Here is a 113,101-nt window from a genome sequence, read left to right on the forward strand (position 1 = left end):
GGGTGGGTTGCGCGGGCCCTGTCGTTGCGGGGCGGACGGCGTAGCGGTCGTTGCGCGCGGCCGCGCCCAGCGCGCCCGCGGCGACGCGCGGCGCTTTCCCGAGCGCCGCGCTTCGCCTCGCGCCGGCTTCGCCGGTGCTCGCTCAACGACCGATCGGTGTCGGTCTACTTGTTGACCTGGAAGCCCTGCTGGTTGCCGTAGTCGACGAGCGTCTTCTGCCACTCCTGCAGAGCGGCGTTCAGGTCGCCCTTGGCCCCGATCGCCTTGCCGACCGAGTCGCCGAAGACGTTGTTCGCGTAGCCCTGGTAGGGCAGGTACTGCCAGCCGGGGATGACGGACTTCGAGGACTCGACGCCGACCAGGTTGGCCTTTTGGCCGTCGACGTAGGCGGGGAAGGTGCGGTCGGCCCACTCCGGGTTCTTGAAGTCTGCGACGGTCGACGGGAACCCGCCTTGGTTGACGAGATCGCGCCCCTTGCCGTCGGCGAGGAACTGGAGCACCGCAGCGGCGAGGGCCTTGTTCTTGCTCTGCTCGGTGACAGAGATGCCGCTGCCGCCGTTCTCGGCGGATCCGGGGGTGCCGTCCCAGGTGGGCATCGGCGCCGCCGTCCACTTGTCGACGCCGTAGTCCTCTCCCATGTTGATCATCCAGGAGCCCATCATCAGCGTGGCGAGCTTGTCCTGCGCGAGCGCCTTCGTCCACTCATCAGACCAGGTGGCGAGCGGCGAGAGCTCACCCTTCTGCAGCATGCCGCCCCACATGTCGGCGAACTTCTTGGTGCCGGCGTCCTGAAGGTCGATCGTGACCTTCTCCCCCTCGGTCTTGAACGGGTGCCCGCCCGACGCCCAGATCATGCTGGTGAAGAAGCCGGCATCGCCACCCGTGGCGATGTAGGTGTCGGGATCCGCGGCGTGGATCTTCGCACTGTCGGCGACGAACTCGTCCCAGGTCTTCGGCGCCTCGGTGATGCCTGCGGCCGCGTAGAGCTTGGTGTTGTAGAGCATGACCATGGGACCAGAGTCCAGCGGGAGCCCGACGAGCTTCTTGTCGATGTTGACCGCGTTCCACGTCGAGGCCGTGAACTTGTCCTTGTAGCCGTCGAAGCCGTAGGAGGTCATGTCGGCCAGCGCGCCGGCCATGGTCAGCTGCGGCATGGTCTGGTACTCGACCGGCACGATGTCGGGCGCGCCGGATCCGGCCTTGACGGCGTTCTGCAGCTTGGTGACGGTGGCATCCGGGTTGTCGAGCTTGACGACGTTGATCTTGACGTTCGGGTGCTCCTTGGTGAAGGCGTCTGCCCAGTCCTGCGTCGTGGTGCCCCACGTCCACCAGGTGAGCTCGCCCCCCTTCTTGAGCGCGGCCTCGATGTCGGCCTTCGAACCGCCGCCGGCGGCGTCGCTGCCGCCCTGGCAGCCCGCGAGGGCGCCCATCATGAGCGAGGCGGCGCCGACGACGACGGCGGCGCGCATCCAGATGTTCTTCTTCACTGCGGGTTTCCTTTCGGGAGGTGATGCAGGGATCTTTCGTGCGATGGGATTCGTGATGCGGAGGGAACAGATCGGTGCGCGGCTACTTGACGCTTCCGGCGGCGAGGCCGGACTGCCAGTACCGCTGGAGGTACAGGAACGCGGCGGAGATGGGCAGGACCGTGAGCAGCGACCCGGTGATGACCAGCTGCGGGATCGGCGCCGTTCCGATCGAGGCGGACGCGGACGCCCACTGGCTGAGCCCCACGGTGAGCGGGTACCACTCGGGACTGGAGAGCATGATCAACGGCAGGAAGTAGTTGTTCCACGTGGCGACGACCGCGAACATCAGCACGGTGATGAACGCCGGAGCGAGCTGGCGCAGCGAGATCGAGAAGAAGATCCGCAACTCGCCCGCGCCGTCCAGACGGGCGGCTTCGATGAGTTCGTCGGGGATCGCCTCCGCGGCGTACACCCAGACGAGATACAAGCCGAACGCGCTCACCAGCGACGGGATGATCACCGCCGCGGGGGTGTTCGTGAGGCCCAGCTTGCTGAACAGCAGGAACTGCGGCACCGCGAGCACGGATCCGGGGATGGCGAGCGCGCCGAGGATGATCGAGAACACGGCCTTGCGGCCGGGGAAGCGGTATTTCGCCAGCCCGTAGCCGGCGAGGGTGGCGAGCAGGGTGGCCCCGCCGGCGCCGACCACGACGTAGAGCACCGTGTTCAGGAACCAGCGCAGGAAGACGCCGTCGTCATAGGCGAAGGTGTCCGCGATGTTCGTGAACAGGGAGAAGGTCGGCCCGAACCACAGCCCGGGGGTCGTGTAGAGATCCGCCTTCGACTTGGTCGCGTTGACCACCAGCCAGAGCAACGGACCCAGGCTGTACAGCAGCATGAGGGACATGACGATCATCAGGGTGATCGAGGTGCGGCTGCGGCGTGGCGAGGTACGGCGCGTGCGCCGGGCCGGCCGCTGCGCGATCCTGCCGCTCGCGAGCCGGCTCGGACGGCGTCCGGTGACGATGGCCTCGGTGCCCATCGGCTCCGCGGTGTTCGAGGTCATGACGCTCATCACTTCTGCTCCTTCGAGCCCATGGACTGCGCGACGAAGGCGATGATCATCGTGATCACGCCGGAGATGATCGCGATCGCCGCGGCGTAGTTGAACTGGGATCCGGCGAACGACAGATTGAACGCGTACATGTTCGGCGTGAAGTAGCTGGAGATCGAGTTCGGCGCGATCTTCTGCAGCACGGCGGGCTCGTTGAACAGCTGGAAGCTGCCGATGATCGAGAAGATGGTGGCGACGACGATCGCACCACGGATGGCCGGCAGCTTGATGCTGAACACCGTCCGCAGCGCGCCGGCGCCGTCGATCTCGGCCGCCTCGTACTGCTCCTGCGGCACCGCCTGCAGCGCGGAGAAGAAGATCAGCATGTTGTAGCCGACGAACTCCCAGGTGACGATGTTCCCGATCGCGGGGAGGACGAAGGTCGCTGACAGCGGAGAGGGCACCACGTCGCCGAGCCAGCGGTTCAGATCGGCGACCAGACCGAACTGGTCGCCGTACATGTAGCCCCAGATCATCACAGCCACGACACCGGGCACTGCGTAGGGGAGGAAGATGCTGAGCCGGTAGAACGGCACGAAACGCAGTCGTGCGCTGTCCAGCGCCAGGGCGGCGACGAGCGCGAGGATCAGCATGATCGGCACCTGCACCACGAGGAACAGCACGACACGGCCGGTGGCGTCCCAGAACTTCGGATCCACGATCGCCGTGGCGTAGTTCTCGAAGCCGACGAAATGGGTGCCGCCGACCAGGGAGTCGCGGAACAGGCTGAGATAGATCGCGTACAGCAGCGGCGCGATGAGCACCAGCGTGAACACGAGCATGAAGGGACCGACGAACCACCATCCGGCCCAGGACCGCCGGGAGCGTCGGAGCCCCGTCATCGCCATTGACATCAAGTCACTTCCTCGTGATTGGTTGCGTTACCAGGAGCACTATAGGCACACTATGGTTACGTAAACAACTCACAGCTCGCAAACGTGATGTTTACGTTGCCAATCCGTCGAAGATCCACCATAAGGACGATGTGCGAGCGCCGACGGAGGCGATGTGCCCGATGGACAGAAGACAAAGGAGTTGAATCCATGCAACGACGACGATGGGCGCGGGGGGCGATCGCGCTGAGCGGCGCGATCCTGACGCTCGCACTCGCCATGCCGGCTCAGGCCGCCACGACCTCGACGCGACCGGCCACCGGCCCCGCGCCGGCCCAGATCCCGCAGCTCACCGGTGTCGAGCTCGCCGCGAGCTGGACGGCGCCGCTGAGCACGCGAGGACGCTATGTGGTGGACGCCGACGGCGACCGGTTCAAACTCCTCTCCGCGAACTGGGACGGTGCCCAGGGGCATTGGAGCGGCAGCGGATCCAAGGCCGACCCGGCCACGCACAACAGCGGTGACAGCTACGACATCCCGATGGGGCTCGACCGCGTGGCGCTGCCGACGCTGATGAGCGACTTCCACTCGATCGGGATCAACAGCATCCGCCTGCCCTTCTCGAACGAGATGCTCGGGATGACGACGGCCGTGCCGGACGCGGCGGTCGCGGCGAACCCGCAGCTGCGCGGCAAGACGCCATTGCAGGTCTTCGACGCCGTGATCGACGCGCTCACCGCCGACGGATTCGCCGTCATTCTGAACAACCACACCACGACGTCGCTCTGGTGCTGCGGCGTGGACGCGAACACCAAGTGGTACAGCAGCCAGACCACCGAGAAATGGATCTCGGACTGGGTGATGCTCGCCGATCGCTATCGCACCAATCCGCGCGTCGTGGGCATGGATCTGCGCAACGAGGTGCGCCGAGACGTGACGGACGACGCGAACTGGGGGATGGGCGACGGCAACGACCTGTACAAGGCGTACCAGCAGGCCGCCATCGCGATCCAGAAGGTGAACCCGGACGTCCTCATCGTGATGGAGGGCATCAACTGGCAGGGGGTGCCGATCGACGGCTTCTTCCATGACCGGCCGATGCTCAAACCGGTCGCGAACACGTCGAACACGATCCTGCATCCGGACAAGCTCGTCTACTCCGCACACGTGTACGCGTACACCGGTCCGCAGCACACCGGCGCCACGGGTCTCGGCGAGACGCACGACCTGCGCTATCGGGACATGACCGCGGCACAGCTCGCGGACGCCGTGACGCAGGAGGCGCTGTTCGTCACCACCGCCGGCCAGCACTACACCGCTCCGGTGTGGTTGAGCGAGTTCGGAATCCGCGGCGCCGGGGAGACGGACCAGAAGAACATCGACTGGTGGAACAACTTCACCGACCTCCTCGCCGCGAACGACACCGACTTCGCCGCATGGCCGCTGGTCACGCAGGCCGACGCCGCCGGCACCTTCGCCGACACCTACGCTCTGCTCGGCTATCGCCCCGACGGCAGCAGGATCAGCATCGCCGACGACTGGCGGTACGCAGGCTGGCAGAAGCTCGTCACCTCCGTCGGCACGACAGGACACGTCGCCACCCCGACGCGCTGGAACATGCTGGGCAGCGACAGCTACCTGCCCGATACGAACGCGTCGGCGCTCATGCAGGATCGTCCCGACTGGGATCCGGGCCAGTGGAAGGGCGTGTGTCCCGACACCGAGCGGCTGCAGGGCGTGTCCCGCAGCAGTAACCGCGCCCTCTGCACCGATGCGGGACAGCCGCCCGTCACGACGGTGCGCCACGTCGTCGGCACCGAGGCGAACGTGCAGTTCGACTGGGCCGGCGGATACAGCAAACTGCAGTGCGCGAACGGCGAGATCGCCGTGGGCTTCAGCCTGACGATCGGCACGATCAACCGCTGGGCCACGTCCAAGCTGCTCTGCGCGCCGAGCGCGACCGCACTGCCGTCGAGCAACGGCCGCACCCTCTGGTTCGACCGTGCCGACGACCGGCCCGCGGGCGGGGGCTCGACCGCGAGCGACTGGGCGCCCGGACGCTTCAAGGGGCAGTGCGCGGACGACGAGTACATCGCCGGCATCGCCTACACCTATCAGCGGCTTCAGGGCGGTGTGCCGAGCGCCCTGCTCTGCAAGCCCCTGCACTGACCCGCGCCTGTCCCGGACGGCGTACCGTCGCTCTCCGGGACAGGCGCACGACCCGATCCGGCGCGACTGCGCCCCTCACCCGTGACAACCTGCCGCATTCCCACCCCTGGAAGGATCCGCCGTGATCGACACGATCCACGTCGTCTTCAAGACCCACCTCGACATCGGCTTCACCGCGCTCGCGCGCGATGTGATCGCCGGCTACACCGAGAGCTACCTGCCGCGCGCGATCGAGCTCTCCGAAGAGCTGGAGCGCCGCGGCGGGCCCGCACAGTTCGTCTGGACGACGGGATCCTGGCTGATCGATCACGTGCTGCGCACCGGCACACCCGCCCAGCAGGACCGACTGGACGCCGCCCTGCGCGAAGGTCGGATCCGCTGGCACGCGCTGCCGCTCACGACGCACACCGAGCTCATGGATCCGTCGCTCGCCGCGTTCGCCGCGTCGATCGCGCAGGGTCTGGACGAGCGGTACGGCCGGCGCACGATCGCCGCGAAGATGACCGACGTGCCCGGGCACACCATCGGTCTCGTGCCCGTGCTCGCTGCGGCGGGGATCGAGTACCTGCACCTGGGCGTGAACGGCGCCTCTGCAGTGCCCGACGTGCCGGAGTTCTTCGTGTGGCGCGCGCCCGACGGCGCCGAGGTCGTCGTGAACTACGCCCGTTCGTACGGCTCCGAGGGGCTCGACCTCGCCGTGGTGCCGGGTGGCTCCGACGCGCTGCACCTCGCGCACACCGGGGACAACAACGGCCCGCCCACGACCGCCGAGGTCGAGGAGCTGTTCGCCGCGCTGGCGGCCGCGCAACCCGGCGCGCGGATCGTGGCGTCGAGCCTGGACGACTTCGCCCGAGCCCTGCTCGCACGCCGCGACACCCTGCCCGTCGTGACGGCGGAGATCGGCGACACGTGGATCCACGGCGCCGGTGCCGATCCCCTGCTCACCGCAGGGCTTGGCGTGCTTCAGCGCCTCCGGGCCACGTGGCTGCGCGACGGCGCGCTCGAGCCGTCGTCCGCGGAGCATCACGATCTCGGCGTCGCCCTGCTGCGCATCGTCGAGCACACCTGGGGTGAGGATCTGAAGACGTACCTCCCCGACTATGTGAACTACGCCAAGGCCGACTTCCGTGCCGCACGCGCCCGCGACGTCGTGGATCCGTCGTCGAACCCCGCCGAAACGCGCGCATACGACTGGGCATGGGCGGAGCATCCGTCGGCGCAGGGGCTCACCTATTCCGGGTTCGAGGCGTCCTGGGCCGAACAGCGCGCGCACCTGGACGTCGCTCTCGCCGCGCTCGCACCGGAGCGCGCCGCCGAGGCGCGTGCGGCACTGGCCGAGCTGCGTCCGCCGGCGGACGGTTCCGCCACCGCCCCCGCCCCCGCTGCCGGCCCCGCCCCCGCTGTGTCCCACTTTCCGCCCCACCATGTCCCGATTCCGGCTGGAGAACCGGCCCAGGAAGAGCAAGAAGTGGGACACGGTGGCTCCGCGACCCCGAACTCCCGGGTGCGTGCCGGCGAGGAGATCGCACGGGGCCGGTTCCGGGTGACGTTCGGGACGGATGGAGCGATCACCGGACTGCGCGACGAGCACGGGACTGTGTGGGCGGATCCGGAGCACACGCTCGGCGCATTCCGGCATCAGACCTTCGACGAGCGCGACGAGGAGCGCTGGCTGCGGCAGTACTGCCGCGATCTCGCGCACAACGGCGTCTGGGCGGTCCCCGACCAGGCGAGCCCCGGGCTCGCCATCGCGGAGACCCTGCCTGCGCGCGTGACAGCGCCCGAGCTCCGCGACCTCACGGTCGGCACCTCTCCGGAGGGCGACGACACGGCGCGCCTCGAGCTGGCCCTCCCCGAGGAGCTCGTCGCCGAGACCGGCGCGCCGCAGCGGATCCGCGTCGACTACCGGTTCCCGCACGGCGACGGGCCGATCCGGATCGTTCTCGACGTCTGCGGGCGCGAGGCGTCGCGGCTGCCCGAGGCGAGCTGGTTCGGCTTCCGTCCGGCGCCGGCCGAGGGCGTCGCCGACGGCGCCTGGATACTGCGCAAGCTCGGCGCACCGGTGGATCCGCGGCACGTGGTGAGCCGCGGCAACCGCACGCTGCATGCGGTGACGGCCGTCGAGCGCGACGGATCCGCGCCCGTGAGTCTGCGCACGGTCGACGCCCCGCTCGTCGCGGTCGGCGCCCCTGCGCTGCTGCACTTCGACGACGAGATCCCGGATCCGGCCGACGGGTTCGCCGTGAACCTGCACAACAACGTGTGGGGCACGAACTTCCGCATGTGGTTCGATGACGATCTGCGCTACCGGTTCGAGCTGGATCTCGACGGCGCGCCCGCCTTCGCAGAGGAGAACCGATGAACGACGTCCCCCGCGCCTCCGCCACGGATGCGGCACTCGTGACGAGTCCGCTGGCGATCATGGCGGTGCGCCCGGACGGCTTCGAGGCGGTGTGGGCGGTTCGTCGGCTCAGCCGCGGGCGGCTGGAGTGGCGCAGCGACGACGCCCGCGGCGAGGCGCGGATGGACGAGTTCGGCATGACGCCGCAGAGTGATCACGTGCTGCGCGTGCGCGTCGACGGTCTCCCTCCCGGCGCCGTCGTGCAGGTGCGCGCCGTGACGGAGGCGGTCTCCGATCCCGCCGTGCGACAGGTGAGCGCGTGGAAGAGCGTGCGCCTGCTGTCCCCCGCAGCAGACCACGCGCGGATCGCGGTGTGGAACGACACCCACCAGCACGACGACACGCTCCTCGCCCTCGACACGCAGACCCCGGCGGTCGATCTGCTCGTCTGGAACGGCGACGTCTGCAACGACTGGACCACTCCCGATCAGTTCGCCGACACGGTGCTCGCCCCCGCACGGCGCGACATCAGCGCGGATCGCCCGCTCGAGCTGATCATCGGGAACCACGATGTGCGCGGGGACTGGGCCTTCCGGTTGCAGGAGTACGTCGCGACGAGAGAGGGCCGCCCGTTCTCGGCAGCCCGGATCGGACCGGTGGCGTGCCTGTTCCTGCACACCGGCGAGGACAAGCCGGACGCGCATCCGACCTTCCGCGGCCGTGTCGCGTTCGAGCCGCTGCGCGCCGAGCAGGCCGCCTGGCTGGCGGAGGCCACCGCCCGCCCGGAGATCCGCGACGCGCCCTACCGCCTCGTGTTCTGTCACATCCCGCTGCGCTGGACCGACGAGACTCCGGCCGACTACGACGACGAGGGCTACGACTGGTTCAGCCGGTTCAGCCGCGACGCCTGGCATGACGCACTCGTCGCCTGGGGCGCGCAGCTCATCGTCTCCGGGCACACACACGAACCGGCACTGATCCCCGGCGACGCGCAGTTCCCGTATGCCCAGATCGTCGCGGGCGGGCCCGATCTCGACGCGTCCTCGGCCGAGGCGGCGACCTGGATCGACATCCAGGCGGATCCCGGATCGCTGCGCCTTCAGATGCGCACCCTCGACGGAGCGATGCGGATCGAGGAGACACTGCTCCCGCACGCCGAGGGCGGGGGCGTTGCGCCGGATCCGCAGACCGCCGCGTGAGCGTTCTCGTCGCCCTGGCTGTCTTCGGATCCGCACTGCTGCACGGCACCTGGAACGCGATCGCCAAGTCGATTCCGTCGCCGCTCGCGTCGTCCGCGCTCATGGGGCTCGTGTATCTCGTCGCCGGCGGGATCGGCGCAGTGGTGCTGCCGTTGCCCGATGCCGCGTCGTGGCCGTTCCTCGTCGCCTCGGCGACCGCGCAGACCGCATACCTGCTGCTGCTCACCGCGGCCTATGCGCGCACGGAGTTCAGCCGCGCCTACCCGCTGACCCGCGGGGTCTCGGTGCTGGGCGTCACCGCGGCCGCTGCACTGCTCTTCGGCGAGCACTTGTCGCCGCTGCAGCTGGCCGGGGTGAGCATCGTCGCCCTCTCGCTGTTCGCACTGTCCGTCTCGCGGGGTGCACGGCCCGAGTTCGGCTCCACCAGGCTCATCCTCGCGGTCGGCGCCACCGTCACGACCTACAGCGTGATCGACGGCGCGGGCGTGCGGGTCGCGGGGCACCCGCTCTCGTACGCGGCCTGGCTCTTCCTCCTGCAGGGCCTCATGATCCCGGCGCTCTGCCTGGTGCTCTCCCGAGACCGCCGCGGGTTCGTCCGCGATCTGCGCCCGCTCGCAGCCCGGGGCGTCGCGGGCGGCGCCATCTCACTCATCGCGTACACGATCGTGGTGTGGGCGCAGTCGCTCGCACCCCTCGCACTCGTCTCCGCGCTGCGTGAGACGAGTGTGGTCGCCGCCGGGGTGATCGGCTGGCTGTTCTTCCGTGAGCCGCTGCGGCCCTGGCGCGTCATCGCCAGCGTCGTCGCGGTCGGCGGGGTCGCACTGGTGCGCCTCGGGGCATGACGGCCGCACGGGGCCGCATGGCGTGAGGCGGTCAGGTCACCAGCGCCGGCCGTGGCGGCGCTCCCACGCGGCCTCGACCGTGACAGGGCGCCCGGCGTAGACACCGGCGGGGATCGACGCCGCGAGGAGCGCGGTGAGCACGATCAGCGGCACCTGCCAGCCGCCGGTCGCCGTGTGCAGGATGCCGAGCAGGAACGGGAAGATCGCGGCGAGCACGTATCCGCAGCTCTGCACGAAGCCGCTCAGGGCGACCGCGGTCTCCGGCTCCCGCGCACGGATGCTGATCAGCACGAGTGCGAGCGGGAAGAGCAGTCCGGCCAGACCGTACAGCAGCACCCACACCCAGACGAGCGACGGCGACGGCAGGAGCAGCAGGCCGAGCAGTCCCGTCCCCGCGCCCACGGCGCCGATCACGTACAGCGCGGTGGTCGCCCGGAAGCGCACGATCAGCACGGGCACGATGAGGGACGCGGGAAGGCCGGTGAACGCGAACAGCGAGAGCAGGAAGCCCGCCTGCTGCGGCGTGGTCCCGGCGTGCTCGACGAGCATCGTCGGCAGCCACGCGAACGCCGTGTACGCCATGCTCGCCGAGGTGCCGAAGATGCCCGCGAGCACCCAGGCCAGGGGAACGCGCGCCAGACGCGAGAACACACGGGAACTGGAGGGAGCGGTCACGATCGGCCCCGTGGACAGCGCGGTGGCGTCCTCGAACGACAGCCGGTCGGCGCCGGCCTCCGCACGGTCCTCCGGCTCGTCGGGATCCCGTTGTCCTTCACCGCCCGCGGGGGCGGCCGGTGGCACGGCAGCGGCGCCCTCGGACCGCGCGCGCAGCAGCATCACGATCCACGGGATCGTGCCGGCGAGCGCGAACACCGCCCACATCGCCAGCGAGACCCGCCAGCCCGCGGCGTCCGCGGCAGGCACCGCGATGAGCGGAGGCAGGAACGTCGAGAACGCCATCACCGTGGTGTACAGCGTCATCATGAGGCCGAGGCGATCGGGGAAGTACTTCTTCACCATCGGCGGCATGAGGATGTTCGCCATGCCGACGCCCGCGAACACGAGCGCCGTGGCGATGAGCAGCGTGGAGGCATCGACCGCGAACCCGCGCCCGACGAGCCCGACGGTGACGGCGCCCAGAGCGATGACGGCGACCCGCTCAAGGCCGAACCGGCGTTCCATGAGCGGAGTGAGCAGCCCGAACAGCGCGAAGCACACGGGCGGCGCCGTGCCGATCAGGCCCACGACGGCCGCCGGCATCGGGAAGTCGCGCGCGACGTGGTCGACGACGGGCGACAGGGATGCCACGGCGGAGCGCAGCGAGAAGGCGACCAGCACGATGCCGAACACCGCCAGGACCCGCCCGCGCCAGAGCGGCCGGACGTTCATGCCCCGCCCCTGCGGGTCGAGAGCCTCGGCAGCCGCTCGAAGGGCAGGAACCGATCCGTTCCGCCCGCCGTCACGAGGTCTGCGACCCCTCGAGCCAGCCCAGATACTCCTCCGTGACGGTTCCGGTGACGTACCGGCCGTCGAAGGGGCTCATGTCGAGATCACTGAGCTCGGACCCCTCGATGATCGCCGCCTTGAGGTCCTCGACCTCCTGGTACACGAGACGGTCGGCGCCCAGCACCTCGGCGATCTCGGGGATCGTCCGGCCGTGCGCGATGAGCTCGTGCTTGGAGGGCATGTTGATGCCGTACACGTGCGGGTGACGGATGGGCGGAGCCGCGGAGGCGAAGATCACCGAGGTCGCGCCGGCGTCGCGCGCCATCTGGATGATCTGCTTCGAGGTGGTGCCGCGCACGATCGAGTCGTCGATGAGCAGCACGTTCTTGCCCTTGAACTCGGTCGACATCGCGTTCAGCTTCTGCCGCACGCTCTTCTTGCGCACCGCCTGGCCGGGCATGATGAAGGTCCGGCCCACGTAGCGGTTCTTGTAGAAGCCCTCGCGGTACTCGATGCCGAGCTTGCGGGCGACCTCCATCGCGGCGGGGCGCGAGGAGTCCGGGATCGGCATGACCACGTCGATCTCGTCGAGCGGCACGTGCTTCGCGATCGTGTCGGCGAGACGGTCGCCCATGCGCAGGCGCGACTCGTAGACCGAGATGCCGTTCATGACCGAGTCCGGGCGGGCCAGGTATACGTACTCGAACGCGCAGGGAGCGAGGACCGGGGCCTTCGCGCACTGCTTGGAGAACAGCGTGCCGTCGTTCGTGATGAAGACGGCCTCACCGGGCTCGACCTCGCGGACGACCTCGTAGTCGCCGTTCTCGAGCACGAGCGACTCGCTCGCCACGACCCACTCCTCCTTGCCGTCCCTGACGCGCTTGCCGAGGATCAGCGGCCGGATTCCGAACGGATCCCGGAACGCGAGCAGTCCATAGCCGGCGAGGATCGCGATGACGGCGTAGGCGCCCTCGATCCGCTCATGCGTGCGCGCGACGGCCTCGAAGATGCGCTCGGAGTCGAGGTCGACGGTCGACGTCGTGGTCTGCAGCTCGTGCGCGAGCACGTTGAGCAGCAGCTCGGTGTCGCTCGACGAGTTCAGGTGGCGGCGGTCGCGGTGCGCCATGTCGGCGGTGAGCTCGCGCGTGTTGGTGAGGTTCCCGTTGTGGATGAGGACGATGCCGTACGGCGCGTTCACGTAGAACGGCTGGGCCTCCTCCTCGCTCGACGCGGTGCCCTTCGTGGCGTAGCGGACGTGGCCGAGGCCGACGTCGCCGAGCAGCGAGCGCATGTCACGCGTGCGGAACGCCTCGCGCACCATGCCCTCCGCCTTGGCCATGTGCATGACGCCGCTGGGTTCAGCCGTGGCGATGCCGGTCGCGTCCTGCCCGCGGTGCTGCAGCAGAAGGAGCGCGTCGTAGATGTCCTGGTTGACCGGGCTGTGCCCGACCATTCCGACGATGCCGCACATGGGTGTCAGTTCGCTCCGTCCGCGTAGGCGCCGACCAGGCGCACCGCACCGCCGTCGACGCCCTTGGCGCCCTGTTCGAAGTCGCCGGCCGGGCGCGCGGCCACGGCGTCGAGCCGCACCGTCCCGACCTGCCAGGTGTCGATGCCGCCGGCCGTGAGCGCCTCGGCGATCGCGGTGGCGGCGGAGGCGTCGACGACCGCGAGGAAGCCGATGCCGAGGTTCCAGGTGCCCTCGCTCGACTCCAGCGTCGAGCCGGCCAGGTCGCTCAGCACCCGGAAGACCGGGGCGGGCGACCACGTGGAACGGTCGACCTCGGCCCAGGATCCCTGCGGCAGGACGCGCGCGAGGTTGGCCGCGATGCCGCCGCCGGTGACGTGGCTGAGGGAGTGCACGGCGCCGTCGAAGCGCTCGGCGATGCCGAGCAGCGGCGTCGTGTAGAGGCGGGTGGGGACGAGCAGCGCCTCGCCCCACGTAGCGCCCAGGTCGACCGCACGGTCGCCGTAGCCGATCCCGGCCTTCGCCAGGATGTGCCGCACGAGCGAGTAGCCGTTCGAGTGCAGGCCGCTGGAGGCGAGGGCGAGGACGACGTCGCCGTCCTGCACGCGCTCCGATCCGAGGATCCGGTCCGCCTCCACGATGCCGGTCGCGGCACCCGCGACGTCGTAGTCGTCGACGCCGAGGAGCCCCGGGTGCTCGGCCGTCTCGCCGCCGACGAGGGCGGTGCCGGTGAGCTCACACGCCTCGGCGATGCCGCGCACGATGTCGGCGATGCGCTCGGGGACCACCTTGCCGCAGGCGATGTAGTCGGTCATGAACAGCGGCTTCGCGCCGACCACGACGATGTCGTCCACGACCATGCCGACCAGGTCGTGCCCGATCGTGTCGTGCTTGTCGATCGCCTGGGCGATCGCGACCTTGGTGCCGACGCCGTCGGTGCTCGAGGCGAGCAGCGGCCGGCGATAGCCGAGCAGGGCGGAGGCGTCGAAGAGACCGGCGAATCCGCCGACCCCGCCGAGGACCTCTGGTCCGTGCGTGGCACGGACGGCGGACTTCATGAGTTCGACGGCTCGATCGCCGGCTGCCGTATCGACGCCGGCCTCAGCATAGGTGCGGGAGGACACCCGACAATCCTACCGGCGGGCGGCCGTGCGGTCGCCCGCCGGCCGGGGCTCGTGGGGGCGGAGCCGCGCCCGCGATCCGCATCCGCGATCGTGACCCGCAATCGGGCCCCGCACGGCCCGGAAATCCGTACGATGGGCGCATGGTCGACAAGCCGCAGTGGCTGGTGCGCGAGGAGGCCGGGATCCCGGTGCTCGTCGCGCTCGCGCTGCGCCAGCGACTCGGGATCCGGATCCCGGTGGAACTGCCCACGTTGAGGGACCACCCGCTGCGCGCCTTCGACGACGGCGGGGTGGACGACGCGCTCGAGCGGCAGTGGCGGGCGTACTGGGACATGACCGTGGAGCCGGAGGCGCACCCGTCCAGATCCCCGCTCGAACTCGTCGACGGCTTCGACACGATCGTCGCGCTGCCGGCCGTGGGTGCGGAGCGGTTGCGCGCGGCGATCGCGCCGCTCGCCTCGGAGGTGGTGCGCTACGCGAACGAGGCCCAGCAGCGCTACTCGCGCTCTGTCGCCGGTACGGGCGACCCGTACCGCGCCTACGCCGCCGCGCTCGCGGAGTTCGAGCGCGACACCGGACGCCGCGCGCACTCCTTCGAGCTCAATGTGCACGTGCTGCCGCTCGCACAGCGCGGGATCTGGCGCATCGGGGCGTTCAGCATCGCGGTGACCGACAGCCTCCGGCACGACCCCGTGGACTTCGACAGCGCGATCCGCCCCGTCATCGCCGAAGTGGCGTGACGAGGTCCGGTCCCCCGGAGCCCTCCCTGGCTCGGGCCGCGACCCGCGGGGCTACTCCGCGACGGTCTCGCGGTCGACGCGGACCACGCGCTCGCTGCGGCGGGCGGCACGTTCGAGGAGGAGCGCGAGGACGCCGAGCAGGGCGATGCCGACCGGAACCGTCCACAGCAGCAGGAAGCCGAACACCTGGCCGAACGGGTAGGCGACCTGCGTGGCCTCCGACGCGTCGAAGTTGCCGAACACGGTCAGCACGAACGCGAGGACCACGCCCACACCCACGCCGATGCCGAGGAAGACGCCCCAGCGCGGCGCACGACGGACGCGCGCCTCGACGATCTCGGGCGTGCGGTCCGGCTGCGGCGTGCTCATGCCTCCATTGTCCCACGCGCACCTGTGCGGAGATCCGCCCGAGCGCGACCCTGCCGAGCGGCTCAGGGGCGCAGCGGCAGCAGCTCGGTGAGATCGGCGCGGGTGCCGGAGGCGTGGATGCGGCCCGCATCGAGGGCGGACGCCCAGGTCTCGGATCCGGTCGACACCGCGATCCACGTGGCCGCATCCAGCTCGACGACGTTCGGCGGGGTGCCGCGGGTGTGCCGCGGACCCTGCACCACCTGCACCGCGCCGAACGGCGGCACACGCACCTCGACGCTGTTGCCGGGCGCCTTCTCGTCCAGCAGCTGCAGCAGATAGCGCACGGCCGTGGCGTAGTCGGAGCGGGCCGGCCTCCCGCCGGCGGCGAGCGCCGTGCGGGCGGCATCGAGCGCCGCGCGCCCCGCCGTCGTGTCGATCCTGCTCGCCATAGGTCCATGCTAGGCACGGCAGGCATAGGCTCGGCACGATGACTTCCTCCGCCGAGACGCCCGCCACGGACACCGCAGGGGCGCGTGCCGACCTGCTCGCCGCGGCGGCGAAGGGCGCGCTCGGTCTCGGCCGCTTCCCCGGGGTCGACGACGACGCGCACGCCGCATCCGTGCTCATCCTGTTCGGCCGCCTCGACGACGAGACGTCCGACGCGGCTGCGGTCACGGTCCCCGCCGATCTCGACGTGCTGCTGCAGCGCCGTGCCGCGACGCTCTCCTCGCATCCGGGGCAGGTCTCCTTCCCGGGCGGGCGTCGCGAGGAGGCGGATCCGGATCCCGCCGCGACGGCCCTCCGCGAGGCGCAGGAGGAGACCGGGCTGGATCCGGCCGGCGTCGAGATCCTCGCCGCGCTTCCGGAGATCCCCCTCGCCGCCAGCAACCACCTCGTCACCCCGGTGCTGGGCTGGTGGCGCGAGCCCTCGCGGGTGGTCGCGGTGGATCACGCCGAGACCGTGCAGGTGTTCCGCGTCCCCGTCGCGACGCTGCTGGATCCGGCGACCCGGTTCACGTCGACGCTCACCCGGATGGGGCAGACCTTCCGCGGCCCCGCCTTCGACGTCGACGGCACGATCGTGTGGGGCTTCACGGCGATGGTGCTCGACGGCGTCTTCGAGGCTGCCGGCTGGACCCTGCCGTGGGACCGCGCCGACGAGCGGCCGATCCGCCTCGAGGTGTGACGGTCCGCACGGCTTCCCGACCGTCATCGACCGGTGACCGCTCGGTAGGCTGACGGGGTGAAGATCCTCGTCCTCGGTTCCGGTGCCCGTGAGCACGCGATCGTCCTCGCCCTGCGCGCCGAGCGGAAGGGGCACGAGATCCTCTGCGCCCCCGGCAACGCCGGGATCGCGCAGGACGCGACGCTGGTCGAGGTGGATCCGATGGACGGCGCGGCCGTCCGCGCGTTCGCCGACGAGCACGGCGTCGACCTCGTCGTCATCGGCCCGGAGGCGCCGCTCGTCGCGGGCGTCGCCGACGTGGTGCGCGCGCACGGGATCCCGGTGTTCGGACCCGGCCACGCCGCCGCGCAGCTGGAGGGATCCAAGGCGTTCGCGAAGCGGATCATGGAGGCGGCCTCGGTGCCGACCGGCCGCGCCGTGCGCGCGGCGACCGCTGCCGAGGTCGCGGCCGCGTTCGACGACCTCGGCGCCCCGTACGTGGTCAAGGCCGACGGACTCGCCGCGGGCAAGGGCGTCATCGTCACCCCCGACCGCGCCGCCGCGCTCGCCCACGCCGAGCACTACCTTCCGCACGGCCCCGTGCTCATCGAGGAGTTCCTCACCGGGCCGGAGGTCTCCCTTTTCTTCCTCAGCGACGGCGACTCCGTCCGTGCGCTGAGCCCCGCGCAGGACTTCAAGCGCGCCTTCGACGGCGACGAGGGACCGAACACCGGCGGCATGGGCGCCTACTCGCCCCTGCCGTGGCTCGACGAGCAGTTCGGCAGCGAGGCGACGTTCGTCGAGGAGGTCACCCGCACCGTCGCCCTCCCGGTCGTGAAGCAGCTCGACGCCGAGGGCACGCCGTTCATCGGCCTGCTCTACGCGGGCCTCATCCTCACGCCGAACGGCGTGCGCGTGATCGAGTTCAACGCGCGCTTCGGCGACCCGGAGACCCAGGTGGTGCTGCCGCGCCTGCGCACCCCGCTGTCGCAGCTGCTGCTCGCCGCGGCCACCGGCACGCTCGAGGACCAGCCGCAGCCGGAGTTCCGCGACGACGTCGCGATCACCGTGGTGCTCGCGAGCGAGGGCTACCCCGAGGCGCCGCAGACCGGCCGCCCGATCGAGGGCCTTTCCGAGGCCGCGGCCGTCGAGGGCGTCAGCGTCGTGCACGCGGCGACCGCGGGCCCCGACGCTCCCGGCGGCAACCTCATCGCGACCGGCGGCCGCGTGCTGAACGTGGTCGCGACCGGATCCGACTTCGCCGACGCCCGCGCCCGCGCCTACGAGGCGCTCGGCCGGATCCGCCTCGACGGCGCGCACCACCGCACCGACATCGCCGCGCGCGTCGCGCAGTAGTAGCCGGGCCGGTTCCGGATCCTGCGGACGCTTGCCGGCCGGGCGGGTCGCGGTGACCTGCGAACGCCGACGCCCCCTCGCAATATCGACACCCCCTCGTATGGACGTCCATACGAGGGGGTGTCGGCGCTCAGAGGGGGTGTCGACGAGACACCCGCGTCAGCAGGCGCGCCGCGTCAGCAGGAGTCCCGCGTCACCTCTTCACGAGGTGCGCCGGACGCTGCATGAACAGGACCCCGATCACGCCGACGAGCAGGACGGCGGCGGGCAGGATCATCGACTGCGCCATGGCGGAGGAGAACCCCGCCACCACGACCTCGGGGAGCTTGCCCGCGCCGAAGTCCCCGCCCTGGCTGGCGGCCCCCGGGAGGTTCGCCTCCAGGCGGCCCTGCATGAGCGCGGCGATCGCGGCGGAGCCGAGCACCGACCCGATCGTCCGGGTGGTGTTGTAGATGCCGGCGCCCGCGCCCGCCTGCCGCGGCGCGAGGTTGCGCGTGGCAGTGGTGGCCAGCGGCCCCCACATGCCGGCCTGGCCGATGCCCATGAGCGCCGAGGGCAGCAGGAACATCCAGATCGGGGTGTCCGGCGTCATCAGCAGGCCGTACCAGACCAGGGCGACCGTCGTGAGGCCGAGCCCCGGCACGAGCAGGACGCGCGGATCCACGCGGTCGAGGATCCGGCCCGCGATCGGGGCGAGCACACCCGACAGCACCGCCATCGGGATCAGCAGCAGCGCCGCCTGCGTCGGCGTGAGGCCGCGGGCGAGCTGGTAGAAGAACATCATCGGCAGGGACATCGAGGTCACCGTGAAGCCCACCGTGGCGATCCCGAAGTTCGCGACCGAGAAGTTGCGGTCGCGGAACAGGCCGAGCGGCACCAGCGGCTCGCTGCGGGTCTTCGCCTGCTGCCAGATGAAGACCGCCATCACCACGACGCCGGCCGCGATCATCGCCCAGATCCACCCCGCCCAGTCGTAGTGCTGGCCCTCCTGCAGCCCGAACACGATGAGGAACAGGCCGAGAGCGCTGAGCACGACGCCGACCATGTCGAACCGGTGCTCGTGCGTCTGCAGGCGCGGGACGAGGATCCAGGCGAGCACGAACCCGATCACGCCGACCGGAAGGTTGATGAAGAAGATCCACTCCCAGCCGAGCGCGTCGACCAGCAGACCGCCGGCCAGGGGGCCGACGAGCGTGGCGACACCCGCGGTCGCGCCCCACAGGCCCATCGCCGCACCGCGGCGCTCGGCGGGGAAGGTGCGGGTGATGACCGCCATGGTCTGCGGCGTCATCAGCGCGGCGCCGAGACCCTGCACGGCCCGGAACGCGATCAGCATCTCGAGCGAGCCGGAGAGGCCGCAGCCGAGCGAGGCCAGCGTGAAGATCGTCAGGCCGATCAGGTACATGTTCTTCGGGCCGAACCGGTCGCCGAGGCGTCCGGTGATCAGCAGCGGGACGGCGTAGGCGAGCAGGTAGGCGCTGGTCACCCACACGACGTTGTCGAGATTGTTCGTGGACGGGTCGAGCGCCGCCTTGATCGCGGGGTTCGCGACCGAGACGATCGTGGTGTCCACGAGGATCATGAAGAATCCGATGACCAGCGCCCAGAGGGCGGGCCAGGGGCTCTTCGGCTTGTGGCCGACGGCGTAGGCGCCGGTCGACGTACCGATGGTTTCAGCCATTCTGGTGTGCCTTTCGCTTGGCAAGAAGGTGGTCCGGATCCGGCCCCCACGAGAAGTCGGGGGACGAGATCCGGGGGATCAGGGCGCCGAGCCAGTCGATCTCCGCCTGCAGCATCAGGCGGTGCCGGATCGGCTCGAGGAGGTACTGCTCCGGCACGTCGCGGGTCCCGGCGCCGTCGAGCGAGGCGCCGATCGTCGCCAGCTCCTCGCGGAGCAGCTCGAGCCGCTGCGTGAGCAGATCGACCGTCTCGTCCCGGTCGAGGTTGTGCGCCTCGGCCAGGGCGACGCGGAACGGGGTCTGCCGCCGGCTGCCGCCGAGCTCGCGGCGCACCCATTCGCGCACCGCGTCCGCGCCCGCCGGCGTGACCGCGTACGTCGTGCGCTCAGGGCGGTTGCCGTCGCGATCGACGCCGACCTCCTCGAGCAGTCCCTGCCCGTGCAGGCGGGAGACGGTGTGGTACAGCGTTCCGTTGGAGATCGGGATGATCCGGTCGTCGCGACGGGCACGCAGCAGCCGCGCCATCTCATACGGGTGCATGTCGCCCTCGCTCAGCAGTGCGAGCACCATCACCCCCAGAGGGGTGAGCGCCGGATCCTTCACCATCACTCCATTCCGACTAGTCCATCTGGACTAGTCCATCGGTGACTATACTCCCGACCGGATCCGAGCGCCAGCGCCTTTCTTCTCCGGGCTCATCGCAGCGCCGCCGTGAGCTGGGCGCACGTCAGCGCGCGATCCGCGTAGACCAGGCGCATGACGGCCGGATCCGGGTTGCCCAGATCCGGAGCGCGGTGGACGAGACGGAGCCCGGCCTTCTCCGCCACGGCGGCCGAAGCGCGGTTGTGCTCGACGAGGTAGGCGATGACCGGGATCTCGGGGGCGACCTGCGCTGCAGCTGCGAGCGCAGCGCGCGCCACCTCCGTCGCGTACCCGTGGCCGTGGTGATCCGCGGAGAGGCGATAACCGAGGTTCCACACGCGGGCAGGCCCGTCGGGGCCGGCGTCGGGCGCGTCGGCGCCGAGCATCGTGCTGCCGCCGTTGCCGATCACCTCGCCGGTCTCGCGCATCCGCACGATCCACGATCCGACTCCGTGGGTCCGCCAGCTGGCCCCCCAGCGCTCGAGCATCGCGGCGACGCGCTCCGGCTCGGTGGGCCGCAGGCTCGGGAAGTGCGTCCATACCCGGGGATCGCTGTAGACGGCGAAGACGGCATCGAGGTCGCCCGGCTCGGGGCGACGCAGGCTGAGACGGTCGGTCAGGATTTCGAAGGGGATCTCGGCGCTCACCCGAGCACACTAAGCGCGACCTCGGACATCGCCGCCGCCTCCGTGTCCGGCGCGGCGGGACGCCCGCGATAATGGACGCGTGAGCACACCCCTCGAAGTCTCCGGCTGGCGTCACCTCTACTCCGGCAAGGTCCGCGATCTGTACGCGCCGGAGGATCCGGCGGACAAGCGGCTGCTCGTCGTCGCGAGCGATCGGGTCAGCGCGTTCGACTTCGCACTCGAGCCGCCGATCCCGCAGAAGGGCGCCCTGCTCACCGGCCTCAGCCGCTGGTGGTTCGACCGGCTCGCGGAGGGTGCGGACCCGATCGCCCACCACCTCGTGGACGGCGACGTCCCCGCCGAGGTCGCCGATCGCGCGATGCTCGCCCTGTCGCTCGAGATGCTGCCGATCGAGTGCGTGGTCCGCGGCTACCTGACCGGATCCGGCTGGCTCGAGTACCAGCAGAGCGGCACCGTCTGCGGGATCCCCCTGCCCGCTGGACTGGAGAACGGCGACCGGCTGCCCGAGCCGCTGTTCACGCCCGCGTACAAGGCTCCGATGGGCGAGCACGACGAGAACATCACGTTCGAGCGCACCGCCGAGATCGTCGGCGCCGAGCGCGCCGCCCAGCTGCGAGACCTGTCGCTCGCGATCTACCGTCGTGCCGCCGCCATCGCGGAGGAGCGCGGACTCATCCTCGCCGACACCAAGTTCGAGTTCGGCGTCGATGCCGACGGCGTCCTCCGCCTCGCCGACGAGGTGCTCACCAGCGACTCCTCGCGGTACTGGGACGCCGAGTCGTGGCGGACCGGATCCACCCCCTCCGAGCGCATGGCGAGCTTCGACAAGCAGATCGTGCGCGACTGGTTGAGCGCCCACTGGGACAAGCAGGGCACCCCGCCCGTGCTGCCCGACGAGGTGGTCGCACAGACCGCCGCCCGCTACGCGGAGCTGCTCGGCCGCCTGACCGCCTGACCGGGCGGCGGGCTGGACCGGGCCGCGCCGGCGGGGCCCGGCGCCTGACCGGGGCCGGGCCCGGGGCCGGGCCGGGTGCCTGCCCTGGGCCGGGCCCGGCAGCCCGGAGCCGCAGCGGGCACCCGTGGCGGGGCTCGCGCAGAACCATGTCCCACTTTCGGCTGCGAAATGGGCCACTTCGCCGCCGGATTCGGGACACGGTGCCGCCAGAAGTGGGACACGGTCTGCCAGAAGTGGGACACGGTCCGTCACGACCAGATCCCTGCTCCCAGGGAACGCCCAGGATAGGGTTTCTCCAGCCCCCTCCCCCCGATCCCGAGGAGTCCGCATGTCCCTGTGGAAGATCCACGGCGACGGACGCACCGTCGAACCCGGCGCCGTCGTCCGCCCCGATGAGCGCCTGAACTGGCCCGCCACGATCGCGATCGGCGTGCAGCACGTCGTGGCGATGTTCGGTGCGACGTTCCTCGTGCCGATCCTCACCGGCTTCCCGGTGCCGACGACCCTGCTGTTCAGCGGCGTGGGCACGATCCTGTTCCTGCTCATCACGCGGAACAAGCTGCCCAGCTACCTCGGATCCTCGTTCGCGTTCATCGCCCCGGTGACCGCCGCCACCGCCGCCCACGCGACGGGCGGCGACAGCGGGATCGGCGCGGCCCTCGCCGGCATCGTCGCGGTCGGCGTGCTGCTCGCGATCATCGGCGTCGTCGTGCACGTGGCCGGCGTGAAGTGGGTGGACCGCTTCCTGCCGCCCGTGCTGGCGGGAACGATCGTCGCGCTCATCGGGTTCAACCTCGCCGGCGCCGCGTACGGCAACTTCGCCAAGGCGCCCGTCACGGCGACCTTCACCCTCGCGATCACGATCGTGTTCGCGGTGCTTTTCCGCGGATTCCTGGGCCGGATCTCGATCTTCCTCGGCGTGATCGCGGGCTACATCTTCGCCGGGTTCCGCGGCGAGCTCGACTTCTCCGCGGTCGACAAGGCGGCCTGGGTGGGCCTTCCCACGTTCCACTTCCCCGACTTCGGAACGCCGACCGTGTGGAGCGGCATCGCGATGTTCCTCCCCGTCGTGCTCGTGCTCATCGCCGAGAACGTCGGTCACGTCCGCGGCGTCGCGACCATGGTCGAGGATCCGGAGATCAACGCACAGACCGGCAAGGCGCTCATCGCCGACGGCGTCTCGACCACGATCGCCGGCTTCTTCGGCGGATCCGGAACGACCACCTACGGCGAGAACATCGGCGTCATGGCGTCGACCAGGGTGTACTCGACCGCGGCCTACTGGGTCGCCGGCATCGCAGCGATCCTGCTCAGCCTCTCGCCGAAGTTCGGTGCGATCATCAATTCGGTGCCCGCGGGCGTGCTCGGCGGCATCACGACCGGGCTCTACGGTCTCATCGGCGTGATCGGCATCAAGATCTGGGTCGACAACCGCGTCGACTTCTCGCGTCCCGTGAACCAGTACACCGCTGCCGTCGCGCTCGTCATCGCGGTCGGCGGGTTCTCGATCGCGGTCAAGGACTCGGGCTTCGTGCTCGGCGGCATCGTCATCGCGACGGTGGCCGCGATCGTCATCTACCACGGCGGCAACGCGATCGCCCGGCTGCGCAAGTCCGGTGCGGACGACCCCCGCCCGCTCGAGGCCGTCGGCCCGATGGGCGGCGACCCCGCCTGATCAGCGCGAAGCCCGCGCGCGCGGCTCGGATCCCGAGCCCGGCGCGGGCTTCGTCATGCCGGGAAGCGGTGCCACGGGCTCCGGCAGACCGTAGCGGCGGTGCACCCAGCGGCGGGCTTCCTCGAGCGGGTACGAGTCGCCGTACATGATGCGCTGCCCGACGATCCCGTCGAGCACGCTGCGGAGCATGATCTCCTCGAGCGCCGGATCCGCGTCGCCGCGGTCGCGGAAGATCGATCGCACCGCGTCCTCCGCGGCGACGACGCCCGCCATATGCCGCCGCTCCCCCTCCGCGAACAGAGCCCGCGTGGTCGGCTGCTGCTGGAGTGCGACGACCACGCGCTGCAGGGGCAGGGCGACCGCGGTCATGCCGAGCGCAGTGTCGATGATGGCCGCGAGGCGCACCTCCGGAGGAAGCGACGCGGCGGACGGCGGGGACTGCTCCTCAGCGGACCGTGCGACGGCTCCGTGCGCCTGGGGCACGCTCGCCTGCTCGGACGGCGGGCCGCTGTGCGCGATGCCGAGCAGCATGTCGAACCAGCGGTCGATCACGGCCTGGACGAGCTGCTCCTTGCCGCCGAAGTAGTAGTTGACCAGCCCCTGCGCGACGCCCGCGCGCCCGGTGATGTCGGAGATCGTGGCGCCGTCGATCCCGCGCTCGGCGAAGACGTCGATCGCCGCCTCGAGCAGGCTCTCGCGCGAGCGCTCCCGGGCGACGCGGTTCTGCTCCGGGGAGCGTGCCATGCGCCGTGCCTTCCGGATCCGTTTTCCAGGTGACGGATCCTTTCGCTACATTAATCACTGAATATTCATTCAACCTACATAGACCCTCACACCGGAGGACCCTCATGCACGGCAGTGCCCGCGTCGATCTGAACGACCTCGGCAGCCTCATCGGCTGGCTCTTCGCCCAGTGGTGGGTGTGGGTCATCGTCGGCGTCGTCGTGCTGTTCTTCCTGGTGATCTGGATCATGCCGGCCGCGAAGGTCAAGCCCTCCGAGGCGTACTCGACCGATGACCGCGAGGCGAACGAGATCGCGCTCGGCTTCCTGCAGATCGTGAACCAGCCGTCCGGCCCGTGGAACGACCCGACCGCGTCCGCGCTGAGCGCAGGCGAGAAGAAGCGGCTCGTCGAGATGTGGGGCGTCGCGACCCGCGAGGAATGGCTCGCCGGCATCGAACGGCTCGTCACGGTCCGGCGTCGCCGCGACGTGTGGGTGACGTGCCTCGCCATCCGCGCCGAGCTCGCGGGACGCCTCGGCCGCGTGCCGAAGTCCAAGGAGTGGACGGCCGCGATCATCGAGGCGGGAGGCGACAAGCGCGACGCCCGCTCTTTCGTCGCGGCGATCGAGGGCGTCGAGACGCAGGTGCGCAAGCTCGTCGGCAAGGACATCGTCACTCCCGACGTCTACGTCCGCACCCTCGACGGCTACGCGCTCGGCCAGGCTGTGGCGCTCGCGACCTGGGGCGTCGCCCTGGGGCACGCCGACGTGCCAGAGGCGCGCGCGATCATCCACCGCATCAACGAGGAGGGCCGCCCGGCGTTCTCCTCCTGGGCCGACTTCGGCCTGAGCTACATCACGGGCCGCGTGATGCACTGGAGCGACGGCGTGATCGGCGAGAAGACCTTCGACAAGTTCGGCGACGGCTGGTCCGAGTTCAAGGCGGCGTCGACCGCGAAGCGCAACGGGCCGTGGGCGTCCCTGCCCTGGCGAGTCGGGTGAGCGAGGGGCGCATGAGCACGGATCCGCGCGCCGCGGAGCCGATCCGGGTCGATCTCTCGGCCCTGCGGACCCCTCCGGGCATGCGCACGCTGCTCGCCTACGAGCGCGCGGCGCGCATTCCCCTGCACCGGCGCTTCTTCGCCGTGCTCGCCGGGGTGCTGCTGCTCACGGCGGCGATCGTCATCGCGCTCTGGTGGCTGGGCTCGATCGGGATGCTCGCACGGGTGCCGCTCGTCGCCGTGTTCGGCGTCTTCTACGGCGTGCTGGGGGCGTTCGGCTTCGTCTGGTACGCCGTGGCCCTCTCCCGTCGCGCACGCCTCGCGATGTTCGCGTGGGCGAACGGGTGGGCCTATGCGGATCTGCTGCAGGGCACCCGACGTCCGGGTTCGGCGTTCACGCGCATGCGCCGCTCGATCGAGCGCGGCGTGATCGCCTCGGAGGACGCGCGCATCCCGTTCGAGCTGGGCCTCGCGCACTCGGTCGGCGGTCGGGACGAGGTCGCGACCGTGCAGCGCCCGTTCGCCTTCATCGAGCTGCCGCTGCCCGCGAAGGTCCCGCACATCGTGCTGCGCAACCGGCGCCGCAGCATCGTGCCCACCCTGGGGCTGGGCGGCGCGCGGATGGATCTGGAGGGGCATTTCGCGTCGACCTTCCAGCTGCTCGTGCCCGAGGGCTATCAGCGCGACGCCCTCTACATCTTCACGCCCGACCTCATGGCGCGGGTCCTGGACCTCGGCGCCGGCGCCGAGCTCGAACTGGTCGAGGACCGCGCCTACGTCTACCTGCCCGGCAGCACCCGGTTCGACCGACCGGACGTGATGCAGGGGACCGTGCAGCTCGCCGAAGAGCTGCACCGACGCTTCGCGGCGCGGACGGGCCCGTACCGCGACGAGAGCACCGGCCCGATCGAACGACCGGAGGGCGTGGCGATCGGGCTGGGCGGACAGCGCCTCGGCGGGCAGGGCGTGTCCCTGTTCGCCGTGGCCGGCGTGTCGGCGGCGGTGATCCTCTCCGCAGGGATCACGGCGTTCGCGCTGTTCGGCGGGGCGATCCTGCGATCAGGGGGTTGACCGCAGGCGCCGATCTCTTGGGGAATCGGCGACCGACGCCCCGTCTCCTGCGCTGTGCACGGCAGGGAGGCGGGGCGCTTCGGCGTCTGCGGCGCCGGATCGCTGCTGAGCCTGTCTGCGCCCCGCCTCCGCCGCGGTCAGCGTCGGATGATGCGCTGCTCGATCGCGACGGCGACGGCTCCCGCCCTGGTGTCGACGCCCAGCTTGCCGTAGATGTGGGAGAGGTGCGATTTCACGGTCGCCTCCGAGACGAACAGGGCCTTCGCGAGCTCGCGGTTGCCGAGTCCGTCGGCCAGCAGCTCCAGCACCTCGACCTCGCGCTCGGTCATGCGCGGCTCGGGCGAGGCGGCACGGCGCATGAGCACGGCGGCGACCGAGGGCGCGAGCGCCGGCTCGCCCCGGAAGACCGCGTGTATTCCCGCGAAGAGCTGATCCGGCGGCGCGTCCTTGAGGAGGTAGCCGGCCGCTCCGGCGTCCAGGGCGCGCAGGATGTCCGACTCGCTGTCGTAGGTGGTCAGCACGAGCACGGCCGGCGGATCGGGCAGCGCGCGAAGACGCCCCGTCGCGACGATCCCGCCCTCCCCGTCGCCCAGGCTGAGGTCCATGAGCACCACGTCCGGTCGCTCGGCCTCGACCACCCGGACGGCGTCGACGGCGTTCGACGCCTCGCCCACGACCACGAGGTCGTCCGTCGACTCGAGCAGGGCGCGCACGCCGGCGCGGACCACGGGGTGGTCGTCCACGAGCACGATCCGAAGGGTCATCGACTCTCCTCCTGCGGATCCGATCCCGGTCCGCGCTCACCCTGCGGATCCGGTCCCGATCCGTTCTCGCCCCATCCGTCCTGGGCGAGGGGGAAGACGAGCGACAGCGTCGTCCCCTCCCCCGGGGCGCTCTCGACCTGCAGCTCGCCGCCGAGCTGTGCGATCCGCTCCGCCATCCCCGGGATGCCCTGACCGCGTCCCGCCCCGCGGCGCTGCACGGCCCTGGCCGACATCGCGGAGGGCCGGGTGTCGAAGCCGATCCCGTCGTCGCGGATGTCGAGGCGCAGCTCATCGGGCTGCGCAGTCAGGCTCACCACAGCTCGGGTGGCGCGGGCGTGCTCCGCGACGTTCGCGAGCGCCCCGCGCGTGGTGCGGATGATGGCCGACGCCATCGGGAGGGGCACCTCGGTCGCGGTGCCGTGGTTGCGGAACTGCACGTCGACGCCGCGCCCCGCGGCCTCTGCGACCACGCGGGCGAGCGCGGCGGGGAGCGATCCGGCAGCGCCCTCGAGCTCCCCGGGGGCGAGGTCGCGCACCACGCGGCGCACTTCGTCGAGCGCGGACCGCGCCATACCCGCGGCCGCGCGCACCTGCTCCCTGGCGGCGTCGGGCCGGCGCTCCCAGCCCTGTTCGGAAGCCTGCAGCAGGAGGTTGATGCTGGACAGGTCCTGCCCGACGGAGTCGTGGATCTCGCGCGACACCCTGGCGCGTTCGGCGAGCACGCCGGCGCGGTGCTGCACGGCGGAGAGGTCGGCCTGCGTCGCGGTGAGCTCGTCGAGCAGCTGCTGACGGGCGCGCGCCTCGCGGTCCAGCGCGCGGTAGGCCACGATCGTGGCGAACGCGATCCCGATCGGACCGGCGACGAGCGTCGGGTCGAACAGCGCGGCCAGGCGCAGCTCCGCGACGATCACCACCGCGGTCATCGCGGTGATCGCGGCCGTCGCCGGCCAGAACGGGAGGATCTGCAGCACCGCGAAGGCGAGCGGGACGGCGCACCATCCGAACGACGGAGCCACGAGCGTCAGGGCCGCCCAGAGCACGCACGCCACGAGCGCCCACGTCGCCGGCCACGCGCCGCGACGGGGGACGAGCCCCTGCAGCACGGCGGCCACCACGAGCACGGCGGCGACGGCGAGGACCGGCACGGCGTTCTCGCCCTCGCCGTGCCGCAGCAGGTACCGGATCGCACTCACGACGATCAGCGCGATGAGCACCACCTGCAGCGCAGGTCCGAATCGCACCGGCGCGAGGATCCCGCGCACGCCGTCGCCGCGGGCCGCCTCGTGCTGCGCCTCCGACCGCGTTTCCATGGGCTCAGCCTACGAACGCCGCGAGCCGATCCGCATCAGCCGATCGGCTACTGCTCGCCCGCCCCGCCTGGCCCGCCGGGCTCACGCCGACCCGCGCACCACCAGCTCGGTGCCGAGGGTCGTCCGGTGCGGAGGAGCGGATCCCGTGAGCCGGTCGATCAGCACGCCGGCGAGCGCCACGCCCTGCGCATGCATGGGCTGGCGGATCGTCGTGAGCGGCGGATCCGTCGAGAGCGCCACGGGAGAGTCGTCGAAACCGACGATCGCGACGTCCTCGGGAATCCGCACGCCCGCACCGCGGAGCGTGCGCAGCACGCCGCGGGCCATGAGGTCGCTCGCGGCGAAGACCGCGTCGGGCAGCGCGCCTCCCTGTTCGGCGGCGCGCGCGAGCAGCTCCTGCGCGGCGCGCGCTCCGCTGGCCTCGGAGTAGTCGCCCGGGATCTCGGCGAACGGCTCCAGCCCGTCCTCGGCGAGCCGCTCGCGGAAGCCGGCGAGCCGGTCCACGCCGCCCGCCATCGACAGCGGTCCGGTCACGGTCGCGATCCGCCGTCGCCCGATGCTCCGCAGGTGCTCGACGGCCTGACGTCCGCCGGTGACGTTGTCCACGTCCACGAACCAGTCGTCCTCCGCGCCGTTCGTGCGGCGACCGCCGAACACGACGGGCACCGCCTCGACGATGCGGTCGACGAAGGCGTCGCTGTTGTGGTGGGACAGGATGATCGCGCCGTCCACTCCCCCGTTGCGCACGAAGCCCGTCATCCGGCCGCCCGGGTCGTCGCTCGCGATCAGCAGGTTCAGGATGTAGTCCGAACGCGCGATCCGGTCGCTGATCCCCGCCACGACGGCGCCGAAGTAGGGGTCGCCGAAGAAGCGCCGGGTGTCCTCCGGCACGACGAGCGCGATCGCGTGCGTCTGCCGCAGGGCGAGCGAGCGCGCCGCCCGGTTGGGGACGTAGCCGAGGCGCGCGATCGCGTCCTGCACCGCCGCGAGCGCGTGCGGGCTCACCGCGGTCGACCCGTTCACGACCCGCGACACGGTCGACCGGGAGACGCCCGCCGCGGCGGCGACCTCCTCGATCGTGGCCGGTCCGCCGCCGAGCGGAGCCGGCAGCGACCTCCCCCGCCCGGCGCCCGTGCCCGACCCGTCGTCCATGTCTCAGACCGCCCGGGCCGCGATGATCCTGGCGTACTCGCGCCCGGAATCCTTCACGATCCGCTCCTGCGTGCCGTAGTCGACCCGCACGATCCCGAACCGCTTGCCGTAGCCCCAGGACCACTCGTAGTTGTCGAGCAGAGACCACGCGAAGTAGCCGCGCACGTCGACGCCCTCCTCGATCGCGTCGTAGGTCGCCGCGACGTGCTCGCGCAGGAACATGGCCCGCTCCGCATCGTGCACGACCCCGCCGGTCGTGATCCCCGTCGCGGGATCCACGCGCCCGCCCTCGAGCTCGTCGTCGTACGCCGCGCCGTTCTCGGTCACATAGAGCGGCAGCCCCGGCGCGTACTCGGTGCCGAGCCGGCGCAGCAGCCGGGTGAGCCCTTCGGGCTGCACCTCCCAGCCCATGCCCGTGCGCGGCAGCCCGCGCTCGACCCAGTGCACGTCGTCCGCGGCGGGGAACGGGGAGCGGGTGCGCCGCGCGTTCTCGCCCTCGACGCCGCTGTCGTGCGGCGTGCCCTCGCTGCCCGGCTGCGGCGTCCCGGAGAGCAGCTCTCCGTGGTAGTAGTTGATGCCCAGGCAGTCCAGCGGCGCGGCGATGGTGTCCAGGTCGCCGTCGTGGATCGCGGCGGCCCAGCGACGCACCGCGATCGGATCCACCTCGCGGATGTCGGAGACGACGTCGGCCGGATAGGCGCCGCGGAGCACCGGATCCAGGAACCAGCGGTTGAACTGCCCGTCGATCCGGCGCGCGGCGTCGACGTCGGCGGGGTCGCGCGCATCGGCGGGATCCGCGACCGTGAGGTTCAGCGTGATCCCCAGGTCGAGCTGAGGATCCCGCTCCCGCAGCGCCCGGACGGTGCGGCCGTGCGCGAGCAGCAGGTGGTGCGCGGAGAGCAGGCCGTCCTCGATGCCGACCCGGCCCGGCGCGTGCACACCCGCGGTGTAGGACAGGAACGAGGAGCACCACGGTTCGTTCAGCGTGGTCCAGTGCTGCACGCGGTCGCCGAGCGCGTCGTGCACGCTGAGCGCGTACTCGACGAAGCGCTCCACGGTGTCGCGCGAGGTCCAGCCGCCCTTCTCCTCGAGCACCTGGGGCAGGTCCCAGTGGTACAGCGTGAGCCAGGGGACGATGTCTCCCGCGAGCAGCTCGTCGACGAGGCGGTCGTAGAACGCGAGGCCGGCGGGGTTGACCGCGCCGCCGTCCGGGCGCACCCGCGCCCAGGAGGTGGAGAAGCGGTAGGCCTGCAGGCCCAGCTCGCCCATGAGCCGCACGTCGTCGGCGTAGCGGTGGTAGTGGTCGCACGCGACGTCGCCGGTCTCGCCGTTCCGCACGGCGCCGGGCTCTCGGGCGAAGGCGTCCCAGATCGACGCGGTGCGACCGTCCTCGAAGGCGGCGCCCTCGATCTGGTAGGCGGCGGTGGCGGCCCCGAACAGGAAGCCGTCGGGGAATCGGCGGACGGACGTGTTCAAGGGCGCTCCTTCGCTCGGTGCGTCGTCGGGTCGGCGCGGTGGTGGCTTCGTGGCGGGGTTCGCGAGGGGGTGCCCGTCGCGGACGCCGCGCTGCGGCGCTCGTGCCGCATCGCTCGTGCCGCATGAGGGCTCTCCCGGCGATCCGGATCAGGTTATGGGAGCGCTCCCACGATGTCAACAGGCACGGTAGTCCCGCCGATCCGTACGGTACTCAGTCGCTTCGTGCACGCGCGGCCCGATCGGCGATCTGCAACCTCCGATTCAACTGAGTTCGGCACACCACGCACCCGAGACCGCACCGCGTACCCTGGACCGGTGACCTCCTCGCCCGCGCTCGTCCGTGCCGAATCGCTCATCCGCTCGATCCCGGACCACCCGGAGCCGGGCATCCTGTTCCGCGACATCACGCCGCTGCTGGCTGACCGCGAGGCCCTGCAGGCGACGACCGAGGCCCTGGTCGCGCCGTTCCGCGGATCCTTCGACGTGGTCGCGGGCATCGAGGCCCGTGGCTTCATCCTCGCCGGAGCCGCGGCGATCGAGGCGGGCACCGGCTTCGTGCCGATCCGCAAGGCGGGCAAGCTGCCCCTGCCGGCCGCGTCCGTGGACTACGCGCTGGAGTACGGCACCGCCACGATCGAGATGCACGACGACCTGCCCGCGGGATCCCGGATCCTGCTCATCGACGACGTGCTCGCCACCGGCGGCACCCTGGCCGCGGGCCGCAGGATCGTGGAACAGCTCGGCTATCGCGTCGCCGGGATCTCGGTGCTCTTCGAGATCGACGGGCTGGGCGGCCGCGACGTCGCCGGCGACGTGCACACCGTGTTCCACAGCTGAGCGGCTCCGCCCCTCGTTCTGGCGCCCGGCCGCCCCGGCCGAAGGCCCTGTTTCCGCGCGATAGACTGGCCGCTGCCCCCTCCCGCGACATTTCGGAGCCTCGAATGCCCACCATCGTCGTCGACGTCATGCCCAAGTCCGAACTGCTCGACCCGCAGGGGAAGGCCGTCTCCGGAGCATTCGCCCGCACCGGCGTGACCGCGTTCAGCGACGTCCGCATCGGCAAGCGCTTCGAGCTCACCGTCGACGGCGAGGTCACCGACGACGTGCTCGCCGAGGCCCGGCGGATCGCCGAAGAGGTGCTCTCCAACTCCGTGATCGAGGACGTCGTCGGCATCGAGGTCGCCGAGTGACGGTGCGGATCGGGGTCGTCACCTTCCCCGGTTCCCTCGACGACCGCGACGCCCAGCGCGCCGTGCGCATCGCCGGCGCCGAGCCGGTCGCGCTCTGGCACGGGGCGCACGACCTCGACGGCGTCGACGCCGTGATCCTGCCCGGCGGCTTCAGCTACGGCGACTACCTGCGCAGCGGCGCGATCGCCGCACTCTCGCCGATCATGACCGAGGTCAAGGACGCGGCGGCCAAGGGCATGCCGATCCTCGGGATCTGCAACGGCTTCCAGATGCTCGTCGAGGCGCACCTGCTGCCCGGCGGCCTGATCCGCAACGACCACCAGCACTTCGTGCGGCGCGACCAGAGGCTCACGGTCGAGAACGCCGACACAGCCTGGACGAACGAGTTCTCCCGCGGGCAGGAGATCATCATCCCGCTCAAGAACGCCGAGGGCGGCTACATCGCCGCAGACGAGACGCTCGACCGCATCGAGGGCGAGGGCCTCGTCGCCTTCCGCTACGCGGGCGTGAACCCGAACGGATCCCTCCGCGACATCGCCGGCCTCACCAACCCCGGCGGCAACGTCGTGGGCCTGATGCCGCACCCCGAGCACGCGACAGAGCCCGGCTTCGGCCCCGACACCTCCGCCGCCATGCGCAGCGGGGTCGACGGTCTGCCGTTCTTCACGAGCGCGATCGCCGCGATCGCCCGCGTAGCCGCCTAGCCCCCGCTTCCTCTCCCCCCTCCACCTTCCGAGTCGTCCCCGTCAGCGGATCCCCCAGGGTCCGCTGACGGGGACGACTCGGTCTGTGGAGGGTTCCCACGGGGGGGCGTTGCGCGAGCGGGTGGCCGGGGTTAGCGTCGAGAGCGTCCCCGACGATGGGAGAGGCGCATGGCCGGCCGGTTCGTGTACTGGATGAACGTGTCCCTCGACCTGCGGATCGAAGCCGCCCCCGGCGAGGACGGCGGCGGCGACTGGATGCGGATCGACGAGCCGCTGCATCGCGAGTTCAACCGACGTGCCGCGGAACTCGCCCTCATGGTGCAGGGCCGGCGCGTGTTCGAGATCATGGAGTCGTTCTGGCCCGCGGCGCGCGACGACCGGTCACTGCCCGAGTACATGCAGGAGTACGGCGCGATCTGGACCGACAAGCCGAAGATCCTCGTCTCCCGCACCCGCACCGAGGCGCCGTTCCACACGCGGGTCATCGGCGAGGATGCGGTCTCCCGGCTCGCGGAGGTGCGTGCAGAGACCGAGGGCAGCATCGGCGTCGGCGGGGCGACGCTCGCCACCGCGCTGCTCGAGGCGGGCCTTCTCGACGAGCTCCTGCTGTTCACGCACCCGGCGATCCTCGGATCCGGCCGCCCGCTGTTCGACGATCCGCGCCCCGGCGAGACCAGATCTCCGGTGATCCTCGACCTGCTCGAGCAGACCGCCTACGACCAGGGCGTCACCCTGCACCGCTACGCCATCCGCCGCTGATCCCCCAGCTCACCCGCCCCACTCACCTCGCCACTCGCCCTCGCCCCCTTGGAGCGCCTCCCTACTTCGAGTCGTCCCCGTCAGCGCACGCTATGGGCGCCGCTGACGGGGACGACTCGAAGTAGAAGGGGGCGCGGTCAGCCGAGGGCGGGCGGCCAGACGCCGATCAGGACGGCCATGACCACGACCGTGACGAGTTCGTGCGCGATGTTCAGCACGGTCAGCGAGCTGGGGCGCCCTTCGAAGGCGTCGTGCGTGATGAACCGCGCCGCCGTGAACCCCATCCACAGCGTGATCGCCGTGACCAGTGCCGAGATGAAGAAGGATCGGCCGTAGAAATGCCAGGCGATCGCCGTGGCCCCGGCGAGCACCCAGGCCGTGACGAAGCTCACGATCACGGTCGCGATGATGGCGAGGACCGGGCTGCCCTTGGGGTTGTCGAGGTCGACCCCGGCAAGGCGGGCCCAGCGGGTGCCGAGAACGCCGCGGGCGTACCAGATGGATCCGACGACCATGCTCGACGCGGTCGCCAGCAGTACGGCCCAGTAGTTGATCTCGGGAACCATGACAGCCTCCTCGCTTCGGTGCCGGACGCCGGCAGCGGCCCGGTGCGCTCAGAGTACCGCCGCCGACGCGCCGCAACGAGCCTCCCACCTCGAGTCGTCCCCGTCAGCGCACGCTATAGGCGCCGCTGACGGGGACGACTCGAAAGTAGGGGACCGGCGAGAGGGCGGCCGGAGGAGGGGGCACCAGAGGCAAGGGTCACCGGGGGCGGGGGCACCGGAGGAGGGGGCACAGAGGTAAGGGGCACCGGGGCGGGGTCACCAGGGGCTGGGCTCGTAGTCCTTCAGGAACACGCCGTGGACGTCCTCGCCCGCCTCGCCGCGCACGATCGGGTCGTACACGCGGGCCGCGCCGTCGACGAGGTCGAGCGGGGCGTGGAAGCCCTCCTCGGCGAGGCGCACCTTCGTGTAGTGCGGGCGCTCGTCGGTGATCCAGCCCGTGTCGACGGCGGTCATCAGGATCCCGTCGGTCTCCAGCATCTCGCCGGCGCTCGTGCGGGTGAGCATGTTCAGCGCGGCCTTGGCCATGTTGGTGTGCGGGTGCCCCGGGCCCTTGTACCGACGGGAGAACTGGCCCTCCATCGCCGAGACGTTCACGATGTGCGTGCGCCGCGCGGGCGAGGCGGCCATCGCCGGACGCAGCCGGCTGATGAGCAGGAACGGCGCCGTCGTGTTGCAGAGCTGCACCTCGAGCATCTCGAGCGGATCCACCTGATCCACGCTCTGCACCCAGCTGTTCACGCGGTTCACATCGGGCACGAGGCCGCCCGCGTCGATCGCCGTGCCGTCCGCGTGCTTCGCGAGGGAGGAGGATCCGGGCGCCATCGCGAGCCGGGCCAGCTCCTCGGCCGTGAGCGCCTGCCCTCCCTGCTCGGCGATCGTGCCGCCGAGCGACGCGATCGACAGCAGCGGGTGCGCGTCGACCGAGGCCTGCAGGGCCTCGGGGTGCGGATCCGCGGTGTGCCCGAAGGTCTCCATCTCGGGCAGCGGACCGTTCGGGAGCGGCTGCAGCTCGGCGTCGGCGAGCAGCGAGTACGCACCAGGCGAGCGGCGCACGGTCTGCGCCGCGTTGTTGATGAGGATGTCGAGCGGGCCCTGTGCGGCGACCGAGTCCGCGAGCGCGATCACCTGGGCGGGGTCGCGGAGGTCGATGCCGACCACGCGGAGCCGGTGCAGCCAGTCGGCCGAGTCGGGCAGCGCCGCGAACCGGCGCACCGCGTCGCGCGGGAACCGCGTCGTGATGGTGGTGTGCGCGCCGTCGCGGAGCAGCCGTAGCGCGATGTGCATGCCGATCTTGGCGCGCCCACCCGTGAGCAGCGCGCGCTTGCCCGTGAGGTCGGTGCGGGCGTTGCGCTTGCCGTGGCTGAACCGGGCGCAATCGGGGCAGAGCTGGTGGTAGAACGCGTCGACCGTCGTGTACAGCTGCTTGCAGATGTAGCAGTTGCGGGGCTTCAGCAACTCGCCCGCGATCGGCGCATCGGTCACGCTGCTCTCGAGGTCGAGGCCGCGCGTCTCGTCGTCGATGCGGTCCGGAGCCCCCGTCGCGGTCGCCGCGATGACGGCGCGGTCGGCCTCGGCGATCGCATCGCGGATCTCCCTGCGACGCACGCGCTTGGCGGCCTTGAACATGGCCGAGGTCGCCCGGCGGACGGCGATGAAATCGGGGTGGTCCTGATCGAGCCCGTGCAGCTCGGCGAGCACCCTGAGGGTGGTCGCGAGGTCGGTCGGATCGATGCCGGATCCGACGACGTCACCGCCTGTCGTGGCGCTGCGGTCGCTCTGCGTCGACGGGGCGTCGGAGGGGGCGTCGGTCATTGTCACGATTTTACGCGAGCCGGCTGGATGAGAGCCCGGGTTCCCTGCGCCCGCACACACGACAGACGCCCGCACCTCCGCCGGCGCCGAGTGGCCTGACCGGCAGCCCCGCCTTCGGGCATACGCTCGAGGAGTGAGCCTGCTCGTCACCGTCCCCACCGCCGAACTCGCCGCCGACATCGCCGCCCGGGGCCCGCTGCCCGACGGCGTGAAGGTGCAGGTCTGGGACATGACCACGCCCCCGCCCGCACCGCGGATCGACATCGTCGTGCCGTCGTACCTCGGACGGCAGCGCTTCTCCGCGCTGGACGGCGTCGAGGTCGGTCTCGTGCAGGGGCAGATGATCGGCTACGAGGCCGTGATCGGCCGGGTGCCCGCCGGGGTGCCGTTCGCGAACGCCGCCAGCGTGCACGAGCCGGCGACCGCCGAGCTGGCCCTCGCGCTGACGCTCGCGGCGCAGCGCGAGCTGCCGAGGTTCGTACGCGCGCAGGACGCGGGCATGTGGGATCGGGCGTTCACATCGAGCCTCGCGGATCGGCGCGTGCTGCTGGTGGGCATCGGCGGCGTCGGCACGGCGGTGGCCCGTCGCCTCGCCGGCTTCGAGACCAGCATCACCGCGGTCGCGCAGACCGCCCGCACCGAGATGATCGACGGCGTCGGCGAGATCGCCGTGCACGCGCTCGCCGACCTGCCCGCGCTTCTGCCCGACGCGGAGATCGTGATCCTGTCGCTGCCCGGCGGATCCGCCACGCACCGGCTGTTCGACGCGGCCATGCTCGCGCGCATGCCCGACGGGGCGCTGCTGGTGAACGTGGGCCGCGGCACGCTCGTCGACACGGACGCGCTGGTCGCCGAGAACGGCCGCATCAGGGCCGCCCTGGACGTCATGGATCCGGAACCGCTGCCGGAAGGCCACCCCCTGTGGACCACGCCCGGCGTGCTGTTCACCCCGCACGTCGGCGGCGCCTCGACCGCCATGAACCCGCGCATCGCGGCCCTCGTGCGTACGCAGATCGACCGCATGGTCGCGGGCGCGGAGCCGGTGAACCTCATCGCCCGCTGAAATCCGGTGGTACGCCCCCGCGAGATCGCCGCGTTTCGTCTCGGTCGCCTCCGGCCGGTCCCTGAGCGTGTCGAAGGGCGCGCCACGACCGTGGGGGAAGCACGCTCGAACCGATTCGATCCCCGCGTTTCCGGGATCCGCCGGCATCCCGGTACCCTGATCGCATGGCCCAGATCGAGCAGCAGTCCGCCCCCGGATCCGAGTGGTGGCGCACCGCCGTCATCTACCAGATCTACCCGCGCTCCTTCGCCGACGCGAACGGCGACGGCATCGGCGACCTGCCGGGCATCACGTCCCGTCTGGACGCGCTGCAGGAGCTCGGCGTCGACGCGATCTGGCTGAGCCCGTTCATGCCCAGCCCGCAGAAGGATGCGGGCTACGACGTCTCGGACTACCGCGGCGTCGACGCGCTGTTCGGCACGCTCGGGGACTTCGACACGATGCTCGCGGCCGCGCACGCCCGCGGCATCCGCGTGATCGTCGACCTCGTGCCCAATCACTCCTCCGACCAGCACCGCTGGTTCCAGGCGGCGCTGAAGGCCGCGCCCGGCAGCCCGGAGCGCGCGCGGTACATCTTCCGCGACGGCAAGGGCGAGCACGGAGAGCTGCCGCCGAACAACTGGCAGAGCGTGTTCGGCGGCGGCATGTGGACCCGGATCACGGAACCCGACGGCACGCCGGGCCAGTGGTACCTGCACATCTTCGACCCGAGCCAGCCCGACTTCGACTGGACGAACGAAGAGGTGCGCGAGGAGTTCCGCGGCGTACTGCGCTTCTGGCTCGACCGCGGCGTCGACGGCTTCCGCGTGGATGTCGCCCACGGCATGATCAAGAAGGCGGGGCTGCCCGACTACACGCCCGATGACGGCGCCGACTCCATGGGCGGCGACCAGGAGGACGTGCCTTACTGGGGCCAGCCCGGCGTGCACGAGATCTACCGCGACTGGCACGACGTGCTCGCGGCGTACGACGGCGACCGCGCGCTGTGCGCGGAGGCCTGGCTGCCCACGCTCGACCAGATCGCGCTGTGGGTGCGCCCCGACGAGATGAACCAGGCGTTCAACTTCAACTACCTGATGACGCCGTGGAACGCCGAGGAGCTGCGCGCCGTGATCCGCGACTCCCTCGACGCGTTCGGGGCCGTCGGCGCCCCGAGCACCTGGGTGCTCTCGAACCACGACGTGGTGCGCCACGCCTCGCGCCTCGCCCTCACCTGGGACAACCCGCAGGGCGACGGCATCGGCCCGCGGGACGACCCCAAGCCCGATGCGGCTCTCGGCCTCGCGCGCGCCCGCGCCGCGACCACGGTGATGCTCTCGCTGCCCGGATCCGCCTACCTGTACCAGGGCGAGGAGCTGGGTCTGCCCGAGGCGATGGACATCCCGGACGAGTTCCGGCAGGATCCCACCTGGTTCCGCACGAGCGGCGAGCGCTACGGACGCGACGGCTGCCGCGTGCCGCTGCCGTGGAGCGGCGCCACGCCGTCCTACGGCTTCAACGACACCGGCGCCTCGTGGCTGCCGCAGCCCGCCGAGTGGGCCGAGCACGCGCGCGCTGCAGAGGAGGGTGCGGACAGCTCCACCCTGGAGCTGTACAAGACGCTGCTCCGGCTGCGCAAGGAGCGCGGGCTCGGATCCGGATCCCTCATCTGGGAGGACCTGGGATCCGACGCGGTCGCGTTCCGTCGCGGGGACCTGCACGTGGCGGCGAACCTGGGCGAGGCGCCCCTGTCGCTGCCGGACGGCGCCGCGCTCGTGGTGCACAGCGCCCCCGAGGCCGGGACCGTGCTGCCCGCGAACTCCGCCGCCTGGTACACGATCGACTGAGACGGCGCCCGGGCTCCGGTGAACCCGGACGGGCCCGGCGAGCCCGGGCGGGTCCGTGAGTCCCGGCGGATCCGTGAGCCCCGGCGGATCCCTGAGCCCAGAGATGGAAAACGTCGCTCGCGCGCATCCGCCAGCGACGTTTTCCATCTCCCGGCCCGGAGCGCGCCACGGCAAGATGCTTTTCGCGCCCCGCACAGCCCGGGGCGCGACGTTTTCTATCTCGCGGTACGTGAGCCCGGCGCAGGTCGTGCTCGCGCAGCGACCCCGACGTCACGCCGGGTCGAGCGCCTCCACGGGCGGCTCCCCAGCGTCGACCGGGGCGACCGCAGCCACGCGGCGCCGGTGCATCGCGGCCGTGGCGAGCTGCACCCCGAGCGTCACCGCGAGCACGATGCCCGAGAGCGGCAGGAGCTGGTCCGGCGCGGCGCCGGCGGCGAGCGCGAGACCGCCGAGCGCGCTGCCGAGCGCACTCCCCAGCATCATGGCGCTGTTGTTGAGCGCGAGCACGAGTGCGGCCACCGCCGGCGGCACCATCGTGGCGAGCCGCGTCTGGGCGGCGACGCCGGATCCGCCGTTGAAGAAGGCGCACACCAGGAACCAGACGAGCCCCGCCACGGCGCCGGCGATGCCGGGGAGCATGAGTCCCGCCCCGCCGAGCAGAGCAGCGGCGAGCACCGTGGCGACGATGACCGTGAGCACGGGGACGGGGCCGCGGCGATCGGTCACGCGTCCGGAGACGATGTTGCCGGCGAGGCTCACGATGCCGTAGCCGAAGAGAGCGCCGATGATCGGGTACCCCTCGCCGATGCGCGGGCCGAGGATCAGCGTCGCGTAGGTGAAACAGAAGTAGCTCGCGCACATGAGGCCCATCGGCACCAGCAGCACGAGCAGGATCGCCGGACGCGTGAGCGGGCTCAGCGCCTCGCGCAGCGACAGCGGCGGAAGGCGCAGCGGTCGCACCTTCCACAGGATCCCGACGAGCGCTGCCGCGCCGACGCCGACCACGAGGAACAGCGGGATCCGCCAGTCGGCCTGTCCGATCACGAGCCCGACCGGCACGCCGAGCGCTGTCGCGAACAGGAAGCCGCCCATCACGAGCGAGAGCGCCCTGCCGCGGTAGTGCTCTGGTGTGCGCGCGATCACGTAGGAGCCGATCACGGCGTTCAGCAGTGCCCCGCCGAGGGCCGACACCACCCGGCCGCTCATCGCCCAGAAGTAGGTGGGCGCGAGGCCCACCATGAGGTTGCCGAGCACGAAGACGCTGAGGGCCAGCACGATCGTCGACTTGCGCTCCCAGCGTCCGGTGAATGCACCGAGCACGGGACCGGCGATCGCGCCGGTCGCCGCGAACACGCTCATGAGCTGCCCGGCGGCGGCCGCATCGACATCCAGGTCCGTGGCGATCTGCGGCAGCAGCCCCGCCAGCACGTAGCCGTCGATCCCCATCGAGAAGGTCGCGACGGCGAGCCAGATCAGCGCTCCGGGCCGGAAGCCGGTGTCATCAGCAGTCGTTCGCACCAGGTCATCCAACCAGAGCGGATCCGCTCCGCGCTCGCATTTTGCGAGGATTCCGGACGAATTGTCGGACACCGCCTCAGCCGACCACCTCGAACGCGGCAGACAGCAACGTCTCCTCGCGCGACGACGACCCGACCAGGAGCTCGAAGGCACCGGGCTCGACCCGGCGGATCCCCGCGGCATCCACGATCGTGCAGTCGGCGACCGGCAGCTCCAGCCGCACGCGCGCGGACTCCCCCGGCGCGAGATCGACCTGGCGGTAGGCCTTGAGCTCCTTGTCGGTCCAGCTGGCGCTCGTGACGACATCGCGCACGTACACCTGCACCGTCTCGCGCACGGGGCGGGATCCGGTGTTGGTCACCGACACCTCGGCGACGATCGTGTGGTCCGCGGCGAGCGTCGCCGACACGAGCCCCAGGGCGGAGTACTCCACGGTCGTGAACGACAGCCCGTCGCCGAACGCCCAGGCCGGCGCCTGCGTGAGGTCTGCGTAGCGGGTGCCGTGCTGCCCGCGGATCTGGTTGTAGTACGTCGGCTGCTGCCCGACGTGCCGCGCGAACGAGATCGGCAGTCGCCCCGAGGGCTCGATCGCGCCGGTGATGAGCTCGGCGATCGCACGGCCTCCGTGCATGCCGGGGTTGGCGGCCCAGATCACGGCGGCGGCCCCGGCCGCCGACGCAGGGAGCACGAGCGGTTTGGAGGCCAGGAGCACCACGATCACGGGCTTCCCGGACGCGATCATCGCATCGAGCAGCGCGTTCTGGCCGCCGACGAGTTCGAGGGTCGCGGTGGAGCGGCCCTCGCCGACGAGCTCGATCCTGTCGCCGACCACCGCGACGACGACGTCCGCCGCGTCGGCGGCACGGACCGCCTCGGCGAGAAGGTGCGGATCGGACTCGGCCGGCACCACGACGGGCGGCCGGGGCTGCCCGTCCGGGAACGTCGCGCCGAGCGGGTCCTCCTCGAGGGTGAGGATCTCCGCACCGTGCGCGTGCCGCACGGCCAGGCCCTCGACGGCGCGCAGGCCGTCGAGCACCGTCGTGATCATCTCGCGGGGTTGCCCGTCGAGCCAGCCCGCCTGGCCGGAACCGCCGGCCCAGTCGCCGAGCTGGGTCTGCGCGTCATCGGCGAGGGGTCCCACCACGGCGACCCGGATCGGATCCGCCTCCGCGAGCGGACCGGTCGCGCCCAGCGGCAGCACCCCGTCGTTCTCCAGCAGCACGAGCGATCGCCGCGCGACCTCGAGGTTGAGGTCGGAATGCGCTCCGCTGCCCACCACGGCGTCCAGGCCGGACGAGGGCAGGCGCGGATCCTCGAAGAGCCCGAGGTCGAACTTCAGCGTGAGGATGCGGGCCACGGCGGCATCGAACGCGTCCGGTCCGAGCATGCCCTTCTGCACCGCCTCGAACGCGCCCTCGTAGAACTGCGGCGTGGTCATCACCATGTCATTGCCCGCGGTCACCGCCGCAGCGGCGGCATGCGCGTAGTCGGGTTGCACGCGCTGCTCCCAGACCATCCTGCCGACGTTGTCCCAGTCCGTGATGAGCGTGCCGGTGTAGCCCCACTCGCCGCGCAGCACGTCGCTGAGCAGCCAGTCGTTGACCGTGATCGGCACCCCGTCTGTGGTCTGGTATCCGAGCATGAAGGTGCGGCAGCCCTCGCGCGCGACGCGCTCGAAGGGCGGCAGGAACCAGCTGCGGAGCTTGCGCCTCGAGATGTCCGCCTCGCTCGCATCCCGTCCGCCCTGGGTCTCCGAGTAGCCGGCGAAGTGCTTCGCGGTGGCGAGGATCGCGGTCGGGTCCTCGAGCCCCTCCCCTTGATAGCCGCGCACCATCGCGCTCGCGAGCTCGCCGATGAGGAACGGATCCTCGCCGAACGTCTCGCTGATCCTCCCCCAGCGCAGATCGCGCGCGATGCACAGCACGGGCGAGAACGTCCAGTGGATCCCGGTCGCCGCCACCTCCTCGGCCGTGGCGCGGGCGACCTGCTCGATCAGGCCGGGATCCCAGGTCGCCGCCATGCCGAGCGGCGTCGGGTAGATCGTCGCGCCCGGCCAGAACGAGTGGCCGTGGATGCAGTCCTCGCCCACCAGCAGCGGGATGCGCAGCCGGGTCTCTGCGGTGAGCCGGTTGGCCTCGAGGATGCGCTCGGGCGAGGTGTGCAGGATCGAGCCGACGTGGCGCCGCAGCACGTGGTCGCGCAGGTCGTCGCGCGCGTCGAGCTGCAGCATCTGACCGACCTTCTCCTCGACCGTCATGCGGCCGAGCAGATCGGCCACGCGTTCTGGCGTGCCGAGGCTCGGATCGCGGAAGGGCAGGACGTCGCTCATGCGGGGGTGCTCTCTGGTTCGGCGGCTCCGGCCGCGGGGGGCGACGCCGGCAGCGCGCCGGGGCGCACCGCGGTCACGGCGGCGTTCTGGTCGATGCCGCGCTTCTTGAGGGCGCGGGCGCGCTCTCCGGCGGAGCGCAGGCGGGGGTTGACGTACTCGTCGATGCCGAAGTTGATCAGCGACAGCGCGACGCCGAGCAGGGCGATGCAGAGCCCGGCCGGCACGTACCACCACCAGTAGTCGGGGAAGGCGTTGTTCTGCTGCGCCCAGAACAGGATCGTGCCCCAGTTCAGGTTCGACACGGGGATCACCCCGATGAACGCGAGAGTGGTGAGTCCCAGCACCGCGGCGGTCATGGTGCCCACGAAGCTCGACGCGATGATCGCCATCAGGTTCGGAAGCATCTCGACCAGGATGATCCGGTGCAGCGGTTCGCCGTTGGCGCGCGCGGCCTGGATGAAGTCGCGGTTGCGCAGCGACATCGTCTGCGCCCGCAGCACCCTCGCGCCCCATGCCCAGCCGGTCAGTCCCAGCACCGCGGCGATGATCCACAGCGGCGGATCCTGGAACTGCGAGGCCACGATGATGATGAGCGGCAGGGCGGGCAGCACCAGGAAGACGTTCGCGAGCGCCGAGAGGGCCTCGCTCTTCCATCCGCGCAGATAGCCGGCGGTCACGCCGACGACGATGGCCACGACGGTCGCCATGATCGTCGCCAGGAAGCCGACCAGCAGCACGCCGCGGGTGCCATAGACGAGCTGGCTGAACACGTCCTCGCCGATGTGCGTGGTGCCCAGCAGGTGCTGGAGCGACGGCGCCTCCAGCGTCTGATCCAGGTGCTGCGCGGTCGGCGGATACGGCGCGATCCACGGGGCGAAGAGCGCGACGATCGCGAACGCGCCCAGGATGATCAGCCCGGTCGCCGACTTGGGGTTGCCGAACATGGCGAGCGAGGCGCGCAGCTGCGACCAGAACGTGCGCCGGAATACGGGCCCGGGGTCCGCGGTCAGCACGGTGACCGTCTCGGGTGCGCCGGCGCCGGGGGCCGGCGCGAGGATCTCTTGTTTCGTGGTGGGAACGTTCATGCTCAGCCCTCCGTCTGACGGGTGCGCGGATCGAGGACGGCGTAGACGATGTCGGCGATGATGTTCGCCACGAGCACCGCCATCACCAGGACCAGGAAGATGCCCTGCATCAGGGCGTAGTCCTTGGCGTTGGTCGCGTTCAGCAGGAGCAGGCCGATCCCGGGGTAGGAGAAGACCATCTCCATCACGATCGTGCCGCCGACGATGAAGCCGAGCGAGAGCGCGAAGCTCTGGATCTGCGGCAGCACGGCGTTGCGCGCGGCGTACTTCCAGAGCACCCGACGGTTCGGCATGCCCTTCGCCTGCGCCACCGTGATGTAGTCCTCGTCGAGCACCGTGAGCATCATGTTGCGCATACCGAGCACCCAGCCGCCCAGCGACGCGATCACGATCGTCAGCACCGGCAGCGCGGCGTGCGAGAGCACCTGCCCGATGAACTCGGCGTTCCACCCTGGTTCGACGCCGACCTCATAGGCGTGCCCGGCCGGGAACCAGCCCAGCGTCGAGGAGAAGAACGCGATGAAGATGAGGCCGAACCAGAAGTACGGCACGGTGCCGAGGAAGGTGGTCACCGGCACGAAGACGTCCAGCGCGCTGCCGCGCCTCCAGCCGATCACGGCGCCCACGCTCGTGCCGATCGCGAAGGAGATCACGGTGGCGACGCCGACCAGCCCGAGGGTCCACGGCAGCGCGGAGGCGATCGCCTCGTTCACCGGGGCCATGCCGGTCGAGATCGAGACGCCGAGGTCACCGCGCAGCAGCATGCCCCAGTAGTCGAGGTACTGCTGCCACAGCGGCACCGAGGAGTCGAGGCCGAACATCAGGCGCAGCGCCTTCTCCGCGGCGGGCGTGAGCTGCCCCTGGCTGCGGGCCATGAACGAGTCGACCGCGTCGCCCTTCATCATCCGCGGGATGAAGAAGTTGATCGTGATGGCCGCCCACGCGGTGAACAGATAGAACGCGGCGCGGTTCAGGATGAAGCGCCACGGCACGCGGATCCCTCCCCGCTCGGCGCGGGTCGCGGTGGTGCCCACGAGCGTCGGGTCGACGGCGGGGGCGGTCGTCGGTTCGGCGCTCATCGCGCACCTCCTGCCACGGGCACCGCGGGCCTGCCGAAGTGCTTCTCGGGATCGGGCGACGCGGCGCGCAGCTCGCGGGTGTACGGATCCTGCGGGTTCAGGATCACGTCGTCGGCGGGGCCGCGTTCCACGACCCTGCCCTGGTTGAGCACCATGATCTCGTCGCTGAAGTGACGGGCGGTGGCCAGGTCGTGCGTGATGTAGAGCACCCCCAGCCCCTCCTCCCGCTGCAGCTCGGCGAGCAGGTTCAGGACGCCGAGCCGGATCGAGACGTCGAGCATCGAGACCGGCTCGTCGGCGATCAGGAGGTCGGGCCGGGAGGCCAGTGCTCGGGCGATCGCGACGCGCTGGCGCTGTCCGCCGGAGAGCTCGTGCGGACGGCGGTCGATCACGGCGCCGGGTTCCAGCCGGACCCGGTCGAGGAGACGCCGCACCTCGGCGTCGACGTCCTTCCGGGGGACGACGCGGTCCAGCTGCAGCGGGCGCTCGATGTGGTGCCGGATCGAGTGGGACGGATTCAGCGATGCGAACGGGTCCTGGAACACCATCCGCAGGCGCTGCCGGTAACGCCGCAGGCCCGCACCCCGGCGCGGGATCGCCTCTCCGTCCAGCAGCACCTCGCCGTGAGTGGGGGTCTCCAGTTGAGTGAGGATCTTCGCGATCGTGGACTTGCCGCTGCCCGACTGCCCAACCAGGCCGATGGTCTGGCGCGCACCGAGCGTGAAGCTCACGTCGTCCAGCGCCTTGATCCGCCCGGCTCCGCGGACGCTGTAGACCTTCGTGACGTTCTTGACCTCGAGCGTCGTCATCGCCGCACCATCCCTCTCTCGCCCGTGAGCCGGGGGAACGAGCTCAGCAGTGTTCGCGTGTACTCGTGCTGCGGATCGGTCCAGATCTGCTCGGCGGTGCCCAGCTCCACGATCTCCCCGGCGCGCATGATCGCGATGCGGTCGCTGATCTCCAGCAGCAGCGGCAGGTCGTGCGTGATGAAGACGACCGAGAAGCCGAATTCGCGGCGCAGCTGCGAGATCTGACTGAGGATCTCGCGCTGCACCAGCACGTCCAGCGCGGTGGTCGGCTCGTCCATGACCATGAGCTGCGGACGCAGGGCGAGCGCCATCGCGATCATCACGCGCTGGCGCATCCCGCCGGAGAGCTCGTGCGGGTAGGAGCGTCGCCGCTGCCCGCCCACCTTCACGATCTCCAGCAGCTCGACGACCGCGTCCCGGCGTTCGGTGCGGCTCATGGCCGGGCGGTGCACCCGGAACACGTCGTCCAGTTGGGCGCCGATCGTGGCCACCGGGTTGAGCGCGTTCATCGCGCCCTGGAACACCATCGAGATCCGGTCCCAGCGGAACCGCCGCATCTGCTCGACGTCGAGCGCGTTGACGTCGACGTCCTCGCCGGACGCGTCGTGGAAGGTGACGCTGCCGCCGGTGATCACGGCCGGAGGCTTGAGCAGCCGCTGCACGCCGTACGCGAGGGTCGTCTTGCCGCAGCCGCTCTCGCCGGCCAGGCCGACGATCTCGCCGCGGCCGATCTCGAGGGTGACGTTCTTGACCGCCGCGACGGGCGGATCCACGTCGTACACGACCGAGAAGTCGCGCACGGAGAGAAGAGTGTCTGTCATGAGTGCTTGCTCCGGTAGCGGTCGTCGAGCGAGGCCGCGCGCACCGCGATCGGGACGGAACGCGGTGCTCCGTCATGACCGCGTTTCGTCCCGCGGCGCTCGCTCGACGACCGAGAGGGATCGGACTGCTACTTACCGGCCGGCTTCAGCTTCAGTACGACCTGGACGGCGGAGGGCTGCGTCGGGTCGGCCGTCGCGTACTGGTCGTCCTCGCTCGGCCACCCGGTGTACTTCCGGGTGTTGTACTCGCCCAGCTGCGGGTGCGTGCCGATCGGGATCGCCGGCACGTCTTCCACGAAGATCTTCTGCAGCTTGTTCAGCGCATCCGTGCGGGTGGCGTCGTCCGAGGCCTGCGCGTACTGCGCCAGCAGCGCGGTCGCCTCGGGGTTGTTGTAGCGGCCGAAGTTGTCGGAGACCTTGCCGCCGGCCGCCTGCTCCAGGTAGGCGCCGTTCATCACGTCGTCGTAGATGTGCCAGGGGTTCGTGCCCGATCCCGTCCAGTGCAGCGCGGCGTCGAAGTTGCCGGTCGCGACGTTGCTGAGCCAGGTGTCCGCGTCGGGGGTGGCGACCTTGGCGTCGGCGCCCAGCGTGCTCTTGACCTGGGTGGCGACGAGCTGGATCCCGGTGACGTAGTCGTTCCAGCCCTGCGGATCCTGCAGAGTGAACGACACCGGAGCGCCGGCCGGATCGATCAGCGCGTCCTTGTTCCAGGTGTATCCCGCATCGGTGAGCACCTTCTTGGCGCCGTCCACGTCGATCGAGAACGTCTTGTCCTTGTACTCGGGGGCGATGTACTGGTCGCCCGTCGGCTGCGGGATGCCGGTCACGCTCGTCAGCTCCGGACCGGCGTTGCTCCGCGCCTTCTCGGCGTGCGCCTTGCGGTCGATCACCATGTTCACGGCCTTGCGGAACGCGGGGTCGTTGAACGGCGCCTTCGTCGTGTTCACCAGGATCATGTCGGGGCTCAGCACGTTGGCGGCCCAGAACACGTTGTGCTTCGCGTCCTTGTCGACGTAGTTCTTCTGGAAGTCGGTGATGAAGATCTGCCCCCAGTCCGTCTCGCCGTTCTGCAGGCCGCGGAGCAGCCCGGTGTTGTCGTTGTACTCGAGGTACTTGAGCTGCGGGACGGGCACGTCGCCGCCCCAGTAGTCCTTGCGCGAGGAGAGCACGACGCCCTGCGAGGAGAAGCTCTTGATCGTGTACGGCCCGGTGCCGATGGCCTCCTTGACCGGATCCTTGGTCGGATCGGCGATGGCCTTCCACTGGTGCTCCGGCACGATGCCGACCTGCAGGACATCGCCCTGCTTGACGAACTTCGACTCGCTGAAGCTCAAGACGACGTTGTCGCCGTCCTTCTTGATGTCGGCCAGCTTGAGTCCGCCAAGGTCGAGCGCCGGGGTGTTCTTGATCAGCGTGTAGGTGAAGACGATGTCGTCGGCGGTGAACGGCTTGCCGTCGCTCCACTTCACGTCGGCGCGCGGCGTGACGGTGAGCTGCGTGTAGTCGGCGTTCCACTCGACCTTCGAGGCGAGCCACGGCGTGGTCTCGTTCTTGCCGACCGGGTTCACCATCGCGAGGGGTTCGTAGATCATCCGGTCGTAGCCGAGCGACATGCCGGATCCGGTGCTGATGAACGGGTTGTTGATCTGGGTGGCGAGCACCGCGGCGCCGTCGGGCTTCGCGATCGTGAGCGATCCGCCGGTCGAGCCGGAGGCGCTGCCGCCGCCCGACGAGCAGCCGGTCAGCGCGGCCGCGCCGATCGCCGCGAAGGCCGTCACCGCGATCAAGGTCTTCCTGAGCGTCATTGCTTCTCCTTCTGGTGGGGGCACGGCCGTCGTGCGCCCATCTGGTGCGGGGTCCCGCTTCCCTGTGGGGGAGACTTTTACTTACTAGCGGGAAAGTAAGTAAAAGTGAGGTTACCGATCAGTAAGCTGGATGACAAGCAGGGGAGGGGAAACGAAATGGTCACGACCGCATCGAGCCGCGTGAAGTCCCGACCGGAGACCGAGCGCAAGCGGACCGAGATCCTGAAGGCCGCGATCGAGATCTTCGGCGCCAAGGGCTCCACGAACGGCACCCTCGCCGACATCGCCGAGCAGGTCGGCATGACGCACGCCGGTGTGCTGCATCACTTCGGCTCCAAGCAGAATCTGCTGCTCGAGGTGCTCGCCTACCGCGACGAGAGCGATGTCGCGGGCCTCGCCGAGAAGCACATCCCGGACGGCCCCGCCCTCTTCCTGCATCTCGTCAAGACCGCGCTCGTGAACGAGCTGCGGCCGGGCATCGTGCAGGTCTACACCGTGCTCTCCAGCGAGTCCGTGACCGACGACCACCCGGCGCGCGGGTTCTTCGAGCACCGGTACTCGAAGCTCAGGGAGGAGGTGTCCGACGCGTTCGGCGAGCTGTGCGCCCAGGAGGGCGTGACCGACACCGCACGCGTCGCCACGGCCTCCGCATCGATCCTCGCGGTCATGGACGGCCTGCAGCTGCAGTGGCTGCTGGACCCGTCGGCCGTCGATCTCGCCGAGGCCAGTTCGTTCGCGATCGAGGCGATCGTGAACGGCGTGCTCCGCCCCGGTCCCCCGCTCGAGACCTACGCGCCGGGCGCGTCCTCTCGCTGACCGATCTCCGAGCCTCCGACGGGTCCGGCCGGCCGGCGGATCCCTGCTCTCGCCCGCTCCCGTAGGCTCGGCGCTATGACGATCGACCTCGAAGCGCTCTTCATCGACCTGCACCGCAACCCCGAGCTCTCGTTCCAGGAGACGCGCACCGCCGCGATCGCCGCCGGGCACCTGCGCGACCTCGGGCTGGAGGTCACCGAGGGCATCGGGAAGACCGGCGTGATCGGAGTGCTCGCGAACGGCGAGGGCCCCGTCGTCTGGGCGCGCGCCGACATGGACGCCCTGCCCGTGACCGAGCAGACGGGCCTCGCCTACGCGAGCACCGCGACCGGCATCGATCCCGAGGGCCATGAGGTGGGCATCATGCACGCCTGCGGCCACGACATGCACGTGACCGCCATGATCGGCGCCGTCGAGGAGCTCGTCCGCACCAGGGACGAGTGGTCCGGCACGCTCGTCGTCGTCATCCAGCCCGCCGAGGAGTACGGCGCGGGCGCCCGCGCGATGCTCGACGACGGCGCCCTGGACCGCTTCCCCCGCCCCGACGTCGTCATCGGACAGCACGTCACGCCCTTCCCCGCCGGCATGATCGGCGTGCGGCCCGGCCCGCAGATGTCGGCATCCGACGGCCTGCACGTCGTGCTGCACGGCCGCGGCGGGCACGGCTCGCGCCCGCACTCGACGATCGACCCCGTCGTCATGGCCGCCGCGACCGTCATGCGCCTGCAGACCGTGGTCTCCCGCGAGGTGGATCCGCACGACCTCGCCGTCGTGACGGTCGGCGCGATCCACGCCGGCACCAAGAACAACATCATCCCGGCCGAGGCCACACTCGACCTCAGCCTGCGCTATCCCGACGAGGTCCTGCGCGAAAAGGTGCTGGAGAAGGTCGAACGCGTCATCAAGGCCGAGGCGATGGCGTCCGGCGCGCTCCAGGATCCGACCATCGAGACTCTGCACACGCTGCCCGCGACGATCAACGACGCCGCCGCGACAGAGCGCGCGACGGCCGCCTTCCGCGCGGCGTTCGGCGACGCGAACGTGATCGACCCCGGCCTGTTCACCGGCAGCGAGGACGTGTCCTGGTTCGCCCGCGACGCCGGCGTGCCGCTCGTGTTCTGGTTCTGGGGCGGCATCGCCCCGGCCCGCTACGCGGTGGCGGTGGCGAACGGCACGGTCGACAGCGAGATCGCCACGAACCACTCGCCGTTCTTCGCCGTCGAGATCCACCCGACGATCGAGATCGGCGTGCAGGCGCTGACCGTCGCGGCCCGCGAGTTCCTGGACTGACACCCGCCGGCGCGCGGAAACCCTGCAGGATGTCTGCGACTCTGCAGGACGGATCCGCCCGATTCGTCCTGCAGAACTGCAGACGCCCTCCGGAACGGCGACGGGCGGATCCGCGGGCCGCGCTGAGCGGATCTCCGCTCAGACGTCGACGCGGACGGGGGGCAGCGCGGCGAGCGGGGCGTGCGCCTCGTGGTGCAGCCGCTCCATGCGCCCGTCGAGCTCGCTCGCGGCGTCGGCCGCCGCGGTGAGGTCGTCCACGAGGTGCGCGGGCACCTGACCCTGGAACTTGTAGTGGATCTTGTGCTCGAGGCTCGCCCAGAAGTCCATCGCGATCGTGCGGAACTGCACCTCGACCGGCACCATGATCGGGCCCGAGGAGAGGAACACCGGCACCTCGAGGATCGCGTGCAGGCTGCGGTAGCCGTTGGCCTTCGGCGTCGCGATGTAGTCCTTCACGATGCGCACGGTGATGTCGTCCTGCGCGGCGAGCAGATCGAACAGCCGGTACACGTCGGCGACGAAGCTGCACGTCACGCGCACACCGGCGATGTCGGTGATGTTCGCGCGGATCGTGTCGAAGTCGGGCTCGATCCCCCGCCGCGCCACCTTCTCCACAATGCTGTCGGGCGTCTTGACCCGGCTCTTCACGTGCTCGATGGGGTTGTAGGAGTGGTGATGCGTGAACTCGTCCCGCAGGATCGAGATCTTCGTCTCGATCTCGCGCATCCCGAACTCGTACTCGTGCAGGAACCGCTGGAACTCGTCGCGCAGCTCGCGCGCCTCGGACAGGGTCTGGTTCAGCGCATCGTCGTCCAGGGGGGCCATGCTCATGTCTGCGACGCTACGCAAAAGGAGTTCGGATCTCCTGTGTGTTCGTCCTGAGCGGACCGACGAGTGGTCGAAAGAGCGCTCTCCGGCCCCGTGCGCCTACCCTCTCCGGACACGCCCGGGGCCCGCCGACGGCAAAGAGTGATGGAACAGTGATGCAACAACCCGCGCGCGAAATTGCATCCGCCCCGTTCCAGGCGTAATTTAGCCGCTCGTGGCCAATGACAGCCGTGAGAGCGCCGACGCCCCGCAGGTAGCCAAACGCATCCTGCTCGGCGAGCCGCTCAGCACAGAGAAGGCGAACGAGCAGCTCCTCCCGAAACGGATGGCGCTGCCGATCTTCGCATCCGACGCACTCTCCTCCGTGGCCTACGGTCCGCAGGAGATGCTGATGACCCTGGGGCTCGGCGGTCTGGCGTTCCTCGCCTTCGCGCCATGGGTTGCCGCGGCCGTCGTCCTGCTGCTGATCGTGATCGTGCTGAGCTACCGCAAGCTCATCCAGGCGTACCCCTCGGGCGGCGGCGACTACGAGGTCGCGTCGAAGAACCTCGGCGAGATCCCCGGCGTCGTCGTGGGCGCCGCCCTCCTCGTCGACTACATCCTCACGGTGTCCGTATCGATCGCCTCCGGCGTGGACAACATCATCTCCGCCGTGCCGCAGCTCGACCCCTGGCGCGTCGAGCTCGCGGTCGGCTTCGTCATCCTCATCGTGGTCGTGAACCTGCGCGGCGTGCGCGAGGCCTCGACCTTCTTCGCGATCCCCACGTACGTCTTCATCGGATCCGTCGGCGTCATGATCGTCGCCGGACTCGTCCGCACCTTCCTCGGCGACGCCCCGATCGCCGAGAGCGCGCAGTACGCGATGCACGGCGACCAGCTCGCGAACGCGGCGGTCATCCTGCTCGTGCTCCGGGCGTTCTCCAGCGGCTGTTCCGCTCTGACCGGCGTCGAGGCGGTGTCGAACGGCGTGCAGGCGTTCCGCATCCCGAAGATCCGCAACGCGCAGGCGACGCTGGCGATGATGGGCGGGATCGCGATCCTGCTGTTCACCGGCCTCACCGCGCTCGGGCTGATCACCCAGGTGCACTACGCGGAGGATCCGTGCCGCGACCTCGTCGGGTACGTCTGCGGCCAGCCGCAGCAGTCGCTCATGGCGCAGATCGCCTCCGCGGTGTTCGGCGGCGGATCCCTGCCGTTCTTCATCATCCAGGCGGCGACCGCCTGCGTGCTGCTGCTCGCCGCCAACACGGCTTTCAACGGCTTCCCGCTGCTCGGCGCCGTGCTCGCCCGCGACGGCTACGCCCCCAAGGCGCTCAACACCCGCGGCGACCGCCTCGTGTTCTCGAACGGCATGATCCTGCTCGGCATCGCCGCGATCGGCGTGCTGGTGCTGTTCCAGGCGAACCTGACGAACCTGATCCAGCTCTACATCATCGGCGTGTTCGTGTCGTTCTCGCTCGGCCAGGTCGGCATGGTGCGGCACTGGCGACGCCTGCTCGCCGGCACCAAGGTCATGAGCGTGAAGGACGCCCAACCCGTGCGCCGCACGGCCTACACGGGCCTTGCGATCAACTCGCTCGGCGCGTCCATGACGATCGCGGTGCTCGTGATCGTCACGATCACCAAGTTCACGCACGGCGCGTGGATGGTGTTCATCGCGATCCCTCTCCTCGCGCTGCTCATGATGGGCGTGAAGCGCTACTACCGCGACGTCGAGCACGAGATCTCGATCGACGACACGACTCACTTCGGATCCGAGGGCGACGTCGCGATCATCCTCGTCAACCGGCTGCAGAAGCCGGTGATCAAGGCGATCGACTACGCCATCGCCGCCAAGCACGAGAAGACGATCGCGCTGCACGTCGCCGCCAACCCGGAGGATGGCGTGCAGCTGCAGAAGGACTGGCAGCAGCACCGGATCCCGATCCCGCTCGTGATCGTGGAGTCGCCGTTCCGCCACTACGCGGCGCCGGTCGAGGCCTACATCAGCAAGTACCGGCAGAAGCACGGCCCCGCGGTGGTCACCGTGTACCTGCCGCAGTACATCGTCGGGCACTGGTGGGAGTCGATCCTGCACAACCGCCGCGCGCGCCGCGTGGCCAACCAGCTGATGATGGTGCACGGCGTCACGATCACGCTCGTGCCGTGGCTGCTCGACTCCTCCGAGCTCATCTATGGGCGTCGCTCCCGTCCCGTGCCCGGCCAGCAGCGCGCCGGACGCCCCCTCTACGGAGACAACAGCGCCCAGCCCGGCCGCCGGGTGCAGCGCCCTGCGGGCCCGCCCGAGAAGGCATTGACCACGCCTCCGGCCGGGCAGACTACGACTGAATGACGATTCAATTCACGGTATCCTGCCGTCGTGGACGATGACACTGGGATCCTGATCTTCCTCGGCATAGGCGTGCTGGTGCTCATCGGCATCATCGTCTTCGGGGTGCTGAGCTCACGACGCAAACGCGCCGCCACGCGGCACACGTTCACCGTGCGCCAGGCGTCGATCGACGACCAGCCGTTCCTCGAGAGCTCCGACCTCGACGCCTCCGACACGCGCCAGGAGGAGCTGTTCCGGGCCGCGTATCCCCTCGGCGGCAGCCTCGTGCTCGCGTGGACGGGCGCCGACGGCGACCGGATCGAGCAGGAGGTCCATGTCTCGCGGATCGCGCGGAGCCTGCGCGCCGGATGGCCGCAGGCGAAGCTCGGCCTCTCGGTGTACTTCCGGGAGTGGGAGGGCAGCGAGTTCCCCGCGCGCTTCGCGGTGAAGGGGACCGACAAGGTGGCGAACGTCGAGTTCAACGCGACCGGCGTGCGTGCCGTCGACGGCACCGAGGATCTCGTGTGGTCGGCGCCGTGGGAGAAGCTGCTCTTCTCGAACGGAACCGACATCATGCTCTCGGACGGCGCGGGGAAGACGATCCGGGTCGAGCCCCGTGCGGGCGAACCCGAACTGGAGGAGATCCTCATCAAGTACGGCACGATGAAGCAGATGCACTTCTGACGCTTCTGGCGCGGATCGCGGCCCCTCGCGTGTGGGAGCCGCATGGGTTCCCGGCGCAGGGCGTGAGCAAAGCGTGAGGAAGACCCGCTCGCGGTGACGGAGACGGTTCGATCGGATCCGTGCTCGACATCATCTACGTAGCCCTCACGCTCGCCGTGTTCGCCCTCGTCGCGCTGATCGCGAAGGGGGTGGAGAAGCTGTGATCGTTGTGGAGATCGTGGCCGCCGCCCTCGCGGTCGCCGCCATCGGCTACCTCGTGGTGGCCCTCGTCGCCCCGGAGAAGTTCTGATGGGCGCCTCGGACATCTGGCTCGGCGCGCTGCAGGCCGCGACCGTCATCGCCGTCCTCGTGCTGCTGTACCGCCCGCTCGGCGACTACATGGCGCGCATCTACACCGGAGCGAAGGACCTGCGCCTGGAGCGCGGCATCTATCGCCTGATCGGCGTGGACGCCTCCTCCGAGCAGACCTGGCGGGCCTATGCCCGCAGCGTGCTCGCCTTCTCCGTGGTCGGCCTGCTGCTGGTCTACCTGCTGCAGCGCGTGCAGCAGGTCCTGCCGCTCTCGCTCGGCCTGCCCGCAGTGCCGGAGGGGCTGGCGTTCAACACCGCCGCCTCGTTCGTCGCCAACACCAACTGGCAGTCGTACTCGCCCGAGCAGACCATGGGCCACCTGGTGCAGCTCGCCGGCCTCGCCGTGCAGAACTTCACCTCGGCGGCGGTCGGGATCGCGGTCGCGATCGCCCTCGTGCGCGGCTTCGCCCGCCGCAGCAGCGCGACGATCGGCAACTTCTGGGTCGACCTCATCCGCGGCCTGATCCGGCTGCTGCTGCCCCTCGCCATCCTCTCGGCACTCGCGCTCATCGCCGGAGGAGTGGCGCAGAACCTCTCCGGGTTCACCGACGTGCACACGGTGGCGGGAGCGACGCAGTCGATCCCGGGCGGTCCCGTCGCCTCGCAGGAGGCCATCAAGCTCCTCGGCACGAACGGCGGCGGCTTCTACAACGCCAACTCCGCGCACCCGTTCGAGAATCCGGCCGCATGGACGAACCTGCTCGAGATCCTGCTGATCCTGGCGATCCCGTTCGCACTCCCGCGCACGTTCGGACGGATCGTCGGCGACCACCGCCAGGGCTACGCGATCGCCGCCGTGATGGGCACGATCTTCCTGGTCTCCCTCGTCGCGCTGAGCGCCTTCGAGGTGAACGGCCAGGGGGCCGCGCCGCAGCTGGCGGGCGGAGCGATGGAGGGCAAGGAGCAGCGCTTCGGAATCCTCGGATCCACGCTCTTCGGCACCGCGTCGACGCTCACCTCCACGGGCGCCGTGAACTCGATGCACGACTCCTACACGGCCCTCGGCGGCATGATGCCGATGATCAACATGATGCTCGGCGAGGTCGCGCCCGGCGGCGTCGGTTCGGGCCTCTACGGCATGCTCATCCTCGCCGTGATCGCGGTGTTCGTGGGCGGGCTGCTCGTGGGGCGCACCCCCGAGTACCTCGGCAAGCGCCTCGGCCCGCGCGAGATCAAGCTCGCCAGCCTCTACATCCTGGTGACGCCGACCCTCGTGCTCGCCGGCACCGCGCTGAGCTTCGCGATCCCGCCGATCCGCGCCGACGTCGAGAACACCTCGATCCTCAACCCCGGTCCGCACGGGCTCAGCGAGGTGCTGTACGCCTTCACGTCGGCGGCGAACAACAACGGATCCGCCTTCGCCGGCCTCACCGCGAACACCCCCTGGCTGAACACCGCCCTGGGCGTCGCGATGCTGCTCGGCAGGTTCGTCCCGATCGTGTTCGTCCTCGCGCTGGCCGGATCCCTGGCCCAGCAGCAGCACGTGCCGCAGACGGCGGGAACGCTGCCCACGCACCGCCCGCAGTTCGTCGGGCTCCTCATCGCGGTCTCCGTCGTGGTCACCGCTCTCACCTACTTCCCCGTGCTCACGCTCGGGCCGCTCGCAGAAGGACTCGTCCGATGACCATCGTCGACACTCCGCTCACCCACCCGTCGCCGGAGCCCGCTTCCGGGTCGGGATCCGGATCCCCGAAGCGCCCCCCGCGCGCGTTCGGCTGGAACCAGCTCGTGCAGGCGCTCCCCGGCGCGCTGCGCCGGCTCAACCCCGCGACGCTGCTGCGCAACCCCGTGATCCTGCTGGTCTGGGCGGGCGCCGCCCTGACCACGGTTCTCGCGATCGCCGAGCCGTTCCTCGGATCCGGTGCCGCGGAGTCCGGCGGCACGCCCGTGCCGAACGGCTTCACCTGGTCCATCGCGGTCTGGCTCTGGCTCACCGTGCTGTTCGCGAACGTCGCGGAGTCGGTCGCGGAGGGACGCGGCAAGGCGCAGGCCGCCACGCTCCGCAAGACCCGCACCAGCACGATGGCCCGGCGCGTCACGGGCTACGACGCCTCCTCCGATCCGTCGGCGGAGCGCGCGGCGACCGAGGAGGTCTCATCCTCCGACCTGCGCCGCGACGACGTCGTGATCGTGGTCGCCGGCGAGCCGATCCCGGGCGACGGAGACATCATCGCCGGCATCGCGACCGTCGACGAGTCGGCGATCACCGGGGAGAGCGCACCCGTGGTGCGCGAATCGGGCGGCGACCGCAGCGCCGTGACCGGCGGCACGCGCGTGCTGTCGGACCGGATCGTGGTGCGGATCACCTCGAAGCCCGGCGAGACCTTCGTCGACCGCATGATCGCGCTCGTCGAAGGTGCCGACCGACAGCGCACCCCCAACGAGATCGCGCTCAACATCCTGCTCGCGAGCCTGTCGATCGTGTTCCTCGTAGTGGTGCTGGCGCTCAACCCGATCGCGTCGTACTCGGCATCGCCGGTGAGCATCCCCGTGCTGATCGCCCTGCTCGTGTGCCTCATCCCGACCACGATCGGCGCGCTGCTCTCCGCGATCGGCATCGCCGGCATGGACCGGCTCGTGCAGCGCAACGTGCTCGCGATGTCCGGCCGCGCGGTCGAGGCCGCGGGCGACGTCACCACGCTGCTGCTCGACAAGACCGGCACGATCACCTACGGCAACCGTCGCGCCACCGACGTGCGGCCGGTCGCCGGGGTCTCCGCGGAGGAGCTGCTGCACGCCGCCGCACTCTCCTCGCTCGCCGACCCCACACCCGAGGGCGCCTCGATCGTCGAGCTCGCCGCCTCCCGCGGCATCACCGCCACCGCTCCCCGGGGCGCGGAGACCGTGCCGTTCACGGCGCAGACGCGCATGAGCGGGGTGGACCTCGCGGACGGATCCCAGATCCGCAAGGGCGCAGGATCCGCGATCCGCGCCTGGATCGAGGCGGAGGGCCCTTCGGCGGGCGCCGACGAGGCGGCCCGCTTCGCCGACGAGATCGCCGCCTCTGGCGGCACCCCGCTCGTGGTGGCCGTGGCGGCGCCGTCGGAAGGATCCAGGATCCTCGGCGTCGTGCACCTCAAGGACGTCGTCAAGGAGGGCCTGTCCGAGCGCTTCCAGGAGCTGCGCAGCATGGGCATCCGCACCGTGATGATCACGGGCGACAACCCGCTCACGGCGAAGGCGATCGCGGCCGAGGCCGGAGTCGACGACTACCTCGCCGAGGCCACGCCGGAGGACAAGCTCGCCCTCATCCGCCGCGAGCAGGAGGGCGGGCGCCTCGTCGCGATGACCGGAGACGGCACCAACGACGCCCCCGCGCTCGCGCAGGCCGACGTCGGCGTCGCGATGAACACCGGAACTTCGGCCGCCAAGGAGGCCGGGAACATGGTCGACCTCGACTCGGATCCGACCAAGCTCATCGACATCGTGCGCATCGGCAAGCAGCTGCTCATCACCCGCGGCGCGCTCACCACGTTCTCGCTCGCGAACGACATCGCGAAGTACTTCGCGATCATCCCGGCCATGTTCATGGGCGCGTTCCCGGGGCTCGCCGCCCTCAACATCATGCAGTTGCACTCGCCCGCATCCGCAGTCACGAGCGCGATCATCTTCAACGCGATCGTGATCGTCTTCCTCATCCCGCTCGCCCTGCGCGGCGTGACCTACAAGCCCGCGAGCGCCTCGCAGATCCTGCAGCGCAACCTGCTGATCTACGGCGTGGGCGGCGTCATCGCCCCGTTCGTCGGCATCAAGCTCATCGACCTCCTCGTCGCCCTCATCCCCGGCTTCTGATCCTTCGTCTCGCTTCGCTCGCTCAGGAACCGGAATCCCGAACTGATCCACTCGCTCAGGAACCGGATTCCCGAGCTGAAAGGCACACCCCATGTCGAACCTCCGCGGCACCGTCCGCCTCACCGGCGTCGCCGTCCGCGCGATGCTCGTGCTCACCCTCCTCCTCGGCGCCGGCTACGCGCTCGCCCTCACCGGCATCGGCCAGCTCGCGATGCCCTGGCAGTCGAACGGATCCCTCGTCGACGCGAAGGGGAACGCGACCGGCGGCTGGACCGGCGGCGGCGCCCCGGTCGGCAGCGCCCTCGTCGGCCAGTCCTTCACCGACGCGAAGGGCGATGCGCTGCCGCAGTACTTCCAGCCCCGTCCGTCCGCGGCGGGCGAGAAGGGCTACGACCCCACGGCCTCGGGCGGCAGCAACCTCGGACCGAACAATCCCGACCTGGTGAAGGCGATCGCCGAGCGCCGCGCAACGATCGCCGCCCGCGAGAACGTCGCCGAGTCCGCGGTTCCGGTCGACGCGGTCACCGCCTCGGCGTCGGGTCTCGACCCGCACATCAGCCCGGCGTACGCGCTGCTCCAGGTGGACCGGGTCGCCGAGGCGCGCGGCCTGGATGCGTCCGCCGTGCGCGCGCTGGTGGAGTCTAGGATTCAAACGCGCGATGCGGGCTTCCTCGGCGAAGAGCGGGTGAACGTGCTCGCGCTGAACCAGGCCCTCGACGCCCTGCAGCGGTGAGCCGCGGCCACGAGAGGGCACGTGCAGTGAGCGAGGCGATGATGGGCGCGAGGCGCGAGGGCGGATCCGGAGCCCGCGGCCGACTGCGCGTGCTGCTCGGCGCGGCGCCGGGCGTGGGCAAGACCTACGAGATGCTCGGCGAAGGACGCCGCCTGTCCGAGGCCGGGCGCGACGTCGTCATCGGGATCGTGGAGACGCACGGCCGGGAAGCGACGCTCACACAGACCAGGGGCATCGAGCAGGTGGCCCGCAGGGTCGTGTCGCATCGCGGCGTGCAGCTCGACGAGCTCGACGTCGACGCGGTGCTCGCCCGTCGGCCGGAGCTCGCGCTGATCGACGAGATGGCGCACACCAACGCGCCAGGATCCCGCAATGCCAAGCGCTGGCAGGACGTGCAGGAACTGCTGGACGCGGGCATCGACGTCATCACGACCGTGAACGTGCAGCACATCGAGTCGCTCAACGCCGTGGTCGAGAAGATCACCGGCGTCGTCCAGCAGGAGACCGTGCCGGATGCGGTCATCCGCGACGCGGACGAGGTGGAGGTCGTGGATCTCGCCCCGCAGACCCTGCGCGACCGGCTCTCGGCGGGCCAGGTGTATCCGGCCGAGCGGATCGACGCCGCCCTGTCGAACTACTTCCGCCTCGGCAACCTCACCGCCCTCCGCGAGCTGGCGCTGCTGTGGCTGGCCGACGAGGTCGACAGCGCGCTGCGCAGCTACCGCACCCAGCACGGCATCGACAGCGCCTGGCAGGCGCGCGAGCGCGTGGTCGTCGCCCTCACCGGCGGGCCCGAGGGTGAGACGCTGCTGCGCCGTGGCGCGCGGATCGCGGCGCGGTCGGCCGGCGGCGAGCTGCTGGCCGTGCACGTGACCACCCAGGACGGCCTGCGCGGCGACCGTCCAGGCGCGCTGAGCGCCCAGCGCGGTCTCGTCGAATCGCTCGGCGGCAGCTACCACCAGCTCGTGGGCGACGACGTGCCGGGAACCCTGGTCGAGTTCGCGCAGTCCGTCGACGCGAGCCAGCTCGTGATCGGCGTGAGCCGGCGCTCCCGGCTCTCCGCGGCGCTCACGGGGCCCGGCATCGGCGCGGAGATCATCCGCCGCTCGGGCGACATCGACGTGCACATCGTCACGCACGCCGCCGCCGGCGGCCGCGGGCCGCTCCCGTCGATCAGCGGCGGCGCCCTGGGCTGGCGGCGTCAGCTCATCGGGTTCGCCGTCGCTCTGGTCGGCGGACCGCTGCTGTCCTGGCTGCTGTTCACGCTCAAGGCGCCAGGATCCATCACCAGCGACGTGCTCAGCTATCAGCTGCTCGTCGTCGTGGTCGCCCTCATCGGCGGGCTCCGCCCCGCCCTGTTCGCCGCCGTGCTGAGCGGCTTCACCCTCGACTTCCTCTTCGTCGAACCGCTCTTCACGGTGACGATCGCGGATCCGCTGCACGCCCTCGCGCTCGTGCTGTACGTCGTGATCGCGGTGCTCGTGAGCATCGTCGTGGACCAGGCCGCCCGGCGCGCACGCGCCGCCCAGCGCGCGGCAGGAGAGGCCGAACTGCTCGCCGCCGTGGCGGGCAACGTGCTGCGCGGAGACAGCGCCCCCACGGCTCTCGTCGCGCGAGCACGCGAGGCCTTCGGGCTGAGCGGCGTCCGGCTGCTCTCCCCCGACGGCACGGTCATCGCCGCAGACGGGGAGCCGCTCGCCGGCCACATCGACGGGGCGGATCCGGCCGATTCCTCCCCCGGCGGGTCCGCGGCGGCAGGAACGGGGTCGGCCGCGATGACCGGCCCCGAAATGGAGACCGTTCCGGTCGGCGTCGGTCCGGACGGCCGCCCGCGCGCGATCCTCGAGCTGCACGGGGCGGATCTCGACGCCGCGGGCCGCCGCCTGCTCGACGCGATCGTCGCCCAGCTCGCCGCGGCGATCGAGCACACGGATCTGCGCGAGACCGCGAGCCAGGCCGCGGTGCTCGCCGAGACGGACCAGGTGCGCAGCGCTCTGCTCTCCGCGCTCAGCCACGACCTGCGCCGGCCGCTCGCCGCGGCCGTCGCCGCCGTCGGGGGCCTCCGCAGCGCGCACCGCCTGTCCGCGGAGGACCGCGCCGAGCTCGTCGAGACCGCCGACGAGAGCCTCGCCACGCTGTCGCGTCTGGTCACGGATCTGCTCGACGTCAGCCGCGTGCAGGCGGGAGTGCTGGCGGTGTCGCTGGGCAGGGTGGACGCGGGGGGCGGCGTGGTGTCGGCACTCGACGAGCTCTCGCTCGGCCCCGCCGACGTCGAACTCGCCCTGGATCCGGCCCTGCCGGCGCTGCGGGCGGATCCGGTGCTGCTGCAGCGCGTGCTCGTGAACCTGCTCACCAACGCCGTGCGGCACTCGCCCGCTGGGGAGCGCGTGATCGTGTCGACGAGCCGGCTCGGCGAGCGCGCGGAGATCCGCGTCGCCGACCGCGGCGAGGGCATCCCCGAAGACCAGCGCGAGAGCGCGTTCCTGCCGTTCCAGCGGCACGGCGACACCGACAACACGACCGGTCTCGGCCTGGGCCTGGCCCTGTCCCGGGGTTTCGCCGAGGGCATGGGCGGTACGCTGACGGCCGAAGACACCCCCGGCGGCGGCCTCACGATGGTGGTGTCGCTGCCGCTCGAGACGACCCCGGCCGAGGAGGACCCGCGATGAAACTGCTCGTCGCCGACGACGACCCGCAGCTCGTGCGCGCCCTGCGGATCACGCTCGCCGCGCACGGCTACGACGTGATCGCCGCCCCCGACGGCGCCGCCGCGATCGCGATGGCCGCGCAGGCGCACCCCGACATCGTGCTGCTCGACCTCGGCATGCCCAAGCTCGACGGGATCGCCGTGATCGAGGCGCTGCGCGGCTGGAGCGATGTGCCGATCCTGGTCGTGTCGGGACGGACCGGATCCGCGGACAAGGTCGAGGCGCTCGACGCGGGTGCCGACGACTACGTCACGAAACCGTTCCAGGTCGACGAGCTGCTCGCGCGGCTGCGCGCCCTCGCCCGCCGTCGCGGCGGGGCGCCCGCGGAGTCGTCCGTCGCGTTCGGCGAGGTCGAGGTGGATCTGGCGGCCAAGGCCGTGACGCGCGGCGGATCCCGCGTGCACCTCACACCGACGGAGTGGCAGATCCTCGAGCACCTGGCCCGGCATCCCGGCGCGCTCGTGACGCGGCAAGAGCTGCTGCGCGAGATCTGGGGCACCGAGCAGATCACGGACACCGGCTACCTGCGGCTGTACCTCTCGCAGCTGCGCAAGAAGCTCGAGCGCACTCCCAGCGCCCCCGAGCACCTGCTCACCGAGCAGGGCATGGGCTACCGCCTGGTGCTGGACCCGGCCTGACCTCCCTTCCCGCGGTCGTTGAGCGCCCTTCGTCTCGTCGCTGCGCTCCTCGCTCAGGGACCGATCATCGGTTCCTGAGCGAGCGCAGCGAGACGCCCTTCGTCTCGTCGCTGCGCTCCTCGCTCAGGGACCGGACCGAGGGCAGCCCGGGCTCAGACGTCGCGGGAGCGCCAGAGGAGCCAGACGAAGTAGGGGGCGCCGAGCACGGCGACCACGAGACCTGCGGGCAGCTGGGCGGGGGCGATGACCGTGCGGCCCACCGCATCCGCGAGGCCCACCAGCACCGCCCCCAGCAGCACCGCGACCGGGACCACGCGCGCATGCCGCCCGCCGACCAGGGCGCGCGCGGCATGCGGGGCGACCAGGCCGACGAAGCCGACGACGCCGACCGCCACCACGCTGAACGCCGCGAGCAGCGCCGCGACCGCGAGGATCAGCAGGCGGGAGCGCTCGAGCTTCACGCCGAGCACGCGCGGCGTGTCCTCGTCGAGCGCGAGCAGGTCGAGCTCGCGGCGGCGCAGCAGCACCACGGGCAGCGCGATCAGCAGCACGACGGCCAGTGGCACCACCTGATCCCAGATCCGGCCGTACGTCGTGCCGCTCAGCCAGGTGTAGATCTTCGGGGTGTCGAACGGGTTCGCGCGCAGCAGCACGAACGACGTGAGCGCGACCGCCGCCGACGAGACGCCGATCCCGATGAGGATGAACCGATCCGCGCTGAGCCCGCCGCGCCAGGACAGCAGGTAGACGAGGGCGAACGCCGCGATCGCGCCGACCACCGCCGCCACGAGCATGCCGAACGTCGAGGCCGCAGCGCTCGTCACCACGAGCACCGCCCCGAGCCCGGCGCCGCCGGTAATGCCGAGGAGGCCCGGATCCGCCAGAGGGTTGCGGCTCACGGCCTGGGTGAGGCATCCGGCGAGCGCGAGGGCCGCGCCCGCCGTGACCGCGGCGATCACCCGCGGTGCCCGCTCGTCCAGCGCGAACGCGATCTGCGCAGGCGCCTGCCCCTGCAGCCAGAGCAGCACGTCCCCGGTGAGCAGCGGCGTCGCGCCCAGCAGCAGACCGGCGATCACGACGATGACCACCAGCACGGCCGAGACCGCGAGCACGAGCCGGAAGCGCAGCGGCCCCCGCACCCCGAACCGGATCGACGGCGGGCGCCGCGTGGGCCCGGAATCGCGCAGCCTCCGCGCCATCACCACGAGCACGACGGATCCGAGCACGGTGGTCGCCACCCCCGTGGGCACGGCCATCGCGCCCTCGGCGCCGATGACGAGTCGCAGCAGGGCGTCGGCGAGGATCACCACGAGCGCGCCGATGAGACCGGATGCCGGCAGCAGCAGGGCGTGCCGGCCGAGTCCCGGCACGATCCGGACGAGCAGGCGTGCGAGCACGGGCGCGCACAGCCCGACGAAGCCGAGCGGCCCCGCGAGGGTGACGGCGGTCGCGGTCAGCAGCACCGAGAGCAGGATCCCGAGGATGCGCGTGGAGCGGATCCGCACGCCGAGGGACGCGGCCAGATCGTCGCCGAGCGCGAGCACGTCGAGGCGGCGGGCGAGGAGCAGGGCCAGCAGGCCGGCGATCACGACGACCGGGGCCGCCCGCAGGAACGCCTCGAGACCGAGCTGCGACAGGCTGCCGCTCCCCCACGCGAGCAGCCCCTTGGTCTGCTCGCTGAACAGGATCAGCAGCGCCGAGGTCGCGGCCTGGAACGCGAGGGCCAGAGCGGATCCAGCCAGCACGAGCCGGGTCGTCGAGGATCCGGCCCCTCCCGCGAGTCCGAGCACGATCGCCGCGGCCACGAGCCCGCCGGCGAACGCGACGATCCCCGACGCCCAGAACGGGATCGAGATCCCGAAGGCGGCGACCGCGGTGATCGCGAGGTACGCGCCCGCCGTCACCCCGAGGGTGTCGGGGGACGCGAGGGCGTTGCGGGCCAGCGACTGCATGAGCAGGCCGGCCACGCCGAGCGCGACACCGACCGCGATGCCCGCCGCGAGCCGGGGCAGGCGCGCTCCGAGCAGGATGTCCGGATCGGCCCAGCCCGCCCCGCTCGTCCCCTGGGCGAGGTGCCAGCCCGCGGCGGCGACGAGCGCGAGCAGGAGGAGGAGCAGCACCCCGACGGCGCCGAGGCGCGCGCGGACGCCGGTGCTCTCGCGGACGCCGGTGCTCTCGCGCCGCCTCCGGTTCACCGGGTGAACGCGGCGACGTACGCGTCGGCGATCTTCTCGGCCGAGCGGGGTCCGCCGAAGGTCCAGATGCCGGTCGGGAACGCGTGGATCCGCTTCTCGGCGACCGCGGGGATCGAGGCCCAGGCCGGGTTCTTCTCGGCCGCCGTGATGAAGCTGTCGCTGTCGGGGTCGTCGGTGCCGGTGTGCAGCAGCGTCGCGGATCCGACGGTCGTCATGCCCTCGATGTCGGTGCTGCCGAGCCCGTACGCGGGGTCGGTCTCGCCCTTCCACACGTTCGTGAGGCCCAGCTCGCCGCCGATCGCGCCGATGAGCGACCCGGTGCCGAACGGCCGCAGCGACACGGTGCCGCCGTCGACCCAGCCGTCGAAGTAGACGAAGTCGGTGCTCTCGGGCTTCGCGGCGGCGAGGGCCTTCTTCGCCTCCTCGAGGTGGTTCTTCATCTCGGTCGCGACGACCTCGGCGCGCTCGGTGCGGCCCGTGGCCTGCGCGATCAGGTCGAAGGTCGCGAGCAGCTGCTTCACGGGGTCCTTCGCGTCGGCGCCGATCGTCACGAGCACGGGCACGCCGTACTTCTCGAGCTGGCCGATGATCGCGTCGTCGCGGGTCTGCGCTTCGACGACGACGAGGTCGGGCTTGGTCTGGAACAGCGCATCGAGGTTGGGCTCCTGACGGGTGCCGACGTCCTTGACGCCTTCGGGCAGCGTCTCCGCCTTGTCCCACTGGCGGTAGCCGGCGGCATCCGCGACGGCGACCGGCGTCACGCACAGCGAAAGCGCATCCTCGACCTGCTGCCACTCCAGCACGGCGACGCGCTCGGCGGGCTTGTCGAGCTTCACGGTGCGGCCGATGGCATCGGTCACGCTGACCGGGCCGGTGGCGGTGGCGGTGGTGTCCTTGGCGCACTCCGCGCTCGCGGCGGGTGCGGCGCTGCCGGTGGGCGCGGCGACGGAGGTCGTTCCGCAGCCGGCGAGGGCGAGAGTGGTCGCCGCGAGCAGCGAGAGGACGACGAGGGGCTTGCGCATGGTTCTCCAGGGTCGGTGGGTGGGGATATCAGGGAGTTGTCGGGACCGGCGGACCCGGCCGGCCGCGGTCAGGCGAGCTGCGGTTCGTGCACCGGACGGCGGGCGGCATGCCTGCCTCGGGGGATCACGCGCACCCGGCCGTCGTCGTCGAGGGCGGTGTCGATGCGCAGCCCGTAGGCGGCGGAGAGGTTCTCGCCGGTGAGCACCTCGGCGGGAGTGCCGTCTGCGCGCACGCGACCGTCGTGCAGGAGCACGACGCGGTCGGCCACCGCGGCGGCGTGGTCGAGGTCATGCAGCACGACGCCCAGGGCCGTGCCCGCGTCGGCGAGATCGCGGATGAGGTCGAGCGTCTCGATCTGGTAGCGAAGGTCGAGGTGGTTGGTCGGCTCGTCGAGCAGCAGGATCGGCGTGGTCTGCGCGAGCGCAGTGGCCAGCCACACGCGCTGCAGCTCCCCTCCCGAGAGCTCGTCCACGGGACGCGCGCCCATCGAGCCAAGGCCGGTGAGGGCGAGCGCCCTGTCGATGGCCGCGCGGTCCTCATCGCGCAGGCCCGCGAACCGTCCGCGATGGGGGTGCCGGCCGAAGGCGACGACGTCGCGCACCTCCAGCCCCGAGGGATGCGGACGCGACTGCGACAGCATCGCCACGGTGCGCGCGAACTCCTTGGCATCGAGCGCCGCGGCGTCGCGGTCGGCGCCGGCGGCATCGATGCGCACGGATCCGGCGTGGATGCGGTGCAGCCGCGCGATGGCCCGCAGCGCGGTGGACTTGCCGCTGCCGTTCGGGCCGATGAGGACCGTGACGGATCCGGGTCGGAGCGTGAGCGCGACGTCGTGTACGACGGGCGTGCGGCCGTAGTGCAGCGCCAAGCCCTCGGCCACGAGCCCGGCCGACGGGAAGGAGCCGGAGGAATCCCGATTCGTCATGTTAGGGGAGCCTAACCTATCCTGGTGAGCGTGTCACATCATCCCTACCGGACCTACCGCACCACCGTCGCGCGTCGCGAGCAGTTGTCGCCGAACTTCCTGCGCATGACGCTGACCGGCCCCGACCTCGTGCATTTCGGCACGGCGGGCCTCGATCAGCGGATCAAGCTCGTGCTGCCGCTGCCCGACGGATCCTTCACCGACGTCGGCCAGTTCGACGAATCGGTCGGCATGATGGAGTGGTATCGCCGGTGGCGAGAACTCCCCGATGAGACCCGCAATCCGATCCGCACGTACACGATCCGCGCCGTACGCCCGGAGTCCCGGGAGATCGACGTCGACTTCGTGCTGCACGGCACGGAGGGCCCCGCGTCCGCCTGGGCCTCCGCCGCAGGCCCCGGTGCTCCGCTGGTCGTGATCGGTCCCGATGCGCGCGCGGACGAGACCGGCGGGCTGGAGTGGAACCCGGGAGATGCTGGGTCCGTGCTCATCGCGGGAGACGAGACCGCGGTGCCGGCGATCTGCGCGATCGTCGAGTCGCTCCCCGCGCACGTGACCGGATCCGTCTACATCGAGGTGCCCACCGAGGCCGATGCACTGCCTCTCACGGCGCCCGAGGGCGTCGCGGTCCGGTGGCTGGCGCGCGGAAGCGCGGCGCACGGGCTGCGGCTGAGCGCCGCGGTGCACGCCTGGGGCGAGACGCGGGTCGCCGAGACGATCGCCTCCGCCGGCGACGCACCCGCGACGGAGCTCGCGGATCCGGACGAGGACGAGGTGCTCTGGGAGGTGCCGGAGTCGTCGGTCGGATCCTGCTACGCGTGGCTCGCGGGCGAGGCGAGCACGATCACCGCGCTGCGCCGCCATCTCGTGCGCGGCCTCGGCATCGACCGGCGCTCCGTGGCCTTCATGGGATACTGGCGCCGAGGACGGGCCGAGGCCGCCTGAGGGCGGCACAAGGTTCCGGTCGACACGCCGCACCGCCCCGCGCAGAGAGCACCCACCGGGCGAGCACGCCGCCGGTCGGCACGAGCATCCCGCCGCGATCGCGACGTCCGATTCCCGCCAGACCCGAGACGGCGACACGACGACGCTGAAGTCATGGCCGCTCCATCGCGCTCCGCGCTTCTCACCGCATCGGCATATCTCGCGCTCGCGCTCACGTGGGGATCGAGCTTCCTGCTGATGAAGGTCTCGCTCGACTCCTTCACTCCCGCGCAGATCGCGACCGGCCGCATCCTGATCGGCGCACTCACCCTCGGTGCGCTCATGACGTTCACGCGGCGCAGCTGGCCGCGGGAGCCGCGGATCTGGGGCCACATGACGGTCGTCGCCGTGTTCCTGTGCGTCGCGCCGTTCCTGCTCTTCGCCTGGGCGGAGACCCTGCTGCCCTCGGGGATCGCCGCCGTCATCAACGCGACCACCCCGATCTGGACCGCGATCGCGACGGCGCTCACGGTGCGCGGGGTTGCCCTGCACCCCGGCCAGATCGCGGGCGTCGTGCTGGGCTTCTGCGGCGTCGCCCTCGCGATGGGAGCCTGGCAGGTGGTGAGCGATCCGGCGTTCCTCGCCTCGGTCCCCGCGCAGCTGGCGTGCCTCGGAGCGACCGCCTCGTACGGGATCGCCTTCACGTGGATGCAGCGCTTCGTGACGGGCCGGCACTGTCACGATGCCCTGTCGATCGCCGCGGTGCAGCTGACCGCGGCCGCGGCGGTCGGGATCCTCCTCGCGCCGTTCCTCGCACTGGAACCGATCCGCGGCGGACTCGCGCCCGCGCCGACGCTGGCACTCGCGACGCTCGGCGTGCTCGGCACCGGGCTGGCCTACATCTGGAACACCCGGGTGCTCTCGGCCTGGGGCGCCGTCGCCGCCGCGAGCGTCACCTACCTCACCCCGCTCGTCGGCATCGCGCTGGGCGTGATCCTGCTCGCCGAGCCGCTCACCTGGTACGAGCCCGCAGGGGCTCTGATGATCATCCTCAGCGTGCTTCTCGTGCAGCGCCGGTTCGACGGGCTGCTCCTCGTCCGCGGGCGCCGGCAGCGGGAAGCCACCGCCGTGTGACCGCACCATCACGTCGGCACGGCCTGCCCCCGCGTCAGCCGCCGACGCCCATGCTGCGCTGGATGAGGCGGTCGAACGCGCGCGCGGGCAGGATCCGGTGCGCGAAGACCAGGGGTTTTGCACCGAAGCCGATGCGGTAGCGGGCACGGGGCCGGCCGGCCGTCGCCGCCTTCGCGATCGCGCGGGCGACGACCTCCGGCGCGGACGTCATCCTGGCGCCCGGCAGCGAGCTGTTGCCGAGGGCGGTCGCGACCGCCTCCGCCTGCGCCCGATACGGGCCCCGGCCGGAGGTCTCCCGCACGTTGGCCGCGGCGATCGCACCCCACTCGGTGCGGATGGATCCGGGCTCGACGACGACCACGTCGATGCCGAACGGAGCCAGCTCCATGCGCAGGGCGTCGCTGAGCGCCTCAACCGCGTACTTGCTCGCGTGGTACCACGCACCCAGCGGGGTCGTGAAGTTGCCGCCCATCGACGAGATGTTGATGATCGTGCCGCTGCGCTGCCGACGCAGCTGCGGCAGCACCAGCTGCGCCATCCGGGCGAGGCCGAGCACGTTCACGTCGAGCTGCGCCTGCGCCTCCGAGAGCGGCACGTCCTCGAGCGCGCCGTACGATCCGTACCCCGCGTTGTTCACGAGCACGTCGATGCGCCCCTGTTCCGCGAGGATCTGCGCGATCGCAGCCTGCGCCGAGTCGTCGTCCGTCACGTCCAGGGCGACCGTGTGCACCCCGGCGTCCCGCAGCCCCGCCATCCGGTCCACGCGCCGAGCCGCCGCGTAGACCGTGAAGCCCGCGTCCTTCAGATGACGCGCGGCGGACTCTCCGATGCCGGAGGAGGCCCCCGTGACGAGTGCGACCTTCGTGACCATGGTGATCTTCCCCTGTTCTTCGCATCCGAGTTCTTTATCGGACCAATGGTCTTTAATATAAGGAACCATCGGTTCCTTGTCAAGAGACCGCCAGTCTGTAGAATCGGAGGGTGACCACGTTCCAGCGCGCACGCAGCGAAGAGCAGCGGGAGATCCGCCGCCGCGCGATCCTCGACACCGCCGCCGCGATGCTCGCCGAGATGCCGCTGACCGAGCTCAGTCTCAACGAGCTCAGCCGCCGCGTGGGTCTGGCGAAGTCCAACGTGCTGCGGTACTTCGAGTCGCGCGAGGCGATCCTGCTGGACCTTCTCGCCCAGCTCGCCCGGGATCTGTACGTCGAGGTGAGCGAGGGGATCCCCGCCGCGATCGATCCCGGGGCCGACATCCGGCAGCGCGTCGCGAGCACTGCCGAGGCCCTCGCCACCGCATTCGCCCGGCACGGGATGCTCTGCGAGCTGCTCGGCGCACAGGCCGGCGTGCTGGAGCACAACGTCTCGGCCGAGACCATCGCGCGGTACAAGCGGGACGTCTACGAATCACTCGGCCGGTTCAGCGCGCTGGTCCGTCAGGTCGTCCCGGAACTGACCACGGCACAGGCGGAAGAGGCCGCACGGGCGATCCTGATCGCCGTCGGCGCGTATTGGACGTATGCGCATCCGCCCCAGGCCGTCCTCGACGCGTACGCCCTCGACGCGTCGCTCGTGTTCCTCCCGGAGCAGTTCCAGGGATCCCTCTCCCGCGTCATCGACGTGCTGATCCTCGGAGTGCTCGCAGCCTAGGCCGCGGTTCGCCGGTTCAACGGCGCGAGGCCGGTTCAGCGGGCGCGCTGGGCGACGGCGGCCTCGGTGCGGCTGGAGACGCCGAGCTTGCGCAGGATCGCGGAGACGTGCACACTCGCGGTCTTCCCGCTGATGAACAGCCGCTCGCCGATCTGCCGGTTGCTGAGCCCCTCCGCGATGAGGTCGAGCACCTGCTGCTCGCGCGCGGTGAGCTCCACGCCCTCCGCGGCATGCGCCGCACGCGATCCCGCGCGATGGAGGCCTGCCGCCTCGATGAACTCCGCGGTACGGCGGCGCAGCCGGTCGTGGCCGAGCGCCTCCGCGGACGCGGCGGCCTCGGCCGCCATGTCGATCGCCGATGCCCTGTCGCCGTCCGCGACGAACACCCGCGCCCGTTCCAGGCGCACGAGCGGGCGGAACACGGCGGGTACGTCATCGCCATCGGCGACCACGATCGCCGCGTCGAGGCGCGCTCCGTCCGCATCCAGCACAGCGGTCAGCACGGCCGCCCAGTGCGGATGCTGCAGCTCGGCGGGCAGCGAGGACCATGCGGTGCGCACGATCTCGGCGGTCTCCTCGGCGAGCGCGGCGTGGCCGTCGGCACGCAGATCCGCGACGACCCGGCCGCCCTCGAGCAGGATCCGCCCCCGCAGCGCGAGCCGCCGCCCCGGATCCTCGATCGTCTCGCGCAGCCCCGCCGCGGCGCGCACCGGATCCCCGAGGCCGAGTGCGATGAGGATCTCCACGTCGTGCAGCGAGTACCAGACCTGTCGTTCGACATCGGCGACGGCCTCGGCGGTCGCGCGCCATTCGCGCAGCAGCTGGGTGGCCTCATCCATGCCGCCGCGCCAGACGAGCGTGCGGATCCGCGACATCGTCGAGTACATGCGGAACACCTGCAGCGTGCGCATGGTCAGGTCCCGCGCCGTTCCCTCCTCGGCGCGCGCGATCTCACCGAGCTCGATGAGCGGCTCGACCATGTTGTGCGACAGGATCGACCCGGTGGCCCGCTCGACGCCCAGCTGGCGGGAGTGCGCGACCCCGGCCTCGGCCACCTCGACCGCCTCGCGGAAACGGCCGATCATGTTCAGCGTGTCGGCGTAGTTGACCCGGTAGCGCAGCTGCGCGTCGTGGTCAGTCGCATGCTGCCAGGACAGCCGGAAGTCATCGAGCCCCGCCGCGACCTGGCCCAGGTGCACGCGGGCGCAGCCGCGCAGGTTCGCCGCGACCGACATCGCGCCGTCGAAGCCGATCCGCTCGGCGGCCCGGTACGCCTCGTCCGCGGTGCTGACCGCCTGCTCCAGCTGTCCTCCCACGAGGTGGCGCCCTGCCAGGTAGCCGAGCAGCGTCGTGCGCAGCCGCTCCTCGCCCTCGCGCCCCTCGATGACCGCAAGCGCTTCGGTCAGCAGCTCGACGGATCCGTGCCGGCCGAGGTTCTGCAGGTAGAGGGCCTTGTCGCGCAGCAGCCTGGCATGCACGGCCGGTTCGACCTCCGCGGGGTCGATCTCCTGGAGCGCGAGCGAGACGACCGTGAGCGCCCGCTCGCCGTCACCGCCGTTGCGCAGGATCGAGCCGAACTGCGCGAGCAGCGGGATCCGCCCGATGCCGGCGACCTCCTGCGCATCGGGCACCTGGTCCCACAGCTCGAGAGCGAGCTCGCCGAAGCGCGCGGAGGTGGAGAAGGCGTAGCTGTTCTTGGCCTGCAGCATCGCGGTGACGGCGGCGGCGAGCGCGCGCGGCGAATCGTGCGACTGATGCCAGTGGAAGGCGAGGGCGGACGCGGATCCGCCCGAGGCCTCGAGCGCATCGGCGTAGGCCCAGTGCAGGCGGGCGCGCTCGCCCGGCAGCAGGTCGTCGTGCACGGCCTCGCGCAGCAGCGCGTGCCGGAAGCCGTATCCGGAGTCGCCGCGCACCGCGAGCACACCCGTCGCCATCGCCTCGCGGAGGGCGTCGTCGAGGCGCTCGCCGTCGAAGCCCGCGAGCGTGGTGAGCAGGTCGTGCGAGATCGGATCGTCGGATCCGGACGCCAACCGCACGATGCGCTTCGCGTCGTCGCCGAGCGCGTCGAAGCGCGCGAGCAGCACGTCGCGCAGGGTGTCGGGCATGGGGCCCTGCACGTTGCAGAGCAGCTCCTCGATGAAGAACGGCACGCCCTCGCTGCGCTCCATGAGACGCGCGAGCCCCGCATCGTCGACCGTGCCGCGCAGGCGCTGCACCAGGTCGCGCACCTCGATCGCGTCGAGCCGCTTCAGGGTGACCCTGTCGAGCAGCCGGGCGCGCTCCGCCTCGGCGAAGAAGGTGCGCACCTCTCCCCCGCGGCGCACCTCGTCGATGCGGCAGGTGAGCAGGAACAGGACGGGACGGCCTGCGAGGGCGCGGAGCAGGAAGGAGAGCATCGCGAGCGTCGCCGCGTCGGCCCAGTGCAGGTCTTCGATCACGACCACCACGGGGCGGGTGGCGGCGGCCGCTTCGAGCAGGTTCGCGATCGTCTCGCGCAGCCCCTCCGGACGGATCGCGGACCGGTCGACCGGCCCGGTCGCACGCTCGGGGAGCAGCAGCTGCAGGGCGTCCCGACCAGGGCCCGCGGCCTCATCGGCGCGGTCGCCGAGCTCGTCGAGCACTCCGCGCAGGATCGCCGGGAGCGGGCCGAAGGGGGCCGGCGTGGATCCGTAGTCGAGACACCAGCCCGTCAGCACGGTGGCCTCACCCGCCACGCGGCGACGGAACTCTGCCGTCAGCCGGGACTTGCCGATACCGGCCTCGCCACCCACGAGCACGGAGGCGGACTCGCCGGCACCGGCACGGCGCAGGGCGTCGTCCAGGAGCGCGAGTTCGGCATCGCGCCCGACCATGGCGGCCGACGTGGTGGCGAGGGACATGTCTTCATCGTGCCACCAGCCACGGACATCGGGCGCCGGAACGGGCGCGGCGCCGCTCTCGGCAGAACCGGAGGAGTCCGCGCCGGACGCGGAAGAGCCTCCCGGCAGCAGCGGATCCTGGATCGGATCCGTCGTCGGGAGGCTCTCGCTCTCGGGCGCGTCCTGTGCCGCCGCGGGGGCGGACGTCGCGGTGTCGGGCGCCGAGGCCGACGCCGGGCCACTCATGCGGCGTGCGAACCGCAGCCGACCAGCTCGCTCGCGCGGGCATCGTCCTCCGTCTGGGCGGACGCGGCGGGCACGAGCTCGGCGATCGGGGCCGCAGCCTCGGGCGCGGCGATCGGGGTGGCAGGCGCGGGCACAGCGATCGGGGCTGCTTCGGTCGGGGCGGCTTCGGTCGGGGCGGCTTCGGTCGCTGCGATCACACTCACGCGGTTCGCCGACGCCGGCTCGGCGGGCACGGCGGCTGCCCGGGCTGACACGGGGGCAGGTGCAGCCTCGGCACGGCGAGCACGCAGACGCCCCAGCATGCGACGCAGGAACCCGTCGCGGCGCACGATCATGTCGGCATGCTCTGCGGCCATCCTTGCGCGCTCGGCACGGATCGCGGCCTGCTCGATCTCCAGCGTGGTGATGCGGTAGTTCATCGCGTAGTTCAGTTCCATGATGTCTCCTTCTCCGGTACTCATACGCTCGTCGCTAAGGCCCCCTCCCCCCATCGGGCAGATGCCTTAACTTCCGCCCCCGGTACCTCAGATCCACAGATCCGCGAGACTGCAACTGGGCGACGAGACAGCGCCGCAGGCGTGCAGTCTCGTCGCCCAGATGGAGTCTCGCGGTCAGAAGGGCGAGCCCGCCGCGCACAGGGAGCCGGACTACCGTGGGAGCATGCGCCCGCTCGCCGCCCTCCGTGCCGCCCGACGCGCGCCGCTGCTGCAGGTCGCGAAGTCGGCGGCGGCCACGATCGCGGCCTGGCTGGTCGCGGGCTGGCTCGTTCCGGGGCACCTGCCCGTGTTCGCGGCGATCGCCGCGCTGCTCGTGGTGCAGCCCAGCGTGAACCAGTCGTTCGCGAAGGCCGTGGAGCGCAGCATCGGGGTGATCGCCGGCGTCGTGATCGCCGTGCTGCTGAGCCTCGCGCTCGGCGGGCTCAGCTGGGTCGTGCTGCTCGCGATCGTGGTGGCGATGGTCGTGGCCTGGTCGTTCAAAGCCACGCCGGGCACCGCGAACCAGGTCGCGATCTCGGCCATGCTCGTGCTCGCCCTCGGCTCCGCGAGTCCCGACTACGCAGTGGACCGGATCCTGGAGACCCTGATCGGTGCGGCGATCGGCTTCGTGGTGAACGTCGTCGTCGTGCCGCCCGTGCTGGTCGCTCCGGGGCAGCGCGACCTGGCACTCCTCGGCGGGGAGCTCGCCGGGACCCTCGACCGCCTGGGCGACGCGATCGCCGTGGAGCAGAGCCCTGCACGGCTTGAGGAGCTCATGCTCGAAGCCCGGCTGCTGCGCCCGATGAAGGACGCCGCCGACGCGTCGGTGACCGCCGGGGAGGAGTCGCTCACGCTGAACCCGCGCGGCTCGCGCCACCGCGCAGAGCTCGCCGCGACGCGCGCGCTGCTGGAGCGCCTCGGCCCGATCGTGACGCAGGTGATCGGCATGACCCGCGCGTATGTGGACCAGTACGACGACGCGCTCCCCGCGGAGCCGTCGGTCGCCCCGATCGCCGAGCAGCTGCACCGCGCGGGCCACGACGTGCGCCTCGCCGTCCAGCTGGCCGAGGTGGATCCCGAACCGGAGGCGCTGACCTCCGCGATCCCGGCACTCACCTCGCCGCTGGACATCCGCCCGCCCTCGTCACGCCATTGGGTGCTGATCGGATCCCTCACGGAGGACCTGCGCCGCATCCGCGCAGGCCTGCGCGACGAGGACTGAACAGAGAGTCCCGCACCGGGGGCGTCGAGCGCCCTTCGTCTCGCTGCGCTCGCTCAGGGGCCGACCACAGACCGGTCCCTGAGCGAGGAGCGCAGCGACGAGACGAAGGGCGTCTCGCCTGCGGCTCGCTCAACGACCCCGGTCGCGCCCGCTGCGTCCCCGGTCGCGCCTGCGGCTCGCTCAACGACCCCGAGTGTGATGCGCGCGCCTCAGGCCCCGATGAACTCCTCGACCGGACCGAAGTCGGGCTCCTCGCGGATCTCGACGGCGGATCCGATCGCGTCGGTGTCGAGCACGCGGAGCTCGTTGCGGCCCGTGCGCCAGAGGGGCGCCGGGGCGTACAGCGTGACCTGCGGGCCGACCGCGCGATAGCGGCCGAGCAGGAATCCGTTCAGCCACACCAGGCCGTTCACGCCGCCGGGGAAAGCGAGCCAGGCGTCGGCGGGGTCCTCGACGTCGAACACCGCCAGGGCGAGGCCGTCGACCGGCTCCGCGGAAGCCGCACCCGCGCGAGCCGCCGGAGCCGCGGACGCCGCAGAAGCCGCAGAAGCCGCAGGAGCCGCAGGAGCCGCAGACGCGTCGGGAGCCGCCGGAGCGTCCTGCCGGAGGATCCGGTGCGTCCAGCCGTGCGCGAAGCGGCGCCCGATCCGCACGCCCGCCATGATGCCCTTGCCCTCGCCGGTGTGCGGCCCGTAGTTGACGCGCCCCTGACTCTCCACGACGAGCGTGAGCAGTCCGGATCCACCCGTGGCGGGAAGGTCGAGCGACCGCACCCCGTCGCGCTCGAGCACCCCGAGGCGCACGCCGTCGAGGAAGACGACCGCGCGGTCGTGCAGCACGTCGACCGTCAGGGCCGCCGCGGGCGCGTAGGTGATCTCGGACTCGTACGCGACCAGCCCGTCCTCCGCGCCGAGCTCCTCGAACGTGAGCGGCATCGAGGCCGTCGTTCCGGCCGGCTCGGCGCGTGCGACGTCGAGCAAAGACGCGACCGGGACCAGCGGCGCGGATCCGGCGGCCTGCCGACGCGGCGCCTCCGGCACCGGCGGGAGGTCGCCCTCGTAGAACGGCGCGAACGCCGCGCGCAACGCGTGGAACTTGTCGTTCAGGGATCCGTCCTCGCCGATCGGCGCGTCCGAGTCGTAGCTCGTAACCGTCGGCTGCAGCACGCCGTCGTGGTTCGCCCCCGCCCAGAGTCCGAAGTTCGTGCCGCCGTGCGCCATATAGAGGCTCACGGATCCGCCCGCGGCCAGCAGCTCCTCGACCGTGCCGATCATGCTCGCGGCCGAGCGCACGTGGTGCTGCTCGCCCCAGTGGTCGAACCAGCCACCCCAGAGCTCCGCGCAGAGGAGCGCCTGGTCCGGCACGTGCAGGCGCTGCGCCTCGGCGACGCCGGTGCCGAATGTGAACGACCCCATCGCGCCCTCGACGCTGCCGTTGCGCACCATGTCGGCGGTCGTCCCGTCGGCGGTCGTGAGCAGCTCGACGATCCCGCGGGAGCGCAGCCCGTCGCGCAGGTGCACGAGATAGTCGTGGTCGCTGCCGAAGGATCCGTACTCGTTCTCGATCTGCAGGGCCGTGATCGGGCCACCGTGCACCGCCTGCAGCGCGGCGAGCCGCGGGATCAGCTCGTCGTACCAGGCGTCGACCGCGGCGAGGAAGACGGGGTCGCTCGAGCGAAGGGAGCGCGTGCGGCCGCTCAGCCAGAACGGGATGCCGCCGTTCGACCACTCCGCGCAGATGTAGGGGCTGGGACGCACGAACACGTCGAGACCGATCTCGCCCGCGAGCCGGATGAACCGCTCGGCGTCGCGCCAGCCGTCGAAGTCGCGCTCGCCCTCGACGCGCTCGTGGAAGTTCCACGGGATGTAGGTGTCGACCGTGTTCGCCCCCATCGCGGCGAGGCGGCGCAGCCGATCCTCCCACTGGTCGGGGTGGATCCGGAAGTAGTGCACTGCGCCGGAGAGCATCCGGAACGGACGGCCGTGGCGCCGCAGCGCCCCGTCCTCGTAGGTGAGCGCGGCGCGCGGGGACTCGGTCATGGCTCTCCTCGGGGTGCGGCACGATGTTTGCGTCACCATAGTCTCGCAGGCAGCATGTGTCGACCGAAACCGGTCTCGAACTCAGTCGAATCCGCCCGCCACGCCCGGATCCGGCTCGGGGGCTGCCCGGATCGACTGAATTTCGCACGCGTAGGCTGGCGACATGCCCGTCACCCTCGCCGAAGCCCTCGCAGACCTGGCCGCGCTGGAGGATCCGAAGGCTCGCGCCGTCAACGAGCGGCACGGCGATGCGCACGGGGTGAACCTGTCCCAGATGCGCGCGCTCGCGAAGCGGATCGGCACGGATCCGGAGCTCGCCGGAGAACTGTGGGCATCCGGCGACGTGGCGGGGCAGCTCCTCGGGATCCTTGTGATGAAGCCCCGCACCCTCGACGCCGGCGACCTCGACCGCATGGTGCGGGAGACACTGAGCTCCAAGGCGCACGACTGGCTCGTCGCCTACATCGTGAAGAAGTCGCCGCTCGCGGAGGAGCTGCGCGTGCGCTGGCTGGACGACGCCGATGCCGACGCCCGCGCCGCGGCCTGGTCGCTCACCTCCGCCCGGGTCGCGAAGAGTCCGGAGGGACTCGACCTCGACGCGCTCCTGGACCGGATCGAACGCGAGCTCGCCGACGCCCCGGCGCGCGAGCAGTGGGCGATGAACGAGACGCTCGCCTACATCGGCATCCACCACCCGGCACTGCGCGACCGTGCGATCGCGATCGGCGAACGCCTTCAGGTGCTCGCCGACTACCCGACACCGCCGAACTGCACCTCGCCGTTCGCCCCGCTGTGGATCGCAGAGATGGTGCGCCGCCAGGGCTGAGCGCAGCCTCGCGCGCGGCGGGACGGCATCCGTTCGGGGGAGTGCCCTTGCGTGCTCCACCGGGACCCGCCACGCGCATCTGAGCGCAGCCTCGCCCCGGAGGGATCCTCCCGAATACCCTGATCGCATGAGCACGCACATCGCCGCCGCGCCCGGTCAGATCGCCCCCGTCGTCCTGTTCCCCGGGGATCCGCTGCGCGCGAGATGGATTGCGGAGACCTTCCTCGGCGATGCCGAGGCCTATTCCGAGGTGCGCGGGATGCTGGGCTTCACCGGCACGTGGCAGGGCCACCGCGTCTCGGTGCAGGGATCCGGCATGGGACAGCCGTCGATGTCGATCTATGCGAACGAGCTGTTCCAGGAGTACGACGTGCAGAGCATCGTGCGGGTCGGCTCCTGCGGCGCGCTCACGGAGAAGGTCGGCATGCGCGACATCATCATCGCGAACGGCGCCTGCACCGACTCCGGGATCAACCGGGTCCGCTTCCACGGCCAGGACTACGCCCCCGTCGCCGACTTCGGTCTCCTGCGCCGTGCCGTCGAGGCGAGCGAGCGGATGGACCTCGACCACGCCGTGCACGTCGGCCTGCTCTTCTCGAGCGATCAGTTCTACAGCACCCGCCCCGAGCTGACCGAGCCGCTGGTGCGACACGGCGCCCTCGCCGTCGAGATGGAGACCAGCGCGCTCTACACCCTGGCCGCGTACTACGATCGCCGCGCCCTGAGCATCTGCACCGTGTCCGACCACCTCGTCACGCACGAGGAGACCACGGCCCTGGAGCGCGAGCAGAGCTTCGGCGACATGGTCCGCATCGCCCTCGAGGCCGCGTCCGCGGTTTGACCGGATCCGCCCGCGGACTCCGCCCCGGGTCGCCGTCCGCCCTCCGGCCGGGTCAGCGTCGGCCGCCGGCCCGGCCTCGCCCCTCGTCACCGCGCGCCACGTGGCTGCGGGCATGCGCCACAGCCGCACCGAGGTCGTCGAACAGGTGGTTCTGATGCCGCAGCGACGAGATCACCCCGACTCGCTCGGCGATCTCCCGATGGTCCGCACGGATCCCCTTCACGAGCACCGTGACGCCACGTCGCTCGAGGGAGGAGATCAGCTCGGTGACCACCTGGGCGCCGGTCGCATCCAGCAGCTGCAGCTGCGACATGCGCAGGATCACCACCTCCACGTCGCGCAGGGCGGCGACGCGTTCGAGGGTGCGCTCGGCGGTGCCGAAGAACAACGCACCCTCGAGTCGGAACACCGCGATCCTCTCGTCACCGGGCTGCGCGACGCCCGGCAGCTCCTCCCGGTGCACACCGCTGGTGCGGGCGAGCTGGCGCAACGCGAAGAAGGCTGCGACGAGCAGGCCGATGAGCACCGCGTAGATGAGATCGACGCTGACGGTCACGACCGCGGTGACGCAGAACACGAGTGCGTCGGCCCGTGACGTGCGCAGGATCGTGCGCACCGTGCGCGGCGCGATCATGCGGCACGCCGTGACCATGAGCACACCGGCGAGCGCCGCGAGCGGGATCCGGGACACGACCGCGGAGCCGACGAGCACGATCGCGAGCAGCAGCAGACCATGCGTGACGGCAGCGACACGGGTGCGGGCGCCGGCGCGGACCCCGACAGCGGTGCGCGCGATCGCCCCCGTGGCGGGCATGCCGCCGAACAGTCCGGAAGCGATCGAGGCAAGGCCCTGCCCTACCAGCTCCCGGTCGGCGTCGTAGGCGCCGGTGTCGGCGAGCGTCGAGGCCACCCGGGCGGAGAGGAGGGACTCGATCGCGGCGAGCGCAGCCACGGCGACCGCCGGCCCGGCCAGCGCGGCCACCATGCCGGGCTCGAATGCCGGGAGGACCGGCGCTGGGAGCCCGGCCGGAAGCCTGCCGATCGTGTCGACCGGCAGGCCGAGGATGCCGGCGAAGAGCGCCGCGATGACGATCGCGACCAGAGAGCCGGGGAAGCGGGGGTGGATCCGCAACGAGACCAGCATCACGACCACGACGATCGCGACCAGCAGCAGCGACCAGCCCAGTTTCGGCCACGGCGCCGCTCGGAGGGCTTCGACCGCGGCGACCGCGGCGTTCGTGCTCCGGCCTCCGTGGGATCCGGTCGCCGTCGGGACCTGCTGCAGGAAGATGATGACCGCGATCCCGAGCGTGAAGCCTTCGATCACCGGCCACGGGATGTACGAGATCGTGCGTCCGAGCCGCAGGACCCCGGCGATGAGCACGAGGAGCCCCGCCAGCAGACAGACCAGCGCAAGCGCTCCGGCGCCGTGCGCGGCGATGATCGGGGCGAGGACGACGACCATCGCCCCGGTGGGTCCCGAGACCTGCACGTGCGATCCGCCGAACACCGCGGCGACGACGCCGGCGATGATCGCGGTGACCAGGCCGCTCTCCGCCCCTGCACCCGAGCTGACGCCGAAGGCGAGTGCGAGCGGAAGCGCGACGATGCCCACGGTCACCCCGGCGAGCAGGTCGCCCTTCCAGGAGCGCGGCAGATCGCGGTAGTCGGCGACCGAGGGCAGCAGCGACAGGATCGCCGGGCCGCGACGGGCGGACGTGCTCATCGGGATGCGCCGCCCGATTCGGCGTCCGGGAGCGCGGGCAGTCCGTTCTGCTCGACGAGCTGCTGCTGCGTCGTCTGCAGGATCTCTCCGAGCAAGGCACGGGCGACGCGCAGCAGATCGGCGACCTGCGGGTAGGCGAGGCGATAGTAGACCAGGCTGCCGCGGCGCTCAGAGAGGACGAGGCGGTTCCCGCGCAGCACGGCGAGGTGCTGCGACACGTGCGACGCCTCGAGTTCGGTCGCGGCGAGCAACTCGCTGACCGACGCCTCGGGCGCGGCGGAGAGCACCTCGAGGATCCGGATCCGGATCGGGTGCGCGAGCCCCTTGAACAGTCCTGCCTTCACCTCGTAGAGCGGGCGGTTCGGGTCGCTGAGCATGCGCGTCCTCCCTGATATGATGATTTCATCATATCGCTATAGGATTCGTCTCATGCTCGATTCCCTCCCCCCTTGCCCCGAATGCTCCAGCGAGCACGCCTATGAGATGGGTGCGTTGCTGGTCTGCCCGATGTGCGGCCACGAGTGGTCGCCGTCCGCGACGGCCGCCGCCGAGACGGGCGAGCAGGACGGCGCCCGCATCGTGAAGGATGCCGTCGGGAATGTGCTGGCCGACGGCGACACGGTCGTCGTGGCGACGTCGATCAAGGTCAAAGGGTCCCCGCAGGGCATCAAGGCCGGCACCAAGGTGCGGGGAATCCGCCTGATCGATCCGGTCAACGGCCATGACATCGACTGCAGGATCGACGGCTTCGGCGCCATGCTGCTGAAGTCGAGCCTCGTGAAGAAGGCCTGACCTCCCGCCCGTTGCCCCCGTGCGCGCAGGCCGCGGTTCCGAACTCAGGAGGGATTCCGTGGATCCCCGTGATCTCGGCCTCCTTCCGCCGATGCGGAGCATTCCATCCTGAGCACGGTCCGGCCCGCATCGTCCATCCCCGGGTGGGATGATCGACACATCATGTCTGCGCGCCTCGATCCGTCCGTCGTCCGCCCCGCCGAGGGGGATCCGGATCCCGATGCCGTCTACATGGCTTTCGTGGAATGGGCCGAGTCCACGGGGATCTCGCTCTATCCGGCGCAGGACGAGGCCATCATCGAGATCGTGTCGGGGCAGAATCTGATCCTCAGCACCCCGACCGGCACCGGCAAGTCGCTCGTTGCCGTCGCCGCCCACTTCGCCGCCCTCGCCGACGGGCGCCGCACGTACTACACCGCCCCGATCAAGGCGCTCGTCAGCGAGAAGTTCTTCAGCCTGGTCGAGGTCTTCGGCGCCGAGAACGTCGGCATGGTCACCGGCGACTCCGCCGTCAACGCCGATGCCCCGATCGTGTGCTGCACAGCGGAGATCCTCGCGAACCTGGCCCTCCGCGAGGGGCCGGACGCGGTGGTCGGGCAGGTCGTCATGGACGAGTTCCACTTCTACGGCGACCCGGATCGCGGGTGGGCCTGGCAGGTGCCGCTGCTCGCCCTGCCGCAGGCGCAGTTCATCCTGATGTCGGCCACGCTCGGCGATGTGACCGAGCTCGCCGCGGACCTCACCCGCCGGACCGGCCGCGAGACCGCGGTCGTCACCGGCGTGGAGCGGCCCGTGCCGCTGCACTTCTTCTACGAGACCACGCCGATCCACGAGACGATCGAGGATCTGCTGCACACCGACCGCGCGCCGGTCTACATCGTGCACTTCTCCCAGGCCGCCGCGATGGAGCGCGCCCAGGCGCTCGCGAGCGCCAAGGTCGCCACCCGCGAGCAGCGCGACGAGATCGCCGAGCTCATCGGAGGCTTCCGCTTCACCACCTCGTTCGGCAAGACCCTCGCGCGTCTGCTCCGGCTCGGCATCGGCGTGCACCACGCGGGCATGCTGCCGAAGTACCGCCGCCTCGTCGAGCAGCTCGCGCAGCGGGGGCTCCTGCGCGTGATCTGCGGCACCGACACCCTCGGCGTCGGCATCAACGTCCCCATCCGCACGGTGCTGCTCACCGCGCTCACCAAGTTCGACGGCACCCGGATGCGCCAGCTCAACGCCCGCGAATTCCACCAGATCGCCGGGCGCGCGGGCCGGGCCGGATTCGACACCGCCGGCACGGTCGTCGCACAGGCGCCCGAGCACGAGAGCGAGAACATCGCGGCGATCCGCAAGGCCGGTGACGACCCGAAGAAGAAGCGCAAGATCATCCGCAAGAAGGCGCCCGACGGGTTCGTGTCGTGGGGGGAGCCGTCGTTCCAGAAGCTCATCGCCGCGGAGCCCGAGACGCTGACCTCGCACATGCAGATCACGAGCGCGATGATGCTCAACGTGATCGGCCGCGGCGGCGACGCCTTCGCGAATATGCGTTCCCTGGTATATGACAACCACGAGCCTCGCGCGACGCAGCGGATCCTGGCGATTCGAGCACTCGGGATCTACCGGACGCTGCGGGAGTCGGGGATCGTCGAGCGCGGCCCAGACGGCACGGTCCGCCTCACGGTCGACCTCCAGCCGAACTTCGCGCTGAACCAGCCACTCTCCCCCTTCGCCCTGGCGGCGTTCGAGCTTCTGGAACCGTCGGATCCGACGTTCGCGCTCGACATGCTCTCGATCGTCGAGGCCACCCTCGACGATCCCAGGGCGATCCTCAGCCAGCAGGAGTTCGTCACCCGCGGCGAGGCCGTCGCGGTGATGAAGCGCGAGGGCATGGAGTACGAGGAGCGCATGGAGGCGCTCGAGGAGATCACCTATCCGAAGCCCCTCGAAGAGCTTCTGTCCGCGGCGTTCGAGACGTTCGGCGCCGCGCAGCCATGGATCCGCGACTTCGAGCTGCACCCCAAATCGGTCGTGCGCGATATGTACGAACGAGCCATGTCGTTCGGGGAATACGTCGCGCTCTACAAGGTCGCACGCTCCGAGGGCGTCGTGCTGCGTTACCTCTCGGACGCCTACCGGGCAGCCTCGCAGACGATCCCGGAGCACCTGAAGAGCGAAGAGCTGCGCGACCTCATCGAATGGCTGGGCGAGCTCGTCCGCCAGGTCGACTCCTCACTGCTGGACGAGTGGGAGGAACTCATCTCCGGCCACCCGGTCTCGCACACCGATGAGCCGGTCGTGCCGCCGGCGCCGAAACGGCTCACGACGAACGTGCGCGCCTTCCGCATTCTGGTGCGCAACGAGCTGTTCCGTCGCGTGCAGCTCGCCGCGCGCGAGGACCTGGATGCCCTCGCCGAACTGGATCCGGAGTTCGGCGCCGACGGCTGGGATGCAGCCCTCGACGCCTACTTCACCGAGCACGACGAGATCCGCACGGGCGCCGACGCCCGCAGCGCGGCGCTGCTCATCCTCGACGAGACCGGCGGCCCGGACCACGAGCGCCCTGCTCGTGCGTGGGCCGTGCAGCAGATCCTCGACGACCCGGCGGGAGACCACGACTGGCGGATCTCCGCGATGGTCGACCTGGACGCCTCCGACGAAGCAGGAGAGGCGGTCATCGCGGTGACCGGTGTGACCCGGCTCTAGCCGGACGGCGCATCCGCACCGCGCTCCCGCGTTCGCCATGCTCCCGCATTCGCCGCGCTCCCGCGTTCGCCGTGCTCCCGCGGGTTCGCCGTCCTCCCGTGACGATGTCCGGCCCCCGGCGTATCGTCGAGGACACGCGAGCGGAACGGAGGGCATCTTGACGATTCACGAAGGCCGTGGGGGGCCGCGGGAACCGGCGCGGCAGGCGCAGATCCATCAGGGCATCGTGCCGTCGTATCTGCTGGCGAAACTGGCCGAGTCCGAGCGGTACGCGCAGGCCGCCGAGGCGGCCCGGCAGACCCTGATCGCGCCGGCACCCGCCGAGCACCGCGCGCAGCTGAGACTGTCGATCGACGAGCACGGCTCGCTCGTGGCCACGGTCGAGGCGGCGCCGAACCGCACGATCAGCGACGCGCACGGCACCGAGACGCTCCCCGGCGCCGTGGTGCGCACGGAGGATGAGCCGGCCGTCGCCGACGTCGCCGTGAACCAGGCGTTCGACGGGCTCGGCGCGACGTTCCAGATGCTGCTCGACGCCTTCCAGCGCAACTCGATCGACGACAAGGGCCTGCCGCTGGATGCGACGGTCCACTACGGATCCGGATACGACAACGCGTTCTGGAACGGCGAGCGCATGGTGTTCGGCGACGGCGACGGCCAGGTGTTCCAGGGCTTCACCGCCTCGACCACCGTCATCGGCCACGAGCTGGGGCACGGCGTGGTCCAGCACACGGCGGGCCTGGATTACGAGGGGCAGCCCGGCGCGCTGAACGAGTCCCTCGCCGACGTGTTCGGCGCCCTCACCGAGCAGCACCTGCTCGGCCAGACCGCGGACCAGGCGACGTGGCTCATCGGCGCGGACATCTTCACCCCCGCCGTCCACGGCAAGGCGCTGCGGTCGATGCTGCATCCTGGCACCGCCTACGACGACCCCGAACTCGGCAAGGATCCGCAGCCGGCCGACATGAGCGGCTATGTGAAGACCACCGACGACAACGGCGGCGTGCATCTCAACTCGGGCATCCCGAACCGCGCGTTCGCGCTGTTCGCGGTCGAGCTCGGCGGCTACGCGTGGGAGACGGCCGGATCCGTCTGGTACCGCGCGCTGACCGACGGGCTGTCGGCATCGGCGTCGTTCGCGCAGTTCGCGAAGGCGACGATCGCCGAAGCGGATGCGGTGAGTCCGTCCACGGGGGATGCCGCGCGCACCGCGTGGGCGTCGGTCGGCGTGATCAAGGCGACGGGCGATGAGCGAGCCGCCGGCTGATCCGCCCGTCGGGATCCCCGTGGACTCCGACGCCGCCCGTGACGACGGCGTCGCGATCCGCGTCGCGCGCAGCGGCGGGATCGCCGGGATGACCCGGCGATGGAGCGTGCAGCCGTCCGGTGGCGAGGCCGCGCACTGGATCGTCCTCGTCGAGCAGTGCCCCTGGGATGAGGAGGTCCCCCGCGGCACCGGCGCGGATCGTTACTCGTGGCGGATCGAAGTGCGGATCCGCCGGGAACGCCACGAGCAGGTGATCCCGGAGGAGCACCTGCTCGGTCCCTGGCGCGCGCTCGTCGATGCTGTGCAGGAGGCGGACGCGGGCACCTCAGCACTCTGATCGTCGGGCCGTGACGTCGCCCTGAGAGGGCGCGCTCACGTCGAGCGCGCCGCCGGGCAGCAGCCGCCTAGGATCTGCGGGACGTCGCCCAGCGGCGACGCAGCCGGTGCAGCACCGGCATGATCCCGTAGATCACGATGGGCACGGCGATCGTCACGGTGATGATCGTGCGAGGGGCCACGGGGATCCCGGCCATCAACGGCCCCAGCAGGAGGTTGATCGCCAGGAGGGTCGGCGTCACGGCGATCCAGATCATCAGGGCGAGCGTGTGCTGACTCGGCGGCCGCGGGCCCGCGGGTGCGATGGGGACCGCGGATGCGGCGGTGACAGCCGAGACCGCGGGTGCGGCGTCGACGGCGGGGGTGGATGTGCGCTTCATGTCTGTTCTCGCCTCTCTCAGTGGGACTCGAGGAGTTCGCCGCGGACGTCGTCGTCGACGAGATCCGCGTTCACGTCCATCGCGACCGCGTTGGCGTGGCCGGCGGCGGTGATCACCTGCCCGCGCGGGTCCACCAGGTTCCCGGTGACCCAGACTCCGGGCACGGAGGTGCGTCCCGAGGCGTCGAGGTGCGCGAAGCCCGCACCGTCGACGACGCCGCCGAGGGCGGCGATGAGCTCCGTGCGGGGGCGGGACTCCGGCCGGAGGAACACCGCATCGACGGGGATCACGTCCCCGTCATCGAGCCGCACCCCGCGGAAGCGCTCCCCGTCGAGGAGCAGCTCCGCGATCCGCCCGTCGTGCACGCGGATGCCCCGGGCGCGAAGCAGGCGCTCGTCCTCCTCCGCGATCGCGCTCCCGTTCGCGAAGTAGGTGAGATCGGCAGACCACTGCCGCAGGAGGAGCGCCTGCCTCACGGCGCCTGGAGCGCCGCCGAAGACGGCCAGGGATCCGCCCCCGACCTCGTAGCCGTGGCAGTAGGGACAGTGCAGGAGGAAGCGTCCCCAGGCCTCGCGAGCTCCGGGGATGTCGGGAAGCACGTCCTCGACGCCAGTCGCGAGGATGAGCCGACGCGCGACGATCTCGGCCCCCTCCTCGGTCGTGAGCACGAAGCCGTCCTCGGCATCCCCCGTCGCCGACGTCACAGGGTGCGGAACCAGACGCGCCCCGTAGGAGGCGATCTCCTCGCGTCCGATCTCCAGAAGACGCGAGGGCGGGAAGCCGTCACGCGAGAGGAAGCCGTGCATGCGGGCGGCGGGCGCGTTGCGCGGGGCGCCGGCGTCGAGGAGCACGACGGAACGGCGGGCGCGGGCGAGGACGAGTGCGGCGCTCAGCCCGGCGGCCCCGCCTCCCACGATCGCGGTGTCGAACAGTTCTCGGGTCATGAGCACAGGCTGCCAGGCATCTTCACCAGGCGGCAATCGTCCTTGCGGAAACCGCAAGTATCTGATGGTCTGATGCCGTGAACACGAACGCAGATCTCGCGTCCGCCCTGGACGGGATCGGTCCCCGCCTGCAGCGGATCCGCACCGGCCGCGGCCTCACCCTCGCCGAGGTCGCAGAGCTCGCCGGCACCTCCGCCAGCACCATCTCGCGTCTGGAGAGCGGCCTGCGCCGGCCCAGCCTCGAGCTGCTCTTCCCTCTCGCCCGCGCGTACGCGATGAGCCTGGACGATCTCGTCGGCGCTCCCGAGTTCGGGGATCCGCGCGTGCAGCTGCGCCCGCGGCGCAGGAACGGGCGGATCGTGATCCCGCTGAGCCGCAACCCCGGCGGCGTGCAGGCGTGGAAGGTCGTGATGCCCGCCGAGGACGGTCCCGGGGGGTTGCGGACACACGACGGATCCGAGTGGATCTACGTGCTGAGCGGGCGGATCCGCCTCATCGTCGGCACGAGGGACCTCGTGCTCGGCCCGGGCGAGGTCGCGGACTTCGACACCCGCACTCCGCACTGGTTCGGAGCCACGGGCGATGCGCCCGCAGAGATCCTCAGCCTCTTCGACCGCCACGGCGCCCGCGTGCACATCCCCGAGGCGGGCGACACCGGCGACGACGCGGCCGCTCCCTGAGCGCCAGCCCGGCCCCGGGGCCGCGCCGTCCGCGGCCTCAGCCGGCGGCCTCCGCCAGCCGCGCCGCGACCGCGCGCAGCGTCGTGCGCACCTCATCGCCTTCCAGCACCTCGAAGCGGATCCCCGCGGCTCCCAGATAGAGCGCGAACTCCTCGGGCGAGCGGGATCCCGCGACGAGGATGCAGATCTCCGCCCCCTCCTCCGTCACGACCGCGACCGTGGCGTCGAAGTGACGGCGCACCTCCGTCGCCGAGGCGTGCATGCGCACCCTCGCGCGATAGCGGTAGGGCGCGGTCGTGATGCTGTGGGCCGTGAACTCCCGCAGCGCCTCCTCCGGGATCTCCCGGACCGGGAAGCCCTCCCGCAGCATCATCGGCCGCCGGATCCGGTCGATCCGCAGCGTGCGCCACGCATCGCGCTCCGGATCCCGCGCGACGAGGTACCAACGCCGCACGGTGTGCACGATGCGGTGCGGCTCGACGATCCGCTGCACGTCGGTGCCGTCGTGGCGGGTGTATTCGACGCGGAGGCGCTGGCGGACATCGATCGCGGTGGCGATAGCCGCCACGATGCCGGGATCCACGGCCCCCTCCGCATCGGCCGACGGGTCCAGTGGCACCAGGGCCCGCTCGACCTCGGAGATCCGGCTGCGCGCTGCAGAGGACAGGGACTGCTCGAGCTTCGCGAGCGCGCGGCCCGCGGCCTCCTCCATCCCGGTGACGACGCTGTTCGCGGCGGCGCGCAGCCCCACCGCGATCGCGATCGACTCGTCGTCGGACAGGGCCAGCGGCGGCACGCTGGCTCCGGGCCCCAGCCGGTACCCGCCGTGCCGCCCCCGGGTCGCGTCGATGCCGTACCCGAGCTCGCGCAGATCGTCGATGTCGCGGCGCAGGGTGCGATCGCTCACCTCCAGCCGCTCGCGCAGCTCGGCGCCGCTCCACTCGCGGCGGATCTGCAGAAGGGAGAGCAGGGCGAGGGTGCGTCCGGTCGTTCGGGTCATGGTCTCAGCCTTCTGTCCTTTCCGGTCACATTGTGGCCGTTGTGAGCGAGAACCTGAAGTCATGAACGCAGACAAGAACGACTCCGCCGTCCGCCCCTTCCGCGTCGAGATCTCCGAGAGCGCGCTCGAGGACCTCCGCTCCCGGCTCCGCACCGCGCGCTTCCCCGAGCCCCTGCCCGGCGACGACTGGCACGACGGCGTGCCCGTGGCGGTGCTGCAGGACCTCGTCGCGCGATGGGGACGCCATGACTGGCGGGCCACCGAGGAGCGCCTCAACGCGCTCCCACAGATCGTGACCCGGATCGACGGTCAGACGATCCACGCCGTGCACGTGCGTTCCCCGCACCCCGACGCGACCCCGATCCTGCTCATGCACGGCTGGCCCGGATCCTTCCTGGAGTTCGAGGGACTCATCGGACCGCTGACGGATCCGGTCGCGCACGGCGGCGACGCGGCCGACGCCTTCGACGTGATCATCCCTTCGCATCCCGGCTTCGGCTTCTCGACGCCGTTGGAAGATGCGGGCTGGACGATCGAGCGGACCGCGCGCGCGTTCCTGGAGCTCATGTCCCGTCTTGGCTGCGACCGCTTCGCGGTGCAGGGCGGCGACCATGGGGCAGCCGTGGCGCCGGAACTGGCGCGTCTCGCCCCGGAACGCGTGATCGGGGTGCACGTCAACGGCTCGCTCGGCGGATCGTTCCTCGGCGAGCTCGACGAGGAGACAGCGGCCCGGCTCACCGCTCTCGAGAAGGACCGGCTGCGTCGCGTCGCGGAGTTCATGCAGCGCGAGTTCGGCTACATCGCGATCCAGGGCACCCGGCCCGGTCTCATCGGCGCGATGACCGCCGACAGCCCGGTGGCGCAGTTCGCGTGGATCTACGACAAGCTCCAGGCCTGGACCCACCCCGCCGAGCGGGATGCGGTGGACGTGCTCGGAGAGCGCTTCGTGTTCGACAACGCGTCGCTGTACTGGTTCACGGCGAGCGGTGGATCCTCCGCCGCCCTCGTCTATGCGCTGAACACCGCGTGGGAGGCGCCGAAGCCGAGCTCGGGCGTGCCGACCGCGGTGATCGCGTTCGCACACGACATCGGCCTGCGGTTCGCCGAGGAGCAGCATCACCGCATCGTGCGGTGGACGGACGTCGAGGACCGCGGCGGGCACTTCGCGGCGATGGAGGAGCCGCAGCTGCTCACCGACGACATCCGCGCGTTCTTCGGATCCCTCCGCGGCTGATCCCGCGCGGCGCCGGCGCTCAGGAGGCGGGCTCGGCGCGTGACCGGCGTCGGGCTCGGTTTCCGAAGACGGGCGCCCTGTGGCGGGGTGAGCGCTCAGGACTCCGGCGCGGGCGGCATCGGGATCGCGACGGTCGTCGCGGCGGTCGGCACCCCCAGCCCGAGGGCGAGCAGATCCGCGACCGGCGCCTCCGGTAGATCCGTCGACTCGTCCCTGTCCAGCGGCTCTCCGGGCAGCGCAGCCCAGGTGGCCTTCTCCTCTGGCTTCTGCGTGAACATGCCCATGCGTCCATTGTGCGCCCGCGCACCCCTCTCCGTGCCGCGAGAAACCAGATCCAGCATGAGACCCACCTACTGGCATGGTGTCTCATGCTGGATCTGGTTTCTCGTCGGAACGAGCGTGCGCGGGAGCGGAACGTACCCCGGCGAGCGCGGGTCGCGCGGAGCGCACTCCGGCGGGGCGCGCCAGGGGCGAGCCGGTGCACCGATCGTTGCTCACCCCCGCCAGAGGGTCGCCCGGGCCGATACCCGCGGAGCAGCTGGAGCCAGCACGGCGAGCACGCGGACGAACGTCGTCATCCAGACCAGGCCCAGCCCGACGGCGATCGCCTCGAGCCCGGTCGAGGAGTACAGTCCGACCGGGATGTGCAGCAGCACGGCCGCCACCAGCAGCGCGGCGAGCCCGATCGTGGCGACCAGCAGCGCGCGCGGCGGCCCGGGCAGCGCCTTCGTCGACATCGCCGCGGCGAGCGCGAACAGCACGAGCGTCCCGATCGCCGCGATCCAGTGCACCCCCCGGTTGACCTCGATCGGCACGAAGCCCACGACGGCCAGCGCGAGCCCGGTGGCGCCCCAGAGGGCAACCACCACCGCGATCCCGCGCAACGCGCGGTCGCCGCGCAGCCGGTGCAGGTCGCGGCCGATGTAGGCGCCGACCGTCGCGAACAGCAGCCCCGCCACGACGAGCGTGCCGTTGAACGCCCAGCCGCGGGCGCCGAGCCCGAGCTGAGAGAAGTTCTGCTGCCACCACAGCGGATCCGCCGCCGTCGCCATCGCGAAAAGCGTGCCGATCGCGAGGAAGCCGAACAGCAGCGCAGCCAGATCCCGCGTGCGGATGCCCACCCCCCGCGGTGTAGGCGAAGCGTCCACCGATCGCCGACGCGACCCCCGCCACGAGCGCGCCGCCCAGGGCCGGCGTCGTGAAGTCGTGGAGTCCCGCACCGAAGACGATCCCGCCCAGCAGCACCCCGAACGCCGTCACCGCCGCGAAGGCCACGGTCAGCGCGACCGCCGAAGCGTGCGAGATGGCCGTCTGCCACGGCGGCATCGGCTGCGTCTCGCCGCGGCGGTGCTGCACCGTGCTGACGACGAACGCGGCGGCCGCGACGATCCCGGCGATCACCGCGATCGGCTGACTCAGCGATCCCGGACCGGTCAGCGCACGCGCCGGGCCCTGCAGCGCGACGAGGCCCGCGACGGTGCCGAGGACGAAGCAGAGCACCGTCGCCCACACCGTGCGCGTCTCGTCGCGCAGTCGCCGCGAGGTGTCCATGCCGTCATCGAACCACGCCCCGCCGACACTGCGGAACGCCGCGCCCTTCCACAGACCCCCACTCACCGAGTCGTCCCCATCAGCGGACGCTATGGGGCCCGCTGATGGGGACGACGCGGAGTAGGAGGGTCAGCGGGGGGCGGTTCCGCCGTGCATCTCGCCGCGGAGGGGCCAGCGTCCGTTGTGCTGCCGGAACTCGTTCGCGCGCAGCAGCGGCGAGATGTCGAACAGGCGCGGATTCAGACGCAGCCGCGGACCCGACGATCCGCGCACGGTGAGCCGGAACTGCCCGCCGGACGCCTGCACGGAGAAGTCGGTGATGTCCGCGTAGGCGATCACGGCCTCGCGCCCCCACACCGTGCGGAACGCGATCTCGTCCACCCGCGGCTCGACGTAGAAGTTGCGATACATCAGAAGGAACCCCACGCCGGCGAGAGCGACCGCGACCGACGCGATCCGCAGCGGCCACAGCATGCCGTCGGCATTGTTCTCCGTGAAGGAGGCCAGCCCCATGAGGCTCCCGACGGCCACGAACAGGGCGCCCACGAGCGGGACGAAGACCGGCATGCGCTGCCGCACAGGACCCACCGAGCGGCGCCCGCGCATCCTCGACACGGCTGCCGCCACGAGGATCAGGACGGCCAGCACGATGAGGACCTTCACCACGACCGCGGACACTCCTCGAAGGTACCGTCTCGCGGGCCCCGCCGATTCCGGAGCCCGTCTGCCCGCCCGAACGTGCGCACCGCCGGAGTCCGCCACCCGAGCGTCCACAACGCAGGAGATCCCGGCCGGGCCCGCTCCCAAAGCGGGACGGGCGACCAGGATCTCCTGAGTTGCGAACGCGGTCAGGCGAGGACGAGGTCCTCCATGCGGGCGTACGAGGCCTCCATGCCGTCGACCATGCCCGTCGCGAGGATCATGTCGCGGGTCTCGAGGTCAGGGTACTCGATGAGGAGGGTGATCAGCGTCGCACCATCCTCCTCGTAGAGGTTGAGGTCGTTCAGCGTGACCGGGCCCTCGGTGCCCTGCATCTTCTCGGTGGTGACCGCGCGGCGCGGGGCGTCGACGAGCAGCGCCTCGCCTTCGAACCCGAACGCCTGCCCCGGGGTGTCCCCGACAGGGGCCCAGGAGCTGCGGTAGGTCTGACCGGGCTCGGTCGCGACCGTGCACTCCGTCATCTCCCATCCGTCGGGTCCGAGCAGCCACTGCTTCATGAGCTCCGGCTCGTAGTGCGCCCGCCAGACGAGGTCGCGCGGCCCCTCGACCAGCCGCGTGATGCGCACGTGGGTGTCGTCGAGCAGTTCGACGCGGGTGCCCTTGCCCTGGGCGTAGTCGCGCAGGTCCTGCAGCACGGTGTCCAGCTGGCTCATCGCCATCTTCGTGCCCTCGATCACGCCCATCGCGACGACCTGCTCGAGCGCCTCGGCCGACTCGAAGTGGCTCGTGCCGACCATGCGGGTGCCCTCGGCGGTCGGCGAGAACTCCAGCGTCATCCGCATCGCCGGGAACTCGTCGATGGGCTCGCCGGCATCGTCGACGAACGAGTCGAGCACCTCGAACAGCGTCGGCGCCTCGATCCGGGTGAACTCCCACCGCCCCGACGACTTCTCCCCGCGCGGGCCGTCGAGCCGGTACTGCGCAAAGCCGCCGACCGTATGGTCGAAGGCCGTGAAGGTCGCGGGCCATCCCGGAGGGCCCCAGAAGCGCTCGAGCTGACGTGGATCGGAGTACGCCGCCCACACCCGCTCCACCGGGGCGGCGAAGTCGGCGAGGATCGTCAGCGTCAGGTTCTCGGGATCGGTGGTTACGTCGGTGACAGGCATGTCACCCTCCTTCTGTCGGTCAGGTGGTGGTGGATCCGCGGGGAGCGGATCCCGGGGCGGGGTCAGGTTCGGCGCCGGTGCCGGAGTCCTCGGCGAGCAGGTCGTCGAGGCGGGAGATGCGGCTCCGCCACAGGTCTTCGTAGCGGGCCAGCAGTGCCCGGGCGCGCGCGATCATCTCGGGATTCGCGCGGACCAGCCGCTCGCGTCCCTCGGCGCGCTTGACGATGAGCTCGGCCGCCTCGAGCACGGCCACGTGCTTCTGCACCGCCGCGAACGACATGTCGTAGTCGCCGGCGAGTTCGGATACGGACTGCTCGCGAGCGATCGTGCGGCGCAGGATGTCGCGCCGCGTGCTCGCTGCGAGGGCCTGGAACACACGGTCGGTCTGCTCATCACTCAGTTCATTTCGTACAACCATTTGGTTGTAGATTATGACGAGCGGATCCGGGTGTCAAGGGGCGCGTTCAGCAGCGAGCCGCACGGGCTGGTCCGCGTCCTCCGCCAGGTCCTTCGTCCGCTGCAGGATGTGCGTCCCGGCCTCTATCGCTCACCGGCGCTCCGCGGGCGCCCCTCGGGGACCTCATACCCGAATCGCGCAGCCCCGTACGCGTCCCACGTCGCAAGGAGATCAATCGATGGATCTCTCAGCCACGCGAGCTGCATGCCATCCATGACCATGATGATCTCGAGGGCGAGGGTTGCGGCTTCCGAGTCGGACTCCCAGAGCATGAGGTTCCTGATGAGCGCCGTCGATTCGTGCCGCCGCTCACGGAAGTAGTCATATGCGGGATGGTCGGGGTCCAGCGCTTCAGCGGATAGGACGGAATAGAGGCGGATCACTTCGGGGATCTGCATATTGCGGGCAACCAGAGCGCGCATGAAGAGGCCGAGTTCGCTACGGCTCACGGGGGGCGGGATGGTGCCGAGGAGCGATGTTCGGTTCTCGTCATCCCTGCGGTGCAGGACGGCGATGAGGATCTCCTCCGCGGAGCCGAAGTGGTAGAGGATCCCTTGCCGCGAGATGCCGCAGGAACGGGAGAGCGCACTGATCGTGAATGCCTTGAAACCGTGCGCTGCGATCAGCGATGCGGCGGCGTCCACGAGTTGAGCGCGCCGATCGCCGGCCGGCAGGCGAACCCGAGGCGACGCGGCGTGCATGTCTTCCATTGTTCCCGGTTCCGACGAACATGGATCATCGACCATGATCGGCGCGCGTCGACGGGATCGCATTCCCGATTCGGGAAACACACTCACCCCCTACTTACGCTACTGTCAGTACGAGGTTTCCCCTACCCTTCACTCGCACCCAAGGCCAACGACGATGATCGATCCGTACCACCGAATTGCGCTGTCGGTCGCGAGCTCGACCGAGACGGCGGTGGCGCCGCATGTGCTGGGCGCCCTCGTTCGCGAGGGGTATACCTCGCCGACGGACTTCGTCGAGCTCGCGTCGATCCTGACAGAGGAGCAACTCGCCGGGCTCTCCGTGCTTCCGGACCCGATTCCCGCTACGGACAGCCTCCTCCGCCGCCATCAGATGCTGCTCGCCGGCATCGGTCAGTCCGGGGCTCACATCCTCCTCGCCGCCGTGCTATCCGTCACCGATCGCGTCGATGTACTGCTGGCGGCTTCCGGGAGCGACCCTGCCGTGCTCCTGGACCCGCAGATGCGCCGCCTCATCAGCATCAAGGACGGACGATTCACACTCGCGGCACCCGGCATCGGCACCGTCGTCCATCGCATGTCATCGCCCGCAAAGCGGGGCCCGATGCACGCGGCACTGGCTCGCGCGCACCAGGCACTTCATCTCCGGGGGCCCGCGCAGTGGCACCATGCCCTCTCCGGCGCCGAGCCGCATTCGCATCTCGTCGGGCACGCGCATCACCTTCTGACGACGGGACTGGTCGTGCCGGCCTTCCACGTGGGCCGACTGCTTGCCGATGCTCCAGCGAAGGACCGCACCGTTCGCGCCGAGGCCGAGCTCGTCGCCGCGCGAGCGGCCCTGGCCCAAGGGGCGTACATGGACGCGGCATCGTTCTTCCTCCGGGCATCCGAGCGGGGCGATACCGTCGTCCGCGCAAAGGCGCAGGAGGGGATTCGCGCAGCCCGGAACTTCCTGGACGGCCCTGATCCCCGGCAGGACTATGTGGATCAGATCCGGTCGCAGATCTCCGACCTCGCCGTCGCCGCAGTGACCGCCACCGACGCGGTCGTCGTCGAAGCCGTCCAGCGACTCTCCAAGAACTGGGCCTCGGATCCAGACGAAGTCGATGCCATTCACGCCGCGATGATGATGATGGCCACGCGTTCCCGACCGAACGGACCCTGGACCGCGTCAGACGTCTCTCTCTCGCCCCTCATCGACGGGTACGCCCAAGGGCAGAATATCGGCATACTCCTTCATGCTGGCGCGCACGCGGAAGCGGCGATCGGGCTGCGGGCCGCTCTGACGACACTGCCTATGACGCATCTCGCCGCCGGCGTCACCAGCCATGCACTGCGGATGCTCGCCGAGACCGATCCGCGGCTCTTCGAGGCATTCGAACCGCAACTGCGTCGGATCCGACCGCGCAACATCGCGCACCTTCAGATCGCCGATCCGGTGCCCGGAGCCAGATCCGTTCAACTCTCGCGCATCGCCCCCGCGGACACCAACCTCGTGGTGGACGCACTCACGCGACGCGAAGGCGACGTCGCCGGACTCGTCGCCCGAGGGCTGAACAACCGCGACATCGGTGCACAACTCGGAGTCAGCGACCGGACGGTCGAAGTCCATCTGACCAGCATCTACCGAAAGCTCTCGGTAAAGAGCAGAGCCGAACTGATCGCCCGCATCCACGACCGCACGCCGACACCGTCCTCTTCATCCGACCGCTAGCACGGGCACCGCCGCCTGCGACATGACGCGGGCCGACCCCGTGCGGATCAGAGGCAGCGTGGTGCGCGGGACGCTCCGCCGTCGATGGAGAGGTCGCCCACACCCAGGGTGTCGGCGCCCGCGAACCGGGAGAGCCCAAGGGCCACGTCGTTCACGGCGAAGAGCGTGCCGGAGAAGGACGGGTCCGTCGGAGACGACTCGGTGTAAAGGACGGCGATCTGACCATCCTCCAGATCGACGGCGAGGAAGTACCCGGCGCTGTTGTCGGACGCCGCTCCGGCGACCTCATCGACCCCCAGATCGAAGCCTCCGGCGGCGATATCGTCGAGCGCCGGCTGCACGGCGACGCACTGGTGGGGGGCGTTCTCCGGCTTCGAGGCGCGACGGGCGTCATCGATGAAGTCCGAGAGGTCGTCCAGATCGTCGATGCCGTCGATGTGATCGCGGCGCAGTCCGAGACCGTCCAGGTCGTCGTCATCCAGATCATCCAGATCGTCCAGATCATCCAGATCATCCAGATCGTCGTCGTCCAGATCGGCGTCATCGGCGAGGAGGTCGTCAGCCGCAGTGGCCTGCGGGCTCGCGCTCTTCGTGGCGCCCGGAGAATGAGTTCCGCCTGAGGCGCTGGGATGCACGGATCCCCCCGCACAGCCCGTGAGGAGGAGCGCGATCGCCGCGGAGGCGACGAGCAGCGCCGAAACAGTCCGATGGTCTCGCGTACGCATGATCATTCCATTCGCGGGGAGGGGAAGGGAGGCGCTGAAACACTAGGACAGGGGCGAGAAAGAGCCAGGATGCACTACGGGGATGCCCCTAGTGCGTCTCGCGAAACCATCAGGGGTGGCCGCGAGGCAGAGCGCGGGGTGATCGTGCTTCAGCTCCATTGACGTGGTTGTCGACGTCGTCACCTCGCGCGACCTGCCAAGAGGGTTACGCCAAGACGCCCGTCTGATGGGACTGCCGTGGGAAAGTGTCACGGCAAAGTCGATCGAGGTTGACAGTTCCTGTCTGAACGACGTTGCGTCTGATGTCATCTCGCCGCATTTCCGACATCGGGCCCAGAAGAGGCTGAGGCCGGGTCACGATCAAACCCCTGGGTTATCGTGAATGTCATGCGTGTGCCCGGTCCAGAGTCTGTCATCGTCCTCGGAATCGGACTCCCCATCACGCTGCTCGTCGCGTCGCTCATCGGACAGATCGCCCGCTGGATCGTCCGACGGCGGATCACTTTGAGCACGTCGACCACCGTCGTGCTCTCCGTCCTTGGCCTTTCACTCGGACTGCTGCTGAGCGGGCTCATCTTTCCGGATTCGCGACCGTGGAGTATCGAGGTGCTGCTGCTCTCGATCGCCTGCACCGTGCTGCTGCTCACGACTTTCGCCCTCGTGGCGCGGCGCTTCCAGCCCCCACTCCCCGAACGCGGCATCGTCGAACTCGTGCGCCTGGGCGAGTCCCACCTCGTCGAGTTCAAGTCCTCGGCGCGCTGGAACCTCCACACGAAACAGCGCGACGAGCGCCTCGAGCTCGTCATCGCGAAGACCATCACGGGTTTCATGAACGCGGACGGTGGGACCCTGCTGATCGGCGTCTCCGATGAGGGACAGATCCTGGGGCTGGAGAAGGACCTCTCCGTCATGCAGCGCCCGGACGTAGACCGTTACGAGCTATGGCTGCGGGACATGCTGTCAACACGTCTGGGGCAGAATGCCGCCACGCTGCCCCTCATCGACTTCACACCGACCGTGGTCGATCACACGCCCACCTTCATCTGCCGCGTGTCCTGCCCGAGCTCTCCCGTTCCGGTCTATCTCAACGCCGGCCGCAACGAACGTGCCGAGTTCTGGGTTCGGACGGGGAACTCGACCCGGCAGCTCGGCCTCGAAGAAACGGCTGAGTACGTGATGCTCCGCTGGCCCCTGGGGATCGGCAGGACGATGGCCGCGCAGCTGCGCGCCGCCGTACGGGGAAACGGTGTCGGCGCGGACGTGCGGACCGCACGCGGCGTGCGGAAGATGACCAAGGCAAAGACCGTGGCGACGCAACCCAGGCACTGACGACGGCGCGGCGAGCGTTCGGCCACTCCACGGCGTCCGGGACGGCTCAGGCCTTCGTCGAGCCGAGCACGGCGTCGAGCAGCCCGGGGAAGCGCTCATCGAGGTCTTCCCGACGCAGCGTGAGGATGCGGCGGCGGCCGTGGGGCTCGTTGCGGATCACGCCCGCCTCGCGCAGCACCTTCATGAAGTGCGACTTGGTCGACTTCGGCAGGTTCGGATCCGTCGCATGGCATGAGGCCATGTCGAGCGGACCGTCGACCAGCTGGCGCGCGATGGACAGGCGCTCCGGATCGCTCAGCGCGAAGAGCACCGCGGTGAGCTCGATCTCGGAGCGCTCCGGATGCGGGAGGTCGGTCGCGCCTGGCATGGTTCGATAATACTTGTACCTTCGACACGCGGCGAGTAGTCTGCTCAATGTTCGAGAATTATCGAACGGATGAGGAGCAGCCGATGACCACCCAGCCGATCGCCGTGCCACGGATCCCGGAGTCCGGCGCGCTGTCCTCGCAGCCGGCGCGGCCCCCGCGCGCCCGCTTCGGGTTCGTGCTCGCGATCGTCGCGCAGATCCTGATGATGGCGGGAGCCAGCGCGCCGTCGCCTTTCTACCCGGTGCTCGCGCAGCACCTGGGCTTCGACGCGATCGTGATCACTGCGGTGTTCGCCGTCTACGCGGTCGCCCTACTGCTCACACTGCTCACCGCGGGGTCGCTCTCGGATCACATCGGGCGGCGCCCGGTGATCGCCACCGGCCTGGTGCTGCTCGCCGCCAGCATGCTGCTGTTCGGGAACGCCGGATCCGTCGCACTGCTCGTACTCGCCCGGATCCTGCAGGGCGTCGCGAGCGGGCTGCTCATCGCGTCGCTCTCGGCGACCGTTCTGGACCTCGCGCCGCCGGCACGCCCCGGGACGGCGGCGCTCTGGAATGCGCTGAGCCCCGGCATCGGCCTCGCCGCGGGCGCGCTGATCGCGGCGCTCGCGCTGGATGCGACATCGGAGGCCCTGGGCGACGTGTTCATCCCGCTGGCCGTGGTGTACCTCGTGCTGGCCGTACTGGTCGCGATCGCGCCCGAGACCGCACCCCGGCTGCCCGGCGCCTGGGCGTCGCTGCGCTTCCGTCTCTCGGTCCCGGCGGACATCCGCGCCGAGTTCTGGCGTGCTGCGCCGGCGGTCATCGCCGGCTGGGCGACGGGAGGGCTGTTCCTCTCCCTCGGTGCGACGATCGTCCGCGGTGAACTGGGCGGCGCCGCGCACCTCTGGCAGGGCCTCGCCGTCGCCCTCCTGGCCGGCGTCGGCGCCGTCACGGCGTTCGCGATCCGGCGTCGGACCGCGCGGACGATCGTGATCTTCGGCACCACCGCACTCGCCACCGGCACCGCGCTCTCGCTGGTCGCGCTCGGGGTCGGCTCGCTGCCCGGCTACCTGATCGCCGCGTCCGTCACGGGCATGGGATTCGGCACGGCGTTCTTCGGCGTCGTCGGATCCCTCGCGCCGCGGATTCCCGCGACCCAGCGCGCCGATGCCTTCGCCGTGCTGTACGTGCTCGCGTATCTCGCCTTCGGCGTGCCCGCGGTCATCGCCGGGGTCCTGGTCGCACCGCTGGGGCTAGGGACGGTCTGCCTCGGCTACGGAGTCGTGGTCATCGTGCTGTCGCTGATCGCGCTCGTCCTCCGCGCCCGCCGACGCGCCTGAGCGGCAGGGGCGGGCGGCCCCGTCACCGGCTGTTCATCCGTGAGCTACCCGGTGTCCGCTTGGGGCGGCCAGGGTCGAATCGGATCCCGCGCGCGGATGGCAGACGTCCGGATCGCGGATCCGCACCCGCCCCGCTTCCCCTGGAGACTCCCGTGCCCCTGCTCCGCTCGCGTCGCACGCTCGCCGTCGCGCTCGCCACGTTCCTCACCCTCGGCGGATCCGTCGTCGCGGCGCTCCCCGCCGCGGCGGCCGACAGCCCGACCGACGTCAAGGACGCATCCTGCGTCGCCGGCGACGCCCGCGCCCTGTGCGCCCCGGTGGGCGATCTGCTCGATGTACGCATCGGCGATGTGCACCCCACGCAGCCGTCGCTCGGCTACGACGAGGTCTACTACAAGCTCGGACGCTATGACGCCGAGCTGTCGAAGGACGCCATCAACAAGAAGTTCGCGGACTGGTGCGAGGCCAACGGCCAGGGGGACGCGGCGAGCGCTCAGCCCGGTGCGACGCTGCAGGATCCCGCCTCCTTCACCTGCACGGTGCCGGTCGGGAGCGAGACCGCCGCGACGATCGAGCCCATGAAGACCGTCGTGATCGGCCCGCAGGGCGTGCTGTACCTCACGGACGGGCACCACACCCTCACCTCCTTCCAGGAGAACAGCGGCCCCGACGTGCACGTGCGGCTGCGCGTGCTCGGCAACCTGTCCGGCCTCTCGGACGCGGACTTCTGGGCCGCGATGCAGGCGAGCAAGTGGACCTGGCTGCGCGATGTGAACGGCGACGCGATCACCCCCGCCCAGCTGCCGTCGAACGTGGGTCTGTCGAACTTCGAGGACGACCGCTTCCGCAGCATCCTCTACTTCGCGCGCGACATCGGCTACTCCGCCGACGGCGCCGTGCCGTTCCAGGAGTTCTACTGGGGCACCTGGCTGCGCACCCGCGCTGACGTCCCGGTCGCGGGCTGGAACCAGGACGACTGGGCCGGATCCCTGGCGCTCGTGAAGCAGCTCACCCAGGAGCAGGTCGCGCTCGGCGCGGGCACCGTGGTCGACCCGCAGTCGGGCTACACCGCGGGTGACCTCAGCGTGCTCGACGCCTGGAACGACGGCAAAGCCGAGTCCAAGGGCGAGTGGGCCAAGCTCGCCAAGCCCTATGCCGATGCCAAGCCCGGCAAGCTCGCGTACATGACCGAGTACCGTCTGCGGCACGTGACGCCCGCTCCGACGGCGCCCGGGGCACCGGCCGCGCCCGCCGCGGTCGTCTCCGGCGCCTCGCCCGCAGGCTCCCACGTCGCCACCACCTGGTCGGCGCCCGCCGACGGCGGCTCGGCGATCACCGGCTACACCGTCTCGCTCGGCGCGGGCCTGTCGGCCGAGGTCGACGCCAACAACACCTCGTTCACATTCGACGGTGTGGCACCCGGGTTGTACTCACTCACCGTCACCGCACACAACACGATCGGCTCCACCGCCTCCGCCGCGACACCGGTGACGGTCTCCGACCCTGCCGCCGTGCAGGGCTCCGTCACGATCTCGGGCGACCTGCGCCCGGGCGGATCCGTCACCGTCACCGCGAACGGCCTCGCCGCCGACACGGCCGGCTTCGCGGTCGTCGCGCACTCGGCCCCGGTCTCGCTCGGCACCGGATCCACGGACGCGTCCGGCGCGTTCACGCTGCAGGCCGCGCTGCCTGCGTCGCTGCCCGCGGGGGCGCACACGGTCACGGTGGCGTTCAACGGCACGACTGTCGCGTCGGCGTCGTTCACGGTCGCGGCAGGGGGCGGCGGCGGATCCGGCGCCGGTTCGGGTTCGGGCACTGGTTCGGGTTCAGCCGGCTCGGGCGCGGTTGGTTCCGGCTCTGGCTCGCTCGCGACGACCGGATCCGCAGCACCGATCGGACTCGGCATCGCCGGCACGGTCGTCATCGCGGCGGGCGTGCTGCTGCTCGCACTGCGCCACCGTCGCCAGAGCCTGATCCAAGACTGACCGGAGACACGCAGAACGGGAGGCTGCTGCGCCTCCCGTTCTGGCCGGGCGGGCCCTCTCAGGCTCTCCGGCAGCAGCGGGCCGCCAAGTTATCCCCAACGAGCATTCGCACCGCCCAAATGCTCGTCAGACAGGTCTAGAGTTTCATTGTGGACCTCACAATGTTCCAGAACACCTCAACCGGAGCACTGGTACCCATCTCCGGCGTCGACCCGCTGCTCGGATCCTGGCAGCACAAGGCCTTCATGCCTGCACCACTGCCCGATGCGATGCCTGCGCTGACGGCGTCGACATTCCTCGCGATCGCTGACGCCCGGGCAGCTCTGGCAGCACTCGACAGCACCTCGCGTCAACTGCCGAACCCCACCCTGCTCCGACTGCCCACCCTGCGTCGCGAAGCCCAGAGCACATCAGCGCTCGAGGGCACCTACGCACCTCTCGCCGAAGTGCTGACCGCTGACGAAGACAACGCCCCGACCGCTGAACTCGTCGAGATTCTCAACTACGTCCGGATGGCGAATCTCGGCTTCGCCCGGATCGCTGACGGCCAGTCCATCACCGTGTCTTTTCTCAGCGAGCTGCAGGGGCTGCTGATGCGCGGCACGCCCTTGCACGATGTCTCCGGTCGTGTGCGTGACGGACAGGTCGTGATCGGAAGGCGACCAGATGCGGATCCTGCCGGCTTCGCGGCGCACGCCGCGCGCTTCATCCCCGCTCCAGCGGGTATTCAGCTCGAAGCAAGTGTGCGAGACCTCACGGACTGGATCCAGAGCGACCACCTCGGCGAGATCGATCCTGTGGTTGCCGCCGCGATGTCGCACTACCAGTTCGAGTCGCTGCACCCGTTCCGCGACGGCAACGGCCGCCTCGGCCGCTTCCTGATCGTTCTGCATCTGCAGATGGCTGGCGTACTCGACGAGCCCACCCTGACCGTGTCACCCTGGTTCGAAGCGCGACGCACCGAGTACTACGACCGTCTCTTCTCCGTCAGCGCGACCGGTGACTGGGACGGCTTCATACGGTTCTTCGCGCGTGGGCTGCAAGCTGCCGCAGATCAGACCCGGGTGCAGATGGTGGCGCTGGTCGGGGTGCAGGCCGAACTCAAGGAACGCATCCGAGCATCGGCGCTGCGGGCGGACTCCGCTCACTCTCTCGTCGATCTCGCCGTAGCCAACCCGTCGTTCACGGTCAGGAAGGCGGAAGCCCAGCTGGGGCTCTCCTACGCACGCGCGAACAAGCTCGTGGGGCAGCTCGTCGAGCTCGACATCCTTCAGCAGGTCGGCGATAGCGTATACGACCGCAGGTTCTTCGCGCCACGCGTGCTGCAGACGCTCACGGCCGACGCGGGGTAAGACGAACGCACACTGCCAGATCCGGTTGTGCGTTCGTCTTACCTCCCCGCCGCAGCCGGTTTGGGGCGCATCGCCTGGTTGAGGCGTCGCGCTAGCGCGGTCCGCGGCGGAACAGTCCGGCGAACAGCGTGTGCAGCAGCGGCAGCACCGAGACGCTCATCAGCACCGTGCCGAGCACCGGGTTCACGGCGAGCACGAGCGCTCCGCCGATGAGCAGCGCCGTGAAGAGCAGGCCGGAAACACCGCGACGGATCAAACCGTCGATGCGGTCCAGGCGCCGCTCGATGCGCGAGGTGTCGAACGTGACGGATCCCTCGTCGACGCGCGTGACGAGGTCGTCAATCCGCTTCGGCAGCCGCCACAGGACGCCCGCGTTCGCGACCGCCTGCTGTGCGAAGTCCTGCACGAGGTTGCCGCTCTCGTCCGCGAGCAACCGGGTCGCGTACGGCTCGATCGACTCCCAGATGTTGAACTGCGGATCCAGCCCGCTGCACATGCCGGAGGTGAGCGAGACGGCGCGGATGAGCAGCAGCAGCCCCTCGGGGAGCTGCACCGGCAGCGAACGCATCGTGTCGCCGAACTCGACGGCGAAGCCCTGGAACTCCCGCGGATCGACGTCGCGGAGCTCGGAGAAGCCCATGCCACCGAAGCGCGCGAACAGCGCGGAGAGCGCACGCTCCAACTCGCGGTTCTCGGCGGAGGGCATGAGCACGCCGATCTCCTGCGCGGCGGCGACCATGCCCTTCCCGTCGCGGGACGCGGCGGCGATGAACAGCGTGCGCAGCCCGTGCCGGATCCCCTCTGGCACCTCCGCCATCATCCCGAAGTCGATGAACGTGAGCCGCCAGGCGGGGTGGACCTCGCCCGGCGTCGAGGAAGCGCCCGACGCTCCGGGCATGCCGGCGCCGCCCGCACGGTGCGGCGTCACGAAGATGTTCCCCGGATGGGGATCCGCGTGCACGAATCCGTGCGTGAAGAGCTGGTCGAACATGACCTCGGCGAAGACGCGGGCGACGTCCGCGGGGTCGATCCCGGCCGCGCGCAGGGCCGCGACGTCGTTGATCTTGATCGCGGTGACGTCGGAGAGGGTCAGCACGCGGCGGGTGGTGCGCTCCCACGCGACGAGGGGGGCGTCGACCCTCGGATCGTGCGCGAAGTTCTCGGCGAACCGCTCTGCGGCCGCGGCCTCGTGCAGGTAGTCGATCTCCTCAAGGCTGGTCTGCGCGAACTCCTCGACGAGAGCGGGGGCGTTCACGCGATCGGCGATGAATCTGATGCGCCGCAGCCATCCTGCGACCCGACGGAGGGCTGCGAGATCGGTCGCGACGACCTGGTCGATTCCTGGCCGCTGCACCTTGACCACGATCTCGTCGAACCCCGCGTCGGCGGCGTCCTGCTCGGACAGTCGCGCGCGATGCGCCTGCCCGAGCGAGGCCGCGGCCAGAGGCGTGTCGTCGAACGAGGCAAACGCGCGGGAGAGCGGCACCCCCAGTTCGGCCTCCGCAAGCGCGCGGATCTCGGCGATCGGCACGGGCGGCACCTCGTCCTGCAGGCCCGCGAGTTCGGTCGTGATCTCCGGTGGCAGCACGTCCAGCCGCGACGACATGAACTGGCCGACCTTGATCATCAGGCCGCCGAGCTCGACCGCGAGCACATGGAAGCGCTGTGCGAGCACGCGCATCCGACGCTCGCGGGAGGACTCGGCGACGCGCGTGAAGCCGATCCGGGGCAGCACGAGCTCGAACCACCACGTCTGCACGAGCACGCGGGCGGCGAATCCCAGGATCCGCCGGTAGCGGGCGCGCAGCGGCGGACCCTGATCTTCGGCCGCGCTCGGGCGCATCGCCGGCGACGCCGGACTCCGATCGTTGACCATGACGATGTGCCTCCTATCCCATCTTCCTGCGTCGCATCCGCCCGAGCATCCCCATCGCGACCGCCGCGCCGAGCGTGAGGCACACCGGCCGGTAGACGACGCGGTCGAGCCGACGGAAACGCGCACTCGGGTCGGGCAGCCGCAGCAGCTTCGTCGCGGCGACCCCGCCGGCGATTCCCCGGGCCAGCAACGCCCCCGCGGCCCCTGCGCGGATCAGCCGCGCGATCGGGCTGGCACCGCCGACGCCGCCGACGACCGCGGCGCCGCCGAGCGCCAGGACCGCCACTCCCACCGTCGGTCCGACGCTGGGAGTGTGCGCGGAGCCGACGACCGCGTCGGCCAGGGCGGCCTCATCACGCGCGGGCCAAGGACTGCCGGCGGCCCAGACGAGATGAAGGACGCCGACCGCCGCGAGCCCGACCGCTCCCACGGCCCGGCCCGCGATCCCTGCCGCGCCGAGCGCGGTCCTCGACCGTCCCGGCCCCGATGCCTCGGGCCCGGCCACGACCTGGCGCCCGGGCTCTCCTCGCTCTGCGGAACCGCCCGGCATCAGTCGGCGAGGATCGCGTACAGACGGCGGCGCGCCTCGTCGAGCACGTCGATCGCCTGCTGCACCTGCTCCGGGGTGCCGGTGCGCGCGACCTGCGCTGCCGCACCCGCGAGGTCGACCCCCGCCTTGGGCAACGCTCCGAACGATGCCGCTCCCGCGCGAGAGCTGGAGCTCTCCCACGGCGGTGTGCCGGCCTCATCGGCGACAGCCCGGCCGGCCTCGGTGAGCGAATAGGTCTTGCGTCCGCTCTGCTCGGCAGCCTCGATCAGTCCCTCGTCCGCGAGCAGCTGCAGCGTCGGATACACGGATCCGGCGCTCGGCTTCCACGAGCCTCCGCTGCGCTCCTCGATCTCCTGGATGATCTGGTAGCCGTGCATCGGCTGCTCGGCGAGCAGGGCGAGCACGGCGGCCCGCACATCGCCGCGTGCCATGCGCGGGGTCTGCGGGCGCTGGTCAAAGGCCGAGCGCAGGTGCTCCATCGCCTCCCAGAGTCCGGCGGTCGGGTTCATCCCCGGGCGCCCGCCGAAGCCGCGTCCACCGCCGGGGCCGAACCCCGACCCGCCGAATCCACGCGGTCCAAATGTGTTGTCCATGACGACCTCCTCGATTCCCGCTCACCCCGAGCGATAGTTAACGATATGTCGCTATGTATCGGAAGGGAAGAGCGGATCCGGATCCGGTCGCTGACAGGCACGACCCCCCGCCACGCCCGGCCCTCGTCTCGCCACGCCCTACGGTGGAAGCATGACGATCACCGCCGCGGCAGACGGTTCCGCCCTGGGCAACCCCGGACCCAACGGCTGGGCCTGGTACATCGACGACGAGAACTGGGCCGCCGGCGGATCCCCCCACGGCACGAACAACCAGGGCGAGCTGCGCGCCGTGCTCGAGCTGCTCCTCGCGACTGCGGGCGTCCCGAACGAGAAGCTCGTGATCGAGTGCGACAGCCGGTACGTGATCGACTCCGTGACGAAGTGGATGCCGGGGTGGAAGCGCAAGGGCTGGCGCAAGTCCGATGGCGGCGCCGTGCTCAACCGCGACCTGCTCGAGGGCATCGACGAGGCGCTGCGCGGGCGCGACGTGTCGTTCACCTGGGTCAAGGGTCACGCCGGTCACCCCCTGAACGAGGCGGCCGACCAGCGCGCGAACGCCGCCGCGACGGCGTATCAGAAGAAGCGGGATCCTGACCAGGGCCCGGGCTTCTCGGGCGTCCCGGCGGTTACAGCCCCGTCGGCGCCTGCCACCGCCACCGCCCTGGCCTCCGAGGCCCGCGCAGAGGCCCCCTCCGCCGGATCCTTCGCCCTCCCGGTCGTGGCGTCCTCCGCCGTCCCGGCACCCGCGCTGTGGGCCGAGGCCTCCGACCTGCTCGATGGCCTCGATCTCCCTGCGGATGCGGCCCCGACCGAACTGCGCGTGACGCTCAGTGCCGAGGAGCACGCGCGCCTCCGCGACCGTGCCGATGCTCAGGGCGTGTCCCTGGAGGAGGCGCTGCGACGTCTGATCTGAGCGCATCAGATGCCACACTGGCCGGATGTGGATCGGATGGATCGAGTTCGACATCCTGCTCGGCGACGTGCGCTCCCTGAAGGAGAAGCGCAGCGTGATCCGGCCGCTCCTGGCCGAACTCAGCCGGCGGACCGAGGCCGCGGTGGCGGAGGTGGGCGCGCAGGATCTGCACCGCCGCACGATGCTCGGCGCATCCGTCGTCGCTGCGCACGCCTCGCACGTCCGCGACGTGCTGGATCAGGCCGAGCGCATGCTCGCCGAGCAGCATCCCGAGATCACCGTGCTGTCCGCCCGGAGGGGCCTGCACAGCAGCGAGGACTGACAGCTCGGTCCCTCATGGAGTCTCACCGCCCCGCGAGCAGCTCCCGCAGCCGCGCGGCCTCATCCGCGGGCATCGAATACTCGTGCTCCGGTGCCGGATAGCGGTGCTCGCGCACCTCGTCGGCGTACGCGGTGACACCGTCGATCGCCGAGGATCGCAGATCTGCGTAGCGCTTCACGAACTTGGCCGCACCGCCGTCGTAGATCCCGAGCAGGTCATGGAACACGAGCACCTGACCGTCGGTGGCGGGTCCGGCGCCGATCCCGATCACGGGGATGTCGAGCAGCGGCATGAGCGCCGCGGTAACCTCGCACGGCACCGCCTCGACGACGAGCAGCGAGCATCCCGCGTCCTGCAGCGCGACGGCGCTGTCGATCACCGCGAGCGCAGCCTCGGCCGTGCGGCCCTGGGAGCGGTAGCCGCCGAGCGACGTCGCCGTCTGCGGGGTGAGGCCCACGTGGCCGACGACGGGGATCCCCGCGGAGACGAGCGCCCGTGCCCGGTCGACCGAGGTGCCGCCGCGTTCGATCTTGACGAGGTCGCAGCCGGTCTCCTTGACGAAGCGCTGCGCCGTGGCGAGAGCCTGCGCATCCGAGGTCTCGTAGGAGCCGAACGGCAGATCCGCGACCAGCAGGGGCTTCGTGAGTCCGCGCCGGACGGCCTTCGTGAGCATGATCATCTCGTCGACCGACACCGGCACAGTGCTGTCGTAGCCGAGCACCGTCATCGCGGCCGAGTCGCCCACGAGCACCATGTCGACGCCAGCCGCCTCGACGATCTGCGCGCCGGGGTGGTCGTACGCGGTGACCATGACGATCGGCTCGCCCGCAGTCTTCTTCGCGGCGAGGTCGCCCAACGTGAGCCGGCGAGTGGGGGCGGCGTGCGCGCTCATGCGACGGCCTCCGTCAGCAGCCTGTCGACGGCCGAGTCGACCTGGATGATGGTGTTCGACCGGTCGACGTGCACCACGGTCGGCGCGTAGTCGGCGAGGTCCTCAAGCGAGTAGTCGGCGTAGGAGATGACGATCACGGTGTCGCCGGAATGCACGAGGCGCGCAGCGGCGCCGTTGACCTGGATCGCCCCGGATCCGCGCGGTCCCGCGATCGTGTAGGTCTCGAAGCGGGATCCGTTGTCCACGTCGACCACGTGCACCTGCTCGTGCGGGAGGATGTCGGCGGCCTCGAGCAGGTCGGGGTCGATCGTGATGGATCCGACGTAGTGCAGGTCGGATCCGGTGATCGTCGCGCGGTGGATCTTCGACTTCAGCATGGTGCGTCGCATCAGGCGTCGCCTCTCCTGTCGGTGGAGCGGAGGATGTGGTTGTCGATGAGTCGTGCGGCACCCACGCGAGCGGCGACCGCGAGCAGCGCTTCGCCGTCGAGACGGGTGACGGGCTGCAGAGTTTCGGCGTCGCGGAGCTCGAGGTACTCGGGAGTGATGCCGGCAGCGGCGAGGATGGTCCGGGCCGCGGCGGTGAGGGCGTCGGCCTCGCGCTCCCCTGCCTCGGCGAGCGCCTGCGCTGCGTCGAGTGCCCTGTTCAGCGCCGTCGCCTGCGCACGGGCGTCGGCGTCGAGGTAGACGTTGCGCGAGCTCATCGCGAGACCGTCGGCCTCACGGACGATCGGGCACGCCTCGATCCGCACATCGAGGTTCAGGTCGCGCACGAGCCGGCGGACCACGAGAACCTGCTGCGCGTCCTTCTGGCCGAAGTAGGCGACGTCGGGGGCGACGATGCCGAACAGCTTCGCGACGACCGTGGCGACGCCGTCGAAGTGATGCGCGCCGCGGCTGGCGCCGTCGAGCACGTCGGTGATGCCGCCGATGTGGATCGTGGTGGCGAAGCCGTCGGGGTAGATCTCGGCAGGTTCCGGCGCGAAGAGGATGTCGACGCCGCTCTGCTCAGCGAGGCCGGCGTCGCGCTCCTCGTCCCGCGGGTAGCTGCTGAGATCCTCGTTCGCGCCGAACTGGGTGGGGTTGACGAAGAGCGAGACCACGACGAGGTCGTTGTTCTGCCTGGCCGCCTTCATGAGCGACAGGTGCCCGGCGTGGAAGGCGCCCATGGTCGGCACGAGGCCCACCGTCTGGCCGCGCTGCCTGGCGTCGCGGACGGCATTGCGCACCTCGGCAATCGTGCGGATGATCCTCATGCGCGGTTCCCCTCGGATTCGGTCGTCGACTCACGTTCCACGGTTCCTGAGCGCCCTTCGTCTCGTCGCTCCGCTCCTCGCTCAGGAACCACGAAGCGAGACGAAACGCGGTCACCCGCTGCCACACCCGGGGTCGTTGAGCGAGCGAAGCGAGACGAAACGCGGTCACCCGCGGTCTCGGCGAGAGCACGGGTCCGCGTGGTCAGCGCATCGACGAGCGGCACCAGCAGGGGCGTGGCATCGGCGACCGCTGCTCGCTGCCGGGCAACGGTCTCCTCATCCCCTCGAGCGATCGGCCCGGTGAGTGCCTCCGCGGCGCCGACCTCGACCCAGTTCTCGACGGTCTGCCGCACGAGCGGGGCAAGAATCGCACGCGCTTCCGCCGAAGGGATCCCAGCCGATCCAGCAACCTGCTCGGCCGCGTCGAGCACGGCGAGCAGCAGGTTCGAGGCGATGGACGCGGACGCGTGGTACTCCGCACGATGCACGTCATCGACGCGGAACGGGTACGCTCCGAGCGCTCGTGCGATGCCCTCCGCGGCCGTGAGTGCTTCCTCGGAGCGCCCGTCGATCGCCGCCCCGATGCCGTGGAAGACAGTCGGCGCCTCGGATCCGGTGAACGTCTGCAGCGGATGGATGCTGAAGTCGACGGCGTCGAGACCCGTCGCGCCGGAGACGTGGCCGATCATCCGTGCGTGCGGGCGGGCGACCTCTGCCGCATCGCGGATCGCTGCGTCGGGAACGCACAGGAGCACGACGTCGACTGCAGGGATGGCGTCACCGCGACCGAGCGGTCCGATCACGTCGTAGCCGGTGACGCCGAGCGCCCGCGCAAGCACGCTGCCGAGCCGCCCGGCGCCGACGATGGCGATGCTGAGGTCCGGAGCGGACGACGAGGAAGAGGCGGCTGCGTTCATTGTTGGACCCGGTCGGGATCGACGTCCGGGACGGGTCGAGTATCCGCCCATGAGTGGATCCAGGCCAAATTGGAGAGCAATAAGACACGCTTGTAATACACTACATTAAGCATACTGTCTTTCATAGAAGCTTTTCGCTTGTCGCTTCGATCTACGCCATCCATAGCAGCCTCTCGCGGGCCCGTCCTGCACATCCCGAAACTGGTGCGAGCTCTTCCCCTAGTCCGTTCCTGGCGCGAACAGCCGCCGCGGCCGCGGCGCAGGCTGAGCGGATGGGAATCAGATACTTCGCCTTCGCGGTTTCGGCCAGGCAAATCGCTCAGTCACGACGGCTCGCAAAGGCAGCCCGGGTGCACTGCGCTGTGGAAGTGGCCGAGTGGTGACACCCCGGATCAACCTGACCCGATGCGCAAGTATGGACCCATGACTGCTCAGCGCACCGTCCTGCTGCACGTGTCGGATCGGCCGGAGGACGTCTCCCGCGCGATCGGCATGGCGGGGATCCTGCACGGGCATCGCCCCGAGACCCGGATCAGGATCATCGTGAACGGCCCGGCGATCCCGGGTGTCGCCGCGGGCGCCGCGGCACTTCCCGCGACGGACGTCGCCACGGTCGAGGCGTGCGAGGGCGGCCTGCGCAGCCATCGCATCTCCGCCGATGCGCTCCAGCCCGGCGTCGTCACCGTGCCCGCGGCCGTGGTCGCGCTGAGCGATGCTCAGTTCGAAGGCGCCGCCTACGTCCGCGTGTGAGGTGCACGTCGCCGCAGGAGTCGCGAGGGGTGGCGACAGGCGGCTCCGCAGAACGACCCGACAGATCGGAGATCGCGTGGACGACAACGAGGTGATCGACGGCGTCGGCGTGCGGCTGCGCGGCTTCCGCACCGCCCGCAACCTCACCCTGGCCGAGCTGTCCGAACAGACCGGGCTGACCCCGAGCACGATCTCCCGCCTCGAACGCGGTCACATCCGACCGACCCTGGAGCAGCTGCTCCCCCTCGCACGCGTCTACGCGGTCCCGCTCGACGAGCTGGTCGCGGCGCCCCGCGTCGGAGATCCCCGTGTCCACCTGCGACCGGTGCGGCGGCACGGACTCACGTACATCCCCCTCGGCGTCCACGCCGGCGGGCTCCAGGCGTTCAAGGTGATCTACCCGCCGCTGCCCTCGTCCCGGCCCCCTCGGGACAACACGCACCCAGGTCGGGAGTGGTTCTACGTGCTCAGCGGCACGGTGAACCTCTCGCTCGCGGGGCAGCGCACCACGCTCGCGGCCGGAGAAGCCGCGGAGTTCGAGACCCTCACCCCGCACTGGATCGCCAACGCCCGAGACGACGTGCCCGCGGAGATCATCGCCATCTACGGCCAGCAGGGCGAGCGGGTGCACCTCACCGACGTCTAGCGGGATAGTTTGCATATCTGCAACAGGGCTCGCACAAGGCGCATCTCGCATGATTCGTTGTCGGCATGAACACCGAATACGACGCGATCATCGTCGGCGCCGGCCCGGCCGGGCTCAGCGCCGCACACATGCTCGGACGAGCCCGCCGTTCCGTCCTCGTCATCGATGGCGGAGAGCCGCGCAACAGATTCGCGAGCGCGATGCACGGAGTCCTCGGGATCGACAACCTGCCCCCTGCGGAGTTGCGCTCCCGTGGCCGCGCAGAACTCGAACCGTATGACGTCACCTTCCTCGACGGACAGGTCGACCGCGTGACCGCCTCGGATGACGAGGTCACCGCCCACCTCGACGAGCGCGCGTTCACCGCTCGCGCGCTCGTCGCCGCCACCGGGGTGATCGATGCCCTCCCGGACATCCCCGGGCTCGCTGAGCACTGGGGCACGCGCGTCCTGCACTGTCCCTACTGTCATGGCTGGGAAGTACGGGGACAGCGCCTCGCGGTCATCGCCACCGGCACGATGAGCCCGTTCCAGGCGCAGCTCGTCCGGCAGTGGAGCGACCGGATCACCGCCTTCACCGCGGCCGCCGAGCCCATCGACGCGGAGACCGCGCAGCGGCTCCGCGCCCGGGGGACCACGATCATCCCTTCGCCTATCACGTCCGTGACGGTCGCCCCTGACGATGCGCTCCTCCTCCGCACCTCGGACGGAGACACGACGCCCGCGGACGCGATCTTCCTCGGAACCGCCCTCCACCCGCGCGACGAGTTCCTCCCCGGGGATCTCGTCCGTGTCGACACCGACCACGGGCCCGTTCTTCGCACCGACCCGTCTGGGCGCACCAGCCACCCGCGGATCTGGGCCGCCGGCAACATCACCAACCTCGCCGCCAACGTCCCGATGTCCATGGGCGCCGGATCCGCGATCGGCGGAGCCGTCAACGCCGCCCTCATGCAGGAAGACACCCGGCGCGCCATCGCCGAGATGCGCTGACGATCGGAATATCGGATCCGTCCGGCGCGCAGTCGGCTGCCGGGAAAAGTCGGCCGCGCCTGGTTGGCTGGACGGATGGAGACATCCACGCTCGCCCTGATCGTCGCCGCCGCGGTCCTGCTCATCGCCCTCGTCGTCACCGCGTGGGTGATGAACCGGCGCACCCGTCGCGCCAAGGACGAACTCGCTGCGGCGCAGCAGGAGCATTCCTCGGAGGAGAGCGCGCTCACCGCTCGGCACGCCGGCGAGAAGCGGGAACTCCAGCAGCAGCATGATGCGACCCTCGCCGAGTTGGCCGTGCGGAACGAGTCGCAGACGCAGCAGCGTCTCGCGGAGCATGAGACCGAGATCTCCCGCCTGCAGGCCGAGCGTGATGCGGCGGTCAAGGCCGGGACCGAGTCTCAGCAGCTCGCAGGGCAGGGCA

At 70.8% G+C, this 113,101-nt stretch carries 104 protein-coding genes (1 of these 104 cut by a window edge); 51 read left to right on the forward strand and 53 right to left on the reverse strand.

What is annotated here, in order from left to right:
* Window positions 1-164 precede the first annotated feature (164 nt).
* From ACFC1J_RS11615 to ACFC1J_RS11625, 3 genes are all read right to left on the reverse strand, one after another.
* Window positions 165-1,487 (reverse strand): ABC transporter substrate-binding protein, encoded by a 1,323-nt coding sequence (locus ACFC1J_RS11615; RefSeq protein ID WP_375905796.1) that lies wholly within the window; start codon window positions 1,485-1,487, stop codon window positions 165-167.
* Window positions 1,488-1,569: 82 nt separating this feature from the next.
* Window positions 1,570-2,511, reverse strand: a complete 942-nt coding sequence (locus ACFC1J_RS11620) for a carbohydrate ABC transporter permease (RefSeq protein WP_375906206.1) — start codon at window positions 2,509-2,511, stop codon at window positions 1,570-1,572.
* A gap of 32 nt (window positions 2,512-2,543) precedes the next feature.
* Window positions 2,544-3,431, reverse strand: coding sequence for a carbohydrate ABC transporter permease (locus ACFC1J_RS11625; RefSeq protein WP_375906209.1), 888 nt, complete (start codon window positions 3,429-3,431; stop codon window positions 2,544-2,546).
* 195 nt (window positions 3,432-3,626) lie between these two features.
* Between ACFC1J_RS11625 and ACFC1J_RS11630 the strand changes: the two genes are divergently transcribed.
* The 4 genes from ACFC1J_RS11630 to ACFC1J_RS11645 all read left to right on the forward strand — a co-directional run bounded on the left by ACFC1J_RS11630 (window position 3,627) and on the right by ACFC1J_RS11645 (window position 9,967).
* The gene (locus ACFC1J_RS11630) at window positions 3,627-5,585 is read left to right on the forward strand and encodes a glycoside hydrolase family 5 protein (protein WP_375905799.1); all 1,959 of its coding nucleotides are present in this window, start codon (window positions 3,627-3,629) and stop codon (window positions 5,583-5,585) included.
* A gap of 121 nt (window positions 5,586-5,706) precedes the next feature.
* Window positions 5,707-7,947 (forward strand): DUF5054 domain-containing protein, encoded by a 2,241-nt coding sequence (locus ACFC1J_RS11635; protein WP_375905802.1) that lies wholly within the window; start codon window positions 5,707-5,709, stop codon window positions 7,945-7,947.
* Window positions 7,944-9,125: a metallophosphoesterase family protein gene (locus ACFC1J_RS11640; protein ID WP_375905805.1), complete on the forward strand. Its 1,182-nt coding sequence runs from the start codon at window positions 7,944-7,946 to the stop codon at window positions 9,123-9,125. The genes ACFC1J_RS11635 and ACFC1J_RS11640 overlap by 4 nt, the downstream gene beginning before the upstream one ends.
* Window positions 9,122-9,967 (forward strand): EamA family transporter, encoded by an 846-nt coding sequence (locus ACFC1J_RS11645; protein WP_375905808.1) that lies wholly within the window; start codon window positions 9,122-9,124, stop codon window positions 9,965-9,967. Before ACFC1J_RS11640 ends, ACFC1J_RS11645 begins: the two co-directional genes overlap by 4 nt.
* A 36-nt stretch (window positions 9,968-10,003) precedes the next feature.
* Here the strand turns inward: ACFC1J_RS11645 and ACFC1J_RS11650 are convergent, their stop codons facing one another.
* The 3 genes from ACFC1J_RS11650 to purM all read right to left on the reverse strand — a co-directional run bounded on the left by ACFC1J_RS11650 (window position 10,004) and on the right by purM (window position 14,005).
* On the reverse strand, window positions 10,004-11,356 hold the full coding sequence (locus ACFC1J_RS11650; protein WP_375905811.1) for a CynX/NimT family MFS transporter: 1,353 nt from the start codon (window positions 11,354-11,356) through the stop codon (window positions 10,004-10,006).
* 70 nt (window positions 11,357-11,426) lie between these two features.
* Window positions 11,427-12,884, reverse strand: a complete 1,458-nt coding sequence (gene purF / locus ACFC1J_RS11655) for an amidophosphoribosyltransferase (RefSeq protein WP_375905814.1) — start codon at window positions 12,882-12,884, stop codon at window positions 11,427-11,429.
* A gap of 5 nt (window positions 12,885-12,889) precedes the next feature.
* Window positions 12,890-14,005: a phosphoribosylformylglycinamidine cyclo-ligase gene (gene purM, locus ACFC1J_RS11660; protein ID WP_375905817.1), complete on the reverse strand. Its 1,116-nt coding sequence runs from the start codon at window positions 14,003-14,005 to the stop codon at window positions 12,890-12,892.
* 140 nt (window positions 14,006-14,145) lie between these two features.
* On the opposite strand from purM, the gene ACFC1J_RS11665 reads away from it, so the two are divergent.
* The gene (locus ACFC1J_RS11665; RefSeq protein WP_375905819.1) at window positions 14,146-14,745 is read left to right on the forward strand and encodes a zinc-binding alcohol dehydrogenase; all 600 of its coding nucleotides are present in this window, start codon (window positions 14,146-14,148) and stop codon (window positions 14,743-14,745) included.
* A 51-nt stretch (window positions 14,746-14,796) separates the two neighbouring features.
* Here ACFC1J_RS11665 and ACFC1J_RS11670 read toward each other — a convergent pair whose 3' ends face one another.
* Complete coding sequence (locus ACFC1J_RS11670) at window positions 14,797-15,114, reverse strand: potassium transporter Trk (protein WP_375905822.1); 318 nt, start codon at window positions 15,112-15,114, stop codon at window positions 14,797-14,799.
* 62 nt (window positions 15,115-15,176) lie between these two features.
* Entirely contained in the window at window positions 15,177-15,545 is a 369-nt protein-coding gene (locus ACFC1J_RS11675; protein WP_375905825.1) for a sterol carrier family protein, read from the reverse strand.
* A gap of 38 nt (window positions 15,546-15,583) precedes the next feature.
* On the opposite strand from ACFC1J_RS11675, the gene ACFC1J_RS11680 reads away from it, so the two are divergent.
* Together ACFC1J_RS11680 and purD are read left to right on the forward strand one after the other, a co-directional pair.
* Complete coding sequence (locus ACFC1J_RS11680) at window positions 15,584-16,282, forward strand: NUDIX hydrolase (RefSeq protein ID WP_375905828.1); 699 nt, start codon at window positions 15,584-15,586, stop codon at window positions 16,280-16,282.
* A 57-nt stretch (window positions 16,283-16,339) separates the two neighbouring features.
* Window positions 16,340-17,617 carry a phosphoribosylamine--glycine ligase gene (gene purD, locus ACFC1J_RS11685; protein WP_375905831.1) on the forward strand — a complete coding sequence of 426 codons (1,278 nt, stop codon included), beginning with the start codon at window positions 16,340-16,342 and terminating at the stop codon, window positions 17,615-17,617.
* 193 nt (window positions 17,618-17,810) lie between these two features.
* Here the strand turns inward: purD and ACFC1J_RS11690 are convergent, their stop codons facing one another.
* The 3 genes from ACFC1J_RS11690 to ACFC1J_RS11700 all read right to left on the reverse strand — a co-directional run bounded on the left by ACFC1J_RS11690 (window position 17,811) and on the right by ACFC1J_RS11700 (window position 20,585).
* Window positions 17,811-19,298, reverse strand: a complete 1,488-nt coding sequence (locus ACFC1J_RS11690; RefSeq protein ID WP_375905834.1) for a DHA2 family efflux MFS transporter permease subunit — start codon at window positions 19,296-19,298, stop codon at window positions 17,811-17,813.
* Window positions 19,291-19,902, reverse strand: a complete 612-nt coding sequence (locus tag ACFC1J_RS11695) for a PadR family transcriptional regulator (RefSeq protein ID WP_375905837.1) — start codon at window positions 19,900-19,902, stop codon at window positions 19,291-19,293. The genes ACFC1J_RS11690 and ACFC1J_RS11695 overlap by 8 nt, the downstream gene beginning before the upstream one ends.
* 89 nt (window positions 19,903-19,991) lie before the next feature.
* Window positions 19,992-20,585 (reverse strand): GNAT family N-acetyltransferase, encoded by a 594-nt coding sequence (locus ACFC1J_RS11700; RefSeq protein ID WP_375905840.1) that lies wholly within the window; start codon window positions 20,583-20,585, stop codon window positions 19,992-19,994.
* A 79-nt stretch (window positions 20,586-20,664) separates the two neighbouring features.
* Here ACFC1J_RS11700 and ACFC1J_RS11705 point away from each other — a divergent pair, with 79 nt between their 5' ends.
* The gene (locus tag ACFC1J_RS11705) at window positions 20,665-21,540 is read left to right on the forward strand and encodes a phosphoribosylaminoimidazolesuccinocarboxamide synthase (protein ID WP_375905843.1); all 876 of its coding nucleotides are present in this window, start codon (window positions 20,665-20,667) and stop codon (window positions 21,538-21,540) included.
* A 328-nt stretch (window positions 21,541-21,868) separates the two neighbouring features.
* Window positions 21,869-23,215: a uracil-xanthine permease family protein gene (locus ACFC1J_RS11710; RefSeq protein WP_375905846.1), complete on the forward strand. Its 1,347-nt coding sequence runs from the start codon at window positions 21,869-21,871 to the stop codon at window positions 23,213-23,215.
* Here ACFC1J_RS11710 and ACFC1J_RS11715 read toward each other — a convergent pair whose 3' ends face one another.
* Complete coding sequence (locus ACFC1J_RS11715; protein ID WP_375905849.1) at window positions 23,216-23,959, reverse strand: TetR/AcrR family transcriptional regulator; 744 nt, start codon at window positions 23,957-23,959, stop codon at window positions 23,216-23,218.
* A 104-nt stretch (window positions 23,960-24,063) separates the two neighbouring features.
* On the opposite strand from ACFC1J_RS11715, the gene ACFC1J_RS11720 reads away from it, so the two are divergent.
* Window positions 24,064-24,939, forward strand: coding sequence for a DUF1266 domain-containing protein (locus ACFC1J_RS11720; protein ID WP_375905852.1), 876 nt, complete (start codon window positions 24,064-24,066; stop codon window positions 24,937-24,939).
* 11 nt (window positions 24,940-24,950) lie between these two features.
* On the forward strand, window positions 24,951-26,009 hold the full coding sequence (locus ACFC1J_RS11725) for a hypothetical protein (RefSeq protein ID WP_375905855.1): 1,059 nt from the start codon (window positions 24,951-24,953) through the stop codon (window positions 26,007-26,009).
* Between the two features lie 137 nt (window positions 26,010-26,146).
* Here ACFC1J_RS11725 and ACFC1J_RS11730 read toward each other — a convergent pair whose 3' ends face one another.
* From ACFC1J_RS11730 to ACFC1J_RS11745, 4 genes are all read right to left on the reverse strand, one after another.
* On the reverse strand, window positions 26,147-26,773 hold the full coding sequence (locus tag ACFC1J_RS11730) for a response regulator (protein WP_375905858.1): 627 nt from the start codon (window positions 26,771-26,773) through the stop codon (window positions 26,147-26,149).
* Window positions 26,770-28,083 (reverse strand): sensor histidine kinase, encoded by a 1,314-nt coding sequence (locus ACFC1J_RS11735; protein WP_375905861.1) that lies wholly within the window; start codon window positions 28,081-28,083, stop codon window positions 26,770-26,772. Before ACFC1J_RS11735 ends, ACFC1J_RS11730 begins: the two co-directional genes overlap by 4 nt.
* Before the next feature lie 81 nt (window positions 28,084-28,164).
* Window positions 28,165-29,235 carry a LacI family DNA-binding transcriptional regulator gene (locus ACFC1J_RS11740; protein ID WP_375905864.1) on the reverse strand — a complete coding sequence of 357 codons (1,071 nt, stop codon included), beginning with the start codon at window positions 29,233-29,235 and terminating at the stop codon, window positions 28,165-28,167.
* A gap of 3 nt (window positions 29,236-29,238) precedes the next feature.
* The gene (locus ACFC1J_RS11745; protein ID WP_375905867.1) at window positions 29,239-30,711 is read right to left on the reverse strand and encodes a glycoside hydrolase family 1 protein; all 1,473 of its coding nucleotides are present in this window, start codon (window positions 30,709-30,711) and stop codon (window positions 29,239-29,241) included.
* A 315-nt stretch (window positions 30,712-31,026) separates the two neighbouring features.
* On the opposite strand from ACFC1J_RS11745, the gene ACFC1J_RS11750 reads away from it, so the two are divergent.
* The 4 genes from ACFC1J_RS11750 (at window position 31,027) to ACFC1J_RS11765 (ending at window position 33,364) form a co-directional block, all read left to right on the forward strand.
* A complete protein-coding gene (locus ACFC1J_RS11750) occupies window positions 31,027-31,548 on the forward strand; it encodes an adenine phosphoribosyltransferase (protein ID WP_375905870.1) in 522 nt (173 codons plus the stop codon).
* Between the two features lie 104 nt (window positions 31,549-31,652).
* Window positions 31,653-31,901, forward strand: coding sequence for a phosphoribosylformylglycinamidine synthase subunit PurS (gene purS / locus ACFC1J_RS11755; RefSeq protein ID WP_045271780.1), 249 nt, complete (start codon window positions 31,653-31,655; stop codon window positions 31,899-31,901).
* 2 nt (window positions 31,902-31,903) lie between these two features.
* Entirely contained in the window at window positions 31,904-32,605 is a 702-nt protein-coding gene (gene purQ, locus ACFC1J_RS11760; protein WP_375906212.1) for a phosphoribosylformylglycinamidine synthase subunit PurQ, read from the forward strand.
* A gap of 168 nt (window positions 32,606-32,773) precedes the next feature.
* Window positions 32,774-33,364: a dihydrofolate reductase family protein gene (locus ACFC1J_RS11765; protein ID WP_375905874.1), complete on the forward strand. Its 591-nt coding sequence runs from the start codon at window positions 32,774-32,776 to the stop codon at window positions 33,362-33,364.
* Between the two features lie 137 nt (window positions 33,365-33,501).
* Here ACFC1J_RS11765 and ACFC1J_RS11770 read toward each other — a convergent pair whose 3' ends face one another.
* The gene (locus tag ACFC1J_RS11770) at window positions 33,502-33,930 is read right to left on the reverse strand and encodes a DUF1761 domain-containing protein (RefSeq protein WP_375905877.1); all 429 of its coding nucleotides are present in this window, start codon (window positions 33,928-33,930) and stop codon (window positions 33,502-33,504) included.
* 255 nt (window positions 33,931-34,185) lie between these two features.
* Window positions 34,186-35,742 carry an SDR family NAD(P)-dependent oxidoreductase gene (locus ACFC1J_RS11775; RefSeq protein ID WP_375905880.1) on the reverse strand — a complete coding sequence of 519 codons (1,557 nt, stop codon included), beginning with the start codon at window positions 35,740-35,742 and terminating at the stop codon, window positions 34,186-34,188.
* Window positions 35,743-35,875: 133 nt separating this feature from the next.
* Between ACFC1J_RS11775 and ACFC1J_RS11780 the strand changes: the two genes are divergently transcribed.
* Together ACFC1J_RS11780 and ACFC1J_RS11785 are read left to right on the forward strand one after the other, a co-directional pair.
* Window positions 35,876-36,805 carry an NAD(P)-dependent oxidoreductase gene (locus ACFC1J_RS11780; protein WP_375905882.1) on the forward strand — a complete coding sequence of 310 codons (930 nt, stop codon included), beginning with the start codon at window positions 35,876-35,878 and terminating at the stop codon, window positions 36,803-36,805.
* A gap of 164 nt (window positions 36,806-36,969) precedes the next feature.
* Window positions 36,970-38,631 carry a glycoside hydrolase family 13 protein gene (locus ACFC1J_RS11785; RefSeq protein ID WP_375905885.1) on the forward strand — a complete coding sequence of 554 codons (1,662 nt, stop codon included), beginning with the start codon at window positions 36,970-36,972 and terminating at the stop codon, window positions 38,629-38,631.
* Between the two features lie 270 nt (window positions 38,632-38,901).
* On the opposite strand, the gene ACFC1J_RS11790 is transcribed toward ACFC1J_RS11785, so the two are convergent.
* The 7 genes from ACFC1J_RS11790 to ACFC1J_RS11820 all read right to left on the reverse strand — a co-directional run bounded on the left by ACFC1J_RS11790 (window position 38,902) and on the right by ACFC1J_RS11820 (window position 48,077).
* The gene (locus ACFC1J_RS11790) at window positions 38,902-40,149 is read right to left on the reverse strand and encodes an MFS transporter (protein ID WP_375905888.1); all 1,248 of its coding nucleotides are present in this window, start codon (window positions 40,147-40,149) and stop codon (window positions 38,902-38,904) included.
* A gap of 76 nt (window positions 40,150-40,225) precedes the next feature.
* The gene (locus ACFC1J_RS11795; RefSeq protein WP_375905891.1) at window positions 40,226-42,478 is read right to left on the reverse strand and encodes a glycoside hydrolase family 3 N-terminal domain-containing protein; all 2,253 of its coding nucleotides are present in this window, start codon (window positions 42,476-42,478) and stop codon (window positions 40,226-40,228) included.
* Window positions 42,475-43,563, reverse strand: coding sequence for an ABC transporter permease (locus ACFC1J_RS11800; RefSeq protein WP_375905893.1), 1,089 nt, complete (start codon window positions 43,561-43,563; stop codon window positions 42,475-42,477). Before ACFC1J_RS11800 ends, ACFC1J_RS11795 begins: the two co-directional genes overlap by 4 nt.
* Before the next feature lie 2 nt (window positions 43,564-43,565).
* Window positions 43,566-44,642 carry an ABC transporter permease gene (locus ACFC1J_RS11805; RefSeq protein WP_375905896.1) on the reverse strand — a complete coding sequence of 359 codons (1,077 nt, stop codon included), beginning with the start codon at window positions 44,640-44,642 and terminating at the stop codon, window positions 43,566-43,568.
* Window positions 44,639-45,451, reverse strand: coding sequence for an ABC transporter ATP-binding protein (locus ACFC1J_RS11810; protein ID WP_375905899.1), 813 nt, complete (start codon window positions 45,449-45,451; stop codon window positions 44,639-44,641). The genes ACFC1J_RS11805 and ACFC1J_RS11810 overlap by 4 nt, the downstream gene beginning before the upstream one ends.
* Window positions 45,448-46,272: an ABC transporter ATP-binding protein gene (locus tag ACFC1J_RS11815; RefSeq protein ID WP_375905902.1), complete on the reverse strand. Its 825-nt coding sequence runs from the start codon at window positions 46,270-46,272 to the stop codon at window positions 45,448-45,450. Before ACFC1J_RS11815 ends, ACFC1J_RS11810 begins: the two co-directional genes overlap by 4 nt.
* A gap of 128 nt (window positions 46,273-46,400) precedes the next feature.
* Window positions 46,401-48,077 (reverse strand): ABC transporter substrate-binding protein, encoded by a 1,677-nt coding sequence (locus ACFC1J_RS11820; RefSeq protein ID WP_375905905.1) that lies wholly within the window; start codon window positions 48,075-48,077, stop codon window positions 46,401-46,403.
* A 156-nt stretch (window positions 48,078-48,233) separates the two neighbouring features.
* Between ACFC1J_RS11820 and ACFC1J_RS11825 the strand changes: the two genes are divergently transcribed.
* Together ACFC1J_RS11825 and ACFC1J_RS11830 are read left to right on the forward strand one after the other, a co-directional pair.
* A complete protein-coding gene (locus ACFC1J_RS11825) occupies window positions 48,234-48,893 on the forward strand; it encodes a TetR/AcrR family transcriptional regulator (protein WP_375905908.1) in 660 nt (219 codons plus the stop codon).
* 75 nt (window positions 48,894-48,968) lie between these two features.
* Complete coding sequence (locus ACFC1J_RS11830; protein WP_375905911.1) at window positions 48,969-50,183, forward strand: amidohydrolase; 1,215 nt, start codon at window positions 48,969-48,971, stop codon at window positions 50,181-50,183.
* A gap of 138 nt (window positions 50,184-50,321) precedes the next feature.
* Here the strand turns inward: ACFC1J_RS11830 and ACFC1J_RS11835 are convergent, their stop codons facing one another.
* A complete protein-coding gene (locus ACFC1J_RS11835) occupies window positions 50,322-51,014 on the reverse strand; it encodes a GTP pyrophosphokinase family protein (RefSeq protein WP_375905914.1) in 693 nt (230 codons plus the stop codon).
* A 211-nt stretch (window positions 51,015-51,225) separates the two neighbouring features.
* Here ACFC1J_RS11835 and ACFC1J_RS11840 point away from each other — a divergent pair, with 211 nt between their 5' ends.
* The 8 genes from ACFC1J_RS11840 to ACFC1J_RS11875 all read left to right on the forward strand — a co-directional run bounded on the left by ACFC1J_RS11840 (window position 51,226) and on the right by ACFC1J_RS11875 (window position 62,227).
* Window positions 51,226-53,343, forward strand: a complete 2,118-nt coding sequence (locus ACFC1J_RS11840; protein ID WP_375905917.1) for an APC family permease — start codon at window positions 51,226-51,228, stop codon at window positions 53,341-53,343.
* A gap of 27 nt (window positions 53,344-53,370) precedes the next feature.
* A complete protein-coding gene (locus ACFC1J_RS11845) occupies window positions 53,371-54,006 on the forward strand; it encodes a hypothetical protein (RefSeq protein WP_375905920.1) in 636 nt (211 codons plus the stop codon).
* Between the two features lie 199 nt (window positions 54,007-54,205).
* On the forward strand, window positions 54,206-54,295 hold the full coding sequence (locus ACFC1J_RS11850) for a potassium-transporting ATPase subunit F (protein WP_375905923.1): 90 nt from the start codon (window positions 54,206-54,208) through the stop codon (window positions 54,293-54,295).
* Complete coding sequence (gene kdpA / locus ACFC1J_RS11855) at window positions 54,295-55,980, forward strand: potassium-transporting ATPase subunit KdpA (RefSeq protein WP_375905926.1); 1,686 nt, start codon at window positions 54,295-54,297, stop codon at window positions 55,978-55,980. Before ACFC1J_RS11850 ends, kdpA begins: the two co-directional genes overlap by 1 nt.
* On the forward strand, window positions 55,977-58,148 hold the full coding sequence (kdpB, locus tag ACFC1J_RS11860; protein ID WP_375905929.1) for a potassium-transporting ATPase subunit KdpB: 2,172 nt from the start codon (window positions 55,977-55,979) through the stop codon (window positions 58,146-58,148). Before kdpA ends, kdpB begins: the two co-directional genes overlap by 4 nt.
* Before the next feature lie 91 nt (window positions 58,149-58,239).
* Window positions 58,240-58,881, forward strand: coding sequence for a potassium-transporting ATPase subunit KdpC (gene kdpC / locus ACFC1J_RS11865; RefSeq protein ID WP_375905932.1), 642 nt, complete (start codon window positions 58,240-58,242; stop codon window positions 58,879-58,881).
* A gap of 41 nt (window positions 58,882-58,922) precedes the next feature.
* On the forward strand, window positions 58,923-61,550 hold the full coding sequence (locus ACFC1J_RS11870; RefSeq protein WP_375906214.1) for an ATP-binding protein: 2,628 nt from the start codon (window positions 58,923-58,925) through the stop codon (window positions 61,548-61,550).
* Window positions 61,547-62,227 (forward strand): response regulator, encoded by a 681-nt coding sequence (locus ACFC1J_RS11875; protein WP_105688964.1) that lies wholly within the window; start codon window positions 61,547-61,549, stop codon window positions 62,225-62,227. The genes ACFC1J_RS11870 and ACFC1J_RS11875 overlap by 4 nt, the downstream gene beginning before the upstream one ends.
* Window positions 62,228-62,379: 152 nt before the next feature.
* Here the strand turns inward: ACFC1J_RS11875 and ACFC1J_RS11880 are convergent, their stop codons facing one another.
* The 3 genes from ACFC1J_RS11880 to ACFC1J_RS11890 all read right to left on the reverse strand — a co-directional run bounded on the left by ACFC1J_RS11880 (window position 62,380) and on the right by ACFC1J_RS11890 (window position 66,370).
* Window positions 62,380-64,422, reverse strand: coding sequence for an iron ABC transporter permease (locus ACFC1J_RS11880; protein WP_375905937.1), 2,043 nt, complete (start codon window positions 64,420-64,422; stop codon window positions 62,380-62,382).
* Entirely contained in the window at window positions 64,419-65,444 is a 1,026-nt protein-coding gene (locus ACFC1J_RS11885; protein WP_375905940.1) for an iron-siderophore ABC transporter substrate-binding protein, read from the reverse strand. The genes ACFC1J_RS11880 and ACFC1J_RS11885 overlap by 4 nt, the downstream gene beginning before the upstream one ends.
* 68 nt (window positions 65,445-65,512) lie before the next feature.
* A complete protein-coding gene (locus tag ACFC1J_RS11890; protein ID WP_375905943.1) occupies window positions 65,513-66,370 on the reverse strand; it encodes an ABC transporter ATP-binding protein in 858 nt (285 codons plus the stop codon).
* A gap of 30 nt (window positions 66,371-66,400) precedes the next feature.
* Here ACFC1J_RS11890 and ACFC1J_RS11895 point away from each other — a divergent pair, with 30 nt between their 5' ends.
* The gene (locus ACFC1J_RS11895; RefSeq protein ID WP_375905946.1) at window positions 66,401-67,315 is read left to right on the forward strand and encodes a siderophore-interacting protein; all 915 of its coding nucleotides are present in this window, start codon (window positions 66,401-66,403) and stop codon (window positions 67,313-67,315) included.
* A gap of 153 nt (window positions 67,316-67,468) precedes the next feature.
* Window positions 67,469-68,428: a DMT family transporter gene (locus tag ACFC1J_RS11900; RefSeq protein WP_375905949.1), complete on the forward strand. Its 960-nt coding sequence runs from the start codon at window positions 67,469-67,471 to the stop codon at window positions 68,426-68,428.
* A gap of 34 nt (window positions 68,429-68,462) precedes the next feature.
* Here ACFC1J_RS11900 and ACFC1J_RS11905 read toward each other — a convergent pair whose 3' ends face one another.
* Window positions 68,463-69,299 (reverse strand): oxidoreductase, encoded by an 837-nt coding sequence (locus tag ACFC1J_RS11905; protein WP_375905952.1) that lies wholly within the window; start codon window positions 69,297-69,299, stop codon window positions 68,463-68,465.
* Window positions 69,300-69,409: 110 nt separating this feature from the next.
* On the opposite strand from ACFC1J_RS11905, the gene ACFC1J_RS11910 reads away from it, so the two are divergent.
* Window positions 69,410-70,078, forward strand: a complete 669-nt coding sequence (locus tag ACFC1J_RS11910) for a TetR family transcriptional regulator (RefSeq protein ID WP_375905955.1) — start codon at window positions 69,410-69,412, stop codon at window positions 70,076-70,078.
* A gap of 35 nt (window positions 70,079-70,113) precedes the next feature.
* Here the strand turns inward: ACFC1J_RS11910 and ACFC1J_RS11915 are convergent, their stop codons facing one another.
* Together ACFC1J_RS11915 and ACFC1J_RS11920 are read right to left on the reverse strand one after the other, a co-directional pair.
* The gene (locus tag ACFC1J_RS11915) at window positions 70,114-73,182 is read right to left on the reverse strand and encodes an AAA family ATPase (protein ID WP_375905957.1); all 3,069 of its coding nucleotides are present in this window, start codon (window positions 73,180-73,182) and stop codon (window positions 70,114-70,116) included.
* The gene (locus tag ACFC1J_RS11920) at window positions 73,179-73,619 is read right to left on the reverse strand and encodes a hypothetical protein (RefSeq protein ID WP_375905960.1); all 441 of its coding nucleotides are present in this window, start codon (window positions 73,617-73,619) and stop codon (window positions 73,179-73,181) included. The genes ACFC1J_RS11915 and ACFC1J_RS11920 overlap by 4 nt, the downstream gene beginning before the upstream one ends.
* A 223-nt stretch (window positions 73,620-73,842) precedes the next feature.
* Here ACFC1J_RS11920 and ACFC1J_RS11925 point away from each other — a divergent pair, with 223 nt between their 5' ends.
* Window positions 73,843-74,880, forward strand: a complete 1,038-nt coding sequence (locus ACFC1J_RS11925; protein WP_375905963.1) for an aromatic acid exporter family protein — start codon at window positions 73,843-73,845, stop codon at window positions 74,878-74,880.
* A 209-nt stretch (window positions 74,881-75,089) separates the two neighbouring features.
* Here the strand turns inward: ACFC1J_RS11925 and ACFC1J_RS11930 are convergent, their stop codons facing one another.
* Window positions 75,090-76,919, reverse strand: coding sequence for a beta-galactosidase family protein (locus ACFC1J_RS11930; RefSeq protein WP_375905966.1), 1,830 nt, complete (start codon window positions 76,917-76,919; stop codon window positions 75,090-75,092).
* 163 nt (window positions 76,920-77,082) lie between these two features.
* On the opposite strand from ACFC1J_RS11930, the gene ACFC1J_RS11935 reads away from it, so the two are divergent.
* Both ACFC1J_RS11935 and deoD read left to right on the forward strand, forming a co-directional pair.
* Window positions 77,083-77,745, forward strand: a complete 663-nt coding sequence (locus ACFC1J_RS11935; protein ID WP_375905969.1) for a DNA alkylation repair protein — start codon at window positions 77,083-77,085, stop codon at window positions 77,743-77,745.
* Window positions 77,746-77,872: 127 nt separating this feature from the next.
* Window positions 77,873-78,586: a purine-nucleoside phosphorylase gene (gene deoD, locus ACFC1J_RS11940; RefSeq protein ID WP_375905972.1), complete on the forward strand. Its 714-nt coding sequence runs from the start codon at window positions 77,873-77,875 to the stop codon at window positions 78,584-78,586.
* Window positions 78,587-78,638: 52 nt separating this feature from the next.
* Here deoD and ACFC1J_RS11945 read toward each other — a convergent pair whose 3' ends face one another.
* Together ACFC1J_RS11945 and ACFC1J_RS11950 are read right to left on the reverse strand one after the other, a co-directional pair.
* Window positions 78,639-80,312: a SulP family inorganic anion transporter gene (locus ACFC1J_RS11945; RefSeq protein WP_375905975.1), complete on the reverse strand. Its 1,674-nt coding sequence runs from the start codon at window positions 80,310-80,312 to the stop codon at window positions 78,639-78,641.
* Window positions 80,309-80,689 (reverse strand): ArsR/SmtB family transcription factor, encoded by a 381-nt coding sequence (locus ACFC1J_RS11950; protein ID WP_375905978.1) that lies wholly within the window; start codon window positions 80,687-80,689, stop codon window positions 80,309-80,311. The genes ACFC1J_RS11945 and ACFC1J_RS11950 overlap by 4 nt, the downstream gene beginning before the upstream one ends.
* A 52-nt stretch (window positions 80,690-80,741) precedes the next feature.
* Here ACFC1J_RS11950 and ACFC1J_RS11955 point away from each other — a divergent pair, with 52 nt between their 5' ends.
* From ACFC1J_RS11955 to ACFC1J_RS11970, 4 genes are all read left to right on the forward strand, one after another.
* Window positions 80,742-81,104: a zinc ribbon domain-containing protein YjdM gene (locus tag ACFC1J_RS11955; protein WP_375905981.1), complete on the forward strand. Its 363-nt coding sequence runs from the start codon at window positions 80,742-80,744 to the stop codon at window positions 81,102-81,104.
* 162 nt (window positions 81,105-81,266) lie between these two features.
* Window positions 81,267-83,795, forward strand: a complete 2,529-nt coding sequence (locus tag ACFC1J_RS11960) for a DEAD/DEAH box helicase (RefSeq protein WP_375905983.1) — start codon at window positions 81,267-81,269, stop codon at window positions 83,793-83,795.
* A gap of 163 nt (window positions 83,796-83,958) precedes the next feature.
* Window positions 83,959-85,062, forward strand: a complete 1,104-nt coding sequence (locus ACFC1J_RS11965; RefSeq protein ID WP_375906217.1) for a M4 family metallopeptidase — start codon at window positions 83,959-83,961, stop codon at window positions 85,060-85,062.
* Window positions 85,043-85,399: a protealysin inhibitor emfourin gene (locus ACFC1J_RS11970; RefSeq protein WP_375905986.1), complete on the forward strand. Its 357-nt coding sequence runs from the start codon at window positions 85,043-85,045 to the stop codon at window positions 85,397-85,399. Before ACFC1J_RS11965 ends, ACFC1J_RS11970 begins: the two co-directional genes overlap by 20 nt.
* 67 nt (window positions 85,400-85,466) lie before the next feature.
* On the opposite strand, the gene ACFC1J_RS11975 is transcribed toward ACFC1J_RS11970, so the two are convergent.
* Entirely contained in the window at window positions 85,467-85,778 is a 312-nt protein-coding gene (locus ACFC1J_RS11975; protein WP_375905989.1) for a hypothetical protein, read from the reverse strand.
* A 17-nt stretch (window positions 85,779-85,795) separates the two neighbouring features.
* Entirely contained in the window at window positions 85,796-86,722 is a 927-nt protein-coding gene (locus ACFC1J_RS11980; RefSeq protein ID WP_375905991.1) for an NAD(P)/FAD-dependent oxidoreductase, read from the reverse strand.
* A 77-nt stretch (window positions 86,723-86,799) separates the two neighbouring features.
* On the opposite strand from ACFC1J_RS11980, the gene ACFC1J_RS11985 reads away from it, so the two are divergent.
* Window positions 86,800-87,402: a helix-turn-helix domain-containing protein gene (locus tag ACFC1J_RS11985; protein ID WP_375905994.1), complete on the forward strand. Its 603-nt coding sequence runs from the start codon at window positions 86,800-86,802 to the stop codon at window positions 87,400-87,402.
* A 37-nt stretch (window positions 87,403-87,439) separates the two neighbouring features.
* On the opposite strand, the gene ACFC1J_RS11990 is transcribed toward ACFC1J_RS11985, so the two are convergent.
* Window positions 87,440-88,402, reverse strand: a complete 963-nt coding sequence (locus ACFC1J_RS11990; RefSeq protein ID WP_375905997.1) for a helix-turn-helix transcriptional regulator — start codon at window positions 88,400-88,402, stop codon at window positions 87,440-87,442.
* Window positions 88,403-88,463: 61 nt separating this feature from the next.
* On the opposite strand from ACFC1J_RS11990, the gene ACFC1J_RS11995 reads away from it, so the two are divergent.
* Window positions 88,464-89,636 (forward strand): epoxide hydrolase family protein, encoded by a 1,173-nt coding sequence (locus ACFC1J_RS11995; RefSeq protein WP_375906000.1) that lies wholly within the window; start codon window positions 88,464-88,466, stop codon window positions 89,634-89,636.
* 95 nt (window positions 89,637-89,731) lie between these two features.
* Here the strand turns inward: ACFC1J_RS11995 and ACFC1J_RS12000 are convergent, their stop codons facing one another.
* Both ACFC1J_RS12000 and ACFC1J_RS12005 read right to left on the reverse strand, forming a co-directional pair.
* Window positions 89,732-89,920 carry a hypothetical protein gene (locus ACFC1J_RS12000; protein ID WP_375906002.1) on the reverse strand — a complete coding sequence of 63 codons (189 nt, stop codon included), beginning with the start codon at window positions 89,918-89,920 and terminating at the stop codon, window positions 89,732-89,734.
* A gap of 210 nt (window positions 89,921-90,130) precedes the next feature.
* Window positions 90,131-90,757: a DUF998 domain-containing protein gene (locus tag ACFC1J_RS12005; protein WP_375906005.1), complete on the reverse strand. Its 627-nt coding sequence runs from the start codon at window positions 90,755-90,757 to the stop codon at window positions 90,131-90,133.
* Between the two features lie 77 nt (window positions 90,758-90,834).
* Here ACFC1J_RS12005 and ACFC1J_RS12010 point away from each other — a divergent pair, with 77 nt between their 5' ends.
* Complete coding sequence (locus ACFC1J_RS12010; protein ID WP_375906008.1) at window positions 90,835-91,050, forward strand: hypothetical protein; 216 nt, start codon at window positions 90,835-90,837, stop codon at window positions 91,048-91,050.
* A 266-nt stretch (window positions 91,051-91,316) separates the two neighbouring features.
* Here ACFC1J_RS12010 and ACFC1J_RS12015 read toward each other — a convergent pair whose 3' ends face one another.
* The 4 genes from ACFC1J_RS12015 to ACFC1J_RS12030 form a co-directional block, all read right to left on the reverse strand.
* The gene (locus ACFC1J_RS12015; protein WP_375906011.1) at window positions 91,317-91,865 is read right to left on the reverse strand and encodes a hypothetical protein; all 549 of its coding nucleotides are present in this window, start codon (window positions 91,863-91,865) and stop codon (window positions 91,317-91,319) included.
* Window positions 91,866-92,035: 170 nt separating this feature from the next.
* Complete coding sequence (locus ACFC1J_RS12020; protein WP_375906014.1) at window positions 92,036-93,013, reverse strand: SRPBCC domain-containing protein; 978 nt, start codon at window positions 93,011-93,013, stop codon at window positions 92,036-92,038.
* A gap of 19 nt (window positions 93,014-93,032) precedes the next feature.
* Complete coding sequence (locus tag ACFC1J_RS12025) at window positions 93,033-93,431, reverse strand: ArsR/SmtB family transcription factor (protein ID WP_375906017.1); 399 nt, start codon at window positions 93,429-93,431, stop codon at window positions 93,033-93,035.
* A 122-nt stretch (window positions 93,432-93,553) separates the two neighbouring features.
* Window positions 93,554-94,267 (reverse strand): TetR/AcrR family transcriptional regulator, encoded by a 714-nt coding sequence (locus ACFC1J_RS12030; protein ID WP_375906020.1) that lies wholly within the window; start codon window positions 94,265-94,267, stop codon window positions 93,554-93,556.
* A gap of 67 nt (window positions 94,268-94,334) precedes the next feature.
* Here ACFC1J_RS12030 and ACFC1J_RS12035 point away from each other — a divergent pair, with 67 nt between their 5' ends.
* Window positions 94,335-95,891, forward strand: a complete 1,557-nt coding sequence (locus tag ACFC1J_RS12035; protein ID WP_375906023.1) for a LuxR C-terminal-related transcriptional regulator — start codon at window positions 94,335-94,337, stop codon at window positions 95,889-95,891.
* Between the two features lie 47 nt (window positions 95,892-95,938).
* On the opposite strand, the gene ACFC1J_RS12040 is transcribed toward ACFC1J_RS12035, so the two are convergent.
* The gene (locus ACFC1J_RS12040; protein WP_375906026.1) at window positions 95,939-96,616 is read right to left on the reverse strand and encodes a hypothetical protein; all 678 of its coding nucleotides are present in this window, start codon (window positions 96,614-96,616) and stop codon (window positions 95,939-95,941) included.
* A gap of 504 nt (window positions 96,617-97,120) precedes the next feature.
* On the opposite strand from ACFC1J_RS12040, the gene ACFC1J_RS12045 reads away from it, so the two are divergent.
* Entirely contained in the window at window positions 97,121-97,945 is an 825-nt protein-coding gene (locus ACFC1J_RS12045) for a helix-turn-helix domain-containing protein (RefSeq protein ID WP_375906029.1), read from the forward strand.
* A gap of 46 nt (window positions 97,946-97,991) precedes the next feature.
* On the opposite strand, the gene ACFC1J_RS12050 is transcribed toward ACFC1J_RS12045, so the two are convergent.
* Window positions 97,992-98,312, reverse strand: coding sequence for an ArsR/SmtB family transcription factor (locus ACFC1J_RS12050; protein WP_375906032.1), 321 nt, complete (start codon window positions 98,310-98,312; stop codon window positions 97,992-97,994).
* A gap of 83 nt (window positions 98,313-98,395) precedes the next feature.
* Here ACFC1J_RS12050 and ACFC1J_RS12055 point away from each other — a divergent pair, with 83 nt between their 5' ends.
* From ACFC1J_RS12055 to ACFC1J_RS12065, 3 genes are all read left to right on the forward strand, one after another.
* The gene (locus ACFC1J_RS12055; protein WP_375906035.1) at window positions 98,396-99,634 is read left to right on the forward strand and encodes an MFS transporter; all 1,239 of its coding nucleotides are present in this window, start codon (window positions 98,396-98,398) and stop codon (window positions 99,632-99,634) included.
* A 152-nt stretch (window positions 99,635-99,786) separates the two neighbouring features.
* The gene (locus ACFC1J_RS12060) at window positions 99,787-101,619 is read left to right on the forward strand and encodes a ParB-like protein (protein WP_375906038.1); all 1,833 of its coding nucleotides are present in this window, start codon (window positions 99,787-99,789) and stop codon (window positions 101,617-101,619) included.
* Window positions 101,620-101,780: 161 nt separating this feature from the next.
* Complete coding sequence (locus tag ACFC1J_RS12065; protein WP_375906041.1) at window positions 101,781-102,971, forward strand: Fic family protein; 1,191 nt, start codon at window positions 101,781-101,783, stop codon at window positions 102,969-102,971.
* Between the two features lie 91 nt (window positions 102,972-103,062).
* Here the strand turns inward: ACFC1J_RS12065 and ACFC1J_RS12070 are convergent, their stop codons facing one another.
* The 3 genes from ACFC1J_RS12070 to ACFC1J_RS12080 are packed head-to-tail and all read right to left on the reverse strand — an operon-like array spanning window position 103,063 to window position 105,990.
* A complete protein-coding gene (locus ACFC1J_RS12070) occupies window positions 103,063-104,814 on the reverse strand; it encodes an ABC1 kinase family protein (RefSeq protein ID WP_375906219.1) in 1,752 nt (583 codons plus the stop codon).
* A gap of 46 nt (window positions 104,815-104,860) precedes the next feature.
* Window positions 104,861-105,352, reverse strand: a complete 492-nt coding sequence (locus ACFC1J_RS12075) for a DUF3995 domain-containing protein (RefSeq protein WP_375906044.1) — start codon at window positions 105,350-105,352, stop codon at window positions 104,861-104,863.
* Between the two features lie 44 nt (window positions 105,353-105,396).
* Window positions 105,397-105,990: a PadR family transcriptional regulator gene (locus ACFC1J_RS12080; protein WP_375906047.1), complete on the reverse strand. Its 594-nt coding sequence runs from the start codon at window positions 105,988-105,990 to the stop codon at window positions 105,397-105,399.
* A 151-nt stretch (window positions 105,991-106,141) separates the two neighbouring features.
* Here ACFC1J_RS12080 and ACFC1J_RS12085 point away from each other — a divergent pair, with 151 nt between their 5' ends.
* Together ACFC1J_RS12085 and ACFC1J_RS12090 are read left to right on the forward strand one after the other, a co-directional pair.
* Window positions 106,142-106,903, forward strand: a complete 762-nt coding sequence (locus ACFC1J_RS12085) for a ribonuclease H (protein WP_375906050.1) — start codon at window positions 106,142-106,144, stop codon at window positions 106,901-106,903.
* Between the two features lie 25 nt (window positions 106,904-106,928).
* Window positions 106,929-107,225, forward strand: coding sequence for a DUF503 domain-containing protein (locus ACFC1J_RS12090; protein ID WP_375906053.1), 297 nt, complete (start codon window positions 106,929-106,931; stop codon window positions 107,223-107,225).
* A gap of 22 nt (window positions 107,226-107,247) precedes the next feature.
* Here the strand turns inward: ACFC1J_RS12090 and panB are convergent, their stop codons facing one another.
* Genes panB through ACFC1J_RS12110 form a run of 4 tightly spaced genes read right to left on the reverse strand, consistent with a single transcriptional unit; the run spans window position 107,248 to window position 110,289 of the window.
* Window positions 107,248-108,117 (reverse strand): 3-methyl-2-oxobutanoate hydroxymethyltransferase, encoded by an 870-nt coding sequence (gene panB / locus ACFC1J_RS12095; protein WP_375906056.1) that lies wholly within the window; start codon window positions 108,115-108,117, stop codon window positions 107,248-107,250.
* Complete coding sequence (gene panD / locus ACFC1J_RS12100) at window positions 108,114-108,506, reverse strand: aspartate 1-decarboxylase (protein ID WP_375906059.1); 393 nt, start codon at window positions 108,504-108,506, stop codon at window positions 108,114-108,116. The genes panB and panD overlap by 4 nt, the downstream gene beginning before the upstream one ends.
* Window positions 108,506-109,372, reverse strand: a complete 867-nt coding sequence (gene panC / locus ACFC1J_RS12105; protein WP_375906062.1) for a pantoate--beta-alanine ligase — start codon at window positions 109,370-109,372, stop codon at window positions 108,506-108,508. Before panC ends, panD begins: the two co-directional genes overlap by 1 nt.
* On the reverse strand, window positions 109,369-110,289 hold the full coding sequence (locus ACFC1J_RS12110; RefSeq protein ID WP_375906065.1) for a Rossmann-like and DUF2520 domain-containing protein: 921 nt from the start codon (window positions 110,287-110,289) through the stop codon (window positions 109,369-109,371). The genes panC and ACFC1J_RS12110 overlap by 4 nt, the downstream gene beginning before the upstream one ends.
* A 423-nt stretch (window positions 110,290-110,712) precedes the next feature.
* On the opposite strand from ACFC1J_RS12110, the gene ACFC1J_RS12115 reads away from it, so the two are divergent.
* The 4 genes from ACFC1J_RS12115 to ACFC1J_RS12130 all read left to right on the forward strand — a co-directional run.
* A complete protein-coding gene (locus ACFC1J_RS12115) occupies window positions 110,713-111,039 on the forward strand; it encodes a hypothetical protein (RefSeq protein WP_375906068.1) in 327 nt (108 codons plus the stop codon).
* A gap of 76 nt (window positions 111,040-111,115) precedes the next feature.
* Window positions 111,116-111,685, forward strand: coding sequence for a helix-turn-helix domain-containing protein (locus tag ACFC1J_RS12120; protein ID WP_375906071.1), 570 nt, complete (start codon window positions 111,116-111,118; stop codon window positions 111,683-111,685).
* A 65-nt stretch (window positions 111,686-111,750) separates the two neighbouring features.
* The gene (locus ACFC1J_RS12125) at window positions 111,751-112,677 is read left to right on the forward strand and encodes an NAD(P)/FAD-dependent oxidoreductase (RefSeq protein WP_375906074.1); all 927 of its coding nucleotides are present in this window, start codon (window positions 111,751-111,753) and stop codon (window positions 112,675-112,677) included.
* A gap of 75 nt (window positions 112,678-112,752) precedes the next feature.
* Window positions 112,753-113,101, forward strand: partial view of an NERD domain-containing protein gene (locus ACFC1J_RS12130; RefSeq protein ID WP_375906076.1) — the start only. The gene runs 776 nt beyond the window's last position; the window shows 349 of its 1,125 coding nt (coding positions 1-349); its start codon is at window positions 112,753-112,755; its stop codon lies beyond the right edge, outside the window.

Source organism: Microbacterium sp. NPDC056052 (assembly GCF_042266785.1).
Lineage (GTDB): Bacteria > Actinomycetota > Actinomycetes > Actinomycetales > Microbacteriaceae > Microbacterium.

Coding starts and splice junctions, on each gene's coding strand:
- ACFC1J_RS11640 (WP_375905805.1), top strand. CDS start 7,944: ATGAACGACGTCCCCCGCGCCTCCGCCACGGATGCGGCACTCGTGACG.
- ACFC1J_RS12055 (WP_375906035.1), top strand. CDS start 98,396: ATGACCACCCAGCCGATCGCCGTGCCACGGATCCCGGAGTCCGGCGCG.
- ACFC1J_RS12110 (WP_375906065.1), bottom strand. CDS start 110,289: ATGAACGCAGCCGCCTCTTCCTCGTCGTCCGCTCCGGACCTCAGCATC.
- ACFC1J_RS12020 (WP_375906014.1), bottom strand. CDS start 93,013: ATGCCTGTCACCGACGTAACCACCGATCCCGAGAACCTGACGCTGACG.
- ACFC1J_RS11650 (WP_375905811.1), bottom strand. CDS start 11,356: ATGAACGTCCGGCCGCTCTGGCGCGGGCGGGTCCTGGCGGTGTTCGGC.
- ACFC1J_RS11675 (WP_375905825.1), bottom strand. CDS start 15,545: ATGGCGAGCAGGATCGACACGACGGCGGGGCGCGCGGCGCTCGATGCC.
- ACFC1J_RS11890 (WP_375905943.1), bottom strand. CDS start 66,370: ATGACGAATCGGGATTCCTCCGGCTCCTTCCCGTCGGCCGGGCTCGTG.
- ACFC1J_RS11670 (WP_375905822.1), bottom strand. CDS start 15,114: ATGAGCACGCCGCAGCCGGACCGCACGCCCGAGATCGTCGAGGCGCGC.
- ACFC1J_RS11900 (WP_375905949.1), top strand. CDS start 67,469: ATGGCCGCTCCATCGCGCTCCGCGCTTCTCACCGCATCGGCATATCTC.
- purF (WP_375905814.1), bottom strand. CDS start 12,884: ATGTGCGGCATCGTCGGAATGGTCGGGCACAGCCCGGTCAACCAGGAC.
- kdpA (WP_375905926.1), top strand. CDS start 54,295: ATGGGCGCCTCGGACATCTGGCTCGGCGCGCTGCAGGCCGCGACCGTC.
- ACFC1J_RS12000 (WP_375906002.1), bottom strand. CDS start 89,920: ATGGGCATGTTCACGCAGAAGCCAGAGGAGAAGGCCACCTGGGCTGCG.
- ACFC1J_RS11990 (WP_375905997.1), bottom strand. CDS start 88,402: ATGACCCGAACGACCGGACGCACCCTCGCCCTGCTCTCCCTTCTGCAG.
- purS (WP_045271780.1), top strand. CDS start 31,653: ATGCCCACCATCGTCGTCGACGTCATGCCCAAGTCCGAACTGCTCGAC.
- ACFC1J_RS12085 (WP_375906050.1), top strand. CDS start 106,142: ATGACGATCACCGCCGCGGCAGACGGTTCCGCCCTGGGCAACCCCGGA.
- ACFC1J_RS11720 (WP_375905852.1), top strand. CDS start 24,064: ATGCACGGCAGTGCCCGCGTCGATCTGAACGACCTCGGCAGCCTCATC.
- ACFC1J_RS11980 (WP_375905991.1), bottom strand. CDS start 86,722: ATGACCCGAGAACTGTTCGACACCGCGATCGTGGGAGGCGGGGCCGCC.
- ACFC1J_RS12080 (WP_375906047.1), bottom strand. CDS start 105,990: ATGGACAACACATTTGGACCGCGTGGATTCGGCGGGTCGGGGTTCGGC.
- ACFC1J_RS11810 (WP_375905899.1), bottom strand. CDS start 45,451: ATGACGACGCTCGAGGTCAAGAACGTCACGAAGGTCTACAGCGTCCGC.
- ACFC1J_RS11825 (WP_375905908.1), top strand. CDS start 48,234: ATGGTCACGACCGCATCGAGCCGCGTGAAGTCCCGACCGGAGACCGAG.
- ACFC1J_RS11945 (WP_375905975.1), bottom strand. CDS start 80,312: ATGAGCACGTCCGCCCGTCGCGGCCCGGCGATCCTGTCGCTGCTGCCC.
- ACFC1J_RS11775 (WP_375905880.1), bottom strand. CDS start 35,742: ATGACCGACGCCCCCTCCGACGCCCCGTCGACGCAGAGCGACCGCAGC.
- panD (WP_375906059.1), bottom strand. CDS start 108,506: ATGCGACGCACCATGCTGAAGTCGAAGATCCACCGCGCGACGATCACC.
- ACFC1J_RS11815 (WP_375905902.1), bottom strand. CDS start 46,272: ATGACAGACACTCTTCTCTCCGTGCGCGACTTCTCGGTCGTGTACGAC.
- ACFC1J_RS11870 (WP_375906214.1), top strand. CDS start 58,923: ATGGGCGCGAGGCGCGAGGGCGGATCCGGAGCCCGCGGCCGACTGCGC.
- ACFC1J_RS11955 (WP_375905981.1), top strand. CDS start 80,742: ATGCTCGATTCCCTCCCCCCTTGCCCCGAATGCTCCAGCGAGCACGCC.
- ACFC1J_RS12025 (WP_375906017.1), bottom strand. CDS start 93,431: ATGGTTGTACGAAATGAACTGAGTGATGAGCAGACCGACCGTGTGTTC.
- panB (WP_375906056.1), bottom strand. CDS start 108,117: ATGAGCGCGCACGCCGCCCCCACTCGCCGGCTCACGTTGGGCGACCTC.
- ACFC1J_RS12040 (WP_375906026.1), bottom strand. CDS start 96,616: ATGCGTACGCGAGACCATCGGACTGTTTCGGCGCTGCTCGTCGCCTCC.
- ACFC1J_RS11715 (WP_375905849.1), bottom strand. CDS start 23,959: ATGGCACGCTCCCCGGAGCAGAACCGCGTCGCCCGGGAGCGCTCGCGC.
- ACFC1J_RS11830 (WP_375905911.1), top strand. CDS start 48,969: ATGACGATCGACCTCGAAGCGCTCTTCATCGACCTGCACCGCAACCCC.
- ACFC1J_RS11695 (WP_375905837.1), bottom strand. CDS start 19,902: ATGGTGAAGGATCCGGCGCTCACCCCTCTGGGGGTGATGGTGCTCGCA.
- ACFC1J_RS11800 (WP_375905893.1), bottom strand. CDS start 43,563: ATGAACGTTCCCACCACGAAACAAGAGATCCTCGCGCCGGCCCCCGGC.
- ACFC1J_RS11665 (WP_375905819.1), top strand. CDS start 14,146: ATGGTCGACAAGCCGCAGTGGCTGGTGCGCGAGGAGGCCGGGATCCCG.
- ACFC1J_RS11690 (WP_375905834.1), bottom strand. CDS start 19,298: ATGGCTGAAACCATCGGTACGTCGACCGGCGCCTACGCCGTCGGCCAC.
- ACFC1J_RS11915 (WP_375905957.1), bottom strand. CDS start 73,182: ATGAGTGGCCCGGCGTCGGCCTCGGCGCCCGACACCGCGACGTCCGCC.
- kdpC (WP_375905932.1), top strand. CDS start 58,240: ATGTCGAACCTCCGCGGCACCGTCCGCCTCACCGGCGTCGCCGTCCGC.
- ACFC1J_RS11710 (WP_375905846.1), top strand. CDS start 21,869: ATGTCCCTGTGGAAGATCCACGGCGACGGACGCACCGTCGAACCCGGC.
- ACFC1J_RS11735 (WP_375905861.1), bottom strand. CDS start 28,083: ATGGAAACGCGGTCGGAGGCGCAGCACGAGGCGGCCCGCGGCGACGGC.
- panC (WP_375906062.1), bottom strand. CDS start 109,372: ATGAGGATCATCCGCACGATTGCCGAGGTGCGCAATGCCGTCCGCGAC.
- ACFC1J_RS11740 (WP_375905864.1), bottom strand. CDS start 29,235: ATGGACGACGGGTCGGGCACGGGCGCCGGGCGGGGGAGGTCGCTGCCG.
- ACFC1J_RS11630 (WP_375905799.1), top strand. CDS start 3,627: ATGCAACGACGACGATGGGCGCGGGGGGCGATCGCGCTGAGCGGCGCG.
- ACFC1J_RS11935 (WP_375905969.1), top strand. CDS start 77,083: ATGCCCGTCACCCTCGCCGAAGCCCTCGCAGACCTGGCCGCGCTGGAG.
- ACFC1J_RS11975 (WP_375905989.1), bottom strand. CDS start 85,778: ATGAAGCGCACATCCACCCCCGCCGTCGACGCCGCACCCGCGGTCTCG.
- ACFC1J_RS11925 (WP_375905963.1), top strand. CDS start 73,843: ATGCGCCCGCTCGCCGCCCTCCGTGCCGCCCGACGCGCGCCGCTGCTG.
- ACFC1J_RS12035 (WP_375906023.1), top strand. CDS start 94,335: ATGATCGATCCGTACCACCGAATTGCGCTGTCGGTCGCGAGCTCGACC.
- ACFC1J_RS11625 (WP_375906209.1), bottom strand. CDS start 3,431: ATGGCGATGACGGGGCTCCGACGCTCCCGGCGGTCCTGGGCCGGATGG.
- ACFC1J_RS12125 (WP_375906074.1), top strand. CDS start 111,751: ATGAACACCGAATACGACGCGATCATCGTCGGCGCCGGCCCGGCCGGG.
- kdpB (WP_375905929.1), top strand. CDS start 55,977: ATGACCATCGTCGACACTCCGCTCACCCACCCGTCGCCGGAGCCCGCT.
- ACFC1J_RS11820 (WP_375905905.1), bottom strand. CDS start 48,077: ATGACGCTCAGGAAGACCTTGATCGCGGTGACGGCCTTCGCGGCGATC.
- ACFC1J_RS12070 (WP_375906219.1), bottom strand. CDS start 104,814: ATGCGCCCGAGCGCGGCCGAAGATCAGGGTCCGCCGCTGCGCGCCCGC.
- ACFC1J_RS11725 (WP_375905855.1), top strand. CDS start 24,951: ATGAGCACGGATCCGCGCGCCGCGGAGCCGATCCGGGTCGATCTCTCG.
- ACFC1J_RS11680 (WP_375905828.1), top strand. CDS start 15,584: ATGACTTCCTCCGCCGAGACGCCCGCCACGGACACCGCAGGGGCGCGT.
- ACFC1J_RS11765 (WP_375905874.1), top strand. CDS start 32,774: ATGGCCGGCCGGTTCGTGTACTGGATGAACGTGTCCCTCGACCTGCGG.
- deoD (WP_375905972.1), top strand. CDS start 77,873: ATGAGCACGCACATCGCCGCCGCGCCCGGTCAGATCGCCCCCGTCGTC.
- ACFC1J_RS11795 (WP_375905891.1), bottom strand. CDS start 42,478: ATGAGCGACGTCCTGCCCTTCCGCGATCCGAGCCTCGGCACGCCAGAA.
- ACFC1J_RS12065 (WP_375906041.1), top strand. CDS start 101,781: ATGTTCCAGAACACCTCAACCGGAGCACTGGTACCCATCTCCGGCGTC.
- ACFC1J_RS11805 (WP_375905896.1), bottom strand. CDS start 44,642: ATGAGCGCCGAACCGACGACCGCCCCCGCCGTCGACCCGACGCTCGTG.
- ACFC1J_RS11960 (WP_375905983.1), top strand. CDS start 81,267: ATGTCTGCGCGCCTCGATCCGTCCGTCGTCCGCCCCGCCGAGGGGGAT.
- ACFC1J_RS11875 (WP_105688964.1), top strand. CDS start 61,547: ATGAAACTGCTCGTCGCCGACGACGACCCGCAGCTCGTGCGCGCCCTG.
- ACFC1J_RS11835 (WP_375905914.1), bottom strand. CDS start 51,014: ATGAGCATGGCCCCCCTGGACGACGATGCGCTGAACCAGACCCTGTCC.
- ACFC1J_RS11885 (WP_375905940.1), bottom strand. CDS start 65,444: ATGCGCAAGCCCCTCGTCGTCCTCTCGCTGCTCGCGGCGACCACTCTC.
- ACFC1J_RS11905 (WP_375905952.1), bottom strand. CDS start 69,299: ATGGTCACGAAGGTCGCACTCGTCACGGGGGCCTCCTCCGGCATCGGA.
- ACFC1J_RS11620 (WP_375906206.1), bottom strand. CDS start 2,511: ATGGGCACCGAGGCCATCGTCACCGGACGCCGTCCGAGCCGGCTCGCG.
- ACFC1J_RS11950 (WP_375905978.1), bottom strand. CDS start 80,689: ATGCTCAGCGACCCGAACCGCCCGCTCTACGAGGTGAAGGCAGGACTG.
- ACFC1J_RS11730 (WP_375905858.1), bottom strand. CDS start 26,773: ATGACCCTTCGGATCGTGCTCGTGGACGACCACCCCGTGGTCCGCGCC.
- ACFC1J_RS11930 (WP_375905966.1), bottom strand. CDS start 76,919: ATGACCGAGTCCCCGCGCGCCGCGCTCACCTACGAGGACGGGGCGCTG.
- ACFC1J_RS11920 (WP_375905960.1), bottom strand. CDS start 73,619: ATGGAACTGAACTACGCGATGAACTACCGCATCACCACGCTGGAGATC.
- ACFC1J_RS12115 (WP_375906068.1), top strand. CDS start 110,713: ATGACTGCTCAGCGCACCGTCCTGCTGCACGTGTCGGATCGGCCGGAG.
- ACFC1J_RS11995 (WP_375906000.1), top strand. CDS start 88,464: ATGAACGCAGACAAGAACGACTCCGCCGTCCGCCCCTTCCGCGTCGAG.
- ACFC1J_RS11970 (WP_375905986.1), top strand. CDS start 85,043: ATGAGCGAGCCGCCGGCTGATCCGCCCGTCGGGATCCCCGTGGACTCC.
- ACFC1J_RS11770 (WP_375905877.1), bottom strand. CDS start 33,930: ATGGTTCCCGAGATCAACTACTGGGCCGTACTGCTGGCGACCGCGTCG.
- ACFC1J_RS11785 (WP_375905885.1), top strand. CDS start 36,970: ATGGCCCAGATCGAGCAGCAGTCCGCCCCCGGATCCGAGTGGTGGCGC.
- ACFC1J_RS12050 (WP_375906032.1), bottom strand. CDS start 98,312: ATGCCAGGCGCGACCGACCTCCCGCATCCGGAGCGCTCCGAGATCGAG.
- ACFC1J_RS12090 (WP_375906053.1), top strand. CDS start 106,929: ATGTGGATCGGATGGATCGAGTTCGACATCCTGCTCGGCGACGTGCGC.